Origin of the sequence: Chitinophaga agrisoli (assembly GCF_008386695.1) — a bacterium.
In the GTDB taxonomy this organism is placed as follows: Bacteria; Bacteroidota; Bacteroidia; order Chitinophagales; family Chitinophagaceae; genus Chitinophaga; species Chitinophaga agrisoli.
On record NZ_VUOC01000004.1, the window covers coordinates 2,289,344 to 2,404,686 of the forward strand.

Here is a 115,343-nt window from a genome sequence, read left to right on the forward strand (position 1 = left end):
AGGAAAGCTACCGGGCTTACGCTGGAGGTAGCCCAGGGATACACGGAGTTTTTCCCGGCGCCTGAGTTGATACCTGCGGTATCTTCCACAATGGGCGCCATGTTGAATAATTTCATCAACTGGTTGTCCTTCCCTTCCGCGCTGGGCGAGTTCGTTTCTGAGTAGGTAGGCGCCAGGTTAAACCCGAACTTTAGCCGTTTGGTGGCGTTCACTTCGATATTAGCCCTGGCGGCGTAGTTCTTGTAACCAGAATTGATCAATACACCTTCCTGGTTCAGGTAATTGCCGGAGAAGAAATAACGTACTGCATCCGTACCGCCGCTTACAGACAGCTGATAGTTCTGGAAAGGCGCCGCTCTGAAAGCAGTATCCTGCCAGTCCACATATTCCAGCCCCGGATGGCCGGGCATGGTCCATCTGTCATCCGGCATAAAGTTATTATTATAGGCGCCCGGCGCAAGTCCCAGGATAGCCCTGCGTTCGTCATTGGTTTGGGAAGCCGTTCTGCCCGCGCCGGAGTTCACCCATTTATAATTGGCCAGTTCTGTAGCCTGCTCAATCCATTCTTCCGGCGAAAGCACATCCAGTTTCCTGGCAGCGCGGCTAACGCCGGCATACGCGTTAAGCGCTACCTGCGGTTTGCCAACGCGGCCTCTTTTGGTAGTGATGATCACCACCCCGTTAGCCGCCCTGGAGCCATAGATAGCGCCAGCGGCAGCATCTTTTAATACCTGTATGCTTTCAATATCATTGGGATTAAGGTTGTTCAGCGGGTTACCGGTAAAACCACCGGAAGCGCTCTGGCTCACCACATCCAGCGGAAAACCATCTATCACATACAGCGGCTCTGTACCGGCGCTGATGGAGCCGGAGCCCCTAACCTGTACGCTAAAACCCGCGCCCGGCATAGTGGTTTGCTGCCGGATCTGCACGCCCGGCATCTGGCCAATAAGCGCCTGATCAACACGGGTAACCGGCCGCTCTTCAATCCCTTTTGCATTGAAGGTAGCCACTGCGCCGGTAATATCGCGTTTACGGCTGGTGCCATAACCGATCACCAGCACCTCTGTAAGGCCCTGGTTCACTTTGGAGAGCTCAACGGTGAGTTTGGGATCACGTGGATCCGCTATTTCCCTGGTCTCATAGCCTACATAAGTAAATATCAAACCCGCCATTTTGTGCACATTCAGGTGAAAACGCCCCTGTGCATCGGTAACAGTACCTGTATTAGTGTCTTTAACGCGTACGTTTACGCCTGGCAGCGGTGATTTATCATCAGCATCCAGTACCTGGCCATCGATAGGATGACCACCCTGGGCAAAACCGTTGGAATACTGGATCACCAGTAAGGCGCACATCAACAAAATGCGGAAGATGCGCGAGGGATAAGGTTGGAAGGTTTCATTTTTCATGTGGAGTAGAATTTGAATCAAAATGTTTCATAACAGGAAATAAAAGAGCAGGGCGCAAGCGAGGATGAAGAGCAGGACCAGCACCTTTTCCAGCCTTTTTAGCTGTTTGAGATGCTGCTGCCGGTTATGTTCATGTTCTACCTGCATACTATGTTATAGTTGTACAATGTCCACGCTACCGGCTGTCCCGGCCGGCATACCGCTTATCTCCAGTATTTGCGTTGCTGCATCATAGTCCCATTTGATGGCAGCAGTGCCAGTTACATTCTTTGGTTTTGCCGGCAGGTGTACTTTCAGCAAAAAGCGCTTTAAGGTACTTTTATAGTTGGCAGTTGCCGGCGCTATCGAGATCTTCAGATGTTCATTCACAGTATTGCTGCTAATGGTAGTGGTAGCAAATTTCCCCTGCTGGTAATCCAGGCTTTTCCCATCATCTTCATACAGCCTGAAAGCTGTGTTTTCGCCCGGGTAGATATCTAATGTCAGCGTATCGATCACCCGCTCGCCTACATATTGCTGCACAGGCTGGGTGGGGATGATACTGCCGGCTTTTATATACAGCGGCAGCTGATCCAGCGGCGTTACCACATTCAGGTATTGTTTGCCTGCATAGGTTTTACCTGTCCAGTAGTCTATCCACTGGCCTTGCGGCAGGTATACGATACGGGTGGCAGCGCCTTTTTGCGTTACCGGGCATACCAGCAGGCTGCTGCCCAGCAGGTACTCGTCGGTGATATCATATACATTTGGATCATCCTGGTAAGCCAGCACCAGGGCCCGCATAAGGGGCATGCCCGTGGTGTACATATCATAAGCGTTGCTATAGAGATAAGGCAACAGCTGGTAACGTAGGTGGTCATATTTTATGAAATTGGCCAGCGCCTCCTTACCATAGTTCCAGGGCTCTTTGTAACCAGGATGGTCCATACCAAAGACCATGGCCACAGGGCTCAGCATCCCGAACTGGCACCAGCGGATATACAGCTCCGGATCCGCGGGGCGTTCAAAGCCGCCCATACAATGCGCCCAGTAGCCTACGCCAGACAATCCGATATTAAGACCCGCACGTATCACCGGTTCAAAATATTGCCACTCACTGGGCCAATCGCCCGCAAAAATGTAAGGATAACGCTGAATGCCAGCCCAGCCTTCGCGGGTCTGGTTCATGCCCCGCATGCCATTATAAGCCGCAAATTTTTCGTAGGGCGCTTTGGTATAGGCAAGCGGAAATATATTGTGCAGCTTACGCACGGCATCGCCCGTAGGGCCTACTTTATTGCTCTCGTTGGCCAGGTGGCCAAAGGAGCTGCCTTCGTCTGTTTTAAGGAAACGGGCGCCAATGCTGGCCACTTTCATCACGGCATGGTCCCACCACCAGTTTACGGCGCTGCTGTCAAAATAGTTAGGAAACTCACCGGGGCCTTTGGCTTCCGGGTAGGTATACCCGCCGGCAACGGCATTATCCAGCAACCGGTTGTGCAGGCCATTATCCAGGCGGGGCCGTATATGCAGGCCTACTGCGCCAAAATGCATGGCGTACAGGGTATCGAACATGGTCTTGGGATTGTTGAAGGTTTCCCGCCATTCGAAACTGGTAGCGCCTTTTCCGCCGTTTTTACCAAACAGGCGCCAGGTAGAATCCAGGAACAGGATGTCTACCGGGATACCCAGTTCCCGGTAGCGCCGGGCCAATGCCAGCACATAACTTACGGAGGTATGCTGCTCATATCCCCAGGTGCCGCCGCTGTAGGTGCCTACGTGCAGCCCCATGGCAAACGAGGGCATTAAGGGAGAGCGGCCCGTTAGCGCGGTGTACTGATCCAGTATGCCGGCAAAACCGGGACCATATATAAAATAGTAGTCCAGCTCCGCGTTGCCTTGTTCGGCGCTGAAGGTGTATTGATCAGGAACGGTACTGCCCATATCCCAGGTAGAGGCAAAGGAGCTATGCAGGAAAATGCCGTATCCTTTGGTGCTCATAAAAAAGGGGACCGGGCTGTAGTTGGCCGCTAGTATATTATAGGCGCCGGTAGCGTGGGGCATGCCGGACCCTCTTTCCACATTCAGCCGTACGGTTTTGCCGCGGCGGTCCAGGAAATCCATCCGCTCCCCAAAACCAAAGAAATGCTCATCCGGTTGTAATCTTTTCCGGCAACCGGTGCTATCGGCAGACAATAATGCGCCGGCGCCCGATTCTGAAGATAACAGGCGCCCATCCGCCGTAAATACGTCTATAGTGAAAGGCTGTTTATTAACGATCACCCGCAGGGCATCCGTCTGCAATTCGAAACGGGCAGTTGTTTCCTTTGTCCGCACATCCACCGCCGGCCAGTCGTAAGCGGTGACCATCCATGGTTCATTAGGCGCAAAACTGCCATTACGGCTGGCGCGCACCCTAAACATGGCAGGCGTACAAAATTCCACTTGTACTTCCGCACTGGTAGTGGTGAAATGAACTGTGTTCCCTTTTTTGTTGAAGTCCTGCCGGTAGTCCCCTATTTGAGCCTGTACATATAATGCCTGTAGCATCATTGTCCCGGTTACCAGCCATCGTACTAAAATTCCCCTTAACATATTTCGCGTTGATTTAGTGAATCCCCCCTGTCCGCTATAAAATTGGCAGTAAAAACGGGTTCAGCACATGGAGAAATTGCTTTTATGCTGTAAAAATGTACAGTGCGCGGGGTGACTAGGAGAGCATGGGATGGAAATTTTGTTATTTATTGGCAAATTCCGGTAGCCTTTAAAATTCCGTTATGCAATCACTGAAATGTGTATCCAACATTTGCAGCTGTATTTTGCTATTCCTATGTCATATAGCTGCATATGCCAACCAATCCGCCGTCAATTCCACTTTTAATAGCAGTATTGGCCTGGAACAACTCACTACCCGCGACGGACTTTCCCAGAATACAGTGCGCTGCCTCCTGCAGGATAAAAAAGGATTTATATGGATAGGCACCCTGAATGGCCTGAACCGGTACGATGGCAAAAAATTCATTGTATACCGGCCGGAATACGGGAATCCACATTCCATCAGTGACACCCGCATCCGCGAGCTGCATGAGGACCGTTATGGTTTTATATGGGTAAAAACCTTTGAAGGCAGGTTTCATTGTTTTGATCCGGTACAGGAATCATTTATAGCATATAGCCTGGGCAATGAAGAGCTGAGCTATGACCAGCTGTTCCAGTCATCCACAGGCGACACCTGGTTATATGGCCGGTCCAATGGCTGCCTGCGCGTGCAGCGTAAGCGGGGCATATTTGTATCCCAGCGTTATCCGCTACCGGGCAGTCAGCATGTGAATTTCATGTATGAGGACGGGCAGCATAATATCTGGATCGGTACGGCCAATGGATTATACCGCATAAATGCAGACGGGAAACTAATGGACAGCTTTGCCGCCACCTCCGGCGGTCAGCATTATGATTTTATACAGGCATTTGCCGGAAACGGGCAGCTCTATTTTGTGAGCCGCCAGCAGGTATTTGCCTACCATCTGCAGTTGCATACTTTTACCGCCCTGCCCATGGAGCAGCCCCTGGCGCTCACCGGCGCAGCCTGGTTAAACAGCGCTACCTTGCTGCTGGGCACCAGCCGCGCAGGGGTTAAACTGCTGCAACTGGGCTCCGGGAAACTGTTGCCTGCAGGCGGCATTTTTGGAGAAGAAATACCTGGGCATATTGATATCACCACCTCTCCCCAAAAAGAAATATGGGTAAATAACCATTCCGGGACTATCTGGTATTACGACCCGGTACAACCACATACCCGGCACTTTACGGTAATACCATCACCGGTAATGCGGCTGATAGACGACGACCGTTTAAGCTTTAAAACAGACAACAAACAAAATACCTGGATCACCAGCTATGGCGGCGGCCTGTATTGTTATAACCGGCTGGCAGATACCCTGCAGCATTTCAGTTATCATACCAATGACCCGGACGGGCTTAGCTCCAACTACCTGCTAAGCGTACTGACAGACCGCTCCGGCCTGATATGGGTAGGCACGGAACATACCGGTTTAAACAAACTGGTGCCGCAATCCTTTACGGTTGCCCATTACTACCCGGATACAAACAGCCCGCGGCATTATACCGCCAATATTGTAAAAACATTGTTCGAAGACAGCCGGGGGAATATCTGGGTAAGCACCAAGAACGGATCATTAAACCTCTACAATAGCCAGCTGCAGAAGCTTCGCTCCATGGAGCACCTGTTTCCCCATCAAAGCACCAATATATATTGTATAGAAGAGGATGAGAAAGGGTATATATGGCTGGGCACCAAGGGACAGGGATTATATATAGTACACCGGGACTCGCTGCAATGGCCGGCCCGCCAGTTTATGATGCCCGAACAGGAAGCCGGCAGCAATAAAAGCAACCTGTTGTACACCATTTTAAAAGACCGGCAACACCGGATCTGGATCGGCAGTTTTGGCGCAGGGCTTTACCTGGCCACGTATAAGGGCGGCCGTGATCTTACGCTTTCCAACTATTTTGGCACCCACGAAACCTTAAAAGACATACGCTGTTTGCTGCAGGATAAGGCAGGAGATATATGGGCAGGCACCAATAATGGGCTGATCGTATTTAACCCGGATCAGCTGCTGCAGCATAAAACGGCATTCAAAGTATATCAGTCCGGGCTACGGCATCCCAACGGATTAACCAGTAATGTGATCAAGACCATCTGCGAAGATCATGCAGGGCGGATCTGGATAGGCACCTATGGTGGCGGCTTTAGCCGTTTTATACCCGCGGCAGGCAAGCAACCCGCCTCTTTTCAGACCTATACCACACAACAGGGCCTCTCCCACGATATTGTGAACGGCATGATGGAAGATGAGCAGGGCGATCTCTGGATCAGCACAGAGAATGGCCTTACCAGATTTGATCCCGACAAACATACTTTCGAGATCTTCTATTTTTCCAACAGCACCCTTGGCAACCTGTTTGCCGAAGCAGCCTGTTGCAAAAGAAGGAACGGCCAGCAGCTATGGGGCTGTATGGATGGATTTTATAGCTGCTATCCTTCTCTCATGAAAACAGATAGTGTAGAAGCCCCTGTGATGCTCACAGGCTTCAGCATTGCCGGTGGCCCGGCCAGGCGCAGCAAAGGACAGTCTGCCATCGGCAGCGCCAAAGAGATCATCCTGGAACCCGGGCAAAAAGTATTCAGCCTGGAATTTGCCTCGTTGGCTTTCCGCAATCCGCAGCAGAACAAATACACTTATATACTGGAGAATTATGAAGATGAGTGGAACCCACCAGCCGGTTATAACATCGCCACTTACCGGAACCTGCCTCCGGGCGAGTACACCTTCCGCGTAAAGGGCACCAACAACGATGGTAGCTGGAGCCGGCAGGAAGCCTCCGTACGTATTATTGTAAAACCGCCTTTCTGGCGCTCTTTGCCCGCCTTTATATTATACGGCTGTGTGATAGTAGCGCTGGTGCTGGGTATACGCCTGGTGCGCAAACGGATCTATCATCTGCAACATGCCGTAGCGCTGGAAAAAGAGCTGACAGAATACAAGCTGAACTTCTTCACCAATATATCACACGAGTTCCGCACGCCGCTGTCGCTTATTGTAAGCGCCATGGAAAACCTGTTGCCCGGCCAGCAAAGCACCTGGCAAACGGGCAAACATCTGCACATTATGCAAAAGAATGTGCACCGCCTGTTACGCCTGGTGGATCAGCTGCTGGACTTCCGGAAGATCCAGCACCAGCGCATGCAGCTACAGCTGCGGGAGCTGCCGGTGATCACCTTACTACGGGAGCTCTGTGATAGCTTTAACGACCTGGCGGAACAGAAACGTATCCGCCTGCAGTTCAACAGCAATGTACCGGAATGGGTGATGTGGGTGGATGATAATAAGCTGGATAAGATCCTGTACAACCTGCTCTCCAACGCGCATAAATTCACGCCTGCCGGCGGCAGTATAGAAGTACGCGCCATTGTAGATGAGATGGCCGGCACCCTGCAGATCCAGGTGGCTGATTCCGGTATCTCCATCCCGGACAATAAACGCGACCAGATCTTCCAGCGTTTCGCACAGCTGAATACCAAGGTAACGGGAACGGGCATAGGATTATTCCTTACCCGGGAACTGGTAGAATTATTGAAAGGACAGATCAGTTTTCAAAATAATCCCGCAGCCGGTGTAACCTTCACCGTTACCCTGCCCCTTTCCAAAGACGTATACGCAGCAGAAGATCTGATGGCGCCAGACGCCGCCACGGAGGCTGCCCGCGCTACCTCCCTGCAGGCGGCATACATACCGGATGCAGCCGGCCTGGAGCTGCCGGAGCCCTGCTCCCGTTACAAAGTGCTGGTCATTGAAGACAACCCGGACATCTGCGATTACCTGGCCACACAGCTGGGGAAATATTTTCATGTACATACTGCCATGAATGGCCGCGAAGGCCTGGCCATGGCAATTGATATAGCCCCGGACCTGGTGGTATGCGATGTAATGCTGCCGGAAATGAATGGCTTCGAAATTACGCGCCGCATCCGTAATGAGTTCCAGACCTGCCATATACCGGTGGTGCTGCTAACTGCCCTCTCCTCCGGCGAGCATCAGCTACAAGGCGTAGACGCCGGCGCAGATGCTTATATCGCCAAACCTTTCAGCACCCGCTTTTTGCTCACCACCATTATCCGCATTATTGAACAGCGGGAAAAGATCCGTAAACGTTTCTCCAATGATCCCGGTTTCTTTGAAGTGACCATTGCCGAAAATGAAGCAGACCGCAAGTTCCTGGACCGCCTGCATTTCAGCATTGACCGCAACCTGGATAATGCCCAGTTCTCTGTAGATGAATTTGCCGCGGCGCTGAAGCTAGGCCGTACCTTGTTTTATAAGAAGGTGAAAGGGCTTACGGGATATTCGCCCAATGAGTATATAAGGCTGGTGCGTTTAAAAAAGGCGGCGGAGTTGTTGAATACCGGGGAGTATACAGTGGCAGAGGTGACGTATAAAGTGGGGATGAATGATCCGTTCTATTTTAGTAAGTGCTTTAAGGCGCAGTTTGGTATTCCGCCATCGGCGTATTTGAAGAAGGTGAAGGCGGGGTGATGATTAATACATGTAGACAGCTAACCGGCCGGTGATGTAATGTCCATAGTAAAGCTAGCAGCGATGCCTGTATTTAGCTGAACATATATAAAACAAAAAAGCCTGTTTCAGTTTGCACTAAAACAGGCTTTGCTTTCAGAGCGGAAGACCGGGCTCGAACCGGCCACCTCGACCTTGGCAAGGTCGCGCTCTACCAAATGAGCTACTTCCGCGTTTTGATAAAAGAACTTTGCTTTACTTTTTCAATTGGGATTGCAAAGATAAGCAAGAATCCGTAATTACCAAATTTATTTATACTTCGGATTGTAGAGTGTGTTATCCGGTACAACTACATCAGGCTTACCTTTATAACGGTGCGCATACAAGTTGCAACTGCCGGCAAATACAAATGCCACAATGCAGAAAACGGACATATAAAACATGAAGCGGGAAGAAGAAACCCAGTCGTTGGAGATGTCGTTCTTATTTTCAATTGTATTTTGTTCCATATCTATTCTTTTTCGCGTTGCAAACTTACAGCATGTGAAATAATAATCAAAGTATTTTTAATACAAAATGCGCAGATTACTTAAAGCATAAGGATAAAAAATAAAGTATCCCCTACGCTCAGGCCCTTTTCTTGCGGGTTTTCACCGGCTCGAGCTCTGCAAATTTTTTACGTCCCAGGAAATAATAGCGCCAGATCATGATACCATGGAATACCCCTTTCATATCCAGCAACTTCTTCCAGGGCAGCTGATCCTGCCGCAGGTCATATTTGCGGCGCCAGCGGGCATAGTCCCGGTAGGCCCTTATGATGGCCGTCATGTCCTTAGGCTTACCGGCAGCGAGGCTCTTGGCGCCAGCCAGCACATCCAGGAAAACGCGCTGGAATAGTACGATCCAGCGATCTGCCGGGTGCAGGTTCTTCCACAGCATCATCAGGTTATTGCGGAAATTGAGGTACAACTTACGCGGATTCCCCTGGGGCAGGCTGCCGCCCCCTACATGGAATACCAGCGCATCCGGGCAATAGGCAATGCGGTAGCCTGCCCTTTGCAGCCGCCAGCAGAGATCCACCTCCTCCATATGCGCAAAGAAATCCGCATCAAAGCCCCCTACCTCATGGAAGCAGGCAGCACGGATGAACAGGGCAGCCCCGGTTGCCCAGAAAATATCCTGTACATCGTCATACTGGCCATTATCTTTCTCTGTAGTATATAATATACGTCCCCGGCAAAAAGTATACCCCAGGATGTCCATCCATCCCCCCGCTGCGCCGGCATATTCAAATTCGTCCGGTTGATGATAGGCGCGCAGCTTAGGCTGACAGGCCGCCAGCTGGCGGTCTTCCTCCATCAAGGCCACTACCGGCTCTATCCAGCCCTGCTCCACCTCTACATCCTGGTTCAGGAGCACATAAATATCCGCCTGCACATGTTGCAGGGCCTCATTATAACCACCTGCAAAACCGTTGTTGGAAGGGTTCTGTATGATCTTTACCTGGGGAAAATGCGCCTGTACATAGGCCACGCTATCGTCTGTAGAGGCATTGTCCGCCAGGTACAGCTCCAGGTTGCCGTAAGTAGACCGGCAAACGCTGGGCAGGAACTTTTCCAGGAAACCTTTCCCGTTCCAGTTTAAAATAACTACTGCTACTGATGGCAATGCAGACAACGGATATTTCGTTTATGCGTGAACAACATTTTTGCGAGGCAAAGATAGTTGAAAAGTCCATAGCTGGCGATCCACGATTATTTGTGGTAAAAGTCCACAGGCAGGCTACCGCTGGCCCGGGACTCTCAATAGATTATACTAACTTAGGTGCGCATATGTTTAAGCAATATATAGGCTGGAAGTTTGTACTGGTATCCATGGCGGTGGTGATCATCGTTGCCACCATATGGTTCGTAAGCAGCCTGTCGCAACGCATACAGGAAGAAGAGACCAAGAAAGTGGCCACGTGGGTGGAGGCCAACCGGGAGCTGCTGCAAGCCCCCGCGGACGCCAACCTGAACCTGGCCGTGGAAATCGTGACCAACAACTCCACCATCCCCCTTATCCTCACCGATGAAAAAGGCGAGATCATCGACAGCCGCAACCTCGACTCTACAAAGATAGTAAGGGACCAGGGTTACCTGCAGAACCAGCTCGAGAACTTCAAGAAGAAACACCCGCCGTTTATTATGGAAATAGACGCCAAACAGAAGATCTATTACTATATATATTACGGCGACTCCCTGATCCTCAAACAGGTACGGTATTACCCCTATATACAACTGCTGGTGGTGACCCTGTTCATTGTAGTGGTGCTATTCGCCCTCTCCTCCACCAACCGCGCCACCCAGAACCTGGTATGGGTAGGCCTGGCCAAGGAAACCGCCCACCAACTAGGCACCCCCCTCTCCTCCATGGAGGCGTGGCTGGAACTGCTTAAGGAAACCGAAGGTAATGAAAGCGTGGTCACAGAGCTGGGCAAGGACGTAGACCGCCTGAAACTGATCACCGACCGCTTCTCCAAGATAGGCAGCGTACCCAAACTGGAAGAAAAGAATATTGTAGCGCAGATAGAGCATATGACCGCCTACATCCGCAAAAGAGCGCCCCAGCGGGTACAGTTTACCGTACACGCCGGCGACCCGGAGATCCCGGCCATGATCTCCCCTCCCCTGTTTGACTGGGTGGTGGAGAACCTGCTCAAGAACGCCCTGGACGCCATGGAAGGCAAGGGCACCATTGACCTTTTTATAGAGAACCACCCGGCGGATATTATTATAGACGTGACAGACACCGGCAAGGGTATTCCCAAAGCCAACTATGAAAAGGTGTTCAAACCGGGCTTCAGCACCAAAAAACGGGGCTGGGGGCTGGGGTTATCCCTGGCCAAACGTATTATTGAAGACTATCATAAGGGGCGGCTGTTCGTGAAATCCTCCGAGCTGACCAAGGGGACGACGTTCCGGATCATACTCAGAAAATAGGCGGGACAGATAATAAATTTGTACATTTTAAAAAACGGATTATTTTTGCAGCCACTTCATACCTGCGGAGGTGGCGAAATTGGTAGACGCGCTACTTTGAGGTGGTAGTGCCTGAAAGGGCTTGGGAGTTCGAATCTCCTCTTCCGCACTTAAGGGGGAAAATTGAAAAATTTTCCCCCTTTTTTATTGCCCTCCAATAATGCTTTTCCAACAAATCGATCTCCGCCCTTAACAATACAATATTTTATTCGTCTGATCTGAGATTTCTGAAATGTCTCTTTAGGTATGGACTCTTCTATCTAATAAAAAAGTCCCGGTAAATCACCGGGACCATTTGCGTATAAGGATAGATAGGATAATGGCTTATTTCTTCACCCATTCCACATATTCTTCCGGACCTTTAAAGACCATCCTGGTGGCGGACAGTTCAGTTACATCAACAATACCAACCTCATAGTTGTCAGGATCGCCAGAAATAATGGTGATCTGCATGGTGGCTGGATTGTAGGACCATATGCTGTTATATGAATCGCCAGCGCTATATTCGTAATAGGTGGGATCCGTACAGGAATTGTGTACCCTTTCTATATTGTGAAATTTGTCCAGGTACATATAGTTGTAACCACCTTCAGCTGTTATGGTTAATTCTTCTTTGTCTACCCAGCTAATAGAGCTGATGAGCGTCATGCAGCCGCTTGCACCGTCGCAAAGATCCAATGTATCTGCACTGCATTTAAACTGGAGATAGTTAGTATCAGGCTTGTAATAGTCCTCCATCCAATTTTCAGCAGCCAGGTATTTTTTCCTGTTCAACTTCCAGTTACCAACCAATGCAGCGCCTTCTGTACCGCCGCCACCAGGAATAATGACAATGCAAGTGCTTATGGCATTACTCACATGGTTCGCAGAATCATAAGCAGCATAGGTGATGCAGAAAGTATCCGGCGTAGCATTTTCCGGCAGCTTTATTACGATCACAGAATCGGAATTATCACCAAGCATGCGGAAGCTACCGTGGCGTTTGCCGGGAGCCTGCGCCTTACGGGCATTCCTGGCCTTAGAATAGTCTATTTTAAAATAGGAGTCTGCACCATTCACTTGTACATAATAACCTGCTACGCTGCCAGATGTTAGTTCCGGCGCAATAACCGCGTAATGGCCATTTATAGCAGGAATGGGCGCACTGTTGGCCTTTAGTATGGGAGCTCCTGTACCTACGGGCGCAGGCAAAGTGCCTTTGGTGTTGGCGCCATAGAAAACTTTAATGGCGGCAGTCATTGCCTGAGGGTCCTTTGTGTCTACTGCTTCTACTTCTTCAGTGGGCGGTGTAGTAGTATCTGCCTTGTCGTCTTTTTTACATGCATAAAAAGCGATGCCGGTGGCTAACAATACCAATAAGATTTTTTTCATAGATAATAGATGTTAAAAATGGGCGTCTTTTTTTTCCCGCGCAAAGGTAGTCTTTTATTACGATACCTATGATGATTTTAAATCATACGTTTGAAGAATGGATCATTGACGTTGGAAATAATTCTCTTGGAGCGCACAAGACGTCATCATGAACTTTATTTGTTATGGCGTTTTTTTATATTTGGGCGTTAAACGGATATAGGAAAGAGTTTTATGGATCAAGTTTAATTAAAAGTGAACTTTATGTCAGAATTAACCCTCATATTATTGCTGCTCTGTCTGGGTCTTGTCATCATTTATAGCCTGCTGATCCGCTTTTCGCTCTCCTCCGGAAAAAGCATCGTACCATATATTACCTGTATCCTTGTGAACATTGGTGTTTTGCTGTTCTTCGCGCACATTGTAACCCGCCCAAACGATGCCCCGCTGGGCGGTGTAGGCTTTCGCGCCTTTTTGGCCATCTGTGGGCTTTTATCAGTAGCGATGCCAATTGTCTCCGTTATTATATTTTTTGTCAGAAAAATTTATGACTATGAGAAAGTTAAAAAATAGCATCAGCCACACTACGTTCATAATCCTTTAACCTTGCTTAAAATCTTCATCAAAGGCGGCTCAATCACCTGCAACATCCTGTCAAAGCCCAGATCATTCGGGTGTATCCCATCTACCGAGGCTTCATGATCCGTACCTAACAAATTGCCTTCTATAAAATAGAGGTCTTTGATCCCCTGTGCTTTTAGTTTTTCGTATTCTGTTTTAAAGTTCTTGTTTTGATTGGCTACCCGCTCCTTTATTTTCAGATCAAAATTTCCTCCTTCCCGCACCACGCTTGGTATCATTACAATAGGAGCTTGCGGGTGCTTTTGCCGGATGGTTTTAACCAGGTAGGCCGTTCTTTCCGTGATCTGCTCCGGACTGGGATTGGGAGCGCAATCCAGGACGAATGCATCCCCATCTATATCTGCTACCATATCCGCTACTTCCTTTTCCATTTTCCCGTTGCCGCTCACGCCAAGGTTAATAAAATTTAAACCGTATTTTCTGGACAAACGGGCCGGATAAGCCATTCCCGGCCGGCTGGCCGAGGCGCCCTGGAGGATACTGGACCCGTAAATGACGATCTTTCCTTTGAATGGGTTTTGAAGCGGTTCAATATGGCTGCCAGGCGCTACGCCAATTTGCAAATTAAGCACCTCATCATATAAGGGAAGATAGAGCAAACATTCCTTTTCGGTTCCGTCCATATTCGATACCAGGTTTGCTACGGTATTATTGCCTTTAGGTCTTCCTACGCCTGCGAACACCCATTTCCCATCCCGCTTTATATAAAGATCAAGCCCCATAGATGCAATAGCCGTCATATTGCTTGGCGCGGCCGTATCTGTTGTTTGCCATTTCGCAGAAATAACCGGGCTATTTGTTTTGAACACAATAGCAAGACCCGCTGCATTAGTGAACAGCTTCTTTACTGCCAGCGGCATTCCGCTGTACCGGGCAGTATCTACGCGGTGGTAAAATGATGGGATGGGCTGGGCCTTTCCGATCAAGGTAAGTTCTTTTGCATCAACATAGGACTGTTGCTGCGCAAATGCGGTCGTACAAGAATAGATTAAGAAGAAAAAGAAGGAGCACACTAATCTCATAGCAAAAATTAAATGATGACTAAGATGATCAGTAAAAATATAAAAAAAGTTAAGAGGCGTATCCTATTTGTGATACACCTCTTTTACTTATTTCGAATGGCTATTACGGGTATTGGCCTGATCCGGATAGCTGTTAAAAAGTGTCAGCATCCGCTCATAAACTTGCGGATCCCGGTATCTACGGTTTTCCCTTTCAGCCGGGTCTTCGGAAAGATTGAATAGTTCTGTTTGCTGTGTTCCGTTTTCAGTGACAATGCGGAGCTTCCAGTCACCATCCCTGACTGCCTGCAGCCAGTTATTATGCACATAATAAAATGGTTTGTGGTTGAATTGAGCAGACTTGCCGGTAAGGAGACCTGCTACGGATTCCCCATCGATCGTTGTATTGGCAGGCAGTTTAGCCCCGGCCCATTGCGCTAATGTAGGCAATACATCCAGACAGGTGAGTGGCGACTTGATAACTTTTGGCTGGATATGCCCCGGCCAGTATACGATGAACGGCACGCGTGTACCGCCTTCGTAAGTAGTAGCTTTACTGCCGCGGAATACGCCTGCATAACCGGTATGATTGCGATGGGTTACGCTATCGCCTTCCATACGGGCATTGTAATTATTCCAGGGGCCGTTATCACTGGAGAAAATGAGTATCGTATTATCCCCCAGGCCCTGTTTCTCAACCGCGCTCCATATATTCGCCAGCCGCTGGTCCATTTCATTGATCACACATCCCAGCTCACCACCTTTGGTGAGATCACAGCCCTTCTTCTGGGCGGCAAACCATACAGGCAGGTGCGGCATGTTGAAAGCCAGGTACAGGAAAAAAGGCTGGCCCTTTTTCTGCCGCTTGATATAGCTGATGGCCTCTTTGCTGTACAGGTTAGTGAGCGAGCTATCTGCCGGCCGCAATACTTCCGGCTCATAATTGCGGAACAGCTTAATGGTGGTATCAGTTTTTACATAGGGCGGATGATAATCGTGACTGTACAGTAAACCATAGTAACTTTCAAAGCCGTGCTCCAGGGGAAGCAACCCTTTTTTATCGCCCAGATGCCATTTCCCGATCATGGCCGTATGATAATTAGCGGATCTGAGCACATTGGCGATGGTGAGCTCATTGGGTAATAATCCAAGATCCGATCCCGGAGACAAAGGGGAAGGGATATTATACCGTGTTGGATACCGGCCCGTGAGCAGCGCCCCTCTGGATGGAGAGCAGGTTGGTGAAACCACCGCATAGTTGGTGGCCTTAACGCCCTTACTGGCTATTTTATCCAGGAAAGGCGTTTCGATCACCGGGTTGCCATAACAACTCAGGTCGGCATAACCCATATCATCAGCCAGGACAAAAATAATATTAGGCCGCTGTTGAGCGAATAAGCTACCGGCAGATAATACCATCAGGAAAACTAACAGGATCGTCATATAGCCCGTAAAACGGGCTATATGACGATAAGACGTTGCATAACATTTCATATTACCAATCTTTATTTTGAGACAGATTCGGGTCCAGATCTCTTTCTTTTTGCGGAATGGGCCAAAGATAATGTTTGTCCGTGAACGTTCTTGTAGAAGACACTGCCTCCACCGTAACGGGCTGCCCGTTGCTGATATAGGTCATGCCGTAAACCGGCCCCTGCATCACCGTAGCGCCTGTTTTCCATCTTCTGATATCAAACAGGTGCAATCCTTCAAAAGCAAGTTCCACGGTACGCTCACGCCGCACAATTGCGCGTAATTCAGCCTGGGTCTTTCCCATGGCAATATCAGGCAATTTGACATCGTCGCGGCTGTTCCTTACTTTATTGATAGCGTCATACACACTGGCATCCAGCTGATTCAATTCGATCTTTGCTTCCGCATAGGTCAGCAATACTTCCGCATAACGGAGTAGTATGATATTGATGCCGTTGTTAGAAGGATCCGCATAGTCGGCGTTGTTGATATACTTTTTGATGTTATATCCTGTTGCAGACGAATAGTAAGTGCTCCCGATCGCATCTGCACCGCCGCCACCGGGCGTTGGTTTGAAAACAATACCGGAGGGCAGCGTATCGCCATTCATAAAAATGGAGAAATGCATTCTCGGATCGTTGTCCTCATACATATCAACCATAGCCCGTGTTGGCACATAGTACCCCTGGGCATTCTTTTGTGAATAGGGCGCCAGCAGGTTGAAAACATTTACCGGCACCAAGTCTTTGATAAATTGTTTGTCCAGCAGTATTTCGCTATTGTTCTCCCCAGCATAGGTAAACAGGTTCTGATAAGATTTATTCAGCGAATAGCCGGTCACCTGCGAGGCGGCATCTACAGCGGCCTGGTACCTTCCTGCCCACAGGTCCGCACGAGCTTTAAGCGCCCAGGCTGTCCCCTGCCTGATCCTTCCGCGGTCAGCAGCAGACGGATAGGATGCGGGCAACAGAGGAGCAGATTCGGTGAGCTCTTTATCAACAAAATCATAGATCTGAGCAACCGGCGTACGGGTCAGTTTCACCGCTTCATCCACATTCAATGGTGTGGTGATCAGTGGCACATCTCCGAAAAGGCCTGCCAGCTTAATGTAGTGATACGCCCTGATGGTCCGCGCTTCACTCTTCAACCGGTCAATGAGGGCGGTATTGGTTGTATTCACCTTATCCACATTGGCCAGGAAATAGTTGGATAGCTGGATACCCTGATAGGCAGCGGCCCAGGCGTTATAGACCGGCGCACTGGTAACATCATAGGTGCCCAGCTCAACGAAAGCTTCCGGCTGGAAATTCTGATTTACATGGGCAATATCAGTATAAGCATCCCAACTGAAGATTGTATTCCCGTCCAGGAAAGTATAAATGGCATTCACCGCCAGTACGGCATCCTGTTCTGTTTTCCAGAAAATATTGGTGGACAGGCGATCATTTGGCACGGTATCCAGCAGGTCCTTGTTGCAAGCCGATGCCAGGATCACGGATAATCCGATGAAGAAAGTATATTTTATAAGAAGACGTTTCATTTGTAATGCAGTTACGTTATTAAAACTGAATGTTTAAGCCCATTGTCCGGAGAGAGATCTGCGGATAATAATTTACACGGCCGGAAGGGACTTCCGGGTCCAGGTTCCATTCGTTCAGCTTTGAAATGGTGAGCAGGTTAGTGGCGGATACATACACGCTTACCCTGGCAACACGCAGTAAATCCAGCACGCTCTGAGGAAGGCTATAGCTGAGTTGCACGTTTTTAAGCCTTACATAGGATGCATCTATCACTAAAAGGTCTGATGTGGCTACATTGCGAAGATTCCCCTTTATAACCCGGGGAAAACGTGCGTCCGTGCGCTCCGGCGTCCAGTAGGCATTAGTGTAAATGGCGGAAGTGAACCCCTCATTATTTCCCATTTCCGTGATAGGGCCTGACAAACGGGTATCCACATCTGCAGCGCCCTGGATCAGGATATTCAGTGAAAAGTTCTTATAAGAAAGATCTGAGTTTACACCGAATATGTACCGGGGGAATGTGTTGCCGATAGCCGTCATATCGTTTGCATCTATCTTACCATCTTTATTCAGATTCAGGTATTTGACATCGCCGGGTTTGGAATTGGGGGCATAGCCCGGATATGCATCCGCTTCCTGCTGCGTTTGAAAAAACCCATCCGTTTTGTATCCCCACAGTGTGTTGATGGGAAGGCCTGTTTTGATGATGTAGCGGGGATCGATATCTGTACCGGAGATGTATGGGCCTGTACCTTTCAGGTCAGTCACCTTATTGGTATTGATACTGAGGTTTGCTCCCACACTATAACGGAGCTTGTTATTACCTGCCGGGTTATTCCGGTAGCTCACTAAAAACTCCCATCCTTTATTCTGAACGGAACCTGCATTCTGCGGCGGGGCGGCCAACCCGATCGTTGCCGGAATGCCCAGGTTAAGCAGGATATCGTTGGTCTGTTTATTATAGTAATCTACCGTCACGGACAGGCGGTTGTTAAGGAAAGACGCATCCATACCAACATCCGTCTGCGTAGTGGATTCCCAGCCAAGGTCTGTATTGGCCAGGCTGGTCTGGCGGTAGCCCTGTACGGGCACATCGCCAAAAGTATAAGTCGTTAAATACAATGACGGGTAATAGCTGTAGAGGTCTACAGACTGGTTACCGGTCTTACCCCAGGAACCACGCAGTTTAAGGCTGGGCACTGCATCTGCCAGCGGTTGCCAGAAAGGCTCCTGTGATATGCGCCAGCCGGCGGACAATGAAGGGAAGAAGCTGTAACGTTTGTCTCCCGTGAACCTGGAGGAGCCATCGTAACGTCCATTCAGTTCAAACAGGTACTTGTCATTAAAGGCATAATTCAAACGGCCAAAATATGAGCGAAGACCAAACTGGGCATCTGACCCGGAATTGCTTTTGGTAGCATCGTTGGTGCCCTGGTCAATGGACTGGATCTCATTGTTATAAAAGCGCTCACGATAAGCATTCAGCAATGTCTGCTGGTTATCTATCTGGGAATATCCCACCAGTGCTTTAATGTTATGCTTGCCGATATTGGTTTCATAATTCAACAGGCTGTTCACCGTCAGCTCTTCCAGCGTGTTCCTTGTCTCATTCAGCGTATTTTTCGCCACCGTTTTTACGAAGCCGGTGTTTTTATCGGTATTGGTGTAAGCATCGACAAAGGATTTTATATACTGGTCACGAACCCGTTTGGCAAGCTGGGTAGAAAAGGTAAGCCCTTTCGCTATTTTCCACTCCCCTTTCACATTTCCAAGTAAATAATTTTCATTCTGATGCGTAAGACCGCCAATTTCTGCGAACATCAGGGGATTATTACCCTGCGCGCTTAAACCATAGGTGCCATCGGCATATTTGGGTACCGCCCATAGTGATCCGGTGGTCATGTTATAGAACGGATCGACCGTGGGATTCTGTGATTTGTTACTTCTGTAGTTGACATCAAAAGTAAAGTGAAAGCGATCGCTGGGGTTAAAATCGGTGGATAAACGGATCTCCTGGATCTTATCGTCGAAATTCTCCACTACCCCTTCCTGGTTCTGATAGCGGATGTTAGCGCGGGCCCTGAAAAACTCATTGCCGCCGGATAGCGAAAGGTTCTGGCTATATTGGGGCGCATTTCTGAACATGGTCTGGTACCAGGTGTTAGGCAACGGATATTTTTCTCGATCAGTTGCGTGCACCCAGGTTTCAATGCCTTCATCGGTAAATTTGGCGGGCACTGTAGCGCCGGCATTTTTGTAAGCATCCTGCTCCAGGCGCATATAGGATTCAATATCCATATGCTCCGGCCTGTTAATGGATTTTTGGAGCGCGTAGTAGTTATTCAGCGATACAGATAACTTGCCACTCCTGGCCCTTTTGGTGGTGATCAGCAAAACCCCGTTAGTGGCGCGGGAGCCATATATAGCGGTGGAAGAAGCGTCTTTTAAAATGGAAACAGATTCGATGTCTTCCGGGTTGATATCCATCAGCCGTTGCTCAATGCCATCCACGATTACCAGTGCATCATTTTTACTGAGGTCATAACCGCCGCTGGTGCTGCTACTGTTCACGTTAAATGTGGTAACGCCGCGCACGCGAATGGCGGCCTGGGAACGGCCAGGTATGCCACCCTGGTCCAAAACAGTAACACCCGGCGCCTGGCCCTGTAAAGCCTGGGAGAAATTACTCAAAGGCCGCTTATTCAGGTCCGCCCCACTGATCTGGCTTACGGAGCTGGTGAGGCTGGTTTTCTTCTGACTGCCATACCCTACCACCACCACATCCGTGAGGGCGGATGCAGCCTCCTTCAATATAATATTGATCTCCGTGCGATTCTTTACGGCAATTTCCTGCTTTTCATAACCAATGAAGGAGAAGATCAGTATGCCGTTATTATCCGGCAGCCGGAGCGTATAAGCGCCATCGCTCCCGGTGATGGTACCGGTAGTAGTGGCGCCTTTCAGAAGAATATTCACGCCGGCAAGCGGCTGGCCCTTACTGTCTGTAACTTTACCCGTAATAGTGACCGGCGGTATATTTTCGCCGGAAGCGCCCTCCCTGGCCATAATGATGATGGTAGCAGCATTGATAGTATAATCGAAAGGCTGCCCGGACAAACAGCGCGACAACACATCGCGTAATTCCGCGTTAGTGACATGGATGCTTACCGGCGCAGCCTTTTTTAGTGACTTGGAATCATACAATACACTATAGCCCGTTTGCCGGTGTATTTCCGCCAGCACCTCTTTTAGCGGACTATTAGTTTTGTTTAAACTGATCTTTTGAGCGAACGAAGTGGCGTGAACCTCAATGATCATCACAACGCTGAATAAAATAGCCAATTTCATGGTTAGTAGAAATTTAGGCATGCAGCAAGCCAACCTCCTGCATAGTGGAGCAGTGGAAATTTTGTACATTTGAAACGTGGGTTTAATAAATAATCGGTTGCAATCCTGGTTGTTTTAAGCCTGCACCAGCAGGGACGCCGCAAACGTTCCTGCTTTTTTTCAGGCATTCGGTATCAGTTTTTTATTTCATAATTAATACTTTCCTCCCTTCGATTTTATAGTGAATTGTTTTTGTAAGTTGCATGTTATCAAGCAATTCCGTAATGTTATTATACCGGGATACTGTCCCCCCAAACTCACGGTCGCTCAGGTCTCCCACAAATTCGATCTCTACATCGTACCATCTGGCTACCTGTTTCATGATCTCCACAATGCTTTCATCGCGGAAAACAAAGAACCCGTTCTTCCATCCCATAACTTTTTCCATATCGGCAGTCGTCACTTTTATGTCTGAGGCATCGTTTTGGATGGCGCCTTGCTGGCCAGGGACAAGCATTACCGAAGCATTCGCCTTTTTAAATTTGATGGAGCCTTCCAGCAGCGTGGCGCTGACTGATCCATTATCCGAATAAGCATTGATATTGAAATGCGTGCCATATACCTCTACGGTAGTGCCGTTTGCATTTACACTAAAAGGCCTTGACGGGTCTTTTGTCACCTCGAAGTAGGCCTCCCCGCTTAATTCTACTGTACGGGCAGTTTTGCTGAAAGAAACAGGGAACCGCAAAGAGGAGGATGCGTTCAGCCATACTTTTGACCCGTCTTCCAGTACGATCTCATGCTGTCCGCCCCGTGGCGTATTGATGATATTGATATCATTATCATTCTCTTTACCCGCGTGCTGGTCAAAGACATAGATCACTTTACCTGCTGCCGTTTTACTGATCCGCATGCCGCCTATTTGCCTGGTATCCCCTGTTGGGATATCATTCAGCACGATCTGCGAGCCATTGGCCAATTGTAGCGTGGCCTTATTGCTGCCGGGCATAATTGTTTGTGACTTCACCGGAACGTTCCTGGCGACGGGCCTATTTTCTTCAGCCTGCGTGTTGCGCGTAAAATGCCAGACGCCCCAGCTGGACGCCAGTATTAATAGAACCGCTGCCGCAGCTTTCGGCCACCAATTATAACTTCTTCGCTGTCTATGGGCATGATCTGATGCCTGTTGCAAGATCCCGTCTGCCTTGTTAGCGGGCATTGCCGGCAACCCGGTTTCATCCATTTCGTACCAGGTTTCCTCCATTAGTTGCTTTAGCTCATCTTCATCTCCTGATTGCCTGAGCAATTGCTTCAGTTCCTCCAGCTCTGCTGCAGAACATTGATCATTCAGGTATCGGTCGTATAAATATCTCAATCGTGAGTCCGTCATATCTTCAGATGTTTTCCGGCCTGGGTTCAGGTTCCTTTTATTAGAGACAATCGAATGAGAGGGGATGGAGTAATGGGAGGGGAAATTTTTTTGGGGGGGACACCAGTCGGCTGAGGGGATACGGTAAGGCCTGGGGCCATAAACCGGGATACGGTTGCGGACAGTCTATATGCTTCTAAGGTAGTATGTAATAACGGCGCATATTAAAATAAACAGGTCGTTTTTTGCGGCATAGCTGCGCATGAATTGCAAGGCCAGCTGCATATGCTTTTTGATGGTTAGGGGGGACAATGAAAGTAGTTTGGCCGCCTCCTTATATTTTAGCCCTTTTATATGGCAAAGGTTGAATACATCCCGTTGCCTGTCCGGCAATTGCTGGATAACGCGTTGCAGGTTCTTTTGGGAATCATTTAAATAGATCGCTTCCTCCGTCTCGCTCTGAGGCTCGTACCAATACTCATATTTGGTTTGACGCTGCTTTAGCTCAAATTGCCGGCGCTTTAAAATATTCAGGGTATGGTTACGGGTGACTGACATCATAAAATTCTCCATGTTCTTAATAGTGTGGAGATCCTGATATTCGAACAACTTAACAAAAACATCCTGCAGAATGTCTTCCGCCAGCACTTCCGACTTGGTGACCTTTAAGGCGTAATGGTAAATTTTATTATGATATTTCCTGAACAGATAGCTGATAACCTCATCCCTTGACGAAGAGAAGTGTAGATATTGCTCATCTGTATATACATCTGACATATTAACGTGTTTTAGCTCCCTGCCTGCAGACGGTTTGCCTGAGGGTAGCTACGATTGGCTATATCCTGGTTGAAAAATGCATCTCACAATCCGTGGAATGACTACTGATTGTTTCGTTTGGCAATAGTTATACGTTATTAAACGCGGCAGCTAATATAACAAATTTATGACAATCTGTTTTTTTTGTGCGCCCGCCTCTACGGGCGCCTGATCCATCCAAAATACTAAAAGCTTATTAAAAATGCCGGGAGAGGAAGCTGTGCTCAAAGCTGTTAAGCACGGTTAAGGCCATTCAGTACACTGGCTATCTGCCTCATTACTTTACGGGTAGCTTCTACATTACCGGAGGCGTCTGCGAACAAAGTTTTTAATGTCTGCAGGTTGTCTGTTACTACTAGCGGTAGTGGTTTGTACTTTTCGAGAATGGCAAAGATTTCATCAAGCTGGGGAGCTGCTTCACTGTGGATCTTAAAGGAATACGGCGGGTCGAGGAAATAAAGTTTGATTTCCGCTAGTCTTACTACGTCTTTGTTGGTCATCTTCATGTTGCAAAGGTACGATTTAAGTTATCAAGGGGGAAATGGACGTATAATTGCAATACTAAATATGAATAACTTATTACAAGCGAGGTGCTGGAGGTAAAAGTAAAGATATCTTAAGCCTTTTAACCGGACGATCCTTGGCATTTGTAGCATTGAAAGCAGCATTTTCAACCGCAGGTTCCCTCGATTTAACCAGGGTATGCTATCATTAGCAGATTTGTCCATGCAATAAACGCTGTTGTCCATGTTGCGGAAACACCCGTTGATCTAATTTTGACTCATTGAATAACAGTGACTTTTATGAAAACAATACAGGTACCCATCAAAGAACAGGTAAGCGCCGATTCACAGGCTATATTTAACCAATTACATAAACGACTGGGCAAAGTCCCGAACTTATACGCCACCATTGGCTACTCTGCGAACGCCCTGAAAGGATTCCTGGATTTTGAAGCCACTGTAAATAAAGGTGCATTTTCTCCTAAAGAAAGAGAGGCTATTGCTCTTATTGTATCTGAAATAAATGGCTGTAATTATTGTTTGGCGGCGCATAGCATGTTAGCCATAAAAAACGGTTTTACTAAAGAAGAGACATTATCCATAAGAAGGGCCGATGTAAGCGACGCCAAATTGCAATCCATCTTACAGTTGGCCAAATCAATAGTTGTAAACAAAGGGCATGCAGGAGATACCGAGCTCGAGAACTTCTTCGCCGCCGGATTCGATGAAGCAGCCGTGATGGAACTCATCGGTTTGATCACAGTGCGCGTATTTACCAATTATGTATACGCTTTAACCGATATCCCGGTTGATTTTCCTGCAGCAGAACCAATAAAATAACCACTAAAATAACAGTAACAATGAACACCTCAAATCAAAACACTATCCTCCCAACTGATGAGGAAAAACTGCACATCGCTAATACATTCCTCACTTCGCTGAAAAATGACGAATGGGATACCATGCGGTCAATAATCGCCCCTGATGCTATCTGGACATTACCCGGCACCAGCATTCTTTCTGGTCCTGCAAATGGCGCCGATGCCATTATCCGCCGTGCGCAGGGATTGAAACGTTTCGGCGTTAAATTTCAATTAATGCATATTTTATACGGCCTGCATGGTGTTACGCTTTCTCTACATAATACCTCCAGCAGAGACAATCTGATACTGGATGAACAGGTGGCTATTGTTTGCCAGATAAATGATGGCAAAATTACTTCGATGGCTACTTATCTCTCTGATGTTGCCGGCATTAACCAGTTCTTCGTTCCCGGTATCATTGATTAAGTCTTCACATTAAAATTTCTTAGGATGAAATATATTAAAGGCCTGCTGGCATTGCTGCTGGTAGTGGTTCAGTTTGCCAACGCGCAGAGCCGTAAAACAATGCAATGGATTGGCGGCCCCACCTATGTGTTACAGTTGGGTAGCTTTAAAATACTGACAGATCCCATGTTGAGCCCGAAAGGAGATTCTGCTTTTATCATTAAACAACATCCTGGCACCGGGCAAATGAATGCGCCCATTACGAGGCTCATTGCGCCGGCGCATTTTGACATGTCCAAAATCGATCTGTTGCTGATCAGCCATCCCCACGCTGACCATATTGACAAACAGGCAATAGAAAAACTGAACAAGGGTATACATCTTGTTGGCCCTGAAGTGAACCATGATACTTTTAAAAACTGGGGATTTACAGATATCAATGGCCTGAACTGGGATGATAGCACCATGATGCAGAAAGGAAATGAGCGCCTGAAGATCATTGCGGTGAAAGCCGTTCACGCAGCTAACGAACCCTTACGTACAGCATTGGGCAAAGGGAATGGTTATATTATTGAATACCGTAACGGCCAGGAGCTGTACCGGATCTATTGGACGGGTGATACCGTGTGGTTCAATGAAATGGACGGTTACACCCGATATGGGAAAATTGATCTACTAATCCCGGATATGGCTGCTGTTGGTTCTGATGGTAACATCGGAAGAAGAGGGATGAACTGGGTTGACTGTTTGCACATGGCCAATGTTGTAAATCCGGGGAAGATCATTCCGGTGCATCATTCTACGTTTTCTATGTATGTAGAGCCGATTTCTGTGATGAAACTTACTTTTGCGGATACGCGGTTTGGTAAGAGTTTGCGTGTGCTGAAAACGGGGGAAACCGCGAAGCTGTAAAAATATTTTTATAGTATATAACAAGAATCCATCTACTTTTTCAGAGATGGATTCTTGCATTTAATTTTTTTAGCTATCTGGTACAATCTGCCGTCCAGGTGCCGGAGCTGTTTGATACCAACATCTTCAGCGTACTTGCTGTGATAGTGATACCTGTAATGCCACTACCTATACTCACATAGGTATTATCATCTTTCTTTTCGAATTTCACCCCGGTAATATTAGGAATACCAGTACCAAAATCGAAAGTGTAGGTGTCGCCAACCTTAACCACTGTTACACGCCCATCTTCATCAGTAGTGGTTTGTGTTCCATCATTGAAGGTAATGGTACCATTATACGTGCCTACAAAGAAGTCGTTGTCAGCTGGGTCATCATCTTTACTACAACCAATGGCAAAAACAAACATGGCAAGAAGCAATGCGCCCAGGAATTTCATGCTCAAAAATTTCATTTTGCTTTTCATAACCTTTTTTCCAAGTAGAAAAACAAGCATTATGCCAATTGCACAACTGGCTGTGGGAGCGGGGTTTATGGGGAATGGCTGAGCCAGGCGGGGATGTATAACGGGCAGGACAATTAGTGAAAAAATTGCCACGAATATTGTGAATATGATGTAGACTAAACTAAATAAGAATAATAGGCAGATACGATAGCAATTTATTGGAGTTTAAGCGTTACCTAGTACCAACCCTTCCGACATGCAGGCTCAACAGCTTACGGCCTTATCACTACTTGCATCACTTCGGTTAAACTCGTATGAAAAGGTAATCCGTGTTTTTTGGGATAATTGGCTAACTCTCCTATCTTCCAGGCCACGTTTTCAAATTCCTTTTCAATCTCTTGCTCAATTTCAAAAACAAGATACAGTCGTTCTCTCGGTTTAGTAGGATAGCCTTTTGATACTAACTCCTTTTTTGAGAAGATCCGCGGCCCGTCCATCTTTAGCTTAAAAAGCTTATTAGCTACTTTTTCTCGCCCAGTGTATAATAATAAGTATTTGGCTCCTACTGTTTGAGGTCTTAATTGCATACCATCATCAGCCAATGTCATCCTTGTATTATAAAGATTATGCTTAATGATCCAATTTAAATGTGCCTGGCTCTTATAATAGCCGACTAACACAAATGTATCGTCCGGCATTAGTCCCCTATTAAGACCAGAAGCTTCTGGCAATTGTTCGTTTACTTGGCTACTGTTGTTATTCTTGTGTGTATCATACACTCGAAAGGCCATCAATTCCCGCTGAGAAGCGCGATTTACCAAATGGATTGCAATCTCTTCCAAGAAAGCCTTCAATGCATTTACACCATTACTATTCGTTTTTGAGGGCTTTATGCAGAAAGCACCCAGGCCAGGCAATATTTCATGAAATCCACGCTTCTCGGTAGAATTATCTCCGGGATAAAGAATATAGGCGCCTCCAGTTCTTCTTATAGCATCTCTATAAGTGTGCATCTTCAGCAAATCCGCCCTCTTGAATGTGCCTTTACTCTGCAATTCCTTTTCCTCATTTAAGTTGATATCCGTTTCGAATATCTCCTTAGCGTCTTTTACTTTATACTTTGCGTCGAAATGAATGTGGACAATGAGCTCTTCCTGCTCTGCGGTTTCTTGGGTTATATCGGATGGCCAAATGCTGAGTGTATAATCGGGTCTTAAATTCGTAGTCCAACTGCCACCATGAGGGTACTGTTTATCTCCCCTAAATGTTCTATTGTAACTAAATTGTATCTGTAGCCTTCTTATCTTACTTTCGAAAACACCTGTTATGGGTAAGTATTCCCCTTGTTTTAGCTTCAAGCCCAGACCATCCTTAGTTAATTCAATTAGCTTCTTTACATCAGTACCTTGAAGTTTAAATACTTCCCCTATAATATCAATTAGCTTGAAGAATAGCCAATATTCATATAATACGGCAACATCCTTTTTACCTCCTTCATATACATCATCCCCTCCCTTCCAGACTAATTTCGCCGCTAGGTCAAACATCAACCAAGTCCTAAGCACTTCTCTATAGCCAGCCTTACGTTGTAATACAGGGCTATTTAAGGGCAATGTGCTTATTGTTGATACTGTTTTAAATACAGCATGGCTCAATAAACGGCCTAGTTTATCTTCCAACAGTTGTGCTTCTCGCTTAAGTCTGTTATCTTCTTTAAGATGATTGAGAAAATCCCCACAGAATTGCCGAAAATGGGACAAGGCATACCTTACAAATCGGTTCTCTGGAGTATCTGTAGTTTCCTTTTTGTAGTTAACCTTTACTTTTTCAGGTATAGACTTTAGTTTATTTTTTAAATAATGCTGCTCCGATAAATCAATTCTGTTGACGGCCCGTGCCATTTGATGCAAGATCTTGCTGTTAATTCTTTTTACGTTACTAATATTCCTCTCTACTTCTGTTTCCTCCCAATTAGTTACAGGGGATAACAAAATCCTGTGGACGGCATCATTAAACTCGTCTGTGTCCAAAATAGATTTGATGAACGAAAATCGTTGGTACAGTGTAAGCGCATCCTTATTAAAATCAATGGTAAAATATTGGTGTATGGGGGCATGTTGTTGCATAAGGAGCTCAGTACACTTTTCTGTTATCTCCTCAAGCATGTACCTATAGTCTGTCCGATAATCTGTTTTTATAGACCGTACCTCCAATTGTATTTCCCCACACTTTTCTTTACGACTCAAATCCATTACATCTATTGTCAGTGTACCTACGTAGATATTGGGGTGAATACTGCCAGCCGATTTTCTCAGAGAAGATGAACGGACTATTCTATTATCACCTGCGAGATCGTATCCGGCTGTAACGGCGTATTCATAGGAACAACCCTCTGAAATTTGTATAACAGCCTCACCGTATTCTTTTGCTTCTAATAAGCCAATCTCGGTCAAAGGAGCTTTTTTAGAAGACGCTGCTATTACAACCTCTACACTTGTAGCGTCTTCGGTTTTTACAGGGACTTGTATAGTTATTTTACTATAGGTCATACGCATCAAGCTTCTGCATAACTGGTAAATGCATTATTCATTAACCCTTGATACATTCTTTTTATCTTTTCAAAAGAAATGGAGTATTTAATCCCTTCGTGATTATCAGTTATTTCCCTTGCATCAAACAGCTTAATAACACCCTCCTTTTTAATAACATTTTTCTTATCTCTAACATCTTTCTCCTCATGAATACATAACTGCCCTAACTCCTCCAAAATATCTTCCAGCTTCCGCCTTGCTCCGTGGACCTTAGGCAGCATCTTTTGCATAATGATACAGTCTACTATGAAGTTCATGTTTAAGGAAAGAGTGGGATCTATTTTAGCGGCAATAGCGGCAAATCGGATCATTTCCCCAGCGCTTCTATAGCCAAATTCAGCACTAGCCTTTTTGAGGGGGTCAAAAAATTCGAGCAAAAGGGTGCTTAGCTTCTCTTTATGTAACGACAAAGCGTTCTCACTTGCTAACCGAACAAAATCCTCGGCCATCTCAGCGCCATTACCATGTAATGAAAGGAGGTCTAACCGGCCATTGACAGCATTTAGATAGCTATCCATTTCGCCCTTTGACACTCGAAACTCAATTACATTAGCCCTGTCCAGCACTTTAGGGCTAAACATATAAGTGGTCTCGTCTATATTCACCGTACCAATGATAAAAAGATTAGGTGGCAATGTAATGCTAGGCGGCACAGGCAAATTACGTTCACCGTTCCAACTCTGCGTTCCTGGATGAAGACATATCTCTTCTGACGATTCCATTGCGCTTAGGAAATCAGCAAAATATCGCTCAACGTGACTTAAGTTCATCTCATCTAGGATAAGAAAGTAAGGTTTATTGCGGTTTTTGTTAGCGCTAGCTTTAAGTATCAAAGCTAACGCGCCATTATCCGGAAAAACGTATCTATCTCTTTCTAATGCATTAGGATATCCTAACAATGGTTCTCGGCTTGTCCAATCCGCTCCAACCGGCACCATACATATCTGATCTTTCTCTTCACATATCCACTTGGCAAAAGCTTGTGCAAGTTTAGTTTTCCCTGATCCCGAAAGCCCCGTTAGAATCACGAATGGCTTTGCACAAAGTGCTGTGACAAATCTGAAAATGAGACGCTCCGAGAAACTTAAATGCGCTGCCTTTATGTCGGACACGAACCTGTTATAGTCAAAGGAAGCTGAGGAGCTTATTTTAATGTTTTTTGGGGAGAGGGATTCTTCTTTTGGTGACACGGTACTTCCAAAATCTATAGTTTTATAAAACTCCGTTAAGTAAAGGATCTCCTCATTAATTTTACCAAAATCTAATCCATAATCATCCCGAGTTGTATCAATTTGATAGCTATTGAAGAGCAACGAATCTCCATAACGCTCTGGAGCCTCTCCAAACCGAGCCCAAAAAAAATCTCGTATAGGCATCTCTTTAACATCTTTAACATCCCAATTAAGCGCCGGCGGGGTTGTTTCGCTTATTCCATACGCCAATATTAAAATATTGTGCTCCTTATAGTAGAGATAAACAGGATAAATACCATTTGAGACTTTCTGGCCTTCTCTTAAAAAGGCAATCCAGGGAATGTGTGCCAAGTTTCCCCTCCCAAAGCTTACATCTACTTCACAGTCATTGTATACTCCCTTATAACTTTTAGTTTCAAGGTTAGGAGTGGGTTCGTTTGCTTGTTTTAAAAATCTTAGGAGTTCTGGTGCGTAATTATCAATTTCTCGCATACTAGGGGAGCTTTTAGGTTAAGCCTTAAGGGAATTCACAAGTAAATCTTTTAGTTAGAACTGATTTTGCCATAAGGAATCAGTCTTTTTCCTATAACTGTGGACTTTCTACTGGCTGTTGAGGTCAACCAGTATTTTCAATTCTACAAACATGATATTGTTTTGTAATTTATATTATCATGCGAAAATACATCATTTTAGCCACTCATTACGTATAAATAGGACACCTCCCTCCCCCTCCTTAACATTTCCTTAATCCCCGCTTAACCTCCACCTAACACCACCTTCCTAAATTCACCATACAATTTTCACCCATGCAAAAAGTTGTTACCGTTACCATTGACCTCGAACGACTTCAGGAAGCCGGACAACAGGAAAACGCCCGCGCTACCTCCTTTGTAAATGAAATACCCGAAATAAATCAGCTCCTCGAAGAAGGCTGGGTAATTGAAGAATGGGAAACCCTTAACGCTAATGCCGTTAGTGGCGCCATTACCCTCTTATTTATTCTTACCGATGAACTGTTATACGATATGCCCGACAACGCGACAGACAGCGCGTTCCAACTGGAAGAAGAGCAGGAGGAAGAATAAGCCTATGCCTTGACCTCCGGTCCCGAGCCCCTTATTGTTTGTTTTTTGCTATGTTAACCAGGAAGGGAAGGTTCTCCTTCCTTTTTTGTTTTTACCTACCTTTACGCTACGCTAATACATTGCGTAGCGAGCGTATACATTCACGAAATTCAGAGTATTTATTGTTTTTGACTATGGGAACATCGATCACATGCCCCAATTGCAAACACCAGTTTGTCATGGAAGACGCTTTTGCCGCTGATATTGAGAAGGAAATGCGTGGAAAGCTGGAATCAGAATGGCGGAAGAGAATGGACGGATTGAATGCAGAGAAACAGCAACTGGCCCAACAACGCCAGCAGATAGAACAGCTGAAGCAGGTACAGGAGGAAGAACTGAACAAACGCCTGCTTTCCGAAAAGGAGAAAATGCACGAATCCTTGTCCGAGAATATACGCAAGCACCTTTCCGCCGATTTTGAGAATCAGCTCCGTATGTTGCAGCAAACCAACCAGGAGCAAGAAGAACGGCTGCGCGAAGCCCGCCGCCAGGAACTGGAGTTCCTGCGCCGGGAGCAAGAGCTGCGGAATAAAGAGGAGGAAATGGAGATATCCATGCAAAAGAAGGTGCTGGAGGCCCGCAACCAGCTAACGGAGGTGATCCGCAAAGAAGAAGCGGACCGCAGCCAGCTGCGAGAAACGGAGTTTCAGCTGCGCCTCCGCGAGATGGAGAAACAGCTGGAAGACCAGCGCCGCCTGGCAGAAGAGATGAAGCGCCGCGCAGAACAGGGTTCCATGCAGCTACAGGGCGAGGTACAGGAGCTGGTGCTGGAAGAGCTGCTACGGGCTGCCTTCCCCTTTGATACCGTGTCAGAGGTGGGTAAAGGCGTAAGAGGGGCGGACTGTATCCAAACCATCCGCAACCAGTTTGGCCAGGATTGCGGGCGTATCATCTATGAAAGCAAACGCACCAAGGATTTCTCCCGCGACTGGCTGGAGAAGCTGAAAGCAGATATGCGCAGCCAGGGGGCAGACGTAGCCATCCTGGTTACACAGGCCATGCCCAAGGATATGGACCGTTTTGGGGAGCGGGAAGGCATTTGGGTCTGTACGTTTACGGAGGTAAAGGCCCTGGCCCTGGTACTGCGGGATGGTATCATCAAGATCTCCAATGCCCTCCGGACCCAGGAAAATAAAGGGGATAAGATGCATATGTTATATGATTATCTCACCGGTAGCGAGTTTGCGGAACAGTGGAAAGCCATCCGCGAAGGCTTTCTCTCCATGAAATTATCCATCCAGAAAGAGCGGGAAGCCATGGAAAAGCTGTGGAAAGCCCGCGAAAAACAACTGGAGAAAGTATTGTTGAACGCCGCACATATCAAAGGCTCCGTAGAAGGCATTGCCGGCAGTGATTCCGTGGACCTGAAACTGTTGGAAGATGCAGCCGATGATCTGCTGCTGGACTAATCATTTGTTTTTATCTTTAAGCTATGCAACAGCAATATACCAGCATTATTTTCGACCTGGGCGCCGTACTGATAGACTGGAACCCGCGTTACCTCTATAATAAGATCTTTACCACCCCGGAAGAAACAGAGCATTTCCTGGAGCACATCTGTACTTCTGACTGGAACGAAGAGCAGGATGCCGGCAGGGCCCTTGCCGCTGCCACTGAACTGCTGGTGCAACAGCATCCTGCCTTCGAGGACCAGATCCGGGCATATTATGGCCGCTGGCAGGAAATGCTGGGCGGAGTGATTGAAGGTACCCTGGCCATATTACAGCAATTAAAAGAAAGCGGCCGGTACAAACTGTATGCCCTTACCAACTGGTCTGGCGAAACCTTTCCAATTGCGCTTACCTTGTATCCTTTCCTGGGATGGTTTGACGGTATTGTAGTATCCGGCCATGAGAAAATACGCAAGCCCCACCCCTCTTTTTACCAGCTGCTGCTGGACCGCTACCAGATCCCCGCGGCGGAAGCCCTTTTTATTGATGATAACCTACGCAATATCCACGGCGCCGAAGCCTGTGGTATCGACAGCATCCATTTCACATCTCCGGAACAGCTAAAACAGGTACTCATTGCTAAAACAATTTTAAGTTAGCACCATGCGTTATATGTAAGACCCTGAGTACAGCTACCCTTAACAAAACTTTAAGAAGACATTAACATTTCTACAATAAACTTCTGTAACATACAACCCTCTAATCCGTTGAACGTTAAATGATTAGTTAGCGTTCACTGCACTGCTACCAGCCTGTGCGCGTACTAATATGGCATACTTAGTGTATGACAAAATCTGAGAGGCACCTAAAAAACGCGTGAATAGGAACCGTAAGGCTACACGATGCTAAAACAATCCTGACGGCAATCACCGGTATCTGGCCGGGAGGATCTGTATTGGTAGGATGTATCCTGAGGGGTTGTAAGTTGTAAAAAATTAAATAACTGACAGATGAAAAAGAAAAGACTATTGTTGCTAATGAGCGCTACGGTAGCGCTGACTGCCCTCCTTTCCCTCAATAGCTGCCGTAAGGATCCGCTGAATGATATGACGGATGAGGAATCGCGCATTTATATCACCAACCGGGATAGCACGGTTAATTTCGGTTCTTATACCAGCTTCAGCATAGTAGACTCTGTGGCCGTGGCCAGCAATGGCAGCACGGACAAAAGAGCGCTGACAGATTACGATAAACAGCTGATCGCTGCTGTAAAAGCGGCCATGCAGGCAAAGGGTTATATACTGGTAGATAAAGCAGCTAAGCCTGAACTGGCCATTAACCTTACCCGTATAGACGATACCTATAGCAGCAGCTATTATGACCCGGGTTATTGGTCAGGCTGGGGTGGTTACTATGATCCTTTTTACTGGGGATACCCGGGCTATGGCTATTACTTTCCATCCTATTATACGGTGTATTATAAGGAAAGGGCCGTATCCATTGACCTGGTTGACCTGAAGAATGCGCAATCCGATAAGCAGATCAACGCTATCTGGAATGCTATGTTCCGGGGCTCCGGCGTGTGGGATACTAATAATGTGAATAATATGGTGTCTGCCGTATTTGCCCAGTCGCCTTACCTGAAGAAATAAAACAGCCGTTTCACTTTTAAAATCGATGAAGATGTTACGTTTAAAAAACTGGATATTGATCATAGCAGGATGCCTGGGCATGCAGGCCGCATCTGCCCAGGTGCGCCCTCCCTTCTCCTTTAATTTTAACTATTCCATTGCACAGCCTTTTGGCTCTGTAAAGGACTATACGGATAAAACCAGCTTCCGGGGATGGCAGGCTGGCGTACAGTATATGCTCACGGATCAGTGGGGCATTGGTTTAAAAACCGGCTTCCAGGATTTCTATGAAAGGGTGCCCCGTGCGGTATATCCGACCAAAGGCGGCGATATTTCCGCAGTACAATCACGTACCTTGCAGGTAATACCGGCACTCGCAACTGTACAATATCAATTTACCAAACCTGATGCTGTTGTAATTCCTTATGCATCACTGGGTATTGGCGCAGCTAATATGAACTATGAAAAATATTGGGGTGAGTTTGTAGATAAGGACAACAGCTGGCGTTTTATGGCGAGCCCGGAAATTGGGGTGAACATACCATTTGGCAAGGCTTCGCCGTTATTATTCAATGCAAGTATAGAATATAACTACGCTCCTTATAAATTAGCCGAGATCACCAACTTTAGTACTATACAAGCGAATATAGGGTTGAGGTGGCATATCAACTAAAGTTTGTCCATATTCTAGGGAAGCCGTGTTAAACATCGGTTGCCCCGCTGACATAAGGTTGGCGGGGCTTTTTTTATTTATCGCCTCCGGCAGTGATCAACAATTGCTTAAATCCGGGGGTAAAACGTTCTGCAATCCTGCCCTGATCGTCTTTGTAGATGAAGCAGGCTTCCAGCCCCAGTTCCGGATGGCTGCTGATAAATGCCAGGGCCGGCTCCACGCCCATTAAGATCAGGGCATTGTCAAAACCGTCTGCTGTAATACAATCCTTGGCGATGACGGTTACGCTGATGATATTATTATGCAGGGCTTGTCCGTTATGGGGATCAATCGTATGGGCAAACCGGGTGCCTCCCTGGTCAAAAAAGCGGCGATAATTGCCGCTGGTGGCAATGGCTTTGTCCTGCAGGTGTAACAATGTTTGCTCCGGTTGGCTGCTACTGTCGGCAGCAGGGCGCTCCACCCCTACCATCCAGGTACGGTGCTGGGCATTCATGCCCCTGGCCCGTAGTTCGCCGCCTACATCTACCAGGTAATTCACAATGCCGTGCTGCTCCAGGAAGCGGGATAACACATCCACCGTATACCCCTGGGCAATACCATTACAGTCTATTTCCACCCCCGGCTTTTTCTTTGACAGTATGGGGCCCTTTACGGTCAGGTAATGGTAGCCTACACGCTGCAGGAGCTGCTGTAAGGTATCCGGAGTGGGCGCACCCCGGTGGGCAGGGCGTTGTACGCCAAACCCCCAGGCATCTACCAGGGGTTTTACGGTAATGTCGAAAGCGCCCGCGGTGGTTTTACTTACCTGTAGCGCTTTGGTGATGACAGCCTGCAGATGGTCATCCATACGTACCTGGCTGCCGCTGTTGAACTGATTAATGAGTGATCCAGGTTGATAAACTGATAAGGATTGATCAATGGCCGCAAAAACGGAGTCTATGCCTTTTTGCAGGGAACGGGTATCCCCGCTGATATATTTTACGATATAATAGGTGCCCTGGGCTTTGCCTTCACATACCTGTAGTTGCTGTGCGCGGGCGCCGGTAATGCTGGCCAGGATAAGCATAAAAATAATGGGCAGATAACGGGTCATATGCAGTAAGATAATGCAACCCGCCGGTACGATGAAGCTTTTTTATGACAGGTTTGTGGCAGGCCCTTTCCGTGTCATTTCCGGCGACAGCAAATTGCGTTTGCCGGGAACATTCCGCCCGTCAATAGACCGTATTGTGCCGGACAATGCGGAGAGCGTTGCTGACATCATCGGTATCGCCCATCGATGGGACATGCCTGACTAGCCAATATGACGATTACAATTGCAAAGGGTATCCACGTCCGCCGTCTCAATGGAATGCGTCTAAACCGGTAATATCCATGCCCGTGATAAGCAGGTGGATCTCATGGGTGCCTTCATAGGTGATCACGCTTTCCAGGTTCATCATATGCCGCATAATGGGGTACTCGCCGGTGATGCCCATACCGCCTAAGATCTGACGCGCATCGCGGGCTATCTGGGTGGCAATATCGCAGGCATTGCGTTTAGCCATAGATACCTGGGCGGGGGTGGCCTTTCCTTCGTTCTTGAGCACGCCCAGCCGCCAGTTGAGCAACTGCGCCTTGGTGATCTCTGTGATCATCTCCGCCAGCTTCTTCTGGGTTAACTGGAACCCGGCAATGGGCCGGTCAAACTGGATACGCTCTTTGGCATAACGCAGCGCCGTATCATAACAGTCCATGGCGGCGCCTACTACGCCCCAGGCAATACCATACCGGGCAGAGGACAGACAGCTTAAAGGCCCCTTCAGCCCCTTTACGCCAGGCAATATATGTGATTTGGGTACGCGTACATTGTCAAACACCAGCTCGCCGGTGGCGCTGGCCCGCAGGCTCCATTTGCCCTTGGTTTCCGGGGTGGAGAACCCTTCCATGCCCCGTTCCACGACCAGGCCATGGATCTCTCCCTGCTCATTCTTAGCCCATACTACGGCAATATCCGCAAAAGGCGCATTGGAGATCCACATTTTAGCGCCGTTCAGGATCACATGATCACCGTCTTCCTTATAATGGGTAAGCATACCGGCGGGGTTAGAGCCATGGTCCGGCTCCGTGAGCCCAAAGCAGCCCATCATTTCGCCGCTGGCCAGTTTAGGCAGGTATTTGCGCTTCTGCTCTTCGCTGCCAAAGGTATAAATGGGGTACATCACCAGGGAGCCCTGTACGGAGGCGGTAGAACGTACGCCGCTGTCGCCCCGTTCCAGCTCCTGCATCATCAGGCCGTAGGCAATATGATCCAGTCCGCCGCCACCATACTCCACTGGTATGGTAGGGCCAAAGCAACCCAGCTGTCCCAGGCCCTGGATAATATGGGACGGGAACGCGGCCTGCTGGCAATAATCCTCAATAACGGGTGAAACATCCTTCTTTACCCACTGGCGTACCGCATCGCGGACCAGCCGGTGCTCTTCAGTTAACAATTCATCTATGGCAAAATAATCCGGTGACTGGAAAACATCTTTCCCCATGTTGACCACTTTTATCAGCAATATAACGATTTACAATTTTAGATGTACCTTAGGCGCAAAATAAGGGAGCATGTTGAGTAAAGTATTCCCGGCGTTGTTGCTGGTGGGATTCCTTGTTATGCTGATCGTTTCTTTTAAACCTACCGTCCACCGTTCTTACACTGAAAAAAAGACTACCGCTATCACGCCCAACGTGACAGACACCGTTAAAGTGGAGATGAAAAAATACTGGATGGTGTTCCTTAAAAGAGGTCCTCAACGTAACCAGCGCGAGGCGGATGCCGCGAAGATCCAGGAAAAGCACCTGGCAAATATTGAACGGCTGGCTGCCTCCGGTAAATTGCTGGTAGCGGGGCCTTTTGGCGATGATGGCGATCTGCGGGGCATCTTCATCCTGGATTGCGCCGATAGCCTGGAAGCAGCAAATCTTGTAAAAACTGATACTGCGGTGATCACCGGCCGGCTGACTTTTGAGATCAAATCATGGTGGACCGCAAAGAATGCGGTGTTTAAATAATCATTTACGGCAAATGCCGCGATGTTTGGTAGCCCTTCCTTCCGTTTTTCTTTCCCTCATTTGAACGCTTTTACCCCGGGGTTGAACGCTTTTACCCTAGGTAGTGAACGCTTTTAATACGAGTTGCATATGGGTTGCACACGGGATGCACATGTCCTGGTAATAGCTGGTAGACGGCTTATAGTGTCTTATTGAAATATTACAAGGGTAGTCCAGGCCGGGTATAGTTCATGCTGGGTATAGTTCATGCCTGGGTAGTTTATGCCGGGGGAGTCCATGCCGGGGGAGTCCATGCCAGCAGATGTTAAAAGCGGCTGCGCCTGCCGCTGGTTGTTCGTTTGGAGATTGGCTGTGGGAGCCGCGCCAGCCAAGGCCGCTTTTAATCATCTGCCGGCAAGGCAGGATGGCTGTTGGATGAGTGGGGGATACCGTGGTCATGGTGTATCTATGTGAGGCGGGGATAGGATGGCGGTACCATTGCCCACTACTGTCTACTACTGTCTGCCAATATCGACCAGGATCTACCATTGTACGGCTATTTCCAGCATGGGCTTCCCCGTTATGCAATTACCTAAACTTCCCATAATACTTTCTTCTCTCCTACAAGATCAGTTTGCAGGTATTTGCAGGCTTTTTCCTATGAAGTGCCAGTTTTTGCTTGTTCGTTTGCGTTTTTCTGCCGATATTAACAGTAACAACCAATGTCTATTTCGCTTTTTTATCATGCTTAAAAAAGAGAGACAAACCTATATTTTGCATCAGGTGAACCTGCATAACCGGGTTTTATCTGCCGATCTGAGCCAGGAGATCAAAGTATCCGAGGATACGATCAGGCGCGATCTGGCGGAACTGGCAGATCAGGGACGGCTCATTAAGGTACATGGCGGCGCATTGTCGCAGGGGTACCATCTTTCTCTGAACGCTCAGCAGGTATATGCCCTCCAGGAAAAGCAGATCATTGCGCAGAAAGCCGCATCGCTTATACAGGACGGCATGTTTGTGCTTACTACCGGCGGCACTACCATCATTGAACTGGCCAGGGCTTTACCAGCTAACCTGAAAGCTACATTCTTTACCGTTAGTCTGACGGCCGCCATCGAATATATGCATCACCCGAATATCGAAATCATCCTTATCGGAGATAAATTGTCAAAAAATGCGCAGATCACCGTAGGCGGGGAAGCGCAAGCCAAAATCAAACAGGTAAAAGCAGACCTCTGCTTCCTGGGTACCAATGCCATAGATACCACGCATGGCCTTACAGAGAATGATTGGGAAGTAATGCAGATCAAAAAAGCAATGATCTCCACTGCACAACATGTAGTGGCGTTGACCATTGCGGAAAAAGTGAACACTTCACAGCGTATCCGGGTGTGCGACATCCAGGAGATCAATACGCTGATAACAGAACTATCCCCTGAAGACCAGCTATTGTCGGCTTATAAGAAGGCGGGACTGAATGTGATGTAAGATAGAACGTGATCAAAACTGATGCAGTGATACAAGTGTATTTGTATTGTATTACGCGTATTCAGGCATTTTTCACCTGTAATCCTATATATCTGTGTGCTGTTCTTTCACATTAAAAACTCGTTTATGAACCACTTGTTATTCCGCTCATGCAGGAAATGGCGGCTGCTGCTTGTATGCCTGTTAACAGGGCTGGGGGCCGCCGGCCAGGTACGCATTGCCGGTAAGGTGACCAGCGCTAACGGCGAAGGCATCCCCGGCATTACCGTACAGGTACGCAACACTACCTATGGCGCCGTTACCGGCGCAGAGGGCAATTACAGCTTTAATGCCGGCCTGAAGCCCGGCGCCTATACCATCCGGTTTTCCGGCGTTGGTTTTGCCAGCCGGGAACAATCCCTCCAGATAGGCAGCGCCGGCGATTATACCGTTATTACCCAGCTATCGGAAGATGCGCTGGGCCTGGATGAAGTAGTGGTGACCGGCACCACGGAAGGTACTACACGGCGGCAGCTGGGTAACTATATCAGCACCGTAAAAGCCGATCAGCTGACCAAAGGCGCTACGGGTAATGCGCTGGCCGCCCTGCAGGGTAAAACTGCCGGCGCGCAGATCTCGCAGAACTCCGGCGATCCAGCCGGCGGCATTTCCGTACGGTTAAGGGGGATCAGTACTATCTCCGGCTCTTCAGACCCGCTGTATATTGTAGATGGGATCATTGTAAACAATGCCACCAACCGGGTAACCAATACCGCCAATACCTATGATGGCACTACTTTTATAGGTTCCATTGGTCAGAACAGGATGGTGGATATTAACCCCGCAGATATAGAGCGTATAGAAGTACTGAATGGCGCCGCGGCAGCGGCCATCTACGGTTCCCGTGCGAATGCGGGCGTAGTGCAGATCTTTACCAAAAGAGGCAGCTCCGGCGCACCTGTGGTAAGTTTTTCTACCAATTTTATGGTGAGCCAGCTGCGTAAAAAAGTAGAGGTGAACCGCGCTCCCGTTAAGTTTGGCGGCTCGCCGGATGTGTTCACACAGGATATCCTCACCCCGGATACCACCCGGACTACGCCGGTACAACGCTACGATTACCAGGATTATATTTTCCATACAGGTATAGGCACGGATAACAACGTATCTGTAAGCGGTGGAAGGGATAAGACAAAGTACTATGCTTCTGCTTCCTATTTCTATAACCAGGGCATCATTCAGCACACGGATTTCCAGCGGTATAGCTTCCGCGTGAACCTGGACCAGCAGATGACGGACTGGCTAAGTTTTAGCGCAGGCGTGAACTATGTGAACAGCGCTGCAGATGAAAAACCAGATGGCAACTCCTTCTTCTCCCCCATGAACTCTGTGACCATCATCGGTAATATGCACGATATCTTTACCCGCAGCGCCAATGGTAACCTGAAGGCCGTGGGTGAGCGGGGCCGCGTAAACCCGGTATCTGTTATAGAGGACTTTAAGCAACGGCAGCAAACCAGCCGTGTGCTGGCCAATGCAGGGCTGAAGATCTATCCGGTAAAGAACCTTACCATTAACTATACGCTGGGTATTGATAATTACAGTCAGGCAGGTACTACGTTTATGCCGCCTTATGCCTATAATGTAAACCCCGCTTTCTTTGGCGGCGGCCTTACGCTGGACGCCACACAGAATGGTTATGCCAGTGCGGCTACAGATAATTTCTTCCAGATCAACCATGACCTGAGCGCCAACTACAAATGGGACCTGCATGGCAACTTTGGCGCTACAACGCAGGTAGGCTATTCCCTGCAATATGAAAAGAATACTTACCTGCTGGCACAGGGCCGTGGCCTGGCGCCTTTTGTAGAAACGGTGAACAGCGCCGCCACTCCCCTACCCTCTGCGGATAGCCGCAGCGAGATCTCCATTTCCGGGGTATATCTGCAGCAGACCTTCCAGTACAAGAACCAGCTGTTCCTGACCGGTGCGTTGCGTATGGATGGATCATCTGTATTTGGGGAAGATGAGCGCAACCAGGTATATGTGAAAGGCAGCGGCAGTTATATCTTATCAGAAGCAGATTTCTGGAAGAATGCGAGCATCGGCAGCTGGTGGAACCTCCTCAAATTAAGGGGGGCCTACGGACAATCCGGTAACCTGACCGGTATTGGCGCCTATGACCGTTTTAATTCCTATACGCCTAATGCCTTTAACAGCAAGATCTCCTATGCGGGCAGCCCTACGCTGGCCAACCTGGATATTGCGCCGGAACGGCAGCAGGAAACAGAATTTGGTACGGATATGGCCTTCCTTAATAACCGTATAGGCCTGCAGTTCAACTACTATATAAAAAAGGTGGATGACCTGCTGTTGGACCGTGTGGTAGCGCCTACTACCGGTTACTCCAGCTATCGCAACAACATCGGCTCCCTGCAGAATAAGGGTATTGAAGTGGTGTTGAACCTGGTGCCGGTACAAAGCAAAAGTTTCCGCTGGGATGTAACAGGCATCTTTAACCGGAACCGCAATAAAGCGCTGAAGATCGGGCAATCCCTGATCCTGTACAGCACCAATGGCGGCGCGCCGGTGGCCATCCTGGAAGGACAGCCAATAGGCGTATTCTATGGTACCTTCTTCGCCCGGGATGCCAATGGCAATGAAGTAAAGAACCCCACCGGCATACCGCAGATAGAAAAAGGCGTACAGAACGGACCTTTGGCATATACGCCTCAGCGTGACGCCGCTGGTTTGCCTACCGGCACTACCCTGCGAAAAGTGCTGGGCGATCCTAACCCGGATTATACCGCTTCTTTAGTGAATGAATTTACATATAAGAAACTGAACCTGCGCGTACAGTTAGACGCCGTACAGGGCAATGATGTATGGAATGCCGACTGGCGTACCCGTCAGGGTGTGGGTAATGGCAAGGTAGCAGAACAGGAAGACCTGGGACAGCTGCCCCGTGGTTATATAGCAGGCGTTTATGCTACGGAAGAATGGCGTATTGATGACGGATCATTCGTGAAGCTGAGGGAAGTGTACTTAGGTTATAACATAGGCCGCATCAAAGGATTCCGCGATCTCACCATCAGCGTGAGCGGGCGTAATCTTATTTCATGGGACAACTACAAAGGCTATGACCCGGAAGTGAATGCAGCAGGCCAAAGCACTATTCTGCGTGGTATTGACTTTGGCGCCGTGCCGGTGCCCAGGACCTACAGCGTAGGCCTGTCTGCAAAATTCTAACCTTTAAAAAGTATGTTATGCAAAAGATAATAGCGGGTATCTGTATCATCAGTATGTTGGCGGGGGCCTGTAAAAAAGATTTCACCAACCCTTCCGCGGCCCCGGAAGAGGATGTGTTCACTTCTACGCAGGCCGTGACTGGCGTGGCGGTGGGTCTGCAAAGGATCTATTCCACCAACCGGGCAGGCGGCATTTACAACCTGGTAACGGCTAACGGTTTTACTACGGATGAGTTGCTGCTGCGCAATGCGGGCAACATCCCGGAAAACCAGCTGAATACCGGGGGCGGTAGCGTAGATGGTACCAATACGGTGCTGGCCAATGTATGGTCCAATAGCAATAAGATCATCTTTGACGCCAACCGGGTGATCGAATATGCAAAAACGATGGATGATAAGGCGTATGCCAGTGGCCTGATAGGATATGTCACCATCTTCAAAGCCCTTGCCATGGGTAGCCTCTCTATGTTCTGGGAGCAGGTGCCGGATACTACCGGCTCGCTGAATACGAATGTTTCATTCATTAACCGGCAGGCCGGCTTTACGAAGATCGTGGGATGGATTGATGAAGCCCTGGCTGCTATCACGGCTACGCCGCCCAGCAGCGGTTTCCTGACCAATATTCCCAGCGGCATGGATATTAAGAACGCATTACTGGCGCTAAAAGCGCGGTATGCGTTGTTTGCCGGGAATTATGACCTGGCCCTGACAACCGCCAACCTGGTGACGGCAAAAGCGGTGCTGTTCCGGTATGATCCTATATTTCCTAACCCGGTATGGGAAACTGCCACGGCCACCAATAACGTTTTCCAGGTAAAGGACTCTACCCTGGGACTGCCGGCCGGATTGCAGCCTAACCTGGCGGATAAACGCGTTCCTTTTTATGCAGTGGTGGCCACTGACGGCAACCCGCCACGTTATCGTCTCAGCGGGTTCTGGATCAATAATACCACGCCCATACCGGTATACCAGATGGGCGAGATATGGCTTATTAAGGCGGAATGTTATACCCGTAAGGGCGACCTGCCCAGCGGCCTGACGGAGTTGAACCGGGTGGTGACCAAATCGCCTGCGGCAGATTCCCTGGGCGTAGGCGCCGGATTGCCGCCTATTTTAGGCCCGCTTACACAGGCGGAACAGCTGACCATTATCTATCAGCAGCGTTGTATAGAATTATTTATGTCAGGGTTGAAGCTGGAAGATATGCGGCGATTTAACCGGCCGCTTACGGAAAGAAAGCGGAACTTTTTCCCGTATCCTTTTGCTGAGCGGGATAATAATCCGAATACGCCGGCGGATCCGGCGTTTTAGAAACAGCTTTTAGCTTTTAGCGGTTGGGGATTGAAGCGGAGAGATATTAGTGCTTAGCCGTTAGTAATTGAAATGGAGATTGCTGTTTCAATTGCTAACGGCTATTTATGTATTAAAATAAATTAGCCGTTAGTGATCGCCGGATATTATTCCACATCGATCGCTACGGCTAATTGCTAAAAGCTAACAGCTAGCTATTCACTGTTATTTGAGAGAGATATTCTGACATTTCCTGTTGGTACTGCATAGCTGCGTTGCGGGCATCCACCGCAAAATCTTCGCCGTTGCCAGCATAAATGATGGCGCGGCTGGCGTTCACCAGTAAGCCGCAGTCCTTATTCATGGCCAGGGAGGAAATTTCCTGCAGGCTGCCACCCTGGGCGCCTACACCGGGCACCAGGAAGAAATGATCTGGCGCCAGGCGGCGGATAGCGGCCAGTTGAGCCGTTTGCGTGGCGCCCACCACGAACATCAGGTTATCGGGCGTACCCCATTCCATACCGGCGCGGATCACTTTCTCGTACAGGTACTCATCCCCTACCCGTTGCAGCTGAAAATCCTGGCTGCCCTCGTTGGAGGTAAGCCCCAGCATAATGGCCCATTTTTCATGAAAGGCCAGGAAAGGCGTAACGCTGTCCTTGCCCATATAGGGGGCCACGGTTACGGAATCGAAATTATAAGTATCGAAGAATGTTTTGGCGTATTGAGTGGCTGTATTGCCAATGTCGCCGCGTTTGGCGTCTGCAATGGTAAAGATGCCGGAAGGAATGTATTCTACCGTGCGCTGCAGGGTTTCCCAGCCCCGGATACCCATACATTCATAAAAAGCGGTGTTGATCTTGTAAGCCACGCAAAGATCCTTTGTAGCGTCGATGATAGCCTTATTGAAGGCAAACACCGGATCCGCATGGGACAACAGGTGTTTGGGAATCTTGTGTATGTCCGTGTCCAGGCCTACACATAAATAAGATTGCCTTTCCTTTATCAGGCCCACTAATTCCTGTCGGTTCATAATCGTTTAATTTGGGGCGCAAAGTTAAGTAAAACTTAAACAATGCATGTGATTGAAAGTTAGTTGTTAATCTTTAGATGGCCAGATAGTCAGCAGTTCATAGCCCATGGCCCGGGAGAAGGCAAGGACCTTCGCAGCAATAGTTGGGTAATACGATGGTTCAAATGACTACTGTTGGCAACATCAGGCTCATGGTTAAAGTTCTGGTATTTTTGTCAGATTCAGTAATATCATTTTTGTATATATATACTAGTCATATGTACGTAAACTGCAGCGCTTCTGCAGTGTTACCGGTAGATAGCATAGCTGCCGGAGCGTGCTGTCACGAGTCGCCTGAAGGCTGGCGGCCAGGAAAATGCCGCAACAAATAATGGTCATGCTCAGACATATAATCCGCTGAAAAATTATTGCAGTTGCGGATTGTAATACTATCCGTAACACACTAAATATCCGGCCTATTCCGGAACTTAAATATCGTCTCCTGCCGCCGGTAACGATCTGCTACCGATAACCTGTCAACCGAACATTTAAATTTTGATCTTACCGATTTACTTATTAACTTATCCACCGAAAATATATTTGTATCTCCACGGAGTCAGATGAGGTTGCGCGTGCACTGATTTTCATCTCTTTATGAAAAAATCCGCCCGCCCCCGTTAGCTCTCCACGTTAACTGAAAAATTACCCATGCAACAGCGTTATTGGATATTACTTACGCTTCTTTTATCACTCTGTCTGCAATCGAATGCACAAAAGTTGCCCAGTATCGGGGTTTGCAGTTCTTATAAGAACGACAGCATCTTTGGCAAGGCTGGTTACATCTATATTGAAGAAGGCGTTAGCCGCTTATTATCACCGGTGGTGAACGATGCGCAGTTTGCAAGTCAGGCTGCGGATATTAAGCAAACACGTTGTAAAGTGCAGACCTGTAACGGTTTTATCCCCGGTACTATTAAGATCGTTGGGCCCCAGGTAGATGAGGCCCGCGTGCTGGGTTATGTGGATACCGTGATGCAGCGGGCGCAGAAAGCCGGTATACAACTGATTGTGCTGGGCAGCGGCGATGCACGAAAGATACCCGACGGTGTAGACCATGCGGTGGTGAAAAAACAGTTCATTGTGTTGTGCCGTAAAATGGCCGAAGTAGCGGCCAAATACGACCGCATTATTGCCATGGAAAACCTGAACAGCACGGAAACTAATTTTATCAATACACTGGCAGAGGCTAATGATGTGGTGAATGCGATTCATCATCCCAATTTTAAGCTTACCGCAGACATCTATCATATGCTAAAGGAAAATGAGCCGGCCAGCGTGATTGACAATGCAAAAGGGAACCTGGTGCATTGCCATATTGCGGAACGGGAAAAGAGGGCTGCGCCGGGCGTGGCGCAACAGGATTTCCGGCCGTATTTTGCAGCGCTGCACCGTATTGGATTTGATGGGCGTATTATGGTGGAATGCCGCTGGGAAGATATGGCGGCACAGAGCAAGCCTACGCTGGATTATCTGCAGGGGCAACTGGAAGAGGCATACAGGAACTAGCTGATACCGATGGGCTTTGAGCGATGTGCTTTGCGGACGAGGTTGATTGACAGGTTTGAGCGGTATACCGTAAACTGCGGAAGATGGTCCTGAACAATGGGTTTGATGGGCGTTTTTTTGAACGGTGCAATTTTAACGGTGCACTTTAAGCGATTAGCTTGAACGGCCGGTATTTTAATTAAAGCAGCTAACTAACAAATAATAAACTATCTATCATATGGAAAAAACACGTCGTGAATTTCTGAAACAATCGTTACTGGGCGGCGCTGGCATTACCCTTACCGCTATGGGCATGCCGGCCAGCAGCTACGCCCGCATACTGGGTTCCAATGACCGTGTAAATGTGGGTTTGGTGGGCTTTTCCGACAGGGCCCGTCAGGCGCTGCTACCCTGTTTCTTTGCTAATAACAAGGAGCTGAATTTTGACATGATCGCCGTATCAGATATCTGGAAACGCCGCCGCGAAGAGGGCAAGGCCTTCCTGGAGGGAAAAGCCGGGCACAGCGTGCAGGCTTATATAAACAACGATGAACTGTACCGCAATAAGGACCTGGACGCCGTGATCATTGCCACCGCAGATTTCCAGCACGCTTACCATACAATAGAAGCAGTAGGCAATAAAATGGATGTATACTGTGAGAAACCTTTTGCAGAGACCATGGAAGAAGCGCGCGCTGCACTGAAAGTGGTAAAAGGCTCCGGTAAGATATTCCAGGTAGGTACACAGCGCCGCAGCGGCCCCAGTTACCATGCTGCCGCCAACTTTATAAAGGAGGGCAAATTTGGCCCTATCACCATGGTGGAGATGACCTGGAATGTAAACCAGCCGGGACGCTGGCGCAGACCAGAGCTGGTAAAACAGATCCGTGAATCTGACACTGACTGGAAGCGTTTCCTCGCTAACCGTCCGCAGGATAATTGGGATCCCCGTAAATACCTGGAGTTCCGCCTGTTCTGGCCTTACTCCAGCGGGATCTTTGGCCAGTGGATGACACACCAGATAGATACCGTACACTGGTTCAGCGGCCTGAAACATCCCCGCTCTGCGGTAGCCAACGGCGGCATCTATGTATGGAAGGACGGCCGCGCCAACGCGGACACCCTGACCGCAGTATTTGAATACGGCCCGGACGATGATCCGAAAAGCGGTTTCCAGGTAATGTACAGCTCCCGCTTCCATAACTCTGCCGGCGGTATTAAGGAGATCTATTACTCCAATGGCGGCACTATCGATATGGATAGCAACAAGATCAGCCCTACAGGCGGTTTAAGGGAAAGGGAAGCACAGGAAATGGGCCTGCATGCCAACCTGCTGCCAGAGCAAACGCTCACCACCTCCAGCACTAAAGCAGAAACCAGCGCTAATACCGGCGGCGATGCGCTGACCAACGGACACGTACGCAACTGGATGGAATGCGTGCGCTCCCGCAAGCAAACCAACGCGCCTATTGAAGCGGCCTACTCCCACTCTATTGCCCTTATTATGGGTAATGCGGCCTACCGTAGCGGTGAGAAAGCCACTTTCGACGAGGCCACACAGGAAGTGATGGTAGGCGGTAAAGCATTTAAGATGTAAGGCTAATTGGTTGATATGATAACAAACACAGGGTGCACCGGTATTCCGGATGCGCCCTTTTTTGTTGATAGCCCGTCACCAAAACCGGTCATATAACACCCGTAAGAACGGCTATGGTAAAGGGATAACAAATAGCGAACATTTATCACCCCGTAACATTGGCCTGATTTAATAGTATATTTATACAGTTACAACATCATCAATATATACCATCAACCAATGAAAACAGCAACATTCGTACTGGCCGCCAGCAGCATTATTATGTCTGCTATGACGGCCTGCAACCAGGGACAACCTGTTACTGCTTCCTCTGGCGAGGAGCTCTCTTTGAAAAGTTATTTTACACCGGCAGACAGCAATGCGGTGCAAACCGGCGGCGTACAAACCATCACCATTGAAACGCCTAAAGGGAAGTACAACGTGTGGACCAAACGCATAGGCAATAACCCGAAAATGAAAGTACTGTTGCTGTCCGGCGGTCCGGGCGCCAGCAATGAGTACATGCAGTGTTTTGAAAGTTTTCTGCCTAAAGAAGGTATTGAAATGATCTATTACGACCAGCTGGGCTGCGGTAATTCAGACAATCCGAAAGATACCGCTTTGTGGGATCTGCCACGGTATGTAGACGAAGTAGAGCAGGTACGGCAGGCGCTGCACCTGGATAAGGATAACTTTTTCCTGTTGGGGCACTCCTGGGGCGGCGTGCTGGCTATGGAATATGCGCTTAAATACCAGGACCACCTGAAAGGCCTGATCATCTCCAACATGATGGCCAGCGGCCCGGATTATGACAAATATGCCAAAGACGTACTGGCCAAAACCATGGATCCCAAAGTACTGGATACCATCCAACAGATAGAAGCAAAAGGCGATTTCGAGAATCCTAAATACATGGAGCTGCTGATGCCTAATTTCTATGCGCAGCATATCCTGCGGCTGCCCTTAGCCAGCTGGCCAGACCCGGTAACCCGCGCTTTTTCAAAAATGAATCAATCCCTGTATGTGACCATGCAGGGACCCAGTGAATTTGGCATTTCCGGTAAACTGGAGCACTGGGATGTAAAGGAGCGGCTAAAGACCATCAGCATACCTACCCTGACCATAGGCGGTAAATACGATACCATGGACCCTGAGCATATGAAATGGATGGCTGGCCAGGTACAACATGGCACTTATCTTTTTTGCGCAAACGGCAGCCACCTGTCAATGTATGATGATCAGGCCACTTATATGAACGGGGTGGTAAAGTTTATTAAGGAGGCTGGAAAGTGATGGGTGAATGTGCGGATGTGCGGATGAGACAATGAAGAGCCAAAGTAAAATAATATATAAGAAAAGGGCCTTAACCGGCCCTTTCCTGTTTATCTGTGTTAGTTATTTCTTTCGTTTCGCCATCTCTCCGGCGATCTTATGGGAACCTTCGTCGCTGCGTTCCCGGAGATGGGTGATGATGCTGTTATAGTCCTGCTCATGCTTATTTTGGCTCAGCTTAAAGCGGGCCTGTACATCGGTAATGCTTAGCTCAAACCCAACGATGGCGCGGAGATTGTTTTCCAGGTGCTGTTGCGGCACGTCCTGCAGGCTTACCGGCTGGGCGGAAGCCGCTTCGTAGCGGTCCATGAGCCGGGCCAGGGAGGCGCGCAGTTCATCTTCCGTAAGCAGGCGGATCTGGCCGTATACATGTACGGCGATGTAGTTCCAGGTAGGGATCGTTTCCTTTTCGTACCAGGAGGATGAGATGTAAGCATGCGGCGCGGTAAAGATAACCAGGGTGGGGCCGTTGGTAAAAGCCTCCCATTGCGGGTTGGCTTTGGCGATATGCCCGGTGAGCACATGGCTGCCATCCCCTCTTTCTTCCAGCTCAATAGGGATATGCGTAGCCAGCGGCGTGCCGGCAGCTACATTCACAAGGATGCCGAAGCTATTTTCCCGGATAAAAGCGGCTATCTCCTGCCAGTCTGTTACCTGGTTATACTTGGGAATATGCATAAAGGCGCGGTTAGCTTTTACACAACTATCTCTACGATCCTGGTAGGCTCGATGTTGGCATTGCGCATAGCGATGCTGCGGGCAGCATTACCGGCAAATTCGAGGAAGGCCTGTTTGGTGATCGCGTCATTGCCCACCATTACGGGAGCGCCGTCGTCACCGCCTTCGCGGATGCTTTGCACCAGCGGAATCTGGCCCAGGAAGGGGATCTCCATATCTTCCGCCAGGCGTTTGCCGCCGTCTTTACCAAAGATGTAGTATTTGTTATTGGGCAGTTCTGCCGGGGTGAAATAAGACATATTCTCTACCAGGCCGATGATGGGTACGTTGATCTGCTGGCCGGCAAACATCATGATGCCTTTTTTGGCGTCTGCCAGTGCCACATCCTGGGGAGTGGTCACTATCACAGCGCCGGTTACGGGCACGGTCTGCACCAGGGTAAGATGGATATCGCCGGTGCCGGGAGGCATGTCAATTACCAGGTAGTCGAGATCGCCCCAGTATACGTCTGTAATAAACTGGCGAAGGGCGCTGCTGGCCATAGGGCCACGCCAAACCACTGCCTGCTTTTCGTCTATCAGGAGCCCGATGGACATCAGTTTGATACCGTATTTCTCCAGGGGCACGATCATGCCTTTACCGTCTACATTGGTCATCATGGGTCTTTCGCCGCGTACGCCAAACATGATGGGTACGGAGGGACCGTAAATGTCCGCGTCCATAAGCCCTACGCTCGCGCCGCCCTCTGCCAGGGCCAGGGCCAGGTTGGCCGCTGCGGTGGATTTACCTACGCCGCCTTTACCAGACGCTACCACAATGATATTTTTAACGTTCGGCAGCGTTGACCTGCCGTCCTTACGGTTGGAGTTCACATTAGCGGTCATATTTACCGTCACCTGCGCCTCTTTGCTCACCATCAGGTGGATGGCGGTGATACAGGCGTTACGGATCATATCTTTCAGCGGGCAGGCAGGCGTGGTCAGCACCACGGTAAATTTTACATTATTGCCGTCTATCTCTATGTCTTTCACCATGTTCAGCGTTACCAGGTCCTTTCCCAGATCCGGTTCTTCTACGTTGCTTAAGGCCTGTAAAACCTGCTCTTTTGTGATCATAAAATGTTGTTAAATTTGATTCCAGTAAGCAAAGTTAACCTAAACGGGGGTTAATTTGGACGATAAATTATAGTTTTTGTCGATGTGGCAATAGCCCCGTTGAACAATCTGACAAATTCCTTTATCTTAGGACCGGCATGCGAAAGATTAGTTCCTACATACTGTTAGTTTTTTTCCTTGTATCTCCCTTCCTGGTGAAAGCACAAATCACGCAGTTTAAAGACAGTGTTATACAGATCTCCGGTATCACTATGACCGCAGACAGCCTGCGCGCCATACCGGCTGTAAGCATCGTGATCAGGGGGCAAGGCAGGGGAACCATCTCCAACAGCCAGGGCGTGTTCTCTATTGTGGCTTTTAAAGGCGATAGCCTTAGCTTTAGCGCCGTAGGTTTTAAAAAGAAGGAATACCGGATCCCAACGGACCTGAAAGGGAATAATTTTTCCATGATACAGTTGCTGGTAGAAGATACCACCTATCTGCCGGTGACGATCATCAAACCCTATCCCAGCAAGGAGGAGTTTGATAAGGCTTTTATCAGCGATGATATACCGGATGATGAGTATGAGATAGCGCGTAAGAATACCCAATCCGCTCAACTCAGGGCACTGGCGCGTTATATGCCGGTAGACGGGCGCGAGGCGGTGAACAGCTACATGCAGAAACAGGCAAAATCCCTTTACTACGCGGGACAACCAGCTCCCCAGAATATCTTCAACCCCCTGGCCTGGGCCCAATTCATACAGGCGTGGAAAGAGGGTGATTTCAAGAAAAAAGACGATTGAGTTAATTTGCTAATGTGCTGATATGCTAATGTGCTGAAGAGGTGCATAGTGATATTTGTGTTTATACATTGGCGTGCCTGCATGTTATATGCAGATTTCATCCTACATTAGCAGATTAGCATATCAGCACATTAGCACATTAAATTTCAGTTATGCACCAAATAGCAGTCATCGGCGCCGGCACTATGGGAAACGGCATTGCACACGTTTTTGCACAGCACAATTACAAGGTGAACCTTATTGATGTTTCAGCGCCTGCGCTGGAAAAAGCGCTTGGCGTGATCCAGAAGAACCTGGACCGGCAGGTGGCCAAAGAAAGCATTACCGCCGAAGTAAAGACGCAAACCCTGCAAAATATTACCAGTTTTACTTCTATTGCAGAAGGCGTTAAAAATGCCTCGCTGGTGGTGGAAGCCGCTACGGAGAACAGCGCGCTAAAGCTGAAGATCTTTGCAGAGCTGGACCAGCATGCGCCTGCAGATGCGATACTGGCCACTAATACCTCCTCCATCTCTATTACCCGTATAGCCGCTGCCACCAAACGTCCGGAGAAGGTGATCGGCATGCATTTTATGAATCCCGTACCTGTTATGAAACTGGTAGAGATCATCAACGGTTATGCCACTGACAAGGAAGTGACCAGCACCATTGTAACGCTGTCAGAAAAGCTGGGCAAAGTACCCTGTGTGGTGAATGATTATCCCGGTTTTATTGCCAACCGTATACTGATGCCCATGATCAATGAGGCCATTTGCTCCCTGTATGAAGGGGTGGCCGGCGTGCAGGAAATAGATACCGTGATGAAACTGGGCATGGCCCATCCGATGGGACCTTTACAGCTGGCAGACTTTATTGGGCTGGATGTATGCCTTTCCATACTGCAGGTATTACATGATGGTTTTGGCAATCCTAAATATGCGCCCTGTCCCTTGCTGGTGAATATGGTAACAGCCGGTTACCTGGGCGTAAAAACCGGCGAAGGTTTTTATAAGTATACCGCCGGCAGCAAAGACCTGGTGGTGAGCAGCCGGTTTAAATAACCCTTACTTCCAACCCGTAAATATCTTTTAAACGCAGCAGGCACAGTTCCTGGTTAGATTTGGGAACGCCTATCTGCATAGCGCAAAACAACTGCAACTCCTGGGAAAGGATGGAGCAGTTGTTTTGTTTTACGGCCATCATCACTTCATTGAGGATGGTGTAATCAAAACTGAGCTCGTATTTTATCTCTACATTCTTTTGTACGGCGGGTATAAGCTGCAGTACCAGGGCGGTAGCTGTTTTATAGGCGTTAATAAGACCCGGGGCGCCCAGGAGGGTGCCGCCAAAATAACGGACTACGATCACCAGTACATCGGTGAGCTGTTTGCTGTCTATTTGTCCCAGAATAGGTTTGCCGGCCGTGCCGGAAGGCTCGCCATCGTCGCTGGCGCGGAACTGCAGGCCATCAGTGCCCAGGCGGTAGGCAAAGCAGTGGTGGGTGGCTTTGGGGTGCTCTTTTTTAACCTCCTGCAGGCGCTCCTTCACTTCGTCCGCATTCCTTACCGGGTACGCGTATGCGATGAATTTGCTGCCCCTGTCCTTGTATTCTGCTGTTGCCGTTTTCTCAATTGTAAAATAAACTTCCATTGTTGTTTTTGCGTGTTTCGCCTGGTGGTGATGCTGTTTTGATAGCCATCAGTTATGCATTACTGCATTATGTTTTCCTGTAGTACAGGATCCTATCCCCTTCCAGGGTGGTTTCTTCCATTAATAATGCGCGGGGCAGTACAGGGGCTTTTACGCCATCCGGTAACATGTTGCTGCCGTTGATCACGCGGGCCTCGTCCCAAAGGCCGGCTTCTACAAAACGTTGCAACAGGTAGGCGCCGCCTTCTACCAATACGCTGATCACCTTTTTTTCATGTAAGCGCTCCATGAGCTGGGGCAGTATGGGCTGCCGGAAATCTGTATAGATGGTTTCCGTTAACCCCTCGCTGCCAGCCGCTTTCTCCGTAAAGAACCAGGTAGGCACGCTGCCATCCCGCAGGCGGTAATGGGCAGGCGTTTTCAGCTCCCGGTCTATTACCAGCCGTATAGGGTCTTTACCCGTCCACAGGCGGTTGGTAAGGCGCGGATCGTCCGTAAGGGCGGTATTGGTGCCTACCATAATGGCCATTTCCTCGCTGCGCCAGCGGTGCACCAGGCGGTCGCTGTACTCGTTGGAGAGGCGTACCGGCTCCCCGCTAAGGGTGGCCATAAATCCCGCCGGACATTGCGCCCATTTGAGCACAATATAGGGCCGTTTCTTTTCATGGTAGGTGAAGAAGCGGCGGTTCAGCTCGCGGCAGGCCCTTTCCAGCACGCCGGTGGTGACTTTTATGCCGGCTTTCTGCAACTTTTCAATGCCTTTTCCGCTTACCTCAGAAAACGTATCGGTACAGCCTATTATCACTTCCGGGATACCCTGGGCCACGATCAGGTCTGCACAGGGCGGCGTTTTCCCATAATGCGCGCAGGGCTCCAGGCTTACATACATGGTAGCGCGCGTGATCAGCGGGCGGTCTTCTTCCGCCACGCTCCGTACACACTCCACTTCCGCATGCGCCTGGCCGTACTGGCGGTGATAACCTTCGCCTATAATGCGGCCCTGGTGCACCAGCACGGCGCCCACCATGGGGTTAGGCGCTGCATGGCCGGCGCCCAGTTGGGCCAGCTGCAGGCAGCGTTGCATAAAAAGTTCGTTTTGCTGGTGGTTCATGCGCAGAACATGTTAAATTGCAAAAATATCATTTTCAAATCATTGCATGAACATACAAACTGCATTTACCTATGTCACCGATACCATTGTACCCCTGTATTCCGCCAGGGAAGCGGCTAACGTGGCACATCTGGTGCTGGAACATATCACCGGTCTGAGTAAACTGGACCGTGTTGTTTTTAAGGAAAATATCTTAACGCCCGTTCAGGAAATACAGCTGGAAGAGGCGGTGAACGCCCTTTTAGCACAACAGCCGGTACAATATGTGACCGGTACGGCCTGGTTCTGGGGTATGGAGCTGCTGGTGAACCCCCAGGTGCTCATTCCCCGCCCGGAAACGGAGGAACTGGCAGATTGGGTGATCACCGATGCGCGGGATGGCAAACATGATATACAGGTCAAGGACAGGATATTGGATATTGGTACCGGCAGCGGATGTATCCCCCTGGCTATCAAAAGAGAGCTTACCCATGCCACCGTATGGGGGATAGACGTCAGCCCCGGCGCGGTGGAGACTGCCGAGGCCAATGCAGCCCGGCAGCGCCTGGATGTGCATTTTGAACAGGTAGATGTATTAGATGAACTGGCTACCGCAGCATTGCCGGATTTTGATGTGATCGTCAGCAATCCTCCCTATATTAAACATAGCGAACGCACCGGTATGCAGGCGCAGGTACTGGACTATGAGCCATCCCTGGCGTTGTTTGTCCCGGATGAGGATGCCCTGCTGTTTTACCGCCGTATAGGGCAGCTGGCATTGAAAATACTGCCAGATGGCGGCAAACTGTACTTTGAAATAAATGAAGCGTATGGGAAAGAGGTGGTGACGTTACTACAGGAACAGGGGTTTAAGGACGTGGAGTTACGGCAGGATATTTTTGCGAAAGACAGGATGGTGAAAGCGGTGAAATAAATGCGGACAGGAGATGTGCAGATGGGGCTGATGAGTGGATGAGCTGGATATAACAGAATGTGCAGCAATGCTGAGTTTGAAGGGGAATCCACAGTAATAATTTGCGCAGAATGTTTCGTAGTTTCTACACTGATCCGGGTAGTGACCAGTATTATCAGAGAGAAGGCCGTTCTGGCATGATAATGGTATTTACTTATCTAAAGAACGGTGATTTCCTAACTAACCTTATCCTCTTCCCTAAAAAGAAGACGGGATAAAAACTGAAAGGAATAAGCGTTCAATGATAGGGATGCATATTTAACAATATGCATCTCTTTTTTTTGCCTATTCCTTACGCTGCGGGTTGGCGGTAGCCAGCACTACACGGGCGCCAATTTCGCGGGATACTTCCATTACCCGCACCACATCCTCTACCGGTACGGTCTTCTCTGCATTGATCACAATAGTAGCGCCGGCGGTGTCCCTGGCAAGGGCAGGCACCAGCATTTGCTTCAGGCTTTCGAAGGGCACTTTATTGGTGCCAACAAAGAACTCCCGTTTGTCATTTATGCTCACCACCACGGTTTGTTTGGCCTTGGTATTACTCTTGGCCTTGGGCAGGGTAAGTTTTATAACGTTTGGATTTGCCAGGGTAGATACGATAAGGAAGAACAACAGCAGAATGAACAGGATGTCATTCAATGCTGAGTTATGTAGTTCTACCGACCGTTTACCTCTTCTGCTGCGCAAATTCATGCTGAATAATTAATAATGATTGATGAAGGATCATTAACTGTTACATCGTCTTGGCGGGCTCCTGCAGGATGTCTATAAACTCTGCGGAGGAAGCTTCCATCTTATTCACCACCTTGTCTATCTGCGCATTGAGGAAACTATAACAGATGTATGCCACGATACCGATGATCAACCCTGTTGCGGAAGTGATCATCTTTACATAGATACCGCCGGCGATGGTGCCCAAGGTGATATCTGATGTGATGGAGATGTTGAAGAAGGTCTGGATCATACCGGCAATGGTACCCAGGAAGCCGAACATAGGCGCAATACCGGCAATAATGGCCAGCACCACCAGGTTCTTTTCCATCTTGTATATTTCCAGCTTGCCCACGTTCTCCATAGACCGTTCTATGTTCTCAATGGGTTTGCCAATACGTTGAATACCCTTATCTATCATACGGGCAGCCGGGTTGGCGGTGTTCTTGGAAAGGGAACGGGCTGCCTGTATGTTGCCACCGGTGATATGATCGCGGATCATGGGCATGAAATTCTCTTCTATGCGGCCCGCTTTGGCGATGGTGATATATCTTTCCACAAACACAAAAACTGCTATCAGCGATAAGATACCAAGGGGGATCATTAAAACGCCGCCTTTCATCAACAGATCCAACAGCTGGATATGCTGATCTGCTGCAACGGCGTTAGCGGCAGTAGCCACTGTATCGGCTTTGGGTATCAGCAATGAGTCCTGTAATACTGTAACTAGTCCTGATAACAACATGCATTTAAATTTAAACCTTGCAAAAGTATTAAATTAAGGTACAATAAGTTAATGTAAAAACGGAAAGCGGCGCAAATTATTATCTCAGTAGCGCTATTGACTGCTACCGGGCCTCCTCTTCCCATACCTGCACCAGGTGCACAATGGTTTCCACGGCCTTTTGCATATCCTGTATGCTTACATATTCATGTTTGCTGTGCAGGGCCATCTCGCCCGTGAAGATATTGGGACAGGGCAGGCCCATAAAGGACAGGCGGGAACCGTCCGTACCCCCGCGGATGATCATCCTAAGCGGCTCCACACCGGCGCGGCGTATCGCAGTTTCCGCATGGGCGCATACCTGGGGGTGCTGATCCAGTACTTCCTTCATATTCCGGTATTGGGGATTAACGGCAAAGATGGCGCTGGCTTCCGGGTAGCGCAATAATACCTTTTCCATGATGCCGCGTAGCAGCTGCTCATGGTTGGCCAGTTCCGCGGTAACAAAGTCGCGTATGATAAAGTCTATCTCTGCCTGTTCTACCGTACCGTGTATGCGCACGGGGTGGATAAAACCCTCACGGCCTTCTGTCGTTTCCGGTGAGAGCCGGTCCGTTGGCAGTGCCGCTACTATCTCTCCCGCTATCTTAATGGCGCTTACCAGTTTGCCTTTGGCGGTGCCGGGGTGGATGCCTACGCCCTGGATGGTGATCTTAACGCCATCGGCAGAGAAGGTCTCATCTTCCAGGGAGCCCAGCTCTCCCCCATCCAGGGTGTAGCCATATTGTGCGCCTAGTTTTGTCATATCCAGCTTTTCCACGCCACGGCCGGTTTCTTCATCGGGCGTGAACAGGATCCGTATGGCGCCATGGCGGATGCCCGGGTGCTGCAGCAGGAACCGGGCAGCGTCCATAATGGCGGCTACGCCTGCTTTGTTATCTGCGCCCAACAGGGTAGTACCGCTGGCGGTAATAATATCATTTCCTTTTTTCTGCAGCAGGTAGGGATGTTCTGCCGCCCGGATCACCTGGGAAGGATCATCCGGCAGCACAATATCGCTGCCATCGTATGCACGGTGTATAATAGGTTTTACGTTGGTACCACTACAATCGCTGGAAGTATCCATATGCGAGCAAAGACAGATCACCGGCACCGTTTTATCCGTATTGGCAGGGATGGTAGCGTATACATACCCATGCTCGTCCAGTTCCGCATCGGTAACGCCAATGGCCTGCAGCTCCTGTACCAGCAGGCGGGCCAGGTCTTTTTGTTTAGCTGTGGAGGGGAAGCTGGCGCTTAAAGGATCAGATTGTGTGTCTATCTGCACGTACCGTAAAAAACGGTCTGTAACGGAGTACTTGTAATTGGTAAACATCCTGCAAACGTAAGATTTTCTTTTTTGCCTTGCAGGAGGAAATGAAAATAGAACATCTTACTTATTTACAACTACATTCTAATACAAAAAACCAAATTTTACGCAGTTCACTGTTTATATATACTATCGATTTAGGTTTGCATAGAAAAATACAGGGGATTAATGAAAGGTATTTATATTTGTAACGGTTCTTTACAACACTCAATACTGTTTGCGGTTTCCTTAGGGCGCCCCGCCGCTAAGGGATTAAAAAGGAACCGTGTGCAAATCACGGGCTGACGCGCAACTGTAAGTAACCTTTGCAAAGGTGATGGCCACCAGTTGTCCATTGTTCCGGCTAGTACGCCGGCACGAGAAGGACGGTCCTCATTGTTACAAGCCAGGAGACTTGCCGTAAACAATTTGATGTATGCTTTCGCGGAACAGAGCAATACAACCGATAGTGATCTTCTATGTGAATGACAGACAGGGCTACCTGGCTTTTGTTACACGCCATTGGTCATTGGACATTCTCTTTATTCCCGCCCGCATACCTGCTGTTCAGACCGTATTTCTTTTACCATTAAAACATTGCAAGTATGCAAACGAATGTTCTTGGCTACCCGCGTATTGGCAGCCAGCGGGAACTAAAGAAAGCCTGTGAGGCCTATTGGGCGGGCAAAATGTCTTTAGAGAAACTTCAGCTTACAGCCCGGCAACTGCGCCGGCAGCATTGGGAGATCCTGCAGCAGGCAGGTATTGACCTGATCCCATCCAACGACTTCTCCTTTTATGACCAGGTGCTGGATCTGTGCCTGATGACCGGCGTGATCCCCTCCCGCTTTACGCCGCTATTAAAAAGCCTGGCCAATGCCAACAGTCCCGAGCTGTATTTTGCCATGGCCCGCGGTTATCAGAAGAATGGGCTGGATATCACCGCCATGGAAATGACCAAATGGCTGGACACCAATTATCATTACCTGGTGCCGGAATTTGAAGCAGAGCAGCAGTTCAGGGTCATTTCTACCAAGTGTACGGATGAATTTAAGGAAGCATTATCATTGGGCATCCATACCAAACCTGTGTTGCTGGGCCCTGTCAGCTTTCTGCTGCTGGGCAAAATAAAAGACGGGCAATTACAGATCGCAGACCTGCTGGACCGCCTGCTGCCAGTATACCTGCATCACCTGCAATCCCTGCAGACAGCCGGGGCCACCTGGGTACAGCTGGATGAGCCTTGCCTGGTACAGGACCTTACGCCGGAAGAACACGCCCTTTTCACATATGCCTATACGAAGCTGAAGGCCGGCCTGCCCGCCCTGCATATTATGGTAGCCACTTATTTTGGCAGCCTGCAGGATAATACCGCAATAGCTTTGCAACTGCCCGTACAGGCCCTGCATATTGACCTGGCCCGTGCACCGGAGCAGCTGGAAACTGTACTACAGGAGTTCCCCTCTACCATGCTGCTATCACTGGGTGTGATCAATGGCCGTAATATCTGGAAGAATGATTACAGCCGCTCCCTGGCGCTGATCCGGCAAGCGGAAGCAGCGATCGGCACAGAGCGCCTGCTGCTGGCTACCTCCTGCTCCCTGCTGCATACGCCGTATGACCTGGACCTGGAAACAGACGAACAGGTACTAACCCCGCAGATAAAAAGCTGGATGGCTTTTGCCAAACAAAAAGTACAGGAGCTCAGCGAGCTGCAGCAGATAATGGCGGGCAATACCGCCTTGCTGGCTGCTAACCGCCAAAGCCTGCAGGAGAAAAGCACCGCCGCCATTGTACATAAACCCGCGGTAAAAGCCCGCGTAGCAGCGCTTACTGAAGAAGACGCCACCCGGCTGAGCCCCTTCCTCATCCGGCAGCGACAGCAGGAAGCCCTGTTAAAACTGCCTTCATTCCCCACTACCACCATTGGCTCCTTTCCGCAAACAGAAGAGATCCGCAAGCTGCGGGCCGATCTGAAAAAAGGCAATATTACGCCGGAGCAATATGATACTGCCATCCGCAGGGCGATCATAGACGCCGTACAGCTGCAGGAAAGCCTGCGCCTGGATGTACTGGTGCATGGCGAGTTTGAGCGGAATGACATGGTGGAGTATTTTGGCGAACAGCTGGAAGGTTTTGTATTTACGCAGCATGGCTGGGTACAAAGCTATGGCACCCGCTGTGTAAAACCGCCGGTGATCTATGGCGATGTGCAACGCCCGCAACCCATGACCGTACAATGGAGCAGCTATGCCCAAACCCTGACCACCAAGCCTATGAAAGGCATGTTAACAGGCCCGGTCACTATCCTGCAATGGTCTTTTGTGCGTGATGACCAGCCGCGTGCCGATACCACCCTGCAGATAGCGCTGGCTATCCGTGATGAGGTACAGGACCTGGAAAATGCCGGTATTAAAGTGATACAGGTAGATGAACCTGCCATCCGCGAAGGGCTGCCATTGCGTAAAGCCGACTGGGATGCGTACCTGGACTGGGCCGTGAAGGCTTTCCGCGTGTCCGTATCCTGCGTGCAGGATGATACGCAGATCCATACGCATATGTGCTACTCAGAATTCAATGATATCATTGACCATATTGCCGCCATGGATGCAGATGTGATCACGATAGAAACCTCCCGCTCCCAGATGGAGCTGCTGGAAGCATTTGCCGCTTTCCGCTATCCCAATGAGATAGGGCCTGGCGTATATGATATACATTCGCCCCGTGTGCCTACTACGGCAGAAATGACGGAACTGCTGGAAAAGGCGGTGCAGCTGCTGCCCGCGCGTAATATATGGGTGAACCCTGACTGTGGCCTTAAAACACGCAAATGGGCGGAAACGGAGCAGGCGTTGCGTAACATGGTAGCGGCAGCCAGGGAAATGAGGGCTAATGTGCTGATGTGCTAATGTGCAAATATGCAGATGTGCAAATGATGTAATGATATGGATATGCGAAGATTAATGTATGGATTGCGCTTATTTCGTTAGATTTACTAATGAAATTTGTTGCCCACATATTAAATGTCCGCGACAATACATTTGCACATCTGCACATCTGCACATTAGCACATTAGCACATTGAACCATGGCCTGTCATGAAACCGTCCACTGCCCATGCTGTAATACCGCCTTCGAATGCCGGGTGGGCACCATTCTGCGCTGTCAGTGCCAGGAGGTATCCTTAACGGATGATGAGCGCTTTTTCATCAGCCAGCAGTTTAACGGCTGTTTATGCGCCTCCTGTCTGCAGACTATGAAACAGCAATACAAACAGGAGCAGTTCCGGCAAAGGCTGCAGCAAATATTCAACTTATCCGCAAAGCGATAGATACATTATGTCTTACGAAGAACAGATTGCCCGGTCCGTTACCAGGATCTATAAGGCCGTATTTCCCAATACGGTGAACCATTATGATACCATGTTTGGCGGCACGGCCATGCAGTTGATGGATGAAGTGGCGTTCATTACGGCAACCCGTTTCAGCCGCATGCGGATGGTGACGGTATCCAGCGACCGGATAGATTTCAAGAAACCTATTCCGCATGGCACCATTATAGAATTAGTGGGAGAAGTGATACACGTGGGGAAAACCAGTCTCAAAGTATGTGTAACTGTGTATGTGGAGCAGATGTATTCCAACCACCGGGAGAAAGCCATTGAAGGCAGCTTTGCCTTTGTAGCTATTGACGATCTTAAACGGCCTACGGCGATTGTATTGCCACCGGAATAATTTGCTGATGTGCTAATATACTAATGTGCTAATGAATTACGCGGAGATAGGTCCGGAACCATTAGCACATTAGCATATTAGCACATTGATAATTATACTATTTCTACCAGTTCAATATCAAAGATCAGATCTTCGCCAGCCAGGGGATGATTAGCGTCGAGCGTGACAAATTCAGAATTCACTGCAGCTACTTTTACCGGGAAAACCTGGCCCTGGTTGTTGCTCATCTGCAGCTCCATGCCAATTTCCGGCTTCAGATCCTCAGGTATGTTTGCTTTGGGGAAGTCCATGATCAGTTCGTCGTTTTTAGGACCATATGCCTGATCTACAGGGATCTGAACGGTCTTTTTATCACCCACCTGCATCTCCAGCACGCCGTTATCAAAGCCTTTGATCACTGAACCGGTGCCTACCTTAAACTCCAGCGGATCACGTCCTTCTGAGGAATCAAAAGTAGTACCGTTGGTCAAACGGCCGTGATAATGTACACGTACTGTATCCCCGTTTTTTACTGTTTGCATAAAATAATAATTAAATGTTACTGAATATGTCTCTGTGCAAAGTACGGAAAAAAGATCATGGCGCACAAACTCCGCAATCCGTATTTTTACGCCTATGTACAAGACCCTGCAATTGTTGAGCGTGCTGCTGGCGCTATGCTGGCAAGCCGCCCTGGCCCAAACTACAGTCGTTACCGGCGCCGAAAGAACGGCGGAGTACCTACCCCTGCTCAAAAACAAGCGGGTGGCCCTGCTGGTAAACCAGACCGCAACGATCGGGCCAACTCACCTGGTGGACTCCCTGCTGCAACTACATGTCCGTATCCAGAAGATCTTTAGCCCGGAGCATGGTTTCCGGGGCAATGCGGATGCCGGCGAGAAAGTGGGTAACACCACCGACGAGCGTACTGGCCTTACCATTGTATCCCTATACGGTAAGCACCGCAAGGCAGACGCCAACGATCTCCGGGATGTGGATGTACTGGTATTTGATATCCAGGATGTAGGTACCCGTTTCTATACCTATATCTCCTCCCTGCAGGAGCTGATGGAATCTGCCGCGGAGAACAATAAACCCCTGATCGTGCTGGACCGCCCCAATCCCAATGGGCATTTTGTGGATGGGCCCATACTGGACACGGCTTTCCGCTCGTTTGTGGGCATGCAGCCCATTCCTATAGCCCATGGCATGACGGTGGGGGAATATGCCCGCCTGCTGAACGGCGAGCGCTGGCTGAAGAATAAGGTGCAATGCCGTCTGACCGTGATCACCTGCGAACAATACACCCACCATACCTTTTATCATGTGCCGGTGAAGCCTTCGCCCAACCTGCCCAATATGGCCTCCATTTACCTGTACCCGTCCACCTGCCTGTTTGAAGGAACGGCGCTGAGCCTGGGACGCGGTACGGATAAACCCTTCCAGGTATTTGGCAGCCCGCTGTTCCCCAAAAACCTGTACTCCTTTACCCCGCGCAGTACGCCGGGCGCTAAGGAGCCTCCGTTAAAGGATCAGCAGTGTTATGGGTATGACCTGTCCGGCGCACCGGCAGCCGTATTACAGGAAACCGGCAATCAGATACAGCTCAAATGGGTGATACAGGCATATAAAATGTACCCGCAGCAAGATAAATTCTTTACCCCTTTCTTTAATAAACTGGCAGGCAATGCCCAGCTGATGCAGCAAATAAAGGACGGTAAGAGTGAAGCAGCCATCCGGCAAAGCTGGGAGCCGGGGCTTAGCCAGTTTAAGGCTATCCGGAAAAAATATTTGCTATACAGCGAATAAGGAGATTGAAACAGCCATGCAGCTGTTGTATAGCGGACTACACAACTTAATTGCGGTAGCTATTACAGTGAATAAGGAAGATTGCTGCTACAATACCTGTTATACAACAAATAACGAAGGTAGTACTGCAGGCCTGTTACGCAGCGGATAAGTGAAATTGACCAATCCGGCAAATAGGGTACTTGAATCATGTAATCTGTATTTTTGCGTCCTAAACCATTAACGAGTGGCAATAATCGATAAAAAAGACCTGCGCATTGTATTTATGGGCACCCCTGATTTTGCAGTGGCTTCCCTGGATATCCTGGTGCAGAATGGGTACAATATTGTTGGCGTAATAACAGCCCCGGACAAACCCGCCGGCCGCGGTTTACAGCTGCAGGAAAGCGCGGTAAAACAATATGCGGTATCCAAAGGACTGCATGTGCTGCAGCCGGAAAAGCTGAAAGACCCTGCCTTCCTGGAAACCTTACAGGCTTTGCAGGCCCACCTGCAGGTGGTAGTAGCCTTCCGTATGCTGCCGGAACTGGTATGGAATATGCCGCCGCTGGGCACCATCAACGTACACGCTTCCCTGCTGCCGGATTACCGCGGCGCCGCGCCCATTAACTGGGCCATCATTAATGGCGAAAAAGCATCCGGCGTAACCACTTTTAAACTACAGCATGCCATTGATACGGGCAATATATTATTCAGCGACCAGGTTAGCATCCATGATGATGAAACGGCCGGCGAGCTGCATGATGCGCTTATGGCAACTGGCGCCAAAGTGCTGCTGAAGACCGTAGCCGCTATCGCGGACGGCACTGCGGAAGAAAAACCACAGCCTGCCTTGCCCGCGGAACAGATCAAACACGCACCCAAGATATTTAAGGAAGACGGCCGCATTAACTGGGCCCAACCCATAGATAAGATTTACAACCTGGTGAGGGGATTAAGCCCCTACCCTACCGCCTGGACCTTATTGCAGGATAAACAGCTGAAGATCTTTAAAGCATCTAAAGAGCATGCTACGCCAACGGTGGCCCCTGGCGAACCTGTCAGCGATCAGAAGACCTATCTGAAAATAGCCGCGCAGGATGGATACCTGGTATTACAGGAAATACAGCTGGAAGGTAAGAAGAAGATGGAGGTGGAAGCATTCCTGAGGGGGTTCCGGATGTAGGGGATCATCAATGCCTATAAAACATTACGGATTACAAATGACAACATGTGCTTATCATTTGTAATCCGTAATTTATTTTGTGTTATACTAGTTCTCGTAAGTTAGTTCGCAGTAGAACTTTGCTTCGTTGGTGCCCAGCGCGTCTATAGCGGAATCGCTCAGCTTCACGATCAGGCCAGCGTTCTGTTTCATCTGCGGGATGGCTTCCAGCACCTTGGCATAAATGGACTTTCCATTGAGCGGATTGGTGATCTTAAGGATGGTGCCACGGGGCGCCGTGTTATGCAGGGCGTAGTATTTTCCGGGGCCTGCATTGCTCTTGAACCAGGAGCCGGGGCCTTTTTCTGTGCTCAGTTTTTTGCCGGCGGTCTGCTGCGCGTAGATCTGCTCAAAGCTGGCGCCTGCAGGAGCGGGCGGCACGGGCGCAGTGGCGGTGGTCTCTTTTCTTGGCTGCTCAACCGGCGGAGCAGGCGTTACCACGGGGGCCGCAGGCGTAGTGGCCGGCGGCGGCGTATTCTTTACTACGGTGGTAGATTCCGGGGCCTGTGTGGCGGGCGCCGGGTTCGATGCCGGCGGAGGCGCTACCGGCGTGGGATGCGGCGGAGCAACTGTTGCGCCACTGCCATTCCCTTTTACCCAGCCTACGATCAGGTAGCTGTCTTTTTGTACGCCATCACCGTTAAGATTATTCCAGTGACGGATGTTATCCAGCGGCACCTTATTATAGTTAACGCTAATACGGTATAATGTTTCTTTCTCTGCTACTTTATGATATACCGGATGTCCGGCGGCTTCGCCACCCTGTGCAAAATTGCTTTTGGTAAGCGGGATCTTTACGGTCTTGCCCAGTTGTAATCCGCCTTCAAAAGACAGGTTGTTCTGTGCTGCTATCTCTTTAGGCGGCACACTGTATGCACGCGACAGGCTATAAAAAGTCTCCCCTTTCTTTACGGTATGCATCAGGTACAGATCCGGCGCTGTACCCTGTACCTGCAACGTGTCCTGTGCCTGTGCACTTGCTGCACCCAGCACCATTCCCGCTATTATCATCAATGATCTTACCATACTAACTCAATTTATATGCTAACGCATTTTTCGGCAACGAATATATGTGTTAAAGCTGTGAAAACCTCAAATCTCTTTCAAAATACGGAGTTCCTTAGGATAATAATTGTTGATGCGGTTAAGCAGTATCTTGGCCCATCCCAGGGGCATTTGCCCGTACTGCATCAGGGCCCATCCCTTCATTGCAACCGGTAGCGCCGGATCTTCTTTGCGCAGGTACTGCAACGCTTGTGTTAACGTTAATGCTACCTCCTGTATTGTAGGCGGCAGTAAAGTACTCATGGCTAGCTGGTGATCCGGGGCCAGTTCCTTTGCCGTCAATTGCCCTGCCTTTACGCCGGCTTTGCGCAAATATAGTTGTTGTTGCAATACGGCCACAGCCGCTGTGACGGCTGGCGGCAAAATTATAGCTTCTCCCTGGTGTTCCATCACGAAATATTGATCCAGGTCCCTGACCCAGGGTTGCAGTTTCTCCCGGTCCTTCTTAGGCAGCGCTGAAAGCGTATCCCGCTGCTTCTTCTGCTGCCAGGTATCACCGCCGGTTTTGCGGAAGCAGGCGATGAAGAGGCCTTCACCCTGTACTTTATCCGGGTAGAAACGGTAGCCTTCGCAATTTCGTTTATCCGACCTGGTGGTAACAATATTCCAGGAAGGATCTATGGGGATGGGGATGTTCTCGGCCTCCAGGCTGGATACGATCCAGTCCATGATATCTTCATCCTCTTCTTTTGAGTAGGAGCAGGTGGAGTAGATAAGGATACCGCCATCGCGGAGCGCAGGCCAGGCGTCTGCCAGGATACGCTGCTGGCGCTGGCAGCAGAGGGCTACATTTTCCGGCGACCATTCCGCCACGGCCTCAGGTTCCCGCCGGAACAGGCCGGAGCCGGAACAGGGCGCATCCACCACCATCACATCAAAAAAGCCCGGTAAACGGGCCATATCGCGGGGATCGTTGTTAGTCACCACCACATTGGCAGCGCCCCAACGGCTAATGTTATCTGCCAGCATACCGGCCCTGGCGCGGATCACTTCATTGGCCACCAGCAGGCTGTCTGCACTGATCACGGATTGTAATAAGGTGCTTTTACCACCCGGCGCAGCGCACAGGTCCAGTACCTTTAGCGGCTGTGCCAGATCACAGGTTTGACGTATGGCATGCTCCAGGAACATAGAAGACGCCTCCTGTACATAATATGCGCCTGCATGAAAAAACGGGTCCAGTGTAAAGGAAGGGCGCTGTGGCAGGTAATAACCATGCTGCGCCCAGGGTACGCGGGTGACGGGCGCCGCGGGGCTTAACGCCTCCAGCACGGCTTCCGTTTTGCCGGGCGCCTGCAGCTTGGCATGGTTTAACCGCAGGGAGGTAACGCGCTCCCCCGCTTCATGCACTGCTATAAATGCAGACTGTTCAAAACCCGGAAGGCCCTGCAGGCTGGATAATAATGCCGCTGGCAAGTAAGTAGACATGGCGCAAAAGTAGGACAATTCGCAGGTAAGTGCAGCTACACCTGTTTAATCTCCGCGATCAGTTGTTGTAATACCTGCTTGGCATCGCCAAAGAGCATAGAGGTTTTGGGTTGAAAGAAGAGATCATTTTCGATACCGGCATACCCGGGTTTCATAGAACGTTTGTTTACGATCACCATTTTAGCGCTCTCCACTTCCAGGATAGGCATGCCATAAATGGGGCTATCGGGGTCAGTTTTGGCGGCGGGGTTCACCACATCATTAGCGCCCAGGATCAGCACTACATCGGTCGTGGGCAGCCCGGCATTGGCCTGTTCCATTTCCAGGAGCTTATCATAAGAAACATCCGCCTCTGCCAGCAGCACGTTCATATGTCCGGGCATACGGCCCGCTACGGGGTGGATGGCGTAAGAAACATTCACGCCCTTATCCTCCAGCATCTTTTCCAGCTCATGACAGGCATGCTGGGCCTGTGCCACCGCCAGTCCATACCCCGGCACGATCATCACCTTTTGCGCATAGGCCAGCACCACGGCAGCATCTGAGAGGGAAACGGATTTATAATGGCCCTGCTCTTTGGCTACGCCTGCTTTAGCGCCGCCAAAGGAGCCGATGAGCACATTCCTGAGCGAGCGGTTCATGGCTTTACACATCAATATCGTGAGGATGGTACCCGCAGAACCTACCAGGATACCGCCGGTAAGCATTACCTGGTTATTATACAGGAAACCGCCGCAGGCGGCCGCCACGCCGGTAAAAGAGTTCAGCAGGGAGATCACTACCGGCATGTCCGCTCCGCCTATGGGCATTACAAACAGCACGCCATAGGTGATGGATAACAGTAATACCAGGTAGAAAAGGATCTTTACAATGGGCGCTGTCACTATCTGCAATTTCGGGTCAGGCAGCAGGGTAAGCTTCATTTGCACATGGTTATCTATTGTAGCTACCAGGTAAATAGCTGTCAGCAGCGAAAGTCCCAGCACCAGCAGGTTAACGATATGTTGATTGCGGAAGGAAAAATCCTTGATACGGCCATTCAGCTTTCCCCAGGCAATAATGCTGCCCGCAAAGGAAACAGAGCCTATAATGAGCCCCAGCAGGATGATGAGCAGTTTACCTCCCGCAGGCCCCGGCGCTGCGCCGGCCATGGCACTTATTGCATCAGTGAGGTTAAAATTTCCTTTGGACGGGATGCTGGTCATATGGCCAAACTCCACGATGGATATAAGGGCTGCACAAGCGCCGCCGGTACCATTAAAAAGGCTCACCATTTCCGGCATCGCGGTCATCTTCACTTTTTTAGCGGCCATTACACCAATGATACCACCAATGATCAATCCCGCAAAGATCCATCCGTAATTATGCAGCCGCTCGCCATTGTTATGATACAGGAAGATAGTGCCCAGGATAGCCAGCGTCATACCGCCGGCCGCGATCAGGTTGCCTTTACGCGCGGTAGCCGGATGGCTTAACATTTTGAGGCCGATGATAAACGTGACAGAGCCTAGCAGGTAAATGACAGATAACACGCTGATGGACATATCTTATTTTTTAGATTTAAACATTTCCAGCATCCGGTCCGTTACTACAAACCCGCCCACTACGTTTAGCGTTCCCAGTATCACCGCCAGGAAGCCCAGTATCAGGGCCAGGTAGTTATCCGCATCCGCCTCGCCCATCACAATGATAGCGCCAATGATCACTACCCCATGAATAGCATTAGCGCCACTCATAAGCGGCGTATGCAGTACGGAAGGCACCCGGGAAATAACCTCTATACCCAGGAAAACGGACAGGATCACGATATAGATCAATTCTATGTGCTGGTGAATGAAGGAAAGGATGGAAGCCATGTAATAACGGATTATCAATTACGAATGATGGATGTTCAATATTTAATGGTAGCGATGTGTTCACACTGCCGCAACGCCCAGGGCTTTTACCCTTTCATTGGTAACAGCGCCATTATGCGTGATGCAGGCGCCCTGCACAATATCATCCTCAAAGTCCGGCGTGGCCTGGCCATTACGGATAACCAGCTGCAGGAAATTGAACATATTACGGGCATACAGCTTACTGGCATCTGCCGGCATAGCAGCCGCCAGGTTGGAATTACCTATAATGGTAATGCCATTATGTTGTATGGTAGTATCGTTTTGCGTTTGTGCGGTATTACCGCCGGTCGCCGCTGCGAGGTCAACTATCACGGAGCCGGGGCGCATCTTATCCAGCATGGCGTCTGTGATCAGCACGGGGGCTTTTTTGCCAGGGATCTGGGCAGTGGTGATCACAATATCGGCTTTGACGGCGCTTTCTGCAATCCTGGCCTCCTGCCGCTGTTTGTATTCCGGCGTTTGTTCTACCGCGTAGCCACCGGCAGCGGAGGCATCTGCAGCGCCTTCTACCTCTACAAAGCGGGCGCCCAGGCTCATCACCTCCTCCTTTACGGCAGGGCGGGTATCAAATACTTCCACTACAGCGCCCAGGCGGCGTGCGGTGGCTACCGCCTGTAAACCGGCTACGCCAGCGCCTAATATCAGCACTTTGGCGGGGGCTATACTGCCCGCTGCGGTCATGAACATGGGGAAATAACGGCTATAGGTATACGCCGCCAGCAATACGGCCTTATAACCGGCTATATTGGCCTGGGAGCTTAATACATCCATGCTTTGGGCACGGGTGGTGCGGGGAATACTGTCGAGGCTGAAGAGGGTAAGCTTACGTGCGGCCGCTTCCTGTATAAGGCCGGCATTGTACAGCGGCTGGTAGATGCCGGCCAGCATTTTTCCCTCCGGAATGGTTTCCCACAACGGGGAAGCCGGTAAATGCATGCTTAACAGCAGGTTGGCCTCCTGTATGATGTCTGCTGCGGGTTTTATGATAGCGCCTGCCTGGGTGTAGGCTTCATCGGGGTAAAAGGCAAGCGCGCCGGCGCCGGGTTCCACCCAAACGGTCACAGATTGCTGGATAAGCTGTTTCACTACTTCCGGTACTAAAGAAACACGATGTTCGCCTGTTTTTTCTTTGAGGACGCCTGCAATCATAACGAGTGATTAGGAGTTGATGGAAATCGATAGTGGAATATAAAGAAAAAATGGCAGATGAGGAAACAGGGAGGGTTAAATTTGGAGGGAGGGGTGGAATTTTTTATTACGGCGCGGCTCTTTTATTGGCTAATTTTTTAGTGAGCTCTTCTAATCTCGTGAACCTGACTGCTTGCTTTTGCGCTAACAGCCGTTGCTTTTCACACTCAGGGATATTAGGGTCTTTTAACAGCTGCTCTATTTCATGCAACAATTCATCTGTTGATCTTGCAATCTCCCAATTCCGCATGGCGTTTTTGGCCTGATTAACGGCAAACCGCCACAGGAATGATATCGCCACCGTAATGGATGGCGCAGCAATCACTAACCAGGACTTTATCGGGTAACTATCAGGAAGGTTACGTGCAAGCAGTACGAGAACGGTACCTCCGCTTACGCCTGCAAAATTGGAATGCCCTACTGGCCTTCCTTTATAGGATGGTTGGTTGGATTTTGCCAATGGATGCAATTATGGTTACATTAAACTTTAGTCTTCCAATAAGATATCGAGCGCACGGATCACTTTTGCTGCGCTGTTCTTTTTTCTGAAATCTAATTCTACTATTTCACCGGATTTACTTTGGAGCCTGAGTTTACGGTAGTTCCGTATGGCATCGAAGATGATGGGATACAATGGACTAAAGAAGGCAATACCTGCAATTATGGCAATGATAGTTGTTATAGTTGCTGACATGCTAAAATATTGTTTGTTTTAGCAAGTTAATGTGTTTTAGCGATACAATAAAAAAATGTTTTACAGATCGTTGTCCTCTATAAACACCTGCTATTTATTAGCGCCAATCCTGTCTGCCATGACCGCGGCCTGCTGGAGTATAGCCGGTACCGCTACCCCGCTCAGATAATTACCGCTGATATAAATACCAGGGAATTGCCGCTCCATATTTTGTACTGCTTCGCGTACCCGTTGATGACCGGTATTCAGTTGCGGGATGGCCTTTTCCCAACGGCTAAAACGCTGCAGCACGGGAGGCTGCCGGATCTGTAACAATACTTTGAGCTCATCCAGGATCTGTTGCTGCAAAGCGCTATCGTCCATCTCATCAAAGAAATGCTCCTGTTGCACACCGCCGGTAAACACGGTGAGCAGCACTTTACCCTCTGGTGCGGAGGAAGGGAAGATAGCGGTATTACAAATAGCGCCCAGGAAATGTAACTGCGCCGCATGCGGCACCAGGAAACCAAAACCTTCCGGCAGCTGCTGTACCGCTGTACGTTCAAAACCCAGATGTAATACGCCCATACGCGGATAGTATACCTGTTGCAATGCGTTGGCCGCCTGAGGGGCTAATTCCTGCAAAGCATTGGCAGCAGCGTATGCGGGGGTAGTGAACAGCACACGGTTCACATTCGTGTATTGTGTTTGCCCATCTTCTTCATACTGTACCATATAACCTTCCGCACCTCGCACGACGCCGGTAACCCGGCAGTTATACCGTACAGGCGTGTTCAGCAGCTCCTGCAGGCGTTTCACCAGCGCTTCATTACCACCGCGAAGCGCAATGATCTTGCGGCCGCCCATTACGCCCTTGTTCTTCATTAATCCTTTGGTAACGCTGCCATATTCCTGTTCCCAGCGGGGCAGAAAAGGCATCACTTCCTGTACGGACAAGCGCGCAGGATCGCCGGCATAGATGCCGGAGAGTATAGGATCAAAAAGATAATCACATATTTCGCGGTTAAACCGGCGTTGTACAAAACTGGCTACAGATTCTTCACCGCTCGCGGGCCTGGCAGCGCGGAACCGCTCTGTAAATAGCCGCCATTTGGCAGCGCCGCTTAAGTAGGGAGAAGATAATATTTTGCCGGGATGCGGGGAAACGGGGTGTAAGCTGCCGTTACGCACCAGGAAGCGGTTTTTACCGGCCGCTGTGGCTTCCATTATTTCCTGCTCCAGCCCTATTTCTTTGAGAAAGGCCAGTGTAGCTGGTGTAGCGCCTATGGAATTGGGGCCTGCATCCAGCGTAAAACCATCCTGCTGCACAGAACGTACTACGCCACCGGTTGCCGGTCCTGCTTCCATTAACAGGTAAGGGATATTCCTTTTTTGCAGTTCGTATGCAATGCTTAAACCGGCGATACCGCCGCCGGCAATAAGGATGGTATTATTCATAGAACACTCTTTTTTGGTATTTGCAGCCGGCTATTGTTTAGCGGCCATATCTGTGCACCACTTTACCACCGCCTCTACCCATAGCGGGTGTATATTCAGGCAGGGGATCAGCGTAAAATTATCGCCACCGCTGTTGATGAACAAATCTTTGCCTTCTACCCCTATCTCCTCCAGTGTTTCCAGGCAATCAGATACAAAAGCCGGACAAACTATCAGCAGTTTTTTCTTACCTTCTTTTGGCAGCTCTTCCAAACGCGTAACGGTGTATGGCAGCAGCCATTCATCACGGCCCAGGCGGGACTGGAACGATACACTCCACTTATCCGCCGGCAGCTGCAGTTTGGCAGCTACCAATTCCGAGGTGTTGATCACCTGGTGACGGTAGCAGAAATCGTGGGCCGGCGATTTTACGTGGCAGCAGTCATTTACCTGCAGACAATGTTTGCCTGTGATGTCTGTCTTACGTACATGCCTGGCCGGTATTCCATGGTAACTGAAGAGCACATGATCAAAATCCTGCTGCAGGTAGGGCCGCATGCTTTCTGCAACGGCGTCGATATAATCAGGCGCATTATAAAAAGGCGGGATAACGGAGAGCTTAAAGCCGTATCCTTTTTTATAGTATATCTCTTTGGCGTATTCCACAGCCGTTTCGTAAGACGACATGGCGTAGTGCGGATACAAAGGAAACAGGATCACCTCCTTTAACTGGGGATTTTGCCGGAGCAGCTTATCGTATGCTTCCGCGGGCGAAGGATTGCCATAACGCATGGCTATTTCCACCGGCATCTGCAGATCATGCTGTATGGCTTTTTCCAGCTGTTTTGTCAATACGATGAGCGGAGAGCCATCCTCCCACCAGATAGAACGGTAAGCTTCTGCCGATTTAGGCGCGCGGCGCGGCACAATGAGCTTTGTAACCAACAGCCAGCGTATCAAATAAGGTTTATCAATTACCCGCTTATCCATAAGGAACTCATTCAGGTAACGTTGTACATCCGGAACGGCCGTAGAGTCAGGCGATCCAAGGTTCATCAGAACCACTCCTACATCAGATCTTGCTTCCATTTTATCAGAAATTGTTGCAAAAGTAACGGTTCTTTCAGGGGAATGACACATAAAATGTCATACAATTGTTAGAATAGTGTTGTCTGCAAACCTGATAAAAATCATCTTTTACGCGTTAGTGCGCGTGTATTTTGTGATTGTCTGTCCTGCGATTGTCATAAACGCCATAAATGACACAGTAATGACAGCTTAAAGCCTTTTCTTCAGCGTATGCCAGTATTTTTGCAGCCGGAAGCTTATAAAGATAAAATGCACGGCGCGTATTCAAAAGATATTACCAATTTCCACAGCATTGGTATCAACTACAAAAAAACGGATGCTGCTATCAGGGGGTTATTTGCCATTAGTGAGGCACAATACCAGCAAGTCCTGGAGCAGGCGAAGGCTGCGCACCTGGAAGACCTTTTCGTACTTTCTACCTGTAACAGAACGGAGATATATGGTTTTGCACCAGATGCCCAGCAGTTGATGGACCTGTTGTGCGAGGTCACCAATGGTGATCCCAACCTTTTTGCGCAGCTGGCGTATATGCGCTCCGGCGAAGAAGCGGTGAAACATCTTTACCAGGTAAGCACGGGCCTGGACTCCCAGATATTAGGCGACTATGAGATAGTGGGGCAGATCCGGAACGCTTCCCGGTTTTCAAAGAACCAGGGTAGTTTGGGCGGTTTCCTGGAAAGGCTGGTGAACAGCGTGGTACAGGTTTCCAAATTGATCAAGAATGAAACTGGCCTGAGCGCCGGCACCGTTTCTGTAGCGTTTGCCACTATCCGTTTACTGGAAAAACGCGTACCGGATATAAAGAATAAAAAGATACTGTTGTTTGGTGTAGGCAAGATAGGCCGCAACACCTGCAAGAATATAATGGAATACCTGTGCGCAAAGGATATTACGCTTATTAACCGCACCGCCGCTGTAGCAGAAGAATTTGCGGGCCTGCACGGGTTAAGGGCAGCCCCCTACGAAACGCTGGAGGCGGAACTGCAGCGGGCAGATATTATACTGGTGGCCTCCAATGCGCCACAACCTACCGTACTAGCGTCCCATTTACAAAATAGCGGTCCCAAACTGGTGATCGATCTTTCCATCCCCTTTAATGTAGAGCAGGCAGTAGGCGAACTGCCCGGTATTGAGCTGGTGAATGTAGACGAGCTCTCCAAAGTGCAGGATGAGACCTTGCAGATGCGCCTGCAGGAAGTGCCCAAAGCAATGGAGATCATTGAGGAGCACATGGCAGAATTCCTGTACTGGTACAAGATGCGTAAACATGCGGTGGTATTGAAGGCAGTAAAGGATAAACTGACGGAGATCCACACGCGCGAGATACAGCAGCAGAAAAATAGCGATCACTACGAGCTGGAAGATATGGAGGAAGTCTCTTCCCGCATCATACAGAAGATGATCAATCTAATGGCGGGGAAGGTGCGTAAGGAAAGTGATAAAAGCGATCAGTACATTGCCATGATCAACGACATTTTTGAGACCGGCATTAACCAGGATTAATACATTCATGCAAAAAGAAATACGGATAGGCACCCGGGAAAGCCAGCTGGCCTTATGGCAGGCAAACCTGGTAAAGGACCTGCTTACAGCCCAGGGTTACGCACCGGTACTGGTGCCCATTAAAAGCGAAGGAGATATAGACCTGGTCACTCCCTTGTACGAAATAGGCGTACAGGGTATCTTCACCAAAACACTGGACATTGCCCTGCTGAGCGGCCGCATAGATATTGCGGTGCATTCCCTTAAAGACGTACCTACCCAATTACCAAAAAATATTATACAGGCCGCCGTACTGGAAAGAGGCCCCGTAAAGGACCTGCTGGTATACCAACAGGATACCGCTTTCCTGGACAAGCCCGGCTATATTGCCAATATAGGCACCAGCAGCCTGCGGCGCAAAGCCCAGTGGCTGCGCCGGTATCCGCAGCACCAGATCCATAACCTGCGTGGCAATGTGAATACCCGCCTGCAAAAGCTGGCCTCCGAACTATGGGACGCCGCCATTTTTGCTGCGGCCGGCCTGGAAAGGATACACCTGCGGCCAACGAACTCCGTGATACTGGACTGGATGCTGCCTGCCCCCGCACAGGGCGCCGTAGTAGCCGTATGCCGGGAAGATGACGCATTTTGCCGGGAAGCCTGCGCCCCGCTGCACCACGCAGCAACCGCACTTTGCACCCAGATAGAAAGAGATTTCCTGCGTGTTTTAATGGGCGGTTGCACCACCCCCATCAGCGCTTATGCATATATACAGGAAGGTACACTGCACTTTGCGGGTGAGCTAAGCAGCCTGGATGGGCAAACCTTCCTGGAAACCGCCCAGCAGCTGCCTGTAGCACAAGCCGGCGATATAGGCAAACAAACAGCCGCAGAAATACTGGCTAAAGGCGGCGACAAGATAGTAGCGGCAATACGCAATGCAAAACCATAGGTATCACATATTAAGTACCCGGGAACTTCCCGCCGATCTGCTGTTGGCGGCCACAGAACAGGGTATGGATATTGAGATACGATCCTTCATACAGGTAACACCTATTGTCAGCGATACGCTGAAAGAAAGGATACAACCGCTTTTGCGGGAACATGTGCATGTGGTATTTACCAGCGCCAATGCGGTACATGCAGCTGCTGATTATATGGGCGGCTCCTACCCTGCTGAATGGCAGGTGTATTGCCTGGATGGCGCTACCCGGCACGCCGTGGAGCGGCGCCTGCATACGGACCAGCGCTTTATCACCACTGACACCCATGCGAAAACACTGGCAGCGCAAATAATGGCAAAAGGCAATGTACCGGCTGTGGTTTTCTTTTGCGGCAACAAACGCCGCGGCGAACTGCCGGACCTGCTACGGCAACATGGGATTCCGGTAGAGGAGATAGTGGTATATGACACTACAGAGGCGCCGGTTGCCGTGGAAAAAACCTATGACGGCATTTTCTTTTTTAGTCCCAGCGCCGTTAGCAGTTTCTTCTCCGTGAATAAACTGCCCCCGGATACCGTTTGTTTTGCCATTGGCCAAACGACTGCCGGCGCGCTGGAGCCGCTTACCAACAACAGGATCATTGTAAGCACCGGGACCAGTGCCCAACAGATGGTGCAAACTGCTATATTTTATTTTAACAACAATTAACTGCAACGAATGAGCGCTTTGAAGAATGACTTATTGCTGAAAGCTTTACGCGGAGAAACCACCACACGCACCCCAGTATGGATGATGCGCCAGGCCGGCCGTTACCTGCCGGACTATATTAAACTGCGGGAGAAATATTCGTTCTTCGAACGCTGCCAGAACCCGGAACTCGCCACTGAGATCACCGTAATGCCGGTGGACCAGGTAGGCGTAGACGCCGCCATTATATTCTCTGATATACTGGTAGTACCGCAAGCGATGGGACTGGAAGTGCAGCTGATTGAAAAGACAGGCCCTTTTTTGCCTGCCCCTATTAAAAGCGCCGCCGATCTGCAACGTGTGCATGTGCCGGACGTAAAGGATACCCTGCATTATGTATTTGACGCACTGCGCCTTACCAAACAAACACTGGCTGGCCGCGTACCGCTTATAGGTTTTGCCGGCGCCCCCTGGACCCTGTTATGTTATATGGTGCAGGGCAAAGGCTCTAAAACATTCGATGAGGCCAAAGGCTTCTGCTTCCAGCAACCGGCTGTAGCTCACCAGCTGTTACAGATGCTGACAGATACCACTATTGCCTACCTGAAGGAACAAGTGGCGGCGGGCGCTGATTGCGTGCAGATCTTTGATTCCTGGGGCGGTTTGTTAAGCCCGGAAGATTTTGAAAATTTCTCCCTCCAATATATCAGGCAGATCGTAGCTGCGCTGAAAGGCATAGCCCCCGTGATCGTTTTTGCCAAAGGCGCCTGGTTTGCGCTGGAAGAAATGGCCGCTACCGGCGCTAACGGATTAGGCATTGACTGGTGCATAAAGGCCGATAAAGCACGCGCTTTTGCAGGGCCTGATGTTACGCTGCAGGGCAATTTTGACCCCGCTAAGCTGCTGCTGCCCATACCGGAGATAGAAAAGGCGGTGAAGACCATGCTGCAATCCTTTGGCGGCCAGCGGTACATTGCCAACCTGGGCCACGGCATATTGCCGAATATACCGGTAGACCATGCCAGGGCCTTTGTGGACACCGTAAAGAACCATTAACCCATGAGCGTAAAAGAATCTTTTATAGCATTTATACATAGCCTGCAGGATGAGATCTGCGGAGCGCTGGAAGCTATTGACGGACAGGCAACGTTTCGCGAGGATCGCTGGGAACGGCCCGGCGGCGGCGGGGGTAAAACCCGCGTGATCGCAGATGGCGCCGTATTTGAAAAAGGCGGCGTAAATACATCTGTCGTGCATGGCGCACTGCCGGAAGTAATGGCGCAACAGTTCAACGTAACAGACAGCAGCTTTATGGCCTGTGGTATCTCGCTGGTGATCCATCCGCAGAACCCGTTTGTGCCTACCGTACATGCCAATTTCCGTTATTTTGAGCTGTATGATAAAGATGGTATGCTAAAGGATAGCTGGTTTGGCGGCGGATCTGACCTTACGCCCTACTACCTGGATGAAGCAGATGGCCAGCATTTTCACCAGACCCTGAAAAATGCCTGCGATCCTTTTGGAAAAGAACTGTACCCGCTCTATAAGAAACATTGCGATGAATATTTCATCAATAAACACCGCAACAACGAGGCCAGGGGCATTGGCGGCATTTTTTATGATTACCTTCGTCCGGATGCCAACCGCAGTGCGGAACAGCTGTTCGCATTTTCACAGGCGAACGGTAAAGCGCTGATGGAGGCTTACCTGCCTATTGTACGCAAGACCAAGGACCTGCCCTTTACGGCAGCCCACAAAGACTGGCAGGAGTACCGGCGTGGCCGCTACGTGGAGTTTAACCTGATACATGACCGCGGTACCCTGTTTGGCCTGAAGACAAACGGCCGTATAGAATCCATCCTCATGAGCTTACCCCCCCGGGCACGTTGGGAATACGATTATCACCCGGCCCCCGGTAGCAGGGAAGCGGAGCTGCTGGAGTTCTTAAAGCCCCGGGAATGGGCGAAATAATGTGCTGATGTGCTGATGATGGGAATGATTGAATTGATTTAATTAATGTAATAGCTAGTTATATGATACGTCGTAACAGAATACTGAGGACCTCTCCGGCAATACGCGCGATGGTAGCGGAAACGATCTTAACGCCCAGCGATTTTATTGCGCCGCTGTTTATTACAGAAGGAGAAAATGTGCGGGAAGAAATTGCCTCCATGCCCGGTTACTACCGGCATTCACTGGATAATACCATTAAGGAAGCCAGGGAGCTCTGGAGCATGGGCATTAAAAGCGTATTACTATTCATTAAATGTGCAGATGAGCTGAAGGATAACAAAGGCACAGAGGCGGTAAACCCTGATGGCCTGATGCAGCGCGCTATAAAAGGTATTAAACAGGCCATTCCTGAAATGGTAGTGATGACAGACGTAGCGCTGGACCCCTACTCTTCTTACGGGCATGATGGTATTGTAAAAGACCAGGAAATTGTGAATGATGTCACAGTGGAAGTGCTTGCCCGTATGAGCGTGAGCCATGCACAGGCCGGCGCTGATATTGTAGCGCCCAGCGATATGATGGACGGCCGCATACTGGCCATCCGCCAGGCATTGGAAGCCAATAATTTTGATAAGGTGGGCATTATGGCCTACAGCGCCAAATATGCCTCCTGCTTTTATGGCCCCTTCCGCGATGCGCTGGATTCCGCACCAGGTTTTGGCGACAAAAAAACCTACCAGATGGATTATGCCAACTCCCGCGAAGCCATCAAGGAAACACTGATGGATGTGGAAGAAGGCGCAGACATTGTGATGGTAAAACCTGCCCTCGCCTACCTGGATATCATGCGCATGATCAAAGACCGCGTAACGGTACCGGTAAGCGCCTATCATGTAAGCGGCGAGTATGCCATGGTAAAGGCCGCTGCAAAAATGGGCTGGCTCAATGAAGAGAAGGCTGTGCTGGAAATACTGACCAGCATCAAACGCGCGGGCGCAGACCTGATCGCCACCTACTTTGCCAAAGATGCGGTGAAGCTGTTGCAAAGCTGATAAAGAAAGTAAACACCGAAAGAAGAAATCCTGTATTTTAGACGCGGAAAACCATGACCGGATCGTCTTACTCAAAAGAAAGCAGGTCTACTGTCCCTTCTTTCATCAAACTGCATATAAATGTACTCGCAAAGCAAACTTTTATTTGAGAGAGCGCAACAACTGATCCCTGGCGGTGTAAACTCGCCGGTACGCGCCTTCAAGAGCGTAGGCGGTACGCCCGTATTTATGAAACATGCCAAGGGCGCTTACCTGTATGATGTGGATGATAACCGGTATATAGACTACATCAACTCCTGGGGGCCTATGATACTGGGGCATGCGTATGAGCCGGTAGTAAAGGCCATACAGGAATATGCCACCTACTCTACCTCCTTTGGCGCCCCTACGGAGCTGGAAATAAAAGTAGCGGAGCTGATCATAAGCATGGTGCCGAATATAGACCAGGTACGGATGGTGAACTCCGGTACAGAAGCCTGTATGTCTGCCCTGCGGCTGGCGCGCGGTTATACCGGACGTAACAAGTTCATAAAATTTGATGGTAACTATCATGGTCATGCGGATGCTTTCCTGGTGAGCGCCGGCAGCGGCGTTGCCACTTTGCAGATACAGTCTGTGCCCGGCGTTACGCAAACCGTAGCACAGGATACGCTGACCGCCCCTTATAATAATCTACCGGCTGTGGAGCAGCTGATAGCAGCGCATCCGGAAGAGATAGCCGCCATCATTGTAGAGCCGGTGGCCGGTAATATGGGTTGTATACTGCCGCAACCAGGTTTCCTGGAAGGCCTGCGCCAGTTATGCGATACCCATGGTATACTGCTTATATTTGACGAGGTGATGACGGGATTCCGTTTAGCCCGCGGCGGCGCGCAGGAGCTGTTTGGCATTAAGGCAGACCTGGTAACCTTTGGTAAGATCATTGGCGGCGGTATGCCGGTAGGCGCATTTGCCGGCCCGGCTGCCATTATGCAGCATATTGCCCCCGCAGGCAAAATATACCAGGCGGGTACCTTAAGCGGCAACCCAATAGCCATGATAGCGGGTTATACGATGCTGCAAACCCTGCAGGAAAACCCCGTGATCTATAAACAGCTGGAAGAAAAGAAGGATTACCTGGTAACAGGTTTACGGGAAGCATTGGGCGGCGCCGGTGTGGTACACCAGATCAACAGCCTGGGCTCTATGCTGAGCGTACATTTTGCAGAATATCCGATCATTGATTTCAGCGCAGCATCCAGCGCTAATAATGAGCTGTTCAGGCGCTTTTTCCATGCAATGCTGGAACGTGGCGTATACCTCCCGCCTTCCGCGTTTGAAAGCTGGTTCCTGAGCAATGCGTTAACACAGGAAGACCTGGATGCTACTATAAAAGCGACGAAAGCGGCCATGCAGGCCATCACAAATAGTTAACAATTCAATCCTGTGCTGAGTGGAAAGTCCTGGCCCCGTGCCGGGACTTTTTTTTGAAGTAGTTCCTATTCCCCAATGGCATCTACGACCGGGGTGCCGCCTTTACGGTATTCCAGCGCCTCGTTATGCGCCACTGCGCAGTCTTTCAGTTTCTTATCTTTAAAGTTGATGTAAATGCTGCCCGGGCTTAACATGCCAACGTGTATATAACCCTTATCGATCTTTACGGAGAACCGGGCCCCTGCGGCAGTAATATCCAGCAGGTCAGTATGTACGATAAAGTAACGGGGATGATGATGTATATCTGCCTCCTGCTGGTTTACGGCAAAAACCGCTGTTCCTTTTAACCATACCTGCCGCTGCGCAGACTCATTGAAGTGCTCCCGGTAGCGGAGGCTGGTGCGAGGGTCCAGCTGTACCCGGGAGTTGTCCGGTAAAAGAAGGCTCAACCGTTCTTCCCTGCCGGTGCGTATGTGCTTCATGTTCATACCGAACCATTGCCATAGCCCAAAGGAAAGCAGGAACAAAGCTATTGCCGCCACCCACATCCATTTGCCATACCAGAACTGGTGGCGCAATTTATCGTAGAAGGTGGAATTTCTTTCAAGCGTTTGATGATGATCCATAAAGCACCCAGTTACCTTTGCTAAGGTAAATATACATAAATCAGCAAATGTGTAGTCCCTTATTTGTGATGGCTGAACATCCAAGGCAGTAATCCCGGCTCCCGGAACACATTATCCCAGCTGTTATGCCCAACGCCGGGGTATTCTGTATACTTCACATCCGCGTGCAGTTGCTGCAGCTCCAAGTAGTAATTACGAGAGAAGCTTACCGGTACCACAGGGTCTGCCCCGCCGTGGAAGATCCATACAGGTACTTTACCGCCGAATATGGAGGCAGTTTTCGCGTCGCCGGCGCCACAGATGGGGAATCCGGCCGCCCAAACATCCGGGTAACGGGCCAGCATATCAAATGTGCCCATACCGCCTAAAGAGAGGCCGCCGATATATACCCGTTTGCTGTCTACTTTGCCGGTAGCCAACAAGCTATCCAGCAGGGCTTTTACCAGCGCGCCGGCTTTTGTGGGCGGCGCATCATGCGGGAAATCGGCCCCTGCCACCTTGCCGGTGCTATCGCGTTTTAGCTTAAAGGGCGCCCAGGCTTCATTTTGCGGGCATTGAGGAAATATTACGAATGCCGGGAACTCCCGGCGCAAAGAGTCTTTCAGGAACAGATCGCCGCCATGCAGCAGCTGTGCAGCGTTGTCACTGCCCCGCTCACCAGAGCCGTGCAGGAAAATGATAACCGGATAGGCCTTATGCATATCATAATTCAGCGGCGTTAACATCCGGTACCGGAGGGTATCGCCATTGTGCATAAAAGTTTCGTGGCTATAGGCGCTCATATCCTGTGCCTGCATGGGGAATATATTCATTAGCGTTAGTGCCAGTAACAACAGATATCGCATTGTTAAAAATTGTTTCACTGAATATACAAATTATGTACGGATGTACGTATATGCGTGCCAGCAAATAGACGGCCGCGGCATTTTCATCTGCACATGCGCCTATTTGCACATTGTGTGTCCGGCGCCTGGGCAACCTGTAAATATACGGCAAAAGACCTGCGTGACAGTGATAGTATATTAACCAATATGGCTGAGTATAGCTTATTCGAACCTTAAGCGAACCTAAACCGAAGGAAAGCCCAAGGGAAAATCTGTTAAAATAGTATCAGTTCGCCTAGTATTTGATGGTAAAATGCTGCTTCACTTTAAAATCCGGGCGGAAGAAGACCAGGCCAATGAAGAACAGGTCTATGGTGAGGGTAACCCTGGGATGCTGCTGGATAGTATGCCAGGCGGCTTCCATACCGGGCGTCCAGTGAATATCATCGAAAATAAAGAGGGAATGGTCGTGCGCCCTGGTCAAGCACTGATCAAAATAGGCCAGCGTAGGGTCTTTACGGTGATTACCGTCAATATAGACCCAATCCAGCCGGAGCTGTTCCCGTTGCAGCAAGGCCGGCAGCACATCATCAAAATTACCGGTACGCTGCTCTATATTGTGGATATCCAGCACCTCAAAATTGCGATGGGCGCGGGCGGCTATATTGGGGCAGCCCTCAATGGTCACTATCCTGGCGTCTGGTTTAGCCAGGGCCATATAAGCGGTGGAGAGGCCCATGGAGGTACCCAGTTCCAGCATGTATTGAGGCTGCAGGTATTGCGCCAGCCGGAAAAACAGCTGGCCAAATTTAGGCGGTTTGGCGGCATAGCGTACAATGTCCCGCACTTTACGCCGGGAACCTGCCCCGGTAAGGGAACCGGCGCCGAGGTCCGTTATCTCGATCTCTTCCCTGGTCTGCAATAGCTCCCGCCGCAAGGCCTCCACTTCTTTAAAGATGGCAGGCTGTGTTTTGTTGCGCAGGACCTCCTCGATCAGATCATAAACAAAAGGCGAATGCACATCATGGCGGTTACCGGCGGTAAAATGATAGCGCAGGTATTTCTTTGCAAACTGTATCTGGTGCTCTAAACCCATATTCAAGCGATAGCTTTTAGCAGTCAGCTGTTAGCTAACGGCTAACAGCTATATTAATATATTTTTCCTTTTATTAATTTTAACCGGTGCAGGCAGTGCTGCAGTGATACCCTCAGTACGCCCAACCCGTATATGCTGCTACGGCGGAAATTGATACTGGAGGCGTCGTCAAAATACTTGGTGGGGCAGGTAACTTCCCCTATCTCGAACCCCTTCATGAAGATCTGCGATATCATTTCGTTATCAAAGATAAAGTCATCGCTGTTATCCATATAACGGATGCTTTCCAGCACCTCCCGGGAAAATGCCCGGTAACCGGTGTGGTATTCGCTCAGCTTCTCGTTAATAAGCAGGTTCTGCATCAACGTAAGGAAGCGGTTAAAGATGTATTTGTATATTGGCATGCCCCCTTTCAAGGCGCCTTTGCCCAGGATCCGGGACCCCATTACCACGGGGTATACCCCATTGGCAATAATGCTGCTCATGGCCAGGACCAGCTTGGGAGTGTATTGATAATCAGGGTGTACCATGATCACAATGTCGCCACCCAGCTCCAGGGCCTTATTGTAGCAGCTCTTCTGGTTGCCACCGTAGCCCTTGTTCTTGTCGTGGCTGATAATATGGCGTATGCCCAGCTTTTTTCCCACTGCAACCGTGTCGTCACGGCTGGCATCGTCTACCAGTACCACTTCGTCCACGACGTCGAAGGGGATCTCACTGTAGGTCTTTTCCAGTGTTAACGCTGCGTTGTAGGCCGGCAATACCACTATTATCTTTTTATTATTCAGCATAGAAAGTAGTTAATTTGGCTGCAAATATAACAGGAAACCCGGCAATCCTACCTATCAAATAAAATCCTACTATCTTTGTACCCGAAAAATTTTTGGCACCATATTTTCTTAACTTTTTGTTTATAAAAAGCAAACACAGCATGAACATACTTTATATGAAAGATTATGTAAAATGTGCCCCCCTTGGTTTTCTAATGCTGGGCTGCGTTATGGCTGTGCAGGCGCAAGACTCGTCAAGACGGGACACGGTGATCCCGGAGATCAGATCGGTGCCTGGCAATATCAGAACAGCGGATACGACCATCCGGAGAATTATGGATGAGCTGCAGAAAGTGACGGACAGCGACCGGCAGAACTCCAGCGCTATACAAGGCCTGTTGCAGGGGAAGGAGATCGATAATCTGACTAAGTATGAGCTGATCAAGAATAACCTGATCAATGCCAGCGAAACATACTACCTGCTGAATAAAAAGATCATTGACCTGAAATCCCGTACTACTACCAATAACCTGGATGTATTCATTACCGCGCTGAACAACCCGGAAAGTAAGGAACTGGGGTTCTCTTTCAGCGACCGCATTGTGGAACTGGTGGAAAAGATAGTACTGGAGGGAAAAACGGATAAGAATGACCGTAATGGCAAGATCGTAGAATCTACCAAATCCATCATCAACAGCCCTATATTCCAGAGCTTTACCGCGCTAACGCCGCCGCTGGCCATCGCCAATTCCGTGATGAACTTCCTGCACAGCGTGAGCGTAAATAATAAACAGATCAGCCAAAAAACGCTGCAAAGCTTTGAGAAAGAGCTGAACAAATACGTGGTTTACTATACGGCGCTGAATGACGCGAACCAGAAATTTGAGTTTGGCCTTAATTTTAACAAGGATCAGCTGAACCTGTTGCAGGATAACCTGTACGATCACCTGATGTTTACGGCCAGCGCGCTTAAATTCCAGTTGCCCCAGCGTGGTAATAAATCCATTGGGGAAACCATGAACGACTTCTTCTTTGACTTTAAAAAGGAGAAAGTGGTGGACTTCTTTAGCCAGCTGGAGACCAAGTATTCCAAAAACAAAAGGATCGACTATGAGATGCTGCTGCGCGAAAACCCGAACCTGAAAGAGGTGAACAACCAGCTGGAAGACCTGATCCTGCAAACCAAACGTTTCGAGAACCTTTATAACGAGTATTTCACCCTGCTGGACTCTTACTACAGCAAAGTGAATAACTCCCTGAAAATAGCCCAGGATAACGGACTGGCTGCCCAGAATATAATAGATTCCAAACAGGCGGAGTTCCGTAACCTGAAGAATGAAGCGGTAAGTGATATTCAGGCTTCCATCAACATTAAAGAGCTTTATAATAATACGGACAAGGTTAAATACCGTTACCGGATATTCTAAAGAATGTGCTGATGTGCTAATATGCTGATGTGCTGATGTGAGAATGCGCTGATATGCTAAATGAAAATAATGTTCATTCATTAGCATATTGGCACATTAGCACATCAGCACATTGATTTTATCTATACCTTAGCCTCATAAAAATCAGGGGCCATGACCACAGTTCAATTGGAATATATTGTAGCGGTTGATACGTACAGGAGTTTTGTAGTGGCAGCGGAGAAATGTTTTGTAACACAGCCTACGCTGAGCATGCAGATACAGAAGCTGGAAGACGAACTGGGTATCAAGATATTTGACCGCAGCAAATTACCGGTAGTACCTACAGAAATAGGCATATCTGTTATAGCGCAATCGCGCATTATACTTAAAGAGAGCTCCCGCATCAAAGAGATCATCGCCGGCCATAAGAAGGAAATACAGGGCAACCTGAAAGTAGGCATTATCCCTACGCTGGCTCCTTACCTGCTGCCACGCATCCTTACCGGCTTTATGAAAAAGTATCCTAAAGTAAAGCTGGAGATATGGGAGTACCCTACAGAACAGATCATGCAACAGCTGAAATTAGAGCTGCTGGACTGCGGGCTGCTGGCTACTCCCCTGCACAATCCGAACCTGGAGGAACATCCTCTTTTTTACGAATCGTTTGTGGTATATGCCGCCAAGAGCAATGAACTGTTTACCAAAAAGTTCATTAAACCGGAGGACCTGGATGTGCGGGAGGTATGGCTGCTGAATGAAGGGCATTGCATGCGTAACCAGGTACTGAATATATGCCGGGATAAATTCACCATGGGCGAGTATAAGAACCTGGAATATAACACTGGGAGCGTAGAAACCCTGAAAAGGATGGTAGATCTGAATGAAGGCTACACCATCCTGCCAGAGCTATCACTCCAGGACATGAGCACGCGGCAAATGAATATGGTGCGCTATTTTAAATCGCCGGAACCCGTGCGGGAGATCAGCCTGGTCACTCACCGCTTCTTTATTAAACAGGCATTGATAGGGGCGTTTAAAAAGGAGATCTTAGGGCATGTGCCGGAGAAGATGAAGGTGCAGAAACAAAAACGGATCGTGGATATCCTCCCGGAGGATAAGTAAAAACGAAGCCATACGTTTTAAATGAAGGTGGATAATAATAATTAAGACCTTTGAAGATCGCTCAATAGCCGGCAGTCTTTATCAGGTATCTAAATAAAAGAGGGTGGATCAAATATATTTGATCCACCCTCTTTTTATTTTTTACTTTTCTCTTTTACTTAATTGGCGTGTAGTATTTCATTGCCTCCGGCATAAGCTGCTGCAGCTGTTGTACACGGCGCTCATCGCTGGGGTGGGTGCTTAACAGTTCCGGTGGTTTCTGCCCGCCGCCGGCGGTAGCCATACGTTGCCAGAAGGGTATGGCTTCCTGCGGGTTATAACCTGCCATGGCCATAAAGATCACGCCCAGGTGGTCTGCCTCCAGCTCATTCTGACGGGAGAAAGCCATTAAGCCTACATTACCGCCTACGCCAAAGGATTGCAGGAAAATATTCTGTGCCTGGGGGTTACGGTTAAGCGCTACGGCGCCTGCCACCTGTATACCCTGGGCAATAAGGCCCTGGCTCATACGCTCGTTACCATGGCGGGCAATGGCATGGGCAATCTCGTGCCCCATTACGCAGGCCAATGCGGTTTCGTTCTGTGTAACGGGCAGCAGGCCGGTATACACTACTACTTTACCGCCGGGCATACACCAGGCATTTACTTCTTTGTTATTCACCAGGTTGAATTCCCATTTATAATTGGCTACTTCATTGCCCAGTTTATTAGCCGTCATGTAACGGGTAACCGCATCTGCGATACGGGCGCCTACCCTTTTCACCATTTCAGCGTCTTTGCTGGCGGTGGCGGAAACGGCCTTGTTCTGAGATAAAAAGGTCTGGTACTCCTGCAGCGCCATTGACTGCATCTGGCTTTCAGGGATCAGGTTCAACTGGCTACGGCCGGTAATGGGCACCCGGGAGCAGGCAGCCAATAGCGCCAGGCCGGCAGATAGAAATAAAACAGTCTTCTTCATGGGTGAAATCATTTGTTTTTCTAAGCCAACTGTACCAACATCTGCACGTTTCGCATTACTGAATAACAATCTAGGTTGATTTAAGTTGGTTTGGTGGCAAAAATACTTAGAGCAATCGGTATGCCAAAGAAAAAGCTTTTAGCGATTAGCTTTTAGCTGTTAGCGAGTGACATACAACTACCGGCTAACCGCTAAAAGCCAAAAGCTGCTAACCAGCTATTTAACAGTTAACTTATAACTATAGGTAAACTGCTAAAAGCTAACCGCTAAGCGCTAAAAGCTGGTTAAATTATTTGTTGCGACGGAAACCTTTCCTGTTACGGAACAAGGGCACCTTGTTCTCATTGCCGGTAATGAGGCGCGCAATATTCTTCTGGTGGGTGAGCACCACCATCAGCGCCACTGCTATGGCAAATATGCGGTAAAAAACCTCCGGCTCGTTGAAGATATAGAGTATCAGGATAGGAAAAGCGATGCTGGCGATAATAGAGCTTAATGAAACGTAACGGGTAAGGAACAGGATCATTAAAAATACGGCTACACAACAGATGGCTACAATAGGCTGAATAGCGAGTACCAGGCCAAACAGTGTAGCGATACCTTTACCGCCACGGAAACCCGCCCATATAGGGAAGATATGGCCCACTACGGCGGCCAGGCCCAACCCGATCTGGAAGTTCACCAGCTGGGTCAGGTGCTCTGTATCCTGGTAATAAGGTAACATGTAGGAAAGTCTTACTGCGATCACCCCCTTCAACATATCCACCACCATCACGAAAGTGCCGGCTTTGGGGCCCAGTACACGGAAGGTATTCGTGGCGCCGGCATTGCCGCTGCCATACTCCCTTATATCCATACCAAAAACCCCCTTGCTGACCCAAACGGCAGTAGGTATTGATCCTATCATGTAGGCACAAATAAGGAATAACAATTCTATCATCACAATAAGTTGGAATGCTAAGATAACAAAAATCTACGCCAAAATTAATAAAATATTATCTTTTTCCTTAACACGAAAGTTTGAAAAAGGATTGTATTTATGTGCGTAAGATATAATTTTTTTTTCAACTAATTGTCAAGCTCATCGCCAGCCAGTTGTCCTTTCCTACCTGTTGCTGTAAGGTAAGGCCCTGGGCATTGGCGCTCTCTAAAATAGCAGGCCCGTCCTCTGTCATGATGCCGCTTAGCAGCAGATGGCCACCAGGGGCCAGGAGGCGCCGCATATCCGGCATAAATTGCAGTAAGATGTTACGGTTAATATTGGCCAGGATCACATCGTAGGGACCGGTGAGCTCCTGCAGGCTGTCTGCCCGCCAGATGTTGATGTTACCGGTTTGGTTACCGGCCACATTTTCCAGGCTGTTTTCCACGGCCCAGTCGTCTATATCGATCGCATCCAGCTGTGCAGCGCCCATTTTGGCGGCCAGAATGGCCAGGATACCGGTACCGGTGCCAAAATCGAAGACCCTTTTACCGGAGAAATCCAATTGCCGCATAAGCTGTATCACGGAAAAAGTAGTGGCGTGGTGGCCGGTGCCAAAAGACATTTTGGGCGTGATAACGATCTCGTATTGCAGCGCCTGTTCAAAGGGCGGGTGAAAACCGGCCCGTATGCCGCAGAAATCATCCACCATCACCGGTTCAAAATTGCTTTCCCACAGGGCATTCCAATTCTCCTGTTTGATCTCTTCTTTGGTGTAAGTGAGCTGGTAGGACTGCAACAACGAATCCAATGAAGGCTCATCAAAATCAGCTACCGGTATATAAGCAATAACCTGTCCGGGTCTTTCTTCAAATCCCTCGTACCCTGCTGCGCTTAACTCTGCAACCAGTACATCTGCCAGCTCTGTTGTACAAGGGATGGTAACGGCAATGTGTGACATGCCGCAAAGATATCCACTAAATATCAGAGTATTCCGTTGGGTGCAGGAAAAGGATATCCTGATGGGATACATTGTGCTGGTATTCCGGCAGGGCCACCAGTGTTTTCCATTCAGGATCGGCGCTGAAGGATTTCCAGTGCGTATCCCGGTCGTCCTTATTCTCGAAGGTGGTCATGTACATGAGATTGGGCATGTGGCTGCCGCTTAGTACCTCTGCATAGAACACGGCGTTGAAGCCCAGGCGTTTGAAAAGCCTTACTTCGCCGCCTTTATTGAACATCTGTACTTTGTTACGGTACAGCTTTTCTGTGGGCCCTTCGTAGCTGCGCAATTCATATACGCGTTCGCTTTTAGGGCCGGTAAGCGCAGGTAACTGCATCATGGGCGCTTCTGTAAATGCCTGCAGCAGGATGGTCTCCATTCTCGTGTAGGGCGGTGCGTTATAGGCCGCATCCAGGTAATCGCTGCCGGCGGTAGCATGCTGTTTATCGGCTTCCAGGCGGGCAGGCAGGTCGCGGAATTGTTCCAGGCTGTGGTAGGGCACCAGCACATATATTTTACGGTCTGCCGCGGTATCATTACCCACCGGTTTAAAAACGCCTATTTTGGCAATGCCGGCTTTATGCGCTGCGGGAATGAACGCGTTTTGCATATAGCGGTCCACCATATTTTCCTGTGCCGCATCCTTTACGTGGTAAATTCTGATCTCGTAGTAGTCGCGCTGCGGCGGTTTTACCGCAGCGGTTAAAGATGATTGTAACATCATACATACAATTAGGCTCAGGCAAAAGCCAAGGTTTCCGTTTAAAGATCTTCTCAGTGTACAGTTTAACATGAAATTTATAAATTAATTGGTGGCAAACGGGTTTACAATTTAACTGTTACAGATCAACTTTTACAGTTAAATATTATGAGCGGCGGAGAAAACAGCTATTGGCTTTTAGCGGTTAGCTTTTAGCTGGTGGCTGCAATCAGGTGTTAGCTGCCAGCTGATGATTGCCAGAATAAAAAAAGGCAGCCATTCTTTGGAATGACTGCCTCAATATCGGGCATTAGCTAAAGGCTAACAGCTAAAGCTAACTGCTAATTTAATTATTCGTCGTCGCCAACAAAGGGAACATCAGCTTCCGGACGGGGAGGTCTTGGACCTCTGTCACGGTTGTCGCGGTCACGATCGCCACCACCACGGTGCGGCGGACGGCCACCTCTATCGCCTCTGTCGCCTCTATCACCACGGTCGCCTCTGTCAGGACGGTCTCCCCTTTCAGGTCTTTCCGGCCTTTCTACATAACCTTCCGGTTTAGGCATCAGCACCCTGCGGCTCAGTTTGAATTTGCCTGTCTTGGGATCAGTACCGGTGAGTTTCACCTTTACTTTTTCACCTTCTGACAGTACGCCTTCCATACTTTCCAGGCGTTTCCAGGAAACTTCAGAGATATGTAACAGGCCTTGTTTACCAGGCAGGAACTCTACAAATGCACCGTAAGGCATTACTGATTTTACGGTAGACTCGTATACTTCGCCTACTTCCGGAACAGCCACGATACCCTTGATCCAGGTAAGGGCTTTTTCCAGGCCTTCTTTCTGTGCGGAGAAGATGCTTACTTCGCCGGTTTCACCAACTTCTTCGATGTTGATGGTAGTACCGGTTTCGCGTTGGATCTCCTGTATCACCTTACCACCGGGGCCTATCACAGCGCCAATGAATTCGCGGTCGATGATCAGTTTCTCCATGCGCGGAGCATGCGGTTTGGGTTCAGGACGGAAAGCAGGCATGGTGGCATACATACTATCCAGGATGTGCAGACGTCCGCGGAGGGCCTGTGCCAGTGCCTGGCGCATTACATCCATGCTTAAGCCGTCTACTTTAATATCCATCTGGATACCGCAGATACCTTCGCGGGTACCGGTTACCTTAAAGTCCATATCACCCAGGTGGTCTTCATCACCCAGGATATCTGTCAGCACTGCGAATTTACCGTCAGAAGCACGGGAAATAAGACCCATTGCCACACCGGATACGTGTTTAGGCATCGGAACGCCAGCATCCATCAGGGCCAGTGAACCGGCACAAACGGTAGCCATGGAAGAGGAACCGTTAGATTCCAGGATATCGGATACCACCCTCACCGTATAGGCATATTCGCTACCCGGCATCATCTGCTTCAGGGAGCGCATAGCCAGGTTACCGTGACCAACCTCTCTGCGGCCGGGGCCACGCATCATCTTTACCTCACCGGTAGAGAAGGGCGGGAAGTTATAGTGCAGGATAAACTTTGAGTATTTGGAGGTAGCAGCGTTCTCGATCAGCAGCTCATCATCCGGCGTACCTAAGGTAACGGTAGTGAGCGACTGGGTTTCGCCACGGGTGAACAGTGCGCAACCGTGGGGAGAAGGCAGCAGATCCACTTCCATATTCAGGGGACGTACCTGGTCCAGGCTACGGCCATCCAGGCGGATGGATTCGTCCAGGATCATGTTACGGATCACTTCTTTTTCCAGGTCGTGGAGGTATTTACCTACCAGCGGCTGGTCTTCTTCGGGCAGTTCGGCTTTATTCAGGAAAGTCTCCAGCTCCTCACCGATCTGGTGGAAGGCGTCGCTACGGTCATGCTTGGCAGAAGCACCCTTGGCAACCTGGTATATACGTTCTTTAGCGAATTCAGCGATCTTCGCTTTCAGTTCTTCGTTGGTATGCGGCAGGGTGTATTCGCGTTTAGCGACAGCGCCAGCCAGCTGGTGCAGTTCTTCCTGGGCTTTTACCTGTATTTTGATGGCTTCGTGCGCAATTTCAATGGCCTTGATCAGGTCCTCTTCGCTACATTCCTTGCTTTCGCCTTCCACCATCATGATATTCTTTCCGGTGGCGCCTACGATGAAGTCCATATCGGCTTTCTCCATCTGGGAGCGGGTGGGGTTGATCACCATCTCGCCAGCTACGCGGGCCACTCTTACTTCGGAGATGATCTCCTGGATGGGCACATCAGACACTGCCAGGGCAGCAGATGCAGCCAGACAGGCCAGGGCATCCGGCATTACTTCCGCATCGGAAGAAATGAGGCTAACCAGTACCTGTACTTCGCATAAATAATCGTCGGGGAACAAGGGGCGCAGTGCGCGGTCTATCAAACGGGAGATCAGTACTTCGTAATCAGACAGTTTGCCTTCGCGTTTGAAGAAGGAGCCGGGTATACGGCCGGCAGAGGCAAATTTTTCCTGGTAGTCAACAGTAAGGGGGAAAAAGCTTTGTCCCGGTTTTGGTTCTTTATTTGCAACAACGGTCGCCAGTAAGATACAATCGCCCAAACGCACGGTTACAGCACCATCGGCCTGGCGGGCCAGCTTGCCGGTTTCTATGGTGACGATACGGCCGTTTCCTATATCGAATTTAACTGAGATAGGCGTTAGATTCATAAAAAAAAGTGAGGATTAAAAGGTATACCTAAAAAAAACTATTCCCAACCTTTCGAAGTTGGGAATAGCGCTATAACACGAACATCGTTATTTTCTGATACCTAACTTCTCAATCAGGGCACGGTAGCCGGAGAGGTTAGTTTTAGAAAGGTAGGAGAGCAGGCGCTTCCTTTGACCTACCATCTTCATTAAACCACGATTTGTAGAGAAATCTTTTTTATTGGCTTTCAGGTGATTGGAAATGCTGGTGATACGCTCTGTTAATAAAGCAATCTGTGCTTCTACAGAACCTGTATTTTTCTCACTTCCGCCAAATTCCTTGAAAATATTGGCTTTCTTTTCAACAGTTAAGTAAGACATCTTTGATAAAATAATAAAAATTATAAAGTTTTTTCGTCGCTATTTTTCCGGTGCAAAGGTAAAATGAATATTTGGATTTAACAATTCCGTATTATTAATAATGAATATTGGATATCATGTAACCTTATATACATGTATACCAACCAATTACCCATTTTGATTAATTTACACTAATGGGGCTCAGGCGAAGTTAATGGCCGCATTATCAATTACCTGGCCATTTTCTGTACGCAGCACCCGGGAAGGGAATTTCTGTAATACAATATAATCATGGGTAGCCATTACAATGGCGGTTCCATCTTCCCGGCAAATACGGAAAAGCAGCTGCATGATACCGTCTGAGGTTTCCGGATCCAGGTTACCGGTGGGCTCATCTGCCAGGATCAGCTTGGGGGAGTTGAGCATGGCCCGGGCAATATCTACCCTTTGCTGCTCGCCACCGCTTAGCTCGTACGGCATTTTAAACCCTTTGGTACCCAGGCCCACCTTATCCAGCACATCTGCTATCTTATCTTCCATATGTTTAGGCTCCTGCCAGCCGGTGGCCTTGAGCACAAACTTCAGGTTATCATGTACGTTCCGGTCTGTGAGCAACTGAAAGTCCTGGAAGACCACGCCCAGGTTACGGCGCAGGTAAGGCACTTTTTTCCAGTCCATTTTCTTCAGGTCGAACCCTACCACCTGGCCTTCCCCCTCTCTAAGGGTGAGATCGCCATAGAGGGTTTTTAACAGGCTGGACTTACCCGTACCGGTTTTCCCGATAAGGTAAACAAACTCCCCCCTGTTGACTGCTATATTCACATCAGATAAGATCAAAGAGTTTCCCTGGTAGATACTGGCGCTGGATAGTTGTAAGATCGGTTGCTCCTCCATTTGTATAGTCCTCTGTTTATATTAAACTATTAACATCAACAAAAATAAATGAATATCCCTGTTAACACACATTTTTATAAAAAAACTAAGAAAATAGTTGTTAAACTAATTAATTAGTTATAAGTTTGAATAGCCAATAAAAACGAACCTATGAGTACTTCTTCATTAAAAACATTAACGAAAGCTGAGGAGCAGATCATGCAGGTACTTTGGCAAAAGGGGCCCTGTTTTGTAAAAGATATCATAGAGGAGCTGCCGGAGCCAAAGCCGCATTACAACACCACTTCCACCCTGGTGAAGATACTGGTGGAAAAGGGGTTTGTGGATTTCAAAGCCTTTGGCAAATCGCACCAGTATTATGCGCTTACCGGTAAAGATGAGTACAGCCGCAAGACGGTGAAGCAGCTGGTGAAGGGCTATTTTGAAGGCTCGTATAGTAACCTCATCTCCTTCTTCGTACAGGAAAAGGACCTGAGCGTAAACGACCTGGAAAAGCTACTGCAACAAATTAAGGACGCACAAAACAAGTAAGCCATGGTACCACTGATCTCCTACCTGTTAAAAATGCTGGTATGCTCCGGCATCCTGTATGCGTACTATCATGTAGCGCTGCGTAACAACCGCTTTCACCAGTGGAACCGGTATTACCTGCTGGCCGCCACCCTGCTATCCCTTGTACTGCCGCTGTTACAGCTGCCTGTACCGGCGGGCAGGCAGGCGCCATTGGTATTGAGCACGTATACCACGCAGATCATTACCCTGCGGGAGTTTATACTGCCGGCGCCCGGCGCCATTGACTACCTCCAGATGGCACTGTATGGCTATGGCCTGGTAGTGCTGCTGTTATTGAGCCGTACTTTATACGGCTGCTGGAAGATAAGGCGGCTCATACAACGCAACCCGGTAGAGCAACGGTTCCCTTACCGTTTGGTGCAGAGCGAAGAAGTAAAAACCCCGTTCTCTTTTTTCCGGTATATCTTCTGGAACCGGGACATTAGCCCGGACAGTGCGGATGGCCGGCAGATACTGCAACATGAGCTCACCCATGTAACAGAAAAACACAGCGTGGATAAGCTGTTAATGGAACTGGTGTGTGCAGCAGGCTGGATCAATCCCTTCTTTCACCTATCTAAAAAGGAGCTGACCATTGTGCATGAATTTATCGCCGACCAGCATGCGGCGGCGGGCAAAGTAGCCGATTATGCACAAACCATTCTCCAGGTAACGCTGCAGAGCCGGCAGCTGCAGCTCACCAATAGTTTTTTTCATCCGCCCATTAAACGCCGGATCAACATGTTATTTGCTCATCCATCAAACTTTACTATTATGAAAAAACTCATCGCTATCCCTGTTCTAATTGCCCTCATCATCTTTGTAGGTTGCCAGCGGCAGCAACAGGACGCCCAACCCGGCGTCATTGACATCACTATGGAACAAATGAAAACCATAGATGCGGAAAATATTAAGGAAATCAATATTTCCAACAACGAAGCCTTGCTGAGAACAAAAGATGGGCGGACCTATCGTGTAAAGGACTATCCTTTCGAAGACCTGAAACGGCAGTCTGCAAAACATGATAACGTTCCCAAGGAAGTATTCACTTTTGTAGACAATCCGCCCACGTTCGCCGGTGGCGAGGAAGCCCTGGCCAAATACCTCGGTAGTCACATCAAGTATCCTACAACCGCCCAGGAAAATAATGTTTCCGGAACCATCTTTGTGCAATTCGTGGTGAATGCCGATGGCAGCATCAGCGATGTAAAAACAGTGGGCAAAACAAAAGGCTCCGGGCTGGAAGAAGAATCCATACGGGTAGTGAAAGAGATGCCAAACTGGACGCCCGGCGAGCATCATGGTAAAAAAGTAGCCGTACAGTTTAACCTGCCGATACGGTATACTTTACAGGATGACGCCACCTCCATGCTGCAACCGTTCATGCTATTCAAGAAGAAGACTAATGAAAATTGCTAATAAATAATTGATAACATAACAGAATAAACAAGGGCGGCCTTCGCGGCCGCCCTTCTATTTAAAATTTCGCATAAGCTGTTAACCCCAAATTTATCTTACTCGTACACGAATGTGCCGTATCCGCTCTTCACTGTTACTTTCTTAGCCGGCGCTGCTTCTACCCTACCTACTACCTGGGCGTCTATATTAAATCCTTTTGCTATTTCGATGATGCCGGCGGCTATATTCTCCGGTACATACAACTCCATGCGGTGGCCCATATTAAATACCTTGTACATCTCCTGCCAGGCTGTGCCGGATTGTTCCTGTATCAGGGTAAACAGGGGCGGCGCGGGGAACAGGTTATCCTTTATTACATGCAGCTGGTCTATAAAATGCAGCACCTTGGTCTGTGCGCCTCCGCTGCAATGTACAATACCGTCTATCTGCCCGCGGTATTTCGCCAATACCTGTTTGATAACGGGCGCGTATGTACGGGTGGGTGATAGCACCAGCCGGCCGGCGTCTACCTGTCCAAAACCGGGAATATCTATTTTATCTGTTAAGCTTTTTTTACCGCTGAACACTACTTCCTCCGGCAGGCCGGCGTCATAGGTTTCCGGGAAAGCCTGGGCTACCGCTTTGCTGAATACATCGTGGCGGGCAGAGGTAAGGCCGTTGCTGCCCATACCGCCGTTATACTCTTTTTCGTAGGATGCCTGTCCGTAGGAAGCCAGGCCCACCACTACGTTGCCTGCCTGGATACGGTGGTTGGATACCACCTCTTCCCTTTTCATACGGCAGGTAACGGTAGAGTCTACGATGATGGTGCGCACGAGGTCGCCCACATCTGCCGTTTCGCCGCCGGTAGCGTATATACTGATACCATGGCTGCGCAGTTCTGCCAGGATCTCCTCTGTGCCATTGATGATGGCGGCAATCACCTCCCCAGGTATGAGCCGTTTGTTACGGCCAATGGTGGAGGACAGGAGTATATTTTCCGTGGCGCCTACGCAAAGCAGGTCATCTATATTCATGATGATGGCATCCTGTGCGATGCCTTTCCATACGTCCAGGTTGCCGGTTTGTTTCCAATAGGCATAGGCCAGGGAGGATTTGGTACCGGCGCCGTCCGCATGCATGATATTACACCAGGCTTCGTCGCCGCCCAGTATATCCGGCACTATTTTGCAGAAAGCTTTCGGGAACAGTCCTTTGTCAATGTTCTTGATGGCATTGTGCACATCCTCCTTATCGGCGGAAACACCTCTTTTGGCGTACAGATCCTGATTCATTATACGTTCTATATTAGATATATCCGTGAAAATTCAACCTCCACGTTATGGCAGCAAAAGTAACAGATTCTGCCCAGTTCTCATGGTAATCATACAAATCCCAAAAAACTAGGTTAGATTTGCACGGCATTTTTGACCGTTATTCAGTTTTATGCAGGTTCACAGGGAACTATCACAATTGCCGGATTTTCGTAATGCAGTGATCACTATTGGTACATTTGACGGCGTGCATACCGGGCACCGCTACATCCTGCAGCAACTGCAACAGACGGCAGCCGCCGTGAACGGGGAGACCGTGATCGTTACTTTTGATCCGCACCCGCGCGAGGTACTGTTCCCTGATGACAAGACCCTGCGCCTGCTGACCACCCTGCCGGAAAAAATAGCCCTGCTGGACCGGGAGGGGATTGACCACCTGGTAGTGGTGCCTTTTACCAAAGCTTTTTCAGAACTTTCTGCCCGGGCCTACCTGGAAGATTTCCTGATTGCCCGGTTTAAGCCGCATACCATTATTATAGGTTATGATCACCGGTTCGGGCATAACCGCGAAGGCGGCCTGGAGCTGCTGGAAGCGGAGCAACATCAATACGGCTTTCAACTCATAGAAATACCGCAGCAGGTGGTACACGACCTGTCTGTAAGCTCTACCAAGATCCGTCATAGCCTGCTGGAAGGCAATATTACCCTGGCCAATGAGCTGCTGGGCTACCCTTATTTTATGGCGGGCACGGTGATACATGGAGATAAGATGGGCCGGCAGCTGGGTTATCCTACCGCCAACCTGCAGCTGGCAGACCCGCGTAAACTGATCCCTGTAGAAGGTATCTATGCGGTAAAAGCGACCATCGGCCAGGAAAAGAATGCTTTAAAAGCGGTGATGAGTATTGGCACACGCCCCACCTTTAACGGTACAGACCTGCGCCTGGAGGTACACCTGTTTGATTTTAACGGGGATATTTATGATCAGCAGCTGCAGGTACAGTTTATTGACTTTATCCGGCACAACCAGAAATTTGGCAATGTGGAAGCCCTGATCGCCCAGATGAATAAGGATAGCGAACAGGCAAAGGCCAAGCTTTAATACCATTACCGGGTCATTACCTTATACATTAACTCCTTCATCAGCTCACCGTCTTCTACGCCACTATCGTTAATGCCTATGCTTCTGAGGTTATAGGTATGCAGCAGCAGGATGGCTTTTTCCGTGCCTTCCGCCCCATATTGCCGGGCGGCCGCCATATAATCCTTTACGAAAAAGGGGTGTACGCCTAATGCGGAGGCGATCTCCTTCTCCCCTCCTTTTACGCCAAAGATCAGGTTTACTTTACTGAAGAAGTTATACAGGGCGGGTATTACCATCTGTACAGGGCCTGCCTTGGGGTTGGCGGCAAAATAATTGATGATACGTATCACTTTGGTAAAGTCCTGCTGGCCTACGGCATTCTGGAGCTCAAATACATTGTATTCCTTGCTGATGCCCACATATTTTTCGATATCGCCTTCGTCTATCTTTTTGTCCGCCGGCAGGTTTACCAACAGCTTATCTATTTCATTGGCGATACGTGACAGGTCGTTACCGATATGATCCACCAGCAGGATACCGGCTTTTTGTGAAATGGCGCGGCCCAGTTCCCGCACATAGACCTCTACCCAGCCTGGCAGCTGGTTATCATATAATTTCTTGGTGGTTAACAGCACCCCTTTTTCCTTAATGAGCTTGGCCATCTTGCTACGGCCGTCTATCTTACCCTGTTTGTGGGCTACCACGAAGATGGTGGAGTCCAGGGGATGGTCTATATAAGGCTCCAGCTTCAGCAGATCGCGCATGGCCTGGGCCTCCTTTAATATTACCACCTGTTTTTCCGCAAACATGGGATACCGGCGGCAGGCGTTGATCACGGTGCTCCAGTCTGTATCCTTTCCATAGAGGATGGTGAGATTAAAGCCTTTTTCTGCTTCATCCAACAGCTTATGCTCCGCGTAGTTGCTTACCTGGTCAATGAAAAAATCCTCCTCCCCTTCCAGCCAGTACAACGCTTTGAATTTCTTCTGTTTCCAATCCTTTATGATATCCTGGTATTCCATACAGTATTACTTAACGATCACGACTTCTTCTTCCTTTAATAATGGTACGCCTTTAAACCGCAGCATCAGCTGGGCTACGGCCACTACATCCTTCTGGCAGTAGGTGGCAATACGCTCCAGGTCCCGGTCATTCCAGTAAACACTGGCTACCATGCTGCCGTCTATATCATCCTTGGAGGTAGGTATGCCCAGGATGGTGGTGAGCAGTTTGAGTGATGTATAACTTTTATAATCGCCAAACCGCCAAAGCTGCATGGTATCCAGCATGGGCATTTCCCAGGGTTTAAAGCCATGCAGCTGTAAAGGCTGGGGCAAAGATAGCTGATGGATGACAGAACGCCTACAGATGTATGGGATGTCGAACTCCTTTATATTATGTCCGGCAAACTGGAAGCGGGGATATTTCGCATAAAACTTATTCACCAATTCTAAAAAACCGCTTATTACAACTTTCTCATCATCATCATAGAATGATTTGATGCGGAGTTGATAATGATCGTTTTCGAGTGTAAAGAAGCCGGCGGAGATACATACCACTTTACCGAATTCCGCAAAGATACCTGCCTTAATGGCATAATCCCCTGTCCCATCGGCTGAATCTGGCAAAGTTTTTGTTATTTTCTCCAGCCAGAGGCTTTGCACCTGCTCGGGCAGTTCTCCGAAAGCCGCTACAGCGGGGGTAGTCTCTATATCTAATAATAATAACTGATCTAGGGCAATGTTGGGTAGCACTGATAAAATCCAGTTTAAAAGTTTGTGAATTAAAGAATTTAATAGGTTATTTTTGCATAACGATTTTTAACCATATAACAATTAAACATAAAACAAAAACAACTATGACTGAGAACACATTCAACACGCCTGCTTCCGGATCATCCGGCTCAGAAAAACCCCGTAGCCGTAACGGACTTATATACGGTATTTTAATCGCAGCGTTAGCAGGTACCTGGATATACATGTTGTATGACAAAAATAAAACTAACGAAACCCTTACACAACAAGGTGTTCAAATAGATTCTATTTCATCATCAAGAGATGCATTACAGCAAGAATATAATGCTGCTAACGCCCGTCTGGACGATCTGATCTCCCAGAACACCCGTATGGACAGTCTTGTAAAGACCAAGGATAAAGAACTTGCCGATATGAAGGCCAGGATCCAGAGCATCCTCTCGAACAAGAATGCTACCCAGGGCGAACTGGCTGAAGCCCGCAGGCTGATTGAACAAATGAAGACAAATATAGCTGGTTATCAGGAAACCATCGAACGCCTCGAGGGTGAAAAACTGGTATTAGCCGGCGAAAGGGATGTAGCCCGTAAAGAAAGGGATTCCGTAGGTACTGTAAAAGACAGCCTGAATAAGGAAGTAAACCTGGGTTCTGTATTACACGCCAGCAATATTAAGCTGCAGCCTATCCAGGTAAAGAAAAATGGCAAAGAAGTAGAAACTTCCAAAGCTAAACGCGCTGATATGATGCGTGTAACTTTTGATCTGGATGAGAACAGGATCGCACCTACCGGTGATAAAGAGATCTTTGTTGCCATCACTTCTCCCGACGGTTCTCCGCTGGCAGTAGAGGCACTGGGCTCCGGCCGTTTCAGCCTGGAAGACGGTACTGAAAAATTATATACTGCCAAGAAAACAGTTCCTTACACCAAAGGCGAAAAACAAACAGTAAGCATGGATTGGAAACAGAATTCTGATTTCAAACCTGGCGATTACAGCGTTGAGATCTATCACAACGGCTTTAGGATCGGACAAGGTAAAGTAAGCCTGAAGAAGGGCGGTTGGTTCTAGTCTGACACTGTTTTATACAATATAAAAGTAAAAGGATTGCCGAACAGCAATCCTTTTACTTTTTTTTATTATATCTGATTGTTAACGATTGGTTATTGCCTTTATTCATATATAAAAATAAACTTAATTTGACTTTCTTTGTTTATCGTAACATGATAAGTTGTTGTTTGCCTTGCTTTCAAAAACGAAAACCAATGCGTCGTGTGAATTAAAGCAGCAGTTTTATTGTAAGAAATAACCGGAGATACCTTTAAAAACCTAATTGCATGGAGTCCAAACTCGTGTTTGTTGTGGATGATGATGAGATTTTCCACTTTATTGTGAAAAAACTATTTGCTCAAAACGATCACTACCAAAATAATCTGACCATCACCTCTTTCTTCTCCGCCGAAGATGCCCTGGAACAGATACATCCGGACCAACCCTTACCTGCAGTAATTATTGTAGACATTAATATGCAGCCTATGAACGGCTGGGAATTCATAGCGGCTTACCGCAAACTGTTGCCATTGCTGCCGCAGCCTATCCCTATAGTGATGTGCTCTTCTTCTATGGATGAAAGGGATATACAGCAGGTACAGGTTACGCCGGAGTTGTGCGCTTATATTACTAAACCGCTGGATAAGAATAAACTGAAGGAGATAGAGAAGTATTTGTAATGTGCTAATGTGCCGATGCGTGGAAATGGACGCAAAAAAGAAATGTGCAAATGAAAAGCGGGATCCGCTCATCATTTGCACATTTGCACATTTGCACATTAGTACATTAGTAATTACGCTGTTACGCTCTCTCCATACAGCTCTTCGCGCAGGGCCCTTACCCGCGGATCTGCCAGGTACTCATCAAATGACATAAGCCTGTCGATAATACCTTTAGGCGTTATCTCGATGATACGGTTGGCCACAGACTGCATAAAAGCATGGTCATGCGTGGTGAAGAGCACAATACCTTTAAAGTTATTCATGCTTTCGTTGAAGGACTGGATGGATTCCAGGTCCAGGTGGTTGGTAGGCTCATCCAGCACCACTACGTTCGGATCCTGTAGCATCATGCGGCTAAGCATGCAACGTACCTTTTCGCCACCGCTTAATACGCTGGTCTTTTTCATGATCTCTTCACCGCTGAACAGCATCTTACCCAGGAAACCGCGCAGGAAAGGCTCATCCACATCCGTTACGTGCGGCGGCACAAACTGGCGCAGCCAATCCATGAGGTTGAGGGATGGGTCCTGGAAGAACTCCGCGTTATGGTTGGGCAGGTATGCCTTGGTAACGGTGGTTCCCCATTCCAGTTTACCGCTATCGGCTTCCATTTCGCCGTTGATGATCTCGAAGAAAGCGGTAAGGGCGGTGTGATCCTTTGACAGGAAGGCGATCTTGTCGCCTTTATTCACGGTAAAGCTTACATCGCTGAACAGCTTACGGCCGTCAACAGACTTTTGCAGCTTTTCTATATTCAGGATCTGGTTGCCTACTTCGCGCAGCTGTTTGAAAATGATACCAGGATATTTACGGTTGGAGGGCTGGATATCTTCGATGACCAGCTTTTCCAACGCTTTTTTACGGGAAGTAGCCTGTTTACTCTTGGAAGCATTGGCGCTAAAGCGGGCAATGAAGTCCAGCAGGTCTTTCCGCTTTTCTTCCATTTTCTTGTTCTTATCAGACACCTGGCGGGCAATCAACTGGGAAGACTCGTACCAGAAGGAGTAGTTACCGGTAAAGATCTGGATCTTGCTACGGTCTACGTCCGCCACATGGGTACATACCGCATCCAGGAAGTGACGGTCGTGGGATACCACTATTACGATATTCTGATAATCGGCCAGGAAGTTTTCCAGCCAGCCGATGGTCTCAACGTCCAGGTCATTCGTGGGCTCATCCAGCAGCAGGATGTCCGGGTTACCGAACAGGGCCTGTGCCAGCAGTACCCGCACTTTAAGGGCGCCGCTCAGCTCCTTCATGGTCAGGCTGTGCAGCTCTTCTTTAACGCCCAACTCGCCCAGGAGCGTGCCAGCATCACTTTCTGCCGTATAGCCGTCCATTTCGCCAAACTCTCCTTCCAGTTCACCAGCGCGGATGCCATCCTCTTCCGTAAAATCGGCCTTAGCGTAGATCGCATCCCTTTCCTTGGCTATCTCCCATAACCGCTTATTGCCCATGAGTACCGTGTTAAGCACCGTAATATCATCAAACTCAAAGTGGTTCTGCTTCAATACGCTCATCCGTTCGCCGGTGGATATTTCCACGTTCCCCTTATTGGGCTCTATCTCACCGGAAAGGATCTTCAGGAAGGTAGATTTACCGGCGCCATTGGCCCCGATGACTCCATAACAGTTCCCTTTGGTGAAATTGAGGTTCACTTCATCAAACAATACCCGTTTGCCGTAGGAGAGCGATACATTTTTAACACTGATCATGCTGGCTAAAGAAATTTAAGGCGCAAAGTTAAATAAAATAGTCCATAGTCGTTAGTTAACATTAACTGTCTTTGGCATGGCCGGGTTGCCCTTCTGGCCGCTTATTTGCTGTATTTGCGGTATGGAACTGTATGAACAGGAAATCCGGAAGGAATTGCACCGCTGGCAGCGGAAAATGCAGCGGGACCCATCGCTGCCCAACAGGCTCACCAAGCGCCTGCAGGACCGCATTAACCGGATAATCCCGGAAAAGGTGCACCAGGCCTTTACGGCAGCCATCAAACAGATGACCCGTGGCGTGCTCTTCGGGGCGGGATTTATTTCCCCGGAACCGCAACCGGTCACTGACCTGTTGCTTACGGAAGCCCGGGTAAAGGACCGGATAGGCTTCTACAAGACCACTGCCGCCACAGAAGGAGCCATTACCGGGGCCGGGGGTATTTTGCTGGGGCTGGCAGATTTTCCGCTATTCCTGAGCATTAAGATGAAAATGCTGTTTGATATTGCCGCTTTATACGGTTTTGACGTAAAAAGTTACCAGGAGCGCCTATTCCTGTTATACATTTTCCAGATCACGTTTTCCAGTCAGCAGCTGCGCAACAAGACCTATCCCCTGCTGGCCAACTGGGACCAATACCGCCAGGACCTGCCCATGGATATGCATGCCTTTGACTGGCGGCGTTTTCAACAGGAATACCGCGATTATATTGATATTGCCAAACTGCTGCAGCTCATGCCCGGCATTGGCGCGGTGGTAGGCGCCTATGCCAACCACCGGTTAACGGACAAACTGGGCCGCAGCGCCATGAATGCCTACCGTATGCGTATATTAAAGGTTTGAGTATCTTTACGCCCTCACCAACACTCCCATAACGTATGACTACCTACGAACAAATATTCGAGAATAACAGACAGTGGGTTGCCTCAAAAACGGCTACAGATGCACAATTCTTTGAAAAGCTGGCGCGGGAGCAAAAACCGGATTACCTGTACATAGGGTGCAGCGACAGCCGTGTACCGGCTAACGAGATCATGGGTCTGGATGCAGGAGAGGTATTTGTGCACCGCAATATTGCCAACCTGGTGAACAATATTGACCTGAACATCATGTCCGTGATCAATTATTCTGTGCGGCACCTGGAGGTAAAACATATTATCGTATGCGGGCATTATAACTGTGGCGGCGTAAAGGCGGCTATGCAACCGGAAGACCTGGGCCTGCTGAACCCCTGGCTGCGTAACATCCGCGATGTATACCGCCTGCATATGGATGAGCTGAACGCTATCACTGATACTACGGCGCGTTATAACCGGCTGGTAGAACTGAACGTACAGGAACAATGCCTGAACGTGATCAAAACTGCAGCTGTACAACAATCTTATCTAAAGAACGGTTTCCCTACCGTGCATGGCTGGGTGTATGACCTGCATAACGGGCTGCTGGTAGACCTGAAAATAGATTTTGAAGGCTTGCTGCATGAGATCCAGAAGATCTATGATCTGACAGGAAAAGGAATACAGTTTTAATTAATAATCTGAATTGAATGTTAGGGCCTATTGGCGTATTTGACTCCGGCTATGGCGGATTGACCGTAATGAAAGAGATCGTTGCGGAGCTGCCGGAATATGATTATCTATACCTGGGCGATAATGCCCGCACCCCCTATGGCAACCGTAGTTTTGATACAATACATGCCTATACGCTAGAATGCGTGCAATATCTTTTCCGGATGGGTTGCCCGCTGATCATAGTCGCTTGTAATACGGCATCTGCCAAGGCGCTGCGTACCATACAGCAAAAAGATCTGCCACATATAGCGCCGGACCGGCGCGTGTTGGGTGTAATACGGCCCACCACGGAACTGGTAGGCACGTTAACCCAAACAGGCGAAGTGGGCATATTGGCCACCAATGGCACCGTAGTCTCAGAATCCTACCCGATCGAGATCAATAAGTTCTTCCCGGACGTAACAGTACACCAGGAGGCCTGCCCCATGTGGGTACCGCTGGTAGAGAATAATGAACATGAAAGCGCCGGCGCTGATTATTTTGTGAAGAAACACCTGGGCAATATCCTTGGCAAGGCGCCCAATATAGACACGCTGGTGCTGGGTTGTACCCATTACCCGTTGCTGATGAACAAGATAAAGGAACATGTGCCGGGTGGTATTACCGTGTTATCCCAGGGCAAGATCGTGGCGCATAGCCTGAAGGATTATTTGCACCGGCATCCGGAAATGGAGGTTAGGCTAAGCAAACAGGGGCAGCGCCATTTCCTTACTACGGATGATCCGCAGATCTTTGACCGCATGGCGGGTATTTTTTATGGTAAGACTGTACAGTCGGAGAAGATAGCGGTTAGCCATTAGCTTTTAGCTGTTAGTGATTGAAGCGAATCAATGGCTAACAGCTAAAAGCTAACTACTGTTTTTATTTTTCCTTTCCTTCCAGCTTCAACATAAATGCATATTCCAAAGCTGTTTTTTTCAGCGCTTTGAAACGGCCGGAAGCGCCGCCGTGGCCGGCTTCCATATCTGTTTTGAGCAGGAGCAGGTTATGGTCTGTTTTCAGTTCCCGCATTTTAGCCACCCATTTGGCCGGTTCCCAATATTGCACTTGTGAGTCATGCAGGCCGGTAGTGACCAGCAGGTTAGGATAAGCTTTATTGGTGACGTTATCGTAGGGGGAATAAGACTTCATATAATCGTAAGAATCCTTGTTCTTAGGATTGCCCCACTCGTCAAACTCGCCGGTAGTGAGCGGTATGCTTTCATCCAGCATGGTAGTTACTACATCGACAAAAGGCACTCCGGCAATTACGCCATGCCACAGGTCTGGACGCAGATTGGTAACGGCGCCCATGAGCAGGCCGCCGGCGCTGCCGCCCTGCGCATACAGGTGCTCCGGTGATGTATAGTGCTGCGCTACCAGGAACTCCGCACAGGCAATAAAATCTGTAAAGGTGTTCATCTTCTTAAACATCTTACCATCCTCATACCATTGACGGCCCATCTCTTCCCCACCCCGGATATGCGCAATGGCATAGGCAAAACCACGATCCAGCAGGCTTAAACGGGCGCTGCTGAATGACGGGTCCATACTAATGCCATAAGAGCCATAGCCATACAACAGCAGCGGGCTTTTACCATTCTTGTCAAAGCCTTTTTTATACACCAGTGATATGGGCACTTTTACGCCATCTTTAGCCACCGCAAACAGGCGCTCTGTTACGTAGTTGGCTGGGTCATAGCCACCCAATACTTCCTGCCTTTTCTTTAACTCGCTTTTGCGGGTTTCCATGTCATAATCGTAAGTGGAGTTGGGCGTAGTAAGGGAAGTATAGGTATACCGCAGCTGTTTGGTATCCATTTCCGGGTTAGTGCCAATATTAGCTACATAAGCCGGTTCGTCAAAATGCAGGTAATGATCTTGCTTATTCTGCATATTCATGACATGCAGCTGCGTGAGGCCTTCCTTACGTTCCTGTAATACCAGGAAATTGCTGAACAGCTCAAAGCTTTCCAGCAATACATCTGCACGATGGGGTACCAGCTCTTTCCAGTTATCCCGGGCAGTTTTGTCCAGCGGGCATTCCATCAGGCGGAAGTTGATCGCCTGCCAGTTGGTGCGGATATAAAAGCGGTCGTTCAGGTGATCAACATCATACAGCACATCTTTTTGCCGGGGCTGGAACACTTTAAAAGCGCCTTCCGGCTTATCCGCATCCAGCACGCGGTATTCTGAGGATAGGGTGCTGGTGGAGGAGATCATGATATATTTACCGGATTTGCTGCGGTGAATATCCAGATCAAATGTTTCATCCTTTTCCCAATATACCTGCTGGTCCTTCGTGGTGTCCGTACCCAGCTTATGCCGGAATATGCGCTCCGGGCGCAGTGTTTCCGGGTGTTTGCGGGTAAAGAAAAAGGTTTGGTTATCGTTGGCCCAGGCCAGATCCCCGGTGGTTTCCGGAACAGCGTCTGCCAATATGCGGCCTGTTTCCAGGTCCTTTACATAGATCACATATTTCCGGCGGCTTACCGTATCCGCGCCAAATGCCAGCAGGCGGTTATCCGGGCTTACGGACAGGCCGGTGGCATGGTAATACGCATGGCCTCTGGCCATATCGTTCACGTTCAGGATCACCTCTTCCGCCGCTTCCAGGCTGCCTTTTTTACGGCAGTAGATGGGGTATTCCTTACCGGTCTCGAAGCGGTTGTAATAGTAGTAGCCATTCTTCAGATAAGGCGCGGTAGCGTCCTTTTCCATGATACGGCCTTTCATTTCGTCGTAGAGGTTTGCCCTTAGCTTTTCCTCCGGTTTCATGATAGTATCCAGGTAAGCATTCTCTGCCTGCAGGTAAGCGATCACTTTAGGATCGTTGCGATCATTCATCCAGTAGTAATTGTCCGTACGGGTATCTCCGTGTGTCGTTAACGCTTTGGGTATCTTTTCTGCTACCGGGGGCGTTATATTGTGCTGTTCCGTCATAGTATTCTTTTTCTCCTGACAGCCTAAAAGGCTTATACATAATAATGCAATAAAACCTGGAGTGTGCTTCATATAGGGATTCTGATTAAACGATTTGCATTGTTTCCGGATTCCAGTTGATCACCTGTTTCTTAAAATAGCTCTCATTGGTGAGCAGGGCCGGACCTGCAGCACGGAGGCCAAAGGTAGCGTCTTCCACGATGGTTTTGCCGGAGCGCATCCCTTCAAAGAAATTCACAAAGTGGTCAAAACGGTCGTCGTAATTGGCAGGGGCGGCAAATTTGCTTTCGGAGGTGTCGCCTTTACGGGTATCCGGCGGATATTTGGCGTCATATTGTTTTACATAGGCTTCCTGCTGGGCCTTTGGAAAGGTATTCCAGGTGTCCCATCCACCGTAGCCCGGGGCGGTGGGCAGCTTGTGCTTTTTAACCCGGAAATCGTTCCAGCCCATTTCTATCACACCTTCTGTTCCTATAAAACGGGTATACTCCCCTCCGCCGCTGCCATCGGCAAAATTTACCCGCAGGGTAGCCTGGAAGGCGGGGTGATCTTTGGTTTCCGGATAGTCGAAAATGGCCATTATCACATCCGGTACGTCACGGCCGTCTTTCCATTGCACCAGGTTACCGCTGGAATAGATGCGGGAGGGGCCCATGGAGCCTGTAATAAAGTGCAGGCCGGAGATCAGGTGCACAAACAGGTCGCCGGGCATGCCGGTGCCATAGGCCTGGTAATTACGCCAGCGGAAAAAGCGGGTGGGATCAAACGGCACTTTGGCGGTATCCTTCAGGAAGGTGTCAAAATCAACCGTCTGGGGGCTGGCGTCCAGGGGAATGGAATATTGCCAGGCGCCCAGGGCGTCATGCCGGTCATAACGGGCATCCACCAGGTTCAGTACGCCTATATCGCCGGCCAGGTACCTTTTGCGGGCTTCCATCATAGCAATGCTGCTCACCCGCTGGCTGCCTACCTGGAATACGGATTTGTTACGTTTCTGGGCGGCTATCACCTCATGGCCTTCAGATACCTGCTGTACCATGGGTTTTTCGCAGTATACAGCCTTGCCTTTGTCCATAGCCTGGATGGAGATGGTATCATGCCAGTGGTCCGGCGTAGCTATAATAATGGCGTCTATATCCTTCCGGTCCAGCAGTTCGCGGTAATCGCGGGTGGTGAACACATTAGCGCCATATACTTCCTTTACTTTCTGCAGATGCCCGGTATACAGGTCTGCCGCGGCTACAAACTCCACACCCGGCACTTTCAGGGCCGTTTCTACATCGCCAAAGCCCATAATGCCCATACCTACGCAGGCCAGGCGGATCTTATCATTAGCGGAGATTTGCGTTTGTGGCTGTAACAGCTGTACCGGCTCTTTACCCAGGGCAGCTGCCAGGGGGCCTGCACCCAGTATAGCAGCGGTACTGCTCAGCTGCTTTATGAACTTCCTTCTGGAGTTGTTTGACATATTTCTGGTTTTTAACGTGGAAAAATCGGGTATATAATAATAACAAGAAATTGGGATATAAAGAAGAACAGGCTGCCCGCTTTTCAGCAAACAGCCTGTTCTTGTGATATCTAACGATGTACTTACTTCTCGTAGGTAAAGCCAGCCCTGATGAATTCGCGGTTCAGGCGGGCAATATTGGTGAGGGAGATCTCCTTGGGACATTCTGCCTCGCAAGCGCCGGTATTGGTACAGCTACCAAAACCTTCCTTATCCATTTGCGCCACCATGTTCAATGCGCGGGTAGCCCTTTCCGGCTCGCCCTGGGGCAGCTGTGCCAGCTGGGATACCTTGGCAGATACGAACAGCATGGCAGAAGAGTTCTTACAGGCGGCTACGCAGGCGCCGCAACCGATACACGCTGCTGCTGCAAACGCTGCATCTGCCTTATCCTTGGCGATGGGAATAGCGTTAGCGTCTACCGCGTTACCGGTATTTACAGAGATATAACCACCGGCTTCTATGATGCGGTCAAAAGCGCCCCTGTCTACCGTAAGGTCTTTTACCACCGGGAAGGCGGCCGCCCTCCAGGGCTCTACGGTAACGGTATCGCCATCTTTGAAGGCACGCATGTGCAGCTGGCAGGTAGTGGTACCTGCCCAGGGGCCGTGTGCGCGGCCGTTGATGTGCATGGAACACATACCGCAAATACCTTCGCGGCAGTCATGGTCAAATGCTATCGGCTCTTTACCCTCGTTGATCAGGTTCTCATTCAGCACATCGAACATTTCCAGGAAAGACATTTCAGAGGAGATGTCTTTTACCTGGTAAGTTTCAAACCTACCCTGATCGTCTTTATTTTTTTGCCTCCACACTTTTAATGTGAGGCCCATATTATAATGTTCCATTGTTATGGCAGTATTATTAATTATTTATAAGAACGTTGTGTGGGCTTGCATTCTTCGAATACCAGCTGCTCTTTATGCAGTTCGTAGCTGCCATCCGCTTTGTATTCCCAGGCTGCTACATAATCGAATTCCTGATCGTTACGCAGCGCTTCCCCTTCTTCTGTCTGTGACTCTTCGCGGAAGTGACCGCCACAGGACTCTCTACGGTTCAGGGCGTCGCGGCACATCAGTTCGCCCAGCTCCAGGAAGTCTGCCACACGGCCGGCTTTTTCCAGTTCAGGGTTGAACTCATTAGCGCTACCGGGGATACGTACATCTTTCCAGAACTCTGCGCGGAGCGCGATGATCTCTTCGATGGCTTCTTTCAGGCCTTTTTCGTTACGGGCCATACCGCACTTATCCCACATGATCTTACCCAGCTTCTTATGGAAGTGGTCTACGGATTTGGTGCCTTTAATATTCATGAACCGGTCGATGGTGTCCTGTACCTGTTTTTCTGCTTCTGCAAAGGCTGGGTGGTCTGTAGGGATAGCTTTGGTACGGATCTCATCTGCCAGGTAGTTACCGATGGTGTAAGGTATTACGAAGTAACCATCTGCCAGGCCCTGCATGAGGGCGGAGGCGCCCAGGCGGTTAGCGCCGTGGTCAGAGAAGTTAGCTTCACCCAGGGCGTACAGGCCGGGCACGGTGGTCATCAGCTCATAATCCACCCACAGGCCGCCCATGGTGTAGTGCACGGCAGGGTAGATACGCATGGGCACTTCGTACGGGTTTTCGCCGGTGATCTTGGCGTACATATCAAAGAGGTTGCCGTATTTCTCAGCCACCACTTCTTTACCCAGCTTGTCGATCAGTTCCGGGGAAGCGTTGTGCTCACCGCGTTTGCCGGCCTCGATCTTGCCGTAACGCACAATGGCGGCGGCATAATCCAGGTAAACGGCCTGTTTGGAAGAGCCTACGCCGTAACCTGCGTCACACCTTTCTTTAGCGGCGCGGGAGGCCACGTCACGGGGTACCAGGTTACCAAAGGCGGGGTACCTTCTTTCCAGGTAGTAATCCCTTTCTTCTTCTGGTATATCAGCCGGTTTACGGTTATCGTCTTTTTTCTTGGGTACCCAGATGCGGCCGTCGTTACGCAGCGATTCTGACATCAGGGTCAGTTTGGACTGGTGCTCGCCGGAAACGGGGATACAGGTAGGGTGGATCTGTGTGTAACAAGGGTTACCAAAGAAAGCGCCTTTTTTAGTGGCTTTCCAGGCAGCTGTTACGTTAGAGCCCATGGCGTTGGTAGACAGGAAGAACACGTTACCATAACCACCGCTGGCCAGCAGTACGGCATGGCCAAAATGGCGCTCCAGCTTGCCGGTGATCAGGTCACGGGCGATGATGCCGCGGGCCTTGCCATCGATCTTCACAATATCCAGCATCTCATGGCGGGTATAGAGGGTAACGTTACCCAGGGCTACCTGGCGCTCCAGGGCGGAGTAAGCGCCTAACAGCAGCTGCTGGCCTGTTTGGCCGGCTGCGTAAAAGGTACGCTGTACCTGCGTGCCACCAAAAGAACGGTTACTGAGCAGGCCGCCATATTCACGGGCAAAGGGTACACCCTGCGCCACGCACTGGTCTATAATATTAGCGCTTACCTCTGCCAGGCGGTGCACATTGGACTCGCGGGAGCGGTAATCGCCACCTTTTACAGTGTCGTAGAACAAACGGTATACAGAGTCACCGTCGTTCTGGTAGTTCTTAGCGGCATTGATACCACCCTGCGCGGCAATACTGTGCGCACGGCGGGCACTGTCCTGAAAACAGAATGCCTTTACCTTGTATCCTAATTCACCTAAGGAAGCCGCTGCTGAAGCGCCTGCCAGGCCGGTACCGATAATGATCACCTCCAGGCTGCGCTTGTTTGCCGGGTTCACCAGCTTCACATGGCCCTTATACTCTTCCCATCTCTTCTCTAATGGGCCGGCAGGAATTTTTGCATTCAACATATATGTCAAAAATTTGAGCTTAAATCTGAATTATTTGAAAAATATTACTACCGGAATAATAGCAAAACCAAGCGGTATGAGTATGCCAAACAGCCACACGCCTACAAAGTTGATCAGGCCGTTGTATTTCACATGATTAAGACCAAAGGTCTGGAAAGCGCTTTTGAAACCATGTATGAGGTGGAAGGAAAGCGCGATCATGCCTATCACATACAGCACAACCAGCCAGGACTCTTTAAAGGCAAACTGTACAACGGTGTACAGGTCTTTAATAGGCTCGCCGGTGGCCTCGTAGCTAACGGTAGGCAGGCTCTGGTAGTGGAATTTCCACCAGAAGTCTGACAGGTGTACCACGATGAAAATGAACAGGATGCTGCCCATAATAGCCATCTGACGGCTATACCAGGACGAGGTTTGGTTACCGGGGCTCACGGCGTATTTCACCGGGCGGGCCTTACGGTTACTAAAAGTAAGCTGTATGGCTACGATAGCGTGCAGCAGGATCACGATCTTCAATCCCCAGGCAATGAACTGGATCAGGCTGTTATGGCCCATGAAGGCGGCATAGGTGTTAAAGCCCTTACCCCCATCGTTATACAGCAGCTGTACGTTACCGGCAAGGTGCACGATAATAAAGCTGCAAAGGAACAAACCGGTAATGCCTACTAATAATTTCTTGCCAATAGAGGTGTTAAAAAACTGTGACCACTTCATATAAATTACTGAGCTTCCTAATAAGTAATATGATGATTTTCTAAATATCGGGCAAATTTAACGCAGGAAAAATTAAAAGCAAATGATATTTCTCAGTTTTCGGGCAGCCGGCTACTCCAAACGCCTCATCATGACATTATCTACCATATTATAGAGGTGTTGCGGCTGGTAGGTCCGCCATTTGTCGTTCTCGAGCAGGTGCACATAATAATCCAGCCGGGCTTTTAAAAACTCCTGGCGGGTTTGCTCCGGCATATTCAGGCTTACGATCCAGCCGCCGTCATCCTTGATATCATCCCACCACTCCTCATAATAGCTATCGTCTGAGGAATGGAAATTCATGACATTTTCCGTTATCAGTATAAATTTATTGATACCGTTGGCAATCAGCACGTCCACTATCTCCCGTTTCAGGGTCATAATATCATTCTCGATCGCATCATTCCATTCTCCCAGCAATTCTATAATGGCAAAATTGAACTGGTAGTCTGCAAAAAGTATCTTCAGATACAGGGTCCGCGACCCAAAATCATCCCATTGGGGATGTACATAGTAGTTATAAACCGTGTTGGTGTATTCAAACTCGCTGTACTCCTTTCCATAGAATGGTGATAGTTCATCGTCTTCGGCTGTGTACAAATGCCGCCAATTGTAATATGGTTCTATATCGTGCATGGGCTTTCCCTCCTTCTCAAATTTACGCCATCCGGCTATATTCCTCTACCGCTTTTCTGACACTGCCGGCTTTGAGCAGCAGGTCCTTGGCGGTATCATAATCAGCTAATTGCAGCCTTTCCATGAGCATACGAACGCCCCGGTCTACCAGCTTGTCATTGCTGAGCTGCATGTTCACCATTTTATTATCCTCTACCCTACCCAGTTGTATCATCACTGCGGTGGAGATCATATTTAATACCAGTTTCTGTGCGGTACCACTTTTCATACGGGTGCTGCCGGTAACAAACTCCGGGCCTACCACTACCTCTACAGGATAGTCAGCCGCGGCTGACAGCGGAGCGCCGGGGTTGCAGCAGATGCTACCGGTAACAATCCCCTCCTGGCGGCATTTCTGCAGGGCGCCAATTACATAGGGGGTGGTGCCGCTGGCGGCAATACCTACTACCACATCCTTTTCCGTGATATTAAATTCCCGGAGGTCTTTCCAGCCCTGCTCCCTGTCGTCTTCCGCAAACTCTACGGCTTTGCGGATGGCGGCGTCGCCACCGGCGATGAGGCCAATGACCAGGCCATGGGGCACGCCAAAAGTGGGCGGGCATTCAGAAGCGTCTACAATACCCAGGCGGCCGCTGGTGCCGGCGCCCAGGTAAAACAGGCGGCCACCTGCCAGCATTTTATCGGCAATGGCGGCTACCAGCTTTTCTATATCTGGTATCACTTTGGCCACTGCCTGTGGCACGGTCTGGTCCTCTTTATTGATGTTGGCCAGTATCTCCGTTACGCTCATCTTTTCCAGGTGGCGGTAATGGGAAGGTTGCTCCGTTACTTTTATGAAGGACATTACTGCTGTGTTTTATGGTTTTATTTGCGGCCGGCTTCCTCATGGAACTTTACCAAACCTTCCATGGGGTTG

101 protein-coding genes, 2 tRNA genes and 1 riboswitch (2 of these 104 running past the window's edge) are annotated in these 115,343 nt (G+C 49.1%); of the genes, 44 read left to right on the forward strand and 59 right to left on the reverse strand.

The features are described from left to right. Both F0L74_RS28085 and F0L74_RS28090 read right to left on the reverse strand, forming a co-directional pair. A protein-coding gene (locus F0L74_RS28085; protein WP_246197837.1) for a SusC/RagA family TonB-linked outer membrane protein crosses the window boundary here: on the reverse strand, positions 1 to 1,412 show its 5' end (the start). Its footprint begins 1,831 nt before the window's first position; the window shows 1,412 of its 3,243 coding nt (coding positions 1–1,412); its start codon is at positions 1,410 to 1,412; its stop codon lies beyond the left edge, outside the window. Between the two features lie 153 nt (positions 1,413 to 1,565). Next, positions 1,566 to 3,986 (reverse strand): glycoside hydrolase family 31 protein, encoded by a 2,421-nt coding sequence (locus tag F0L74_RS28090; RefSeq protein ID WP_188316208.1) that lies wholly within the window; start codon positions 3,984 to 3,986, stop codon positions 1,566 to 1,568. Between the two features lie 182 nt (positions 3,987 to 4,168). On the opposite strand from F0L74_RS28090, the gene F0L74_RS28095 reads away from it, so the two are divergent. Next, positions 4,169 to 8,509: a two-component regulator propeller domain-containing protein gene (locus tag F0L74_RS28095; RefSeq protein WP_149841217.1), complete on the forward strand. Its 4,341-nt coding sequence runs from the start codon at positions 4,169 to 4,171 to the stop codon at positions 8,507 to 8,509. A gap of 139 nt (positions 8,510 to 8,648) precedes the next feature. Here F0L74_RS28095 and F0L74_RS28100 read toward each other — a convergent pair. The 3 genes from F0L74_RS28100 to F0L74_RS28110 form a co-directional block, all read right to left on the reverse strand. Next, positions 8,649 to 8,721 (reverse strand) — tRNA-Gly (locus tag F0L74_RS28100). A 75-nt stretch (positions 8,722 to 8,796) separates the two neighbouring features. After that, the gene (locus F0L74_RS28105; protein WP_149841218.1) at positions 8,797 to 8,997 is read right to left on the reverse strand and encodes a hypothetical protein; all 201 of its coding nucleotides are present in this window, start codon (positions 8,995 to 8,997) and stop codon (positions 8,797 to 8,799) included. Between the two features lie 118 nt (positions 8,998 to 9,115). Next, positions 9,116 to 10,165, reverse strand: coding sequence for a glycosyltransferase family 2 protein (locus F0L74_RS28110; protein WP_149841219.1), 1,050 nt, complete (start codon positions 10,163 to 10,165; stop codon positions 9,116 to 9,118). Positions 10,166 to 10,320: 155 nt separating this feature from the next. Between F0L74_RS28110 and F0L74_RS28115 the strand changes: the two genes are divergently transcribed. Together F0L74_RS28115 and F0L74_RS28120 are read left to right on the forward strand one after the other, a co-directional pair. Then, the gene (locus F0L74_RS28115) at positions 10,321 to 11,469 is read left to right on the forward strand and encodes a sensor histidine kinase (protein WP_149841220.1); all 1,149 of its coding nucleotides are present in this window, start codon (positions 10,321 to 10,323) and stop codon (positions 11,467 to 11,469) included. Positions 11,470 to 11,533: 64 nt separating this feature from the next. Continuing rightward, a tRNA-Leu gene (locus tag F0L74_RS28120) sits at positions 11,534 to 11,617 on the forward strand. Between the two features lie 215 nt (positions 11,618 to 11,832). Here the strand turns inward: F0L74_RS28120 and F0L74_RS28125 are convergent. Beyond that, a complete protein-coding gene (locus F0L74_RS28125) occupies positions 11,833 to 12,879 on the reverse strand; it encodes a hypothetical protein (protein WP_149841221.1) in 1,047 nt (348 codons plus the stop codon). Between the two features lie 243 nt (positions 12,880 to 13,122). Here F0L74_RS28125 and F0L74_RS28130 point away from each other — a divergent pair, with 243 nt between their 5' ends. Then, positions 13,123 to 13,431, forward strand: coding sequence for a hypothetical protein (locus F0L74_RS28130; RefSeq protein WP_149841222.1), 309 nt, complete (start codon positions 13,123 to 13,125; stop codon positions 13,429 to 13,431). Between the two features lie 17 nt (positions 13,432 to 13,448). On the opposite strand, the gene F0L74_RS28135 is transcribed toward F0L74_RS28130, so the two are convergent. The 7 genes from F0L74_RS28135 to F0L74_RS28165 all read right to left on the reverse strand — a co-directional run bounded on the left by F0L74_RS28135 (position 13,449) and on the right by F0L74_RS28165 (position 23,512). Continuing rightward, the gene (locus F0L74_RS28135) at positions 13,449 to 14,522 is read right to left on the reverse strand and encodes an SGNH/GDSL hydrolase family protein (RefSeq protein ID WP_149841223.1); all 1,074 of its coding nucleotides are present in this window, start codon (positions 14,520 to 14,522) and stop codon (positions 13,449 to 13,451) included. Between the two features lie 87 nt (positions 14,523 to 14,609). Continuing rightward, complete coding sequence (locus F0L74_RS28140) at positions 14,610 to 15,944, reverse strand: sulfatase-like hydrolase/transferase (protein WP_149841224.1); 1,335 nt, start codon at positions 15,942 to 15,944, stop codon at positions 14,610 to 14,612. Positions 15,945 to 15,996: 52 nt separating this feature from the next. Then, positions 15,997 to 17,514 (reverse strand): RagB/SusD family nutrient uptake outer membrane protein, encoded by a 1,518-nt coding sequence (locus F0L74_RS28145; RefSeq protein ID WP_149841225.1) that lies wholly within the window; start codon positions 17,512 to 17,514, stop codon positions 15,997 to 15,999. Positions 17,515 to 17,533: 19 nt separating this feature from the next. After that, entirely contained in the window at positions 17,534 to 20,842 is a 3,309-nt protein-coding gene (locus F0L74_RS28150) for a TonB-dependent receptor (protein ID WP_188316209.1), read from the reverse strand. 181 nt (positions 20,843 to 21,023) lie between these two features. Further along, a complete protein-coding gene (locus tag F0L74_RS28155) occupies positions 21,024 to 22,211 on the reverse strand; it encodes a FecR family protein (protein ID WP_149841226.1) in 1,188 nt (395 codons plus the stop codon). A gap of 165 nt (positions 22,212 to 22,376) precedes the next feature. Next, positions 22,377 to 22,967, reverse strand: coding sequence for a sigma-70 family RNA polymerase sigma factor (locus F0L74_RS28160; RefSeq protein ID WP_149841227.1), 591 nt, complete (start codon positions 22,965 to 22,967; stop codon positions 22,377 to 22,379). Between the two features lie 272 nt (positions 22,968 to 23,239). Beyond that, positions 23,240 to 23,512 (reverse strand): hypothetical protein, encoded by a 273-nt coding sequence (locus F0L74_RS28165; protein WP_149841228.1) that lies wholly within the window; start codon positions 23,510 to 23,512, stop codon positions 23,240 to 23,242. A gap of 297 nt (positions 23,513 to 23,809) precedes the next feature. On the opposite strand from F0L74_RS28165, the gene F0L74_RS28170 reads away from it, so the two are divergent. Genes F0L74_RS28170 through F0L74_RS28180 form a run of 3 tightly spaced genes read left to right on the forward strand, consistent with a single transcriptional unit; the run spans position 23,810 to position 25,689 of the window. After that, complete coding sequence (locus tag F0L74_RS28170) at positions 23,810 to 24,349, forward strand: carboxymuconolactone decarboxylase family protein (RefSeq protein WP_149841229.1); 540 nt, start codon at positions 23,810 to 23,812, stop codon at positions 24,347 to 24,349. Between the two features lie 20 nt (positions 24,350 to 24,369). Next, the gene (locus F0L74_RS28175; protein ID WP_149841230.1) at positions 24,370 to 24,798 is read left to right on the forward strand and encodes a nuclear transport factor 2 family protein; all 429 of its coding nucleotides are present in this window, start codon (positions 24,370 to 24,372) and stop codon (positions 24,796 to 24,798) included. 24 nt (positions 24,799 to 24,822) lie between these two features. After that, a complete protein-coding gene (locus F0L74_RS28180) occupies positions 24,823 to 25,689 on the forward strand; it encodes an MBL fold metallo-hydrolase (protein ID WP_149841231.1) in 867 nt (288 codons plus the stop codon). Between the two features lie 73 nt (positions 25,690 to 25,762). Here F0L74_RS28180 and F0L74_RS28185 read toward each other — a convergent pair whose 3' ends face one another. From F0L74_RS28185 to F0L74_RS28195, 3 genes are all read right to left on the reverse strand, one after another. Beyond that, the gene (locus F0L74_RS28185; RefSeq protein WP_213087095.1) at positions 25,763 to 26,134 is read right to left on the reverse strand and encodes a hypothetical protein; all 372 of its coding nucleotides are present in this window, start codon (positions 26,132 to 26,134) and stop codon (positions 25,763 to 25,765) included. A 272-nt stretch (positions 26,135 to 26,406) separates the two neighbouring features. Beyond that, a complete protein-coding gene (locus F0L74_RS28190) occupies positions 26,407 to 28,683 on the reverse strand; it encodes a DUF2357 domain-containing protein (protein WP_149841233.1) in 2,277 nt (758 codons plus the stop codon). Between the two features lie 5 nt (positions 28,684 to 28,688). Continuing rightward, positions 28,689 to 30,410: an MrcB family domain-containing protein gene (locus F0L74_RS28195; protein WP_149841234.1), complete on the reverse strand. Its 1,722-nt coding sequence runs from the start codon at positions 30,408 to 30,410 to the stop codon at positions 28,689 to 28,691. Positions 30,411 to 30,724: 314 nt separating this feature from the next. Here F0L74_RS28195 and F0L74_RS28200 point away from each other — a divergent pair, with 314 nt between their 5' ends. From F0L74_RS28200 to F0L74_RS28220, 5 genes are all read left to right on the forward strand, one after another. Further along, a complete protein-coding gene (locus F0L74_RS28200) occupies positions 30,725 to 31,003 on the forward strand; it encodes a hypothetical protein (RefSeq protein WP_149841235.1) in 279 nt (92 codons plus the stop codon). A gap of 218 nt (positions 31,004 to 31,221) precedes the next feature. Continuing rightward, a complete protein-coding gene (locus F0L74_RS28205) occupies positions 31,222 to 32,451 on the forward strand; it encodes a DUF2130 domain-containing protein (protein WP_246197839.1) in 1,230 nt (409 codons plus the stop codon). Between the two features lie 23 nt (positions 32,452 to 32,474). Continuing rightward, positions 32,475 to 33,092 carry an HAD family hydrolase gene (locus tag F0L74_RS28210; protein WP_149841237.1) on the forward strand — a complete coding sequence of 206 codons (618 nt, stop codon included), beginning with the start codon at positions 32,475 to 32,477 and terminating at the stop codon, positions 33,090 to 33,092. 351 nt (positions 33,093 to 33,443) lie between these two features. Then, positions 33,444 to 34,085: a DUF4136 domain-containing protein gene (locus F0L74_RS28215; RefSeq protein ID WP_246197840.1), complete on the forward strand. Its 642-nt coding sequence runs from the start codon at positions 33,444 to 33,446 to the stop codon at positions 34,083 to 34,085. A gap of 31 nt (positions 34,086 to 34,116) precedes the next feature. Continuing rightward, a complete protein-coding gene (locus F0L74_RS28220) occupies positions 34,117 to 34,737 on the forward strand; it encodes an outer membrane beta-barrel protein (RefSeq protein WP_188316210.1) in 621 nt (206 codons plus the stop codon). A 73-nt stretch (positions 34,738 to 34,810) separates the two neighbouring features. On the opposite strand, the gene F0L74_RS28225 is transcribed toward F0L74_RS28220, so the two are convergent. Both F0L74_RS28225 and F0L74_RS28230 read right to left on the reverse strand, forming a co-directional pair. Next, a complete protein-coding gene (locus F0L74_RS28225) occupies positions 34,811 to 35,833 on the reverse strand; it encodes an FAD:protein FMN transferase (protein ID WP_149841239.1) in 1,023 nt (340 codons plus the stop codon). Positions 35,834 to 36,083: 250 nt separating this feature from the next. Then, positions 36,084 to 37,262, reverse strand: a complete 1,179-nt coding sequence (locus tag F0L74_RS28230; protein ID WP_149841240.1) for an acyl-CoA dehydrogenase family protein — start codon at positions 37,260 to 37,262, stop codon at positions 36,084 to 36,086. A 70-nt stretch (positions 37,263 to 37,332) separates the two neighbouring features. On the opposite strand from F0L74_RS28230, the gene F0L74_RS28235 reads away from it, so the two are divergent. From F0L74_RS28235 to F0L74_RS28250, 4 genes are all read left to right on the forward strand, one after another. Further along, complete coding sequence (locus F0L74_RS28235; protein ID WP_149841241.1) at positions 37,333 to 37,779, forward strand: YciI family protein; 447 nt, start codon at positions 37,333 to 37,335, stop codon at positions 37,777 to 37,779. A 723-nt stretch (positions 37,780 to 38,502) separates the two neighbouring features. Beyond that, positions 38,503 to 39,249, forward strand: coding sequence for a DeoR/GlpR family DNA-binding transcription regulator (locus F0L74_RS28240; RefSeq protein WP_149841242.1), 747 nt, complete (start codon positions 38,503 to 38,505; stop codon positions 39,247 to 39,249). Positions 39,250 to 39,375: 126 nt separating this feature from the next. Beyond that, positions 39,376 to 42,474: a SusC/RagA family TonB-linked outer membrane protein gene (locus F0L74_RS28245; protein ID WP_149841243.1), complete on the forward strand. Its 3,099-nt coding sequence runs from the start codon at positions 39,376 to 39,378 to the stop codon at positions 42,472 to 42,474. A gap of 17 nt (positions 42,475 to 42,491) precedes the next feature. Next, positions 42,492 to 43,784, forward strand: a complete 1,293-nt coding sequence (locus tag F0L74_RS28250; RefSeq protein ID WP_149841244.1) for a RagB/SusD family nutrient uptake outer membrane protein — start codon at positions 42,492 to 42,494, stop codon at positions 43,782 to 43,784. A gap of 190 nt (positions 43,785 to 43,974) precedes the next feature. Here the strand turns inward: F0L74_RS28250 and pyrF are convergent, their stop codons facing one another. Beyond that, positions 43,975 to 44,796, reverse strand: coding sequence for an orotidine-5'-phosphate decarboxylase (gene pyrF, locus F0L74_RS28255; RefSeq protein WP_149841245.1), 822 nt, complete (start codon positions 44,794 to 44,796; stop codon positions 43,975 to 43,977). Positions 44,797 to 45,483: 687 nt separating this feature from the next. Between pyrF and F0L74_RS28260 the strand changes: the two genes are divergently transcribed. From F0L74_RS28260 to F0L74_RS28270, 3 genes are all read left to right on the forward strand, one after another. Continuing rightward, positions 45,484 to 46,341, forward strand: a complete 858-nt coding sequence (locus F0L74_RS28260) for a sugar phosphate isomerase/epimerase family protein (RefSeq protein WP_149841246.1) — start codon at positions 45,484 to 45,486, stop codon at positions 46,339 to 46,341. Positions 46,342 to 46,558: 217 nt separating this feature from the next. Next, on the forward strand, positions 46,559 to 47,917 hold the full coding sequence (locus tag F0L74_RS28265) for a Gfo/Idh/MocA family protein (RefSeq protein WP_149841247.1): 1,359 nt from the start codon (positions 46,559 to 46,561) through the stop codon (positions 47,915 to 47,917). Positions 47,918 to 48,136: 219 nt separating this feature from the next. Then, the gene (locus F0L74_RS28270) at positions 48,137 to 49,189 is read left to right on the forward strand and encodes a proline iminopeptidase-family hydrolase (protein WP_149841248.1); all 1,053 of its coding nucleotides are present in this window, start codon (positions 48,137 to 48,139) and stop codon (positions 49,187 to 49,189) included. A 102-nt stretch (positions 49,190 to 49,291) separates the two neighbouring features. On the opposite strand, the gene F0L74_RS28275 is transcribed toward F0L74_RS28270, so the two are convergent. Together F0L74_RS28275 and F0L74_RS28280 are read right to left on the reverse strand one after the other, a co-directional pair. Continuing rightward, entirely contained in the window at positions 49,292 to 49,906 is a 615-nt protein-coding gene (locus tag F0L74_RS28275; RefSeq protein ID WP_149841249.1) for an FMN-binding negative transcriptional regulator, read from the reverse strand. 17 nt (positions 49,907 to 49,923) lie between these two features. Further along, entirely contained in the window at positions 49,924 to 51,021 is a 1,098-nt protein-coding gene (locus tag F0L74_RS28280) for an Mrp/NBP35 family ATP-binding protein (RefSeq protein ID WP_149841250.1), read from the reverse strand. 137 nt (positions 51,022 to 51,158) lie between these two features. Here F0L74_RS28280 and F0L74_RS28285 point away from each other — a divergent pair, with 137 nt between their 5' ends. Next, on the forward strand, positions 51,159 to 51,806 hold the full coding sequence (locus F0L74_RS28285) for a carboxypeptidase-like regulatory domain-containing protein (protein ID WP_149841251.1): 648 nt from the start codon (positions 51,159 to 51,161) through the stop codon (positions 51,804 to 51,806). 152 nt (positions 51,807 to 51,958) lie between these two features. Then, positions 51,959 to 52,846, forward strand: coding sequence for a 3-hydroxyacyl-CoA dehydrogenase family protein (locus F0L74_RS28290; protein WP_149841252.1), 888 nt, complete (start codon positions 51,959 to 51,961; stop codon positions 52,844 to 52,846). On the opposite strand, the gene F0L74_RS28295 is transcribed toward F0L74_RS28290, so the two are convergent. After that, positions 52,839 to 53,435, reverse strand: a complete 597-nt coding sequence (locus F0L74_RS28295) for an IMPACT family protein (protein WP_149841253.1) — start codon at positions 53,433 to 53,435, stop codon at positions 52,839 to 52,841. The genes F0L74_RS28290 and F0L74_RS28295 overlap by 8 nt on opposite strands. Before the next feature lie 67 nt (positions 53,436 to 53,502). Further along, positions 53,503 to 54,519, reverse strand: a complete 1,017-nt coding sequence (ribD, locus tag F0L74_RS28300; protein WP_246197841.1) for a bifunctional diaminohydroxyphosphoribosylaminopyrimidine deaminase/5-amino-6-(5-phosphoribosylamino)uracil reductase RibD — start codon at positions 54,517 to 54,519, stop codon at positions 53,503 to 53,505. A gap of 73 nt (positions 54,520 to 54,592) precedes the next feature. On the opposite strand from ribD, the gene prmC reads away from it, so the two are divergent. Continuing rightward, on the forward strand, positions 54,593 to 55,459 hold the full coding sequence (prmC, locus tag F0L74_RS28305) for a peptide chain release factor N(5)-glutamine methyltransferase (protein ID WP_149841255.1): 867 nt from the start codon (positions 54,593 to 54,595) through the stop codon (positions 55,457 to 55,459). Between the two features lie 324 nt (positions 55,460 to 55,783). On the opposite strand, the gene F0L74_RS28310 is transcribed toward prmC, so the two are convergent. The 3 genes from F0L74_RS28310 to pepT form a co-directional block, all read right to left on the reverse strand. Then, positions 55,784 to 56,194, reverse strand: coding sequence for an ExbD/TolR family protein (locus tag F0L74_RS28310; protein WP_149841256.1), 411 nt, complete (start codon positions 56,192 to 56,194; stop codon positions 55,784 to 55,786). Positions 56,195 to 56,234: 40 nt separating this feature from the next. Continuing rightward, complete coding sequence (locus F0L74_RS28315) at positions 56,235 to 56,957, reverse strand: MotA/TolQ/ExbB proton channel family protein (RefSeq protein ID WP_246197842.1); 723 nt, start codon at positions 56,955 to 56,957, stop codon at positions 56,235 to 56,237. 103 nt (positions 56,958 to 57,060) lie between these two features. Beyond that, complete coding sequence (gene pepT, locus F0L74_RS28320; protein WP_149841257.1) at positions 57,061 to 58,311, reverse strand: peptidase T; 1,251 nt, start codon at positions 58,309 to 58,311, stop codon at positions 57,061 to 57,063. 197 nt (positions 58,312 to 58,508) lie between these two features. Continuing rightward, a riboswitch (cobalamin riboswitch) is annotated at positions 58,509 to 58,721 on the forward strand. Between the two features lie 168 nt (positions 58,722 to 58,889). Between pepT and metE the strand changes: the two genes are divergently transcribed. The 3 genes from metE (at position 58,890) to F0L74_RS28335 (ending at position 62,017) form a co-directional block, all read left to right on the forward strand. Then, positions 58,890 to 61,193: a 5-methyltetrahydropteroyltriglutamate--homocysteine S-methyltransferase gene (gene metE, locus F0L74_RS28325; RefSeq protein ID WP_149841258.1), complete on the forward strand. Its 2,304-nt coding sequence runs from the start codon at positions 58,890 to 58,892 to the stop codon at positions 61,191 to 61,193. Positions 61,194 to 61,371: 178 nt separating this feature from the next. Further along, positions 61,372 to 61,614, forward strand: a complete 243-nt coding sequence (locus tag F0L74_RS28330) for a cysteine-rich CWC family protein (RefSeq protein WP_149841259.1) — start codon at positions 61,372 to 61,374, stop codon at positions 61,612 to 61,614. Between the two features lie 7 nt (positions 61,615 to 61,621). After that, positions 61,622 to 62,017, forward strand: a complete 396-nt coding sequence (locus tag F0L74_RS28335) for an acyl-CoA thioesterase (RefSeq protein WP_149841260.1) — start codon at positions 61,622 to 61,624, stop codon at positions 62,015 to 62,017. Positions 62,018 to 62,109: 92 nt separating this feature from the next. Here the strand turns inward: F0L74_RS28335 and F0L74_RS28340 are convergent, their stop codons facing one another. Continuing rightward, entirely contained in the window at positions 62,110 to 62,538 is a 429-nt protein-coding gene (locus F0L74_RS28340) for an FKBP-type peptidyl-prolyl cis-trans isomerase (protein ID WP_149841261.1), read from the reverse strand. A gap of 94 nt (positions 62,539 to 62,632) precedes the next feature. Between F0L74_RS28340 and F0L74_RS28345 the strand changes: the two genes are divergently transcribed. Both F0L74_RS28345 and fmt read left to right on the forward strand, forming a co-directional pair. Next, entirely contained in the window at positions 62,633 to 63,805 is a 1,173-nt protein-coding gene (locus tag F0L74_RS28345) for an exo-beta-N-acetylmuramidase NamZ family protein (protein WP_149841262.1), read from the forward strand. A gap of 226 nt (positions 63,806 to 64,031) precedes the next feature. Next, on the forward strand, positions 64,032 to 64,970 hold the full coding sequence (gene fmt, locus F0L74_RS28350) for a methionyl-tRNA formyltransferase (protein ID WP_246197843.1): 939 nt from the start codon (positions 64,032 to 64,034) through the stop codon (positions 64,968 to 64,970). A gap of 87 nt (positions 64,971 to 65,057) precedes the next feature. Here the strand turns inward: fmt and F0L74_RS28355 are convergent, their stop codons facing one another. From F0L74_RS28355 to hemH, 9 genes are all read right to left on the reverse strand, one after another. Further along, positions 65,058 to 66,035 carry a LysM peptidoglycan-binding domain-containing protein gene (locus F0L74_RS28355; RefSeq protein ID WP_149841263.1) on the reverse strand — a complete coding sequence of 326 codons (978 nt, stop codon included), beginning with the start codon at positions 66,033 to 66,035 and terminating at the stop codon, positions 65,058 to 65,060. A gap of 66 nt (positions 66,036 to 66,101) precedes the next feature. Beyond that, on the reverse strand, positions 66,102 to 67,502 hold the full coding sequence (locus F0L74_RS28360; RefSeq protein ID WP_149841264.1) for a methyltransferase RsmF C-terminal domain-like protein: 1,401 nt from the start codon (positions 67,500 to 67,502) through the stop codon (positions 66,102 to 66,104). A gap of 35 nt (positions 67,503 to 67,537) precedes the next feature. Then, on the reverse strand, positions 67,538 to 69,046 hold the full coding sequence (locus F0L74_RS28365; RefSeq protein ID WP_149841265.1) for an NAD(P)(+) transhydrogenase (Re/Si-specific) subunit beta: 1,509 nt from the start codon (positions 69,044 to 69,046) through the stop codon (positions 67,538 to 67,540). Between the two features lie 3 nt (positions 69,047 to 69,049). Beyond that, complete coding sequence (locus tag F0L74_RS28370; RefSeq protein WP_149841266.1) at positions 69,050 to 69,358, reverse strand: NAD(P) transhydrogenase subunit alpha part 2; 309 nt, start codon at positions 69,356 to 69,358, stop codon at positions 69,050 to 69,052. A gap of 60 nt (positions 69,359 to 69,418) precedes the next feature. Then, positions 69,419 to 70,549 carry a Re/Si-specific NAD(P)(+) transhydrogenase subunit alpha gene (locus F0L74_RS28375; RefSeq protein ID WP_149841267.1) on the reverse strand — a complete coding sequence of 377 codons (1,131 nt, stop codon included), beginning with the start codon at positions 70,547 to 70,549 and terminating at the stop codon, positions 69,419 to 69,421. Between the two features lie 106 nt (positions 70,550 to 70,655). Beyond that, positions 70,656 to 71,048, reverse strand: coding sequence for a hypothetical protein (locus F0L74_RS28380; RefSeq protein WP_149841268.1), 393 nt, complete (start codon positions 71,046 to 71,048; stop codon positions 70,656 to 70,658). A 27-nt stretch (positions 71,049 to 71,075) separates the two neighbouring features. After that, positions 71,076 to 71,282, reverse strand: a complete 207-nt coding sequence (locus F0L74_RS28385; RefSeq protein ID WP_149841269.1) for a hypothetical protein — start codon at positions 71,280 to 71,282, stop codon at positions 71,076 to 71,078. Between the two features lie 90 nt (positions 71,283 to 71,372). Beyond that, on the reverse strand, positions 71,373 to 72,719 hold the full coding sequence (gene hemG / locus F0L74_RS28390) for a protoporphyrinogen oxidase (protein WP_149841270.1): 1,347 nt from the start codon (positions 72,717 to 72,719) through the stop codon (positions 71,373 to 71,375). Positions 72,720 to 72,749: 30 nt separating this feature from the next. Continuing rightward, positions 72,750 to 73,787 (reverse strand): ferrochelatase, encoded by a 1,038-nt coding sequence (gene hemH, locus F0L74_RS28395; protein WP_149841271.1) that lies wholly within the window; start codon positions 73,785 to 73,787, stop codon positions 72,750 to 72,752. A gap of 210 nt (positions 73,788 to 73,997) precedes the next feature. Here hemH and hemA point away from each other — a divergent pair, with 210 nt between their 5' ends. From hemA to hemL, 7 genes are all read left to right on the forward strand, one after another. Beyond that, the gene (gene hemA, locus F0L74_RS28400) at positions 73,998 to 75,290 is read left to right on the forward strand and encodes a glutamyl-tRNA reductase (protein WP_246197844.1); all 1,293 of its coding nucleotides are present in this window, start codon (positions 73,998 to 74,000) and stop codon (positions 75,288 to 75,290) included. A 7-nt stretch (positions 75,291 to 75,297) separates the two neighbouring features. Beyond that, positions 75,298 to 76,221, forward strand: a complete 924-nt coding sequence (gene hemC, locus F0L74_RS28405) for a hydroxymethylbilane synthase (RefSeq protein WP_149841272.1) — start codon at positions 75,298 to 75,300, stop codon at positions 76,219 to 76,221. Next, the gene (locus F0L74_RS28410; RefSeq protein ID WP_149841273.1) at positions 76,208 to 76,921 is read left to right on the forward strand and encodes a uroporphyrinogen-III synthase; all 714 of its coding nucleotides are present in this window, start codon (positions 76,208 to 76,210) and stop codon (positions 76,919 to 76,921) included. Before hemC ends, F0L74_RS28410 begins: the two co-directional genes overlap by 14 nt. A gap of 9 nt (positions 76,922 to 76,930) precedes the next feature. Further along, the gene (gene hemE, locus F0L74_RS28415) at positions 76,931 to 77,956 is read left to right on the forward strand and encodes a uroporphyrinogen decarboxylase (protein ID WP_149841274.1); all 1,026 of its coding nucleotides are present in this window, start codon (positions 76,931 to 76,933) and stop codon (positions 77,954 to 77,956) included. Between the two features lie 3 nt (positions 77,957 to 77,959). Then, positions 77,960 to 78,871 carry an oxygen-dependent coproporphyrinogen oxidase gene (gene hemF / locus F0L74_RS28420; protein WP_149841275.1) on the forward strand — a complete coding sequence of 304 codons (912 nt, stop codon included), beginning with the start codon at positions 77,960 to 77,962 and terminating at the stop codon, positions 78,869 to 78,871. A 62-nt stretch (positions 78,872 to 78,933) separates the two neighbouring features. Next, positions 78,934 to 79,905, forward strand: a complete 972-nt coding sequence (gene hemB, locus F0L74_RS28425) for a porphobilinogen synthase (protein WP_149841276.1) — start codon at positions 78,934 to 78,936, stop codon at positions 79,903 to 79,905. A gap of 120 nt (positions 79,906 to 80,025) precedes the next feature. Next, positions 80,026 to 81,318, forward strand: coding sequence for a glutamate-1-semialdehyde 2,1-aminomutase (hemL, locus tag F0L74_RS28430; RefSeq protein WP_149841277.1), 1,293 nt, complete (start codon positions 80,026 to 80,028; stop codon positions 81,316 to 81,318). A 65-nt stretch (positions 81,319 to 81,383) separates the two neighbouring features. Here hemL and F0L74_RS28435 read toward each other — a convergent pair whose 3' ends face one another. The 4 genes from F0L74_RS28435 to F0L74_RS28450 all read right to left on the reverse strand — a co-directional run bounded on the left by F0L74_RS28435 (position 81,384) and on the right by F0L74_RS28450 (position 84,655). Then, complete coding sequence (locus tag F0L74_RS28435) at positions 81,384 to 81,944, reverse strand: FecR family protein (RefSeq protein ID WP_149841278.1); 561 nt, start codon at positions 81,942 to 81,944, stop codon at positions 81,384 to 81,386. A 59-nt stretch (positions 81,945 to 82,003) separates the two neighbouring features. Next, positions 82,004 to 82,789, reverse strand: a complete 786-nt coding sequence (locus F0L74_RS28440; RefSeq protein ID WP_149841279.1) for a carboxylesterase family protein — start codon at positions 82,787 to 82,789, stop codon at positions 82,004 to 82,006. Between the two features lie 274 nt (positions 82,790 to 83,063). Beyond that, positions 83,064 to 83,864, reverse strand: coding sequence for an O-methyltransferase (locus F0L74_RS28445; RefSeq protein ID WP_149842157.1), 801 nt, complete (start codon positions 83,862 to 83,864; stop codon positions 83,064 to 83,066). 53 nt (positions 83,865 to 83,917) lie between these two features. Further along, the gene (locus F0L74_RS28450) at positions 83,918 to 84,655 is read right to left on the reverse strand and encodes a glycosyltransferase family 2 protein (RefSeq protein WP_149841280.1); all 738 of its coding nucleotides are present in this window, start codon (positions 84,653 to 84,655) and stop codon (positions 83,918 to 83,920) included. A gap of 140 nt (positions 84,656 to 84,795) precedes the next feature. Here F0L74_RS28450 and F0L74_RS28455 point away from each other — a divergent pair, with 140 nt between their 5' ends. Together F0L74_RS28455 and F0L74_RS28460 are read left to right on the forward strand one after the other, a co-directional pair. Beyond that, a complete protein-coding gene (locus F0L74_RS28455; RefSeq protein WP_149841281.1) occupies positions 84,796 to 86,061 on the forward strand; it encodes a hypothetical protein in 1,266 nt (421 codons plus the stop codon). Positions 86,062 to 86,214: 153 nt separating this feature from the next. After that, the gene (locus F0L74_RS28460) at positions 86,215 to 87,165 is read left to right on the forward strand and encodes a hydrogen peroxide-inducible genes activator (protein WP_149841282.1); all 951 of its coding nucleotides are present in this window, start codon (positions 86,215 to 86,217) and stop codon (positions 87,163 to 87,165) included. Between the two features lie 154 nt (positions 87,166 to 87,319). Here the strand turns inward: F0L74_RS28460 and F0L74_RS28465 are convergent, their stop codons facing one another. From F0L74_RS28465 to F0L74_RS28495, 7 genes are all read right to left on the reverse strand, one after another. Next, a complete protein-coding gene (locus F0L74_RS28465) occupies positions 87,320 to 88,123 on the reverse strand; it encodes a M48 family metallopeptidase (protein WP_149841283.1) in 804 nt (267 codons plus the stop codon). 289 nt (positions 88,124 to 88,412) lie between these two features. Next, on the reverse strand, positions 88,413 to 89,063 hold the full coding sequence (gene plsY, locus F0L74_RS28470) for a glycerol-3-phosphate 1-O-acyltransferase PlsY (RefSeq protein ID WP_149841284.1): 651 nt from the start codon (positions 89,061 to 89,063) through the stop codon (positions 88,413 to 88,415). A gap of 124 nt (positions 89,064 to 89,187) precedes the next feature. Then, a complete protein-coding gene (gene prmA / locus F0L74_RS28475) occupies positions 89,188 to 90,006 on the reverse strand; it encodes a 50S ribosomal protein L11 methyltransferase (protein WP_188316211.1) in 819 nt (272 codons plus the stop codon). Positions 90,007 to 90,022: 16 nt separating this feature from the next. Next, the gene (locus tag F0L74_RS28480; protein WP_213087096.1) at positions 90,023 to 90,772 is read right to left on the reverse strand and encodes an NIPSNAP family protein; all 750 of its coding nucleotides are present in this window, start codon (positions 90,770 to 90,772) and stop codon (positions 90,023 to 90,025) included. Positions 90,773 to 91,098: 326 nt separating this feature from the next. Continuing rightward, entirely contained in the window at positions 91,099 to 93,420 is a 2,322-nt protein-coding gene (locus F0L74_RS28485) for a polyribonucleotide nucleotidyltransferase (RefSeq protein ID WP_149841287.1), read from the reverse strand. Between the two features lie 87 nt (positions 93,421 to 93,507). Continuing rightward, positions 93,508 to 93,780 carry a 30S ribosomal protein S15 gene (rpsO, locus tag F0L74_RS28490; RefSeq protein WP_149841288.1) on the reverse strand — a complete coding sequence of 91 codons (273 nt, stop codon included), beginning with the start codon at positions 93,778 to 93,780 and terminating at the stop codon, positions 93,508 to 93,510. 180 nt (positions 93,781 to 93,960) lie between these two features. Continuing rightward, complete coding sequence (locus F0L74_RS28495) at positions 93,961 to 94,653, reverse strand: cell division ATP-binding protein FtsE (RefSeq protein WP_149841289.1); 693 nt, start codon at positions 94,651 to 94,653, stop codon at positions 93,961 to 93,963. 150 nt (positions 94,654 to 94,803) lie between these two features. Between F0L74_RS28495 and F0L74_RS28500 the strand changes: the two genes are divergently transcribed. Next, positions 94,804 to 95,184, forward strand: coding sequence for a BlaI/MecI/CopY family transcriptional regulator (locus F0L74_RS28500; protein ID WP_149841290.1), 381 nt, complete (start codon positions 94,804 to 94,806; stop codon positions 95,182 to 95,184). Positions 95,185 to 95,187: 3 nt separating this feature from the next. Then, positions 95,188 to 96,624: a M56 family metallopeptidase gene (locus F0L74_RS28505; RefSeq protein WP_149841291.1), complete on the forward strand. Its 1,437-nt coding sequence runs from the start codon at positions 95,188 to 95,190 to the stop codon at positions 96,622 to 96,624. A gap of 95 nt (positions 96,625 to 96,719) precedes the next feature. On the opposite strand, the gene F0L74_RS28510 is transcribed toward F0L74_RS28505, so the two are convergent. After that, complete coding sequence (locus F0L74_RS28510; RefSeq protein WP_149841292.1) at positions 96,720 to 97,898, reverse strand: AIR synthase related protein; 1,179 nt, start codon at positions 97,896 to 97,898, stop codon at positions 96,720 to 96,722. 151 nt (positions 97,899 to 98,049) lie between these two features. Here F0L74_RS28510 and F0L74_RS28515 point away from each other — a divergent pair, with 151 nt between their 5' ends. Next, the gene (locus F0L74_RS28515; RefSeq protein WP_149841293.1) at positions 98,050 to 98,979 is read left to right on the forward strand and encodes a bifunctional riboflavin kinase/FAD synthetase; all 930 of its coding nucleotides are present in this window, start codon (positions 98,050 to 98,052) and stop codon (positions 98,977 to 98,979) included. Positions 98,980 to 98,984: 5 nt separating this feature from the next. On the opposite strand, the gene holA is transcribed toward F0L74_RS28515, so the two are convergent. Together holA and F0L74_RS28525 are read right to left on the reverse strand one after the other, a co-directional pair. Continuing rightward, positions 98,985 to 99,983, reverse strand: coding sequence for a DNA polymerase III subunit delta (gene holA / locus F0L74_RS28520; RefSeq protein ID WP_149841294.1), 999 nt, complete (start codon positions 99,981 to 99,983; stop codon positions 98,985 to 98,987). 6 nt (positions 99,984 to 99,989) lie between these two features. Then, positions 99,990 to 100,715 (reverse strand): ribonuclease H-like domain-containing protein, encoded by a 726-nt coding sequence (locus F0L74_RS28525; protein WP_149841295.1) that lies wholly within the window; start codon positions 100,713 to 100,715, stop codon positions 99,990 to 99,992. A gap of 104 nt (positions 100,716 to 100,819) precedes the next feature. Here F0L74_RS28525 and F0L74_RS28530 point away from each other — a divergent pair, with 104 nt between their 5' ends. Further along, positions 100,820 to 101,782 (forward strand): DUF8428 domain-containing protein, encoded by a 963-nt coding sequence (locus tag F0L74_RS28530; protein WP_149841296.1) that lies wholly within the window; start codon positions 100,820 to 100,822, stop codon positions 101,780 to 101,782. A 266-nt stretch (positions 101,783 to 102,048) separates the two neighbouring features. Continuing rightward, positions 102,049 to 102,441, forward strand: a complete 393-nt coding sequence (locus F0L74_RS28535; protein ID WP_149841297.1) for a response regulator — start codon at positions 102,049 to 102,051, stop codon at positions 102,439 to 102,441. 113 nt (positions 102,442 to 102,554) lie between these two features. Here F0L74_RS28535 and F0L74_RS28540 read toward each other — a convergent pair whose 3' ends face one another. Continuing rightward, entirely contained in the window at positions 102,555 to 104,198 is a 1,644-nt protein-coding gene (locus F0L74_RS28540; protein ID WP_149841298.1) for an ABC-F family ATP-binding cassette domain-containing protein, read from the reverse strand. Between the two features lie 121 nt (positions 104,199 to 104,319). Here F0L74_RS28540 and F0L74_RS28545 point away from each other — a divergent pair, with 121 nt between their 5' ends. The 3 genes from F0L74_RS28545 to murI are packed head-to-tail and all read left to right on the forward strand — an operon-like array spanning position 104,320 to position 106,567. Continuing rightward, positions 104,320 to 105,039, forward strand: coding sequence for an EcsC family protein (locus F0L74_RS28545; RefSeq protein WP_149841299.1), 720 nt, complete (start codon positions 104,320 to 104,322; stop codon positions 105,037 to 105,039). A gap of 35 nt (positions 105,040 to 105,074) precedes the next feature. Further along, positions 105,075 to 105,725 carry a carbonic anhydrase gene (locus tag F0L74_RS28550; protein WP_149841300.1) on the forward strand — a complete coding sequence of 217 codons (651 nt, stop codon included), beginning with the start codon at positions 105,075 to 105,077 and terminating at the stop codon, positions 105,723 to 105,725. A 17-nt stretch (positions 105,726 to 105,742) separates the two neighbouring features. Next, positions 105,743 to 106,567 carry a glutamate racemase gene (gene murI / locus F0L74_RS28555; RefSeq protein WP_149841301.1) on the forward strand — a complete coding sequence of 275 codons (825 nt, stop codon included), beginning with the start codon at positions 105,743 to 105,745 and terminating at the stop codon, positions 106,565 to 106,567. Positions 106,568 to 106,628: 61 nt separating this feature from the next. On the opposite strand, the gene F0L74_RS28560 is transcribed toward murI, so the two are convergent. The 8 genes from F0L74_RS28560 to F0L74_RS28595 all read right to left on the reverse strand — a co-directional run. Further along, a complete protein-coding gene (locus F0L74_RS28560; protein ID WP_149841302.1) occupies positions 106,629 to 108,761 on the reverse strand; it encodes a S9 family peptidase in 2,133 nt (710 codons plus the stop codon). A 13-nt stretch (positions 108,762 to 108,774) separates the two neighbouring features. Then, positions 108,775 to 110,157, reverse strand: a complete 1,383-nt coding sequence (locus F0L74_RS28565; protein ID WP_149841303.1) for a Gfo/Idh/MocA family protein — start codon at positions 110,155 to 110,157, stop codon at positions 108,775 to 108,777. A gap of 122 nt (positions 110,158 to 110,279) precedes the next feature. Further along, on the reverse strand, positions 110,280 to 111,044 hold the full coding sequence (locus tag F0L74_RS28570) for a succinate dehydrogenase/fumarate reductase iron-sulfur subunit (RefSeq protein WP_149841304.1): 765 nt from the start codon (positions 111,042 to 111,044) through the stop codon (positions 110,280 to 110,282). 20 nt (positions 111,045 to 111,064) lie between these two features. Continuing rightward, on the reverse strand, positions 111,065 to 113,038 hold the full coding sequence (locus F0L74_RS28575) for a fumarate reductase/succinate dehydrogenase flavoprotein subunit (protein ID WP_149841305.1): 1,974 nt from the start codon (positions 113,036 to 113,038) through the stop codon (positions 111,065 to 111,067). A 30-nt stretch (positions 113,039 to 113,068) separates the two neighbouring features. Further along, the gene (locus F0L74_RS28580) at positions 113,069 to 113,752 is read right to left on the reverse strand and encodes a succinate dehydrogenase cytochrome b subunit (protein ID WP_149841306.1); all 684 of its coding nucleotides are present in this window, start codon (positions 113,750 to 113,752) and stop codon (positions 113,069 to 113,071) included. 111 nt (positions 113,753 to 113,863) lie between these two features. Further along, entirely contained in the window at positions 113,864 to 114,391 is a 528-nt protein-coding gene (locus tag F0L74_RS28585) for a hypothetical protein (RefSeq protein WP_246197847.1), read from the reverse strand. Positions 114,392 to 114,449: 58 nt separating this feature from the next. Then, positions 114,450 to 115,271, reverse strand: coding sequence for an N-acetylmuramic acid 6-phosphate etherase (gene murQ, locus F0L74_RS28590; RefSeq protein WP_149841308.1), 822 nt, complete (start codon positions 115,269 to 115,271; stop codon positions 114,450 to 114,452). Positions 115,272 to 115,291: 20 nt separating this feature from the next. Continuing rightward, a protein-coding gene (locus F0L74_RS28595) for an N-acetylglucosamine kinase (protein WP_149841309.1) crosses the window boundary here: on the reverse strand, positions 115,292 to 115,343 show its end. The gene runs 812 nt beyond the window's last position; the window shows 52 of its 864 coding nt (coding positions 813–864); the start codon falls outside the window, past its right edge; it ends in the stop codon at positions 115,292 to 115,294.

Bases quoted from the DNA above. Each gene is read 5' to 3' on its own strand.
- F0L74_RS28090 (WP_188316208.1), bottom strand. From the start codon at position 3,986: ATGTTAAGGGGAATTTTAGTACGATGGCTGGTAACCGGGACAATGATG.
- F0L74_RS28095 (WP_149841217.1), top strand. From the start codon at position 4,169: ATGCAATCACTGAAATGTGTATCCAACATTTGCAGCTGTATTTTGCTA.
- F0L74_RS28105 (WP_149841218.1), bottom strand. From the start codon at position 8,997: ATGGAACAAAATACAATTGAAAATAAGAACGACATCTCCAACGACTGG.
- F0L74_RS28115 (WP_149841220.1), top strand. From the start codon at position 10,321: ATGTTTAAGCAATATATAGGCTGGAAGTTTGTACTGGTATCCATGGCG.
- F0L74_RS28125 (WP_149841221.1), bottom strand. From the start codon at position 12,879: ATGAAAAAAATCTTATTGGTATTGTTAGCCACCGGCATCGCTTTTTAT.
- F0L74_RS28130 (WP_149841222.1), top strand. From the start codon at position 13,123: ATGTCAGAATTAACCCTCATATTATTGCTGCTCTGTCTGGGTCTTGTC.
- F0L74_RS28135 (WP_149841223.1), bottom strand. From the start codon at position 14,522: ATGAGATTAGTGTGCTCCTTCTTTTTCTTCTTAATCTATTCTTGTACG.
- F0L74_RS28140 (WP_149841224.1), bottom strand. From the start codon at position 15,944: ATGACGATCCTGTTAGTTTTCCTGATGGTATTATCTGCCGGTAGCTTA.
- F0L74_RS28145 (WP_149841225.1), bottom strand. From the start codon at position 17,514: ATGAAACGTCTTCTTATAAAATATACTTTCTTCATCGGATTATCCGTG.
- F0L74_RS28150 (WP_188316209.1), bottom strand. From the start codon at position 20,842: ATGAAATTGGCTATTTTATTCAGCGTTGTGATGATCATTGAGGTTCAC.
- F0L74_RS28155 (WP_149841226.1), bottom strand. From the start codon at position 22,211: ATGACGGACTCACGATTGAGATATTTATACGACCGATACCTGAATGAT.
- F0L74_RS28160 (WP_149841227.1), bottom strand. From the start codon at position 22,967: ATGTCAGATGTATATACAGATGAGCAATATCTACACTTCTCTTCGTCA.
- F0L74_RS28165 (WP_149841228.1), bottom strand. From the start codon at position 23,512: ATGAAGATGACCAACAAAGACGTAGTAAGACTAGCGGAAATCAAACTT.
- F0L74_RS28170 (WP_149841229.1), top strand. From the start codon at position 23,810: ATGAAAACAATACAGGTACCCATCAAAGAACAGGTAAGCGCCGATTCA.
- F0L74_RS28175 (WP_149841230.1), top strand. From the start codon at position 24,370: ATGAACACCTCAAATCAAAACACTATCCTCCCAACTGATGAGGAAAAA.
- F0L74_RS28180 (WP_149841231.1), top strand. From the start codon at position 24,823: ATGAAATATATTAAAGGCCTGCTGGCATTGCTGCTGGTAGTGGTTCAG.
- F0L74_RS28190 (WP_149841233.1), bottom strand. From the start codon at position 28,683: ATGACCTATAGTAAAATAACTATACAAGTCCCTGTAAAAACCGAAGAC.
- F0L74_RS28195 (WP_149841234.1), bottom strand. From the start codon at position 30,410: ATGCGAGAAATTGATAATTACGCACCAGAACTCCTAAGATTTTTAAAA.
- F0L74_RS28200 (WP_149841235.1), top strand. From the start codon at position 30,725: ATGCAAAAAGTTGTTACCGTTACCATTGACCTCGAACGACTTCAGGAA.
- F0L74_RS28205 (WP_246197839.1), top strand. From the start codon at position 31,222: ATGGAAGACGCTTTTGCCGCTGATATTGAGAAGGAAATGCGTGGAAAG.
- F0L74_RS28210 (WP_149841237.1), top strand. From the start codon at position 32,475: ATGCAACAGCAATATACCAGCATTATTTTCGACCTGGGCGCCGTACTG.
- F0L74_RS28215 (WP_246197840.1), top strand. From the start codon at position 33,444: ATGAAAAAGAAAAGACTATTGTTGCTAATGAGCGCTACGGTAGCGCTG.
- F0L74_RS28220 (WP_188316210.1), top strand. From the start codon at position 34,117: ATGTTACGTTTAAAAAACTGGATATTGATCATAGCAGGATGCCTGGGC.
- F0L74_RS28225 (WP_149841239.1), bottom strand. From the start codon at position 35,833: ATGACCCGTTATCTGCCCATTATTTTTATGCTTATCCTGGCCAGCATT.
- F0L74_RS28230 (WP_149841240.1), bottom strand. From the start codon at position 37,262: ATGGGGAAAGATGTTTTCCAGTCACCGGATTATTTTGCCATAGATGAA.
- F0L74_RS28235 (WP_149841241.1), top strand. From the start codon at position 37,333: ATGTTGAGTAAAGTATTCCCGGCGTTGTTGCTGGTGGGATTCCTTGTT.
- F0L74_RS28240 (WP_149841242.1), top strand. From the start codon at position 38,503: ATGCTTAAAAAAGAGAGACAAACCTATATTTTGCATCAGGTGAACCTG.
- F0L74_RS28245 (WP_149841243.1), top strand. From the start codon at position 39,376: ATGAACCACTTGTTATTCCGCTCATGCAGGAAATGGCGGCTGCTGCTT.
- F0L74_RS28250 (WP_149841244.1), top strand. From the start codon at position 42,492: ATGCAAAAGATAATAGCGGGTATCTGTATCATCAGTATGTTGGCGGGG.
- pyrF (WP_149841245.1), bottom strand. From the start codon at position 44,796: ATGAACCGACAGGAATTAGTGGGCCTGATAAAGGAAAGGCAATCTTAT.
- F0L74_RS28260 (WP_149841246.1), top strand. From the start codon at position 45,484: ATGCAACAGCGTTATTGGATATTACTTACGCTTCTTTTATCACTCTGT.
- F0L74_RS28265 (WP_149841247.1), top strand. From the start codon at position 46,559: ATGGAAAAAACACGTCGTGAATTTCTGAAACAATCGTTACTGGGCGGC.
- F0L74_RS28270 (WP_149841248.1), top strand. From the start codon at position 48,137: ATGAAAACAGCAACATTCGTACTGGCCGCCAGCAGCATTATTATGTCT.
- F0L74_RS28275 (WP_149841249.1), bottom strand. From the start codon at position 49,906: ATGCATATTCCCAAGTATAACCAGGTAACAGACTGGCAGGAGATAGCC.
- F0L74_RS28280 (WP_149841250.1), bottom strand. From the start codon at position 51,021: ATGATCACAAAAGAGCAGGTTTTACAGGCCTTAAGCAACGTAGAAGAA.
- F0L74_RS28285 (WP_149841251.1), top strand. From the start codon at position 51,159: ATGCGAAAGATTAGTTCCTACATACTGTTAGTTTTTTTCCTTGTATCT.
- F0L74_RS28290 (WP_149841252.1), top strand. From the start codon at position 51,959: ATGCACCAAATAGCAGTCATCGGCGCCGGCACTATGGGAAACGGCATT.
- F0L74_RS28295 (WP_149841253.1), bottom strand. From the start codon at position 53,435: ATGGAAGTTTATTTTACAATTGAGAAAACGGCAACAGCAGAATACAAG.
- ribD (WP_246197841.1), bottom strand. From the start codon at position 54,519: ATGCAACGCTGCCTGCAGCTGGCCCAACTGGGCGCCGGCCATGCAGCG.
- prmC (WP_149841255.1), top strand. From the start codon at position 54,593: ATGAACATACAAACTGCATTTACCTATGTCACCGATACCATTGTACCC.
- F0L74_RS28310 (WP_149841256.1), bottom strand. From the start codon at position 56,194: ATGAATTTGCGCAGCAGAAGAGGTAAACGGTCGGTAGAACTACATAAC.
- F0L74_RS28315 (WP_246197842.1), bottom strand. From the start codon at position 56,957: ATGTTGTTATCAGGACTAGTTACAGTATTACAGGACTCATTGCTGATA.
- pepT (WP_149841257.1), bottom strand. From the start codon at position 58,311: ATGTTTACCAATTACAAGTACTCCGTTACAGACCGTTTTTTACGGTAC.
- metE (WP_149841258.1), top strand. From the start codon at position 58,890: ATGCAAACGAATGTTCTTGGCTACCCGCGTATTGGCAGCCAGCGGGAA.
- F0L74_RS28330 (WP_149841259.1), top strand. From the start codon at position 61,372: ATGGCCTGTCATGAAACCGTCCACTGCCCATGCTGTAATACCGCCTTC.
- F0L74_RS28335 (WP_149841260.1), top strand. From the start codon at position 61,622: ATGTCTTACGAAGAACAGATTGCCCGGTCCGTTACCAGGATCTATAAG.
- F0L74_RS28340 (WP_149841261.1), bottom strand. From the start codon at position 62,538: ATGCAAACAGTAAAAAACGGGGATACAGTACGTGTACATTATCACGGC.
- F0L74_RS28345 (WP_149841262.1), top strand. From the start codon at position 62,633: ATGTACAAGACCCTGCAATTGTTGAGCGTGCTGCTGGCGCTATGCTGG.
- F0L74_RS28355 (WP_149841263.1), bottom strand. From the start codon at position 66,035: ATGGTAAGATCATTGATGATAATAGCGGGAATGGTGCTGGGTGCAGCA.
- F0L74_RS28360 (WP_149841264.1), bottom strand. From the start codon at position 67,502: ATGTCTACTTACTTGCCAGCGGCATTATTATCCAGCCTGCAGGGCCTT.
- F0L74_RS28365 (WP_149841265.1), bottom strand. From the start codon at position 69,046: ATGTCCATCAGCGTGTTATCTGTCATTTACCTGCTAGGCTCTGTCACG.
- F0L74_RS28370 (WP_149841266.1), bottom strand. From the start codon at position 69,358: ATGGCTTCCATCCTTTCCTTCATTCACCAGCACATAGAATTGATCTAT.
- F0L74_RS28375 (WP_149841267.1), bottom strand. From the start codon at position 70,549: ATGATTGCAGGCGTCCTCAAAGAAAAAACAGGCGAACATCGTGTTTCT.
- F0L74_RS28385 (WP_149841269.1), bottom strand. From the start codon at position 71,282: ATGTCAGCAACTATAACAACTATCATTGCCATAATTGCAGGTATTGCC.
- hemG (WP_149841270.1), bottom strand. From the start codon at position 72,719: ATGAATAATACCATCCTTATTGCCGGCGGCGGTATCGCCGGTTTAAGC.
- hemH (WP_149841271.1), bottom strand. From the start codon at position 73,787: ATGGAAGCAAGATCTGATGTAGGAGTGGTTCTGATGAACCTTGGATCG.
- hemA (WP_246197844.1), top strand. From the start codon at position 73,998: ATGCCAGTATTTTTGCAGCCGGAAGCTTATAAAGATAAAATGCACGGC.
- hemC (WP_149841272.1), top strand. From the start codon at position 75,298: ATGCAAAAAGAAATACGGATAGGCACCCGGGAAAGCCAGCTGGCCTTA.
- F0L74_RS28410 (WP_149841273.1), top strand. From the start codon at position 76,208: ATGCAAAACCATAGGTATCACATATTAAGTACCCGGGAACTTCCCGCC.
- hemE (WP_149841274.1), top strand. From the start codon at position 76,931: ATGAGCGCTTTGAAGAATGACTTATTGCTGAAAGCTTTACGCGGAGAA.
- hemF (WP_149841275.1), top strand. From the start codon at position 77,960: ATGAGCGTAAAAGAATCTTTTATAGCATTTATACATAGCCTGCAGGAT.
- hemB (WP_149841276.1), top strand. From the start codon at position 78,934: ATGATACGTCGTAACAGAATACTGAGGACCTCTCCGGCAATACGCGCG.
- hemL (WP_149841277.1), top strand. From the start codon at position 80,026: ATGTACTCGCAAAGCAAACTTTTATTTGAGAGAGCGCAACAACTGATC.
- F0L74_RS28435 (WP_149841278.1), bottom strand. From the start codon at position 81,944: ATGGATCATCATCAAACGCTTGAAAGAAATTCCACCTTCTACGATAAA.
- F0L74_RS28440 (WP_149841279.1), bottom strand. From the start codon at position 82,789: ATGCGATATCTGTTGTTACTGGCACTAACGCTAATGAATATATTCCCC.
- F0L74_RS28445 (WP_149842157.1), bottom strand. From the start codon at position 83,864: ATGGGTTTAGAGCACCAGATACAGTTTGCAAAGAAATACCTGCGCTAT.
- F0L74_RS28450 (WP_149841280.1), bottom strand. From the start codon at position 84,655: ATGCTGAATAATAAAAAGATAATAGTGGTATTGCCGGCCTACAACGCA.
- F0L74_RS28455 (WP_149841281.1), top strand. From the start codon at position 84,796: ATGAACATACTTTATATGAAAGATTATGTAAAATGTGCCCCCCTTGGT.
- F0L74_RS28460 (WP_149841282.1), top strand. From the start codon at position 86,215: ATGACCACAGTTCAATTGGAATATATTGTAGCGGTTGATACGTACAGG.
- F0L74_RS28465 (WP_149841283.1), bottom strand. From the start codon at position 88,123: ATGAAGAAGACTGTTTTATTTCTATCTGCCGGCCTGGCGCTATTGGCT.
- plsY (WP_149841284.1), bottom strand. From the start codon at position 89,063: ATGATAGAATTGTTATTCCTTATTTGTGCCTACATGATAGGATCAATA.
- prmA (WP_188316211.1), bottom strand. From the start codon at position 90,006: ATGTCACACATTGCCGTTACCATCCCTTGTACAACAGAGCTGGCAGAT.
- F0L74_RS28480 (WP_213087096.1), bottom strand. From the start codon at position 90,772: ATGATGTTACAATCATCTTTAACCGCTGCGGTAAAACCGCCGCAGCGC.
- F0L74_RS28485 (WP_149841287.1), bottom strand. From the start codon at position 93,420: ATGAATCTAACGCCTATCTCAGTTAAATTCGATATAGGAAACGGCCGT.
- rpsO (WP_149841288.1), bottom strand. From the start codon at position 93,780: ATGTCTTACTTAACTGTTGAAAAGAAAGCCAATATTTTCAAGGAATTT.
- F0L74_RS28495 (WP_149841289.1), bottom strand. From the start codon at position 94,653: ATGGAGGAGCAACCGATCTTACAACTATCCAGCGCCAGTATCTACCAG.
- F0L74_RS28500 (WP_149841290.1), top strand. From the start codon at position 94,804: ATGAGTACTTCTTCATTAAAAACATTAACGAAAGCTGAGGAGCAGATC.
- F0L74_RS28505 (WP_149841291.1), top strand. From the start codon at position 95,188: ATGGTACCACTGATCTCCTACCTGTTAAAAATGCTGGTATGCTCCGGC.
- F0L74_RS28510 (WP_149841292.1), bottom strand. From the start codon at position 97,898: ATGAATCAGGATCTGTACGCCAAAAGAGGTGTTTCCGCCGATAAGGAG.
- F0L74_RS28515 (WP_149841293.1), top strand. From the start codon at position 98,050: ATGCAGGTTCACAGGGAACTATCACAATTGCCGGATTTTCGTAATGCA.
- holA (WP_149841294.1), bottom strand. From the start codon at position 99,983: ATGGAATACCAGGATATCATAAAGGATTGGAAACAGAAGAAATTCAAA.
- F0L74_RS28530 (WP_149841296.1), top strand. From the start codon at position 100,820: ATGACTGAGAACACATTCAACACGCCTGCTTCCGGATCATCCGGCTCA.
- F0L74_RS28535 (WP_149841297.1), top strand. From the start codon at position 102,049: ATGGAGTCCAAACTCGTGTTTGTTGTGGATGATGATGAGATTTTCCAC.
- F0L74_RS28540 (WP_149841298.1), bottom strand. From the start codon at position 104,198: ATGATCAGTGTTAAAAATGTATCGCTCTCCTACGGCAAACGGGTATTG.
- F0L74_RS28545 (WP_149841299.1), top strand. From the start codon at position 104,320: ATGGAACTGTATGAACAGGAAATCCGGAAGGAATTGCACCGCTGGCAG.
- F0L74_RS28550 (WP_149841300.1), top strand. From the start codon at position 105,075: ATGACTACCTACGAACAAATATTCGAGAATAACAGACAGTGGGTTGCC.
- murI (WP_149841301.1), top strand. From the start codon at position 105,743: ATGTTAGGGCCTATTGGCGTATTTGACTCCGGCTATGGCGGATTGACC.
- F0L74_RS28560 (WP_149841302.1), bottom strand. From the start codon at position 108,761: ATGAAGCACACTCCAGGTTTTATTGCATTATTATGTATAAGCCTTTTA.
- F0L74_RS28565 (WP_149841303.1), bottom strand. From the start codon at position 110,157: ATGTCAAACAACTCCAGAAGGAAGTTCATAAAGCAGCTGAGCAGTACC.
- F0L74_RS28570 (WP_149841304.1), bottom strand. From the start codon at position 111,044: ATGGAACATTATAATATGGGCCTCACATTAAAAGTGTGGAGGCAAAAA.
- F0L74_RS28575 (WP_149841305.1), bottom strand. From the start codon at position 113,038: ATGTTGAATGCAAAAATTCCTGCCGGCCCATTAGAGAAGAGATGGGAA.
- F0L74_RS28580 (WP_149841306.1), bottom strand. From the start codon at position 113,752: ATGAAGTGGTCACAGTTTTTTAACACCTCTATTGGCAAGAAATTATTA.
- murQ (WP_149841308.1), bottom strand. From the start codon at position 115,271: ATGTCCTTCATAAAAGTAACGGAGCAACCTTCCCATTACCGCCACCTG.